Origin of the sequence: Paenibacillus algorifonticola, assembly GCF_050481745.1 — a bacterium.
GTDB lineage: Bacteria > Bacillota > Bacilli > Paenibacillales > Paenibacillaceae > Pristimantibacillus > Pristimantibacillus algorifonticola_A.
The window spans coordinates 1-115,343 of record NZ_JBCNGR010000025.1 but is presented as its reverse complement, the minus strand read 5'-3'; the positions used below and the strand labels follow the sequence as shown (position 1 = coordinate 115,343).

Annotated in this window: 89 protein-coding genes, 16 tRNA genes and 2 pseudogenes (1 of these 107 running past the window's edge); 21 read left to right on the top strand and 86 right to left on the bottom strand. The window is 48.5% G+C overall.

The window, feature by feature from the left end; genetic code table 11:
- The 3 genes from ABEW34_RS21015 to ABEW34_RS21005 all read right to left on the bottom strand — a co-directional run.
- Positions 1-1,282: the 5' end (the start) of an amino acid adenylation domain-containing protein gene (locus tag ABEW34_RS21015; protein WP_430161292.1), read on the bottom strand. 10,238 nt of this gene lie to the left of the window's left edge; the window shows 1,282 of its 11,520 coding nt (coding positions 1-1,282); it begins with the start codon at positions 1,280-1,282; its stop codon lies off the left edge, out of view.
- Between the two features lie 1,765 nt (positions 1,283-3,047).
- Positions 3,048-3,899: a TrmH family RNA methyltransferase gene (locus tag ABEW34_RS21010; protein ID WP_430161291.1), complete on the bottom strand. Its 852-nt coding sequence runs from the start codon at positions 3,897-3,899 to the stop codon at positions 3,048-3,050.
- A 9-nt stretch (positions 3,900-3,908) separates the two neighbouring features.
- On the bottom strand, positions 3,909-4,574 hold the full coding sequence (locus ABEW34_RS21005) for a potassium channel family protein (protein ID WP_430161290.1): 666 nt from the start codon (positions 4,572-4,574) through the stop codon (positions 3,909-3,911).
- A gap of 195 nt (positions 4,575-4,769) precedes the next feature.
- Here ABEW34_RS21005 and sspI point away from each other — a divergent pair, with 195 nt between their 5' ends.
- Entirely contained in the window at positions 4,770-5,000 is a 231-nt protein-coding gene (gene sspI, locus ABEW34_RS21000) for a small acid-soluble spore protein SspI (protein ID WP_056041012.1), read from the top strand.
- A gap of 6 nt (positions 5,001-5,006) precedes the next feature.
- Here the strand turns inward: sspI and ABEW34_RS20995 are convergent, their stop codons facing one another.
- From ABEW34_RS20995 to ABEW34_RS20945, 11 genes are all read right to left on the bottom strand, one after another.
- Positions 5,007-6,266, bottom strand: coding sequence for an alpha-D-ribose 1-methylphosphonate 5-triphosphate diphosphatase (locus ABEW34_RS20995; RefSeq protein ID WP_430161289.1), 1,260 nt, complete (start codon positions 6,264-6,266; stop codon positions 5,007-5,009).
- 57 nt (positions 6,267-6,323) lie between these two features.
- Positions 6,324-6,479 carry a hypothetical protein gene (locus tag ABEW34_RS20990; RefSeq protein WP_430161288.1) on the bottom strand — a complete coding sequence of 52 codons (156 nt, stop codon included), beginning with the start codon at positions 6,477-6,479 and terminating at the stop codon, positions 6,324-6,326.
- Positions 6,480-6,526: 47 nt separating this feature from the next.
- Entirely contained in the window at positions 6,527-7,630 is a 1,104-nt protein-coding gene (locus tag ABEW34_RS20985) for a M24 family metallopeptidase (RefSeq protein WP_430161287.1), read from the bottom strand.
- Positions 7,631-7,873: 243 nt separating this feature from the next.
- Positions 7,874-8,977 carry a Gfo/Idh/MocA family protein gene (locus ABEW34_RS20980; RefSeq protein ID WP_430161286.1) on the bottom strand — a complete coding sequence of 368 codons (1,104 nt, stop codon included), beginning with the start codon at positions 8,975-8,977 and terminating at the stop codon, positions 7,874-7,876.
- Positions 8,970-9,671: a ThuA domain-containing protein gene (locus tag ABEW34_RS20975; protein ID WP_430161285.1), complete on the bottom strand. Its 702-nt coding sequence runs from the start codon at positions 9,669-9,671 to the stop codon at positions 8,970-8,972. The genes ABEW34_RS20980 and ABEW34_RS20975 overlap by 8 nt, the downstream gene beginning before the upstream one ends.
- Before the next feature lie 18 nt (positions 9,672-9,689).
- A complete protein-coding gene (locus tag ABEW34_RS20970) occupies positions 9,690-10,856 on the bottom strand; it encodes a Gfo/Idh/MocA family protein (protein ID WP_430161284.1) in 1,167 nt (388 codons plus the stop codon).
- A 21-nt stretch (positions 10,857-10,877) separates the two neighbouring features.
- On the bottom strand, positions 10,878-11,906 hold the full coding sequence (locus tag ABEW34_RS20965) for a LacI family DNA-binding transcriptional regulator (RefSeq protein ID WP_430161283.1): 1,029 nt from the start codon (positions 11,904-11,906) through the stop codon (positions 10,878-10,880).
- A 184-nt stretch (positions 11,907-12,090) separates the two neighbouring features.
- A complete protein-coding gene (locus ABEW34_RS20960; protein WP_430161282.1) occupies positions 12,091-12,420 on the bottom strand; it encodes a hypothetical protein in 330 nt (109 codons plus the stop codon).
- A 215-nt stretch (positions 12,421-12,635) separates the two neighbouring features.
- Positions 12,636-14,222, bottom strand: a complete 1,587-nt coding sequence (locus ABEW34_RS20955; RefSeq protein ID WP_430161281.1) for a peptide chain release factor 3 — start codon at positions 14,220-14,222, stop codon at positions 12,636-12,638.
- Positions 14,223-14,369: 147 nt separating this feature from the next.
- A complete protein-coding gene (gene zwf / locus ABEW34_RS20950) occupies positions 14,370-15,926 on the bottom strand; it encodes a glucose-6-phosphate dehydrogenase (protein ID WP_430161280.1) in 1,557 nt (518 codons plus the stop codon).
- A 143-nt stretch (positions 15,927-16,069) separates the two neighbouring features.
- On the bottom strand, positions 16,070-16,840 hold the full coding sequence (locus ABEW34_RS20945; protein WP_430161279.1) for a YwmB family TATA-box binding protein: 771 nt from the start codon (positions 16,838-16,840) through the stop codon (positions 16,070-16,072).
- A gap of 319 nt (positions 16,841-17,159) precedes the next feature.
- Between ABEW34_RS20945 and ABEW34_RS20940 the strand changes: the two genes are divergently transcribed.
- Together ABEW34_RS20940 and ABEW34_RS20935 are read left to right on the top strand one after the other, a co-directional pair.
- A complete protein-coding gene (locus tag ABEW34_RS20940) occupies positions 17,160-17,525 on the top strand; it encodes a hypothetical protein (protein WP_430161278.1) in 366 nt (121 codons plus the stop codon).
- Positions 17,526-17,616: 91 nt separating this feature from the next.
- Positions 17,617-18,300: a hypothetical protein gene (locus ABEW34_RS20935; protein WP_430161277.1), complete on the top strand. Its 684-nt coding sequence runs from the start codon at positions 17,617-17,619 to the stop codon at positions 18,298-18,300.
- Between the two features lie 51 nt (positions 18,301-18,351).
- On the opposite strand, the gene ABEW34_RS20930 is transcribed toward ABEW34_RS20935, so the two are convergent.
- From ABEW34_RS20930 to ABEW34_RS20880, 11 genes are all read right to left on the bottom strand, one after another.
- Positions 18,352-19,011: a response regulator gene (locus ABEW34_RS20930; protein ID WP_056040989.1), complete on the bottom strand. Its 660-nt coding sequence runs from the start codon at positions 19,009-19,011 to the stop codon at positions 18,352-18,354.
- 40 nt (positions 19,012-19,051) lie between these two features.
- Positions 19,052-20,137 carry a sensor histidine kinase gene (locus ABEW34_RS20925; RefSeq protein WP_430161276.1) on the bottom strand — a complete coding sequence of 362 codons (1,086 nt, stop codon included), beginning with the start codon at positions 20,135-20,137 and terminating at the stop codon, positions 19,052-19,054.
- A gap of 79 nt (positions 20,138-20,216) precedes the next feature.
- Positions 20,217-20,909 (bottom strand): PspA/IM30 family protein, encoded by a 693-nt coding sequence (locus tag ABEW34_RS20920; RefSeq protein WP_430161275.1) that lies wholly within the window; start codon positions 20,907-20,909, stop codon positions 20,217-20,219.
- A gap of 2 nt (positions 20,910-20,911) precedes the next feature.
- Positions 20,912-21,409: a PspC domain-containing protein gene (locus tag ABEW34_RS20915; RefSeq protein WP_063892659.1), complete on the bottom strand. Its 498-nt coding sequence runs from the start codon at positions 21,407-21,409 to the stop codon at positions 20,912-20,914.
- 5 nt (positions 21,410-21,414) lie between these two features.
- Positions 21,415-22,089: a PspA/IM30 family protein gene (locus ABEW34_RS20910; protein ID WP_046232873.1), complete on the bottom strand. Its 675-nt coding sequence runs from the start codon at positions 22,087-22,089 to the stop codon at positions 21,415-21,417.
- A gap of 33 nt (positions 22,090-22,122) precedes the next feature.
- A complete protein-coding gene (locus ABEW34_RS20905) occupies positions 22,123-22,419 on the bottom strand; it encodes a LiaF transmembrane domain-containing protein (protein WP_430161274.1) in 297 nt (98 codons plus the stop codon).
- Positions 22,420-22,800: 381 nt separating this feature from the next.
- A complete protein-coding gene (locus tag ABEW34_RS20900; RefSeq protein WP_430161273.1) occupies positions 22,801-24,369 on the bottom strand; it encodes an ABC transporter substrate-binding protein in 1,569 nt (522 codons plus the stop codon).
- An 88-nt stretch (positions 24,370-24,457) separates the two neighbouring features.
- Positions 24,458-25,387, bottom strand: coding sequence for a carbohydrate ABC transporter permease (locus ABEW34_RS20895; protein WP_046232876.1), 930 nt, complete (start codon positions 25,385-25,387; stop codon positions 24,458-24,460).
- Positions 25,388-25,419: 32 nt separating this feature from the next.
- On the bottom strand, positions 25,420-26,334 hold the full coding sequence (locus ABEW34_RS20890; protein ID WP_056040979.1) for an ABC transporter permease: 915 nt from the start codon (positions 26,332-26,334) through the stop codon (positions 25,420-25,422).
- Positions 26,335-26,609: 275 nt separating this feature from the next.
- On the bottom strand, positions 26,610-28,217 hold the full coding sequence (locus ABEW34_RS20885; RefSeq protein WP_430161272.1) for a helix-turn-helix domain-containing protein: 1,608 nt from the start codon (positions 28,215-28,217) through the stop codon (positions 26,610-26,612).
- Positions 28,210-29,973 carry a sensor histidine kinase gene (locus tag ABEW34_RS20880; protein ID WP_430161271.1) on the bottom strand — a complete coding sequence of 588 codons (1,764 nt, stop codon included), beginning with the start codon at positions 29,971-29,973 and terminating at the stop codon, positions 28,210-28,212. The genes ABEW34_RS20885 and ABEW34_RS20880 overlap by 8 nt, the downstream gene beginning before the upstream one ends.
- A 280-nt stretch (positions 29,974-30,253) precedes the next feature.
- On the opposite strand from ABEW34_RS20880, the gene ABEW34_RS20875 reads away from it, so the two are divergent.
- On the top strand, positions 30,254-31,765 hold the full coding sequence (locus ABEW34_RS20875; protein ID WP_430161270.1) for a methyl-accepting chemotaxis protein: 1,512 nt from the start codon (positions 30,254-30,256) through the stop codon (positions 31,763-31,765).
- Between the two features lie 129 nt (positions 31,766-31,894).
- Here the strand turns inward: ABEW34_RS20875 and ABEW34_RS20870 are convergent, their stop codons facing one another.
- From ABEW34_RS20870 to ABEW34_RS20855, 4 genes are all read right to left on the bottom strand, one after another.
- Entirely contained in the window at positions 31,895-34,075 is a 2,181-nt protein-coding gene (locus ABEW34_RS20870) for a DEAD/DEAH box helicase (RefSeq protein WP_430161269.1), read from the bottom strand.
- Positions 34,072-35,394 (bottom strand): ATP-binding protein, encoded by a 1,323-nt coding sequence (locus ABEW34_RS20865; protein WP_430161268.1) that lies wholly within the window; start codon positions 35,392-35,394, stop codon positions 34,072-34,074. Before ABEW34_RS20865 ends, ABEW34_RS20870 begins: the two co-directional genes overlap by 4 nt.
- A gap of 9 nt (positions 35,395-35,403) precedes the next feature.
- Entirely contained in the window at positions 35,404-38,163 is a 2,760-nt protein-coding gene (locus tag ABEW34_RS20860) for a TerB N-terminal domain-containing protein (RefSeq protein ID WP_430161267.1), read from the bottom strand.
- Between the two features lie 177 nt (positions 38,164-38,340).
- Positions 38,341-38,829: a SitI3 family protein gene (locus ABEW34_RS20855; RefSeq protein ID WP_430161266.1), complete on the bottom strand. Its 489-nt coding sequence runs from the start codon at positions 38,827-38,829 to the stop codon at positions 38,341-38,343.
- A gap of 209 nt (positions 38,830-39,038) precedes the next feature.
- Here ABEW34_RS20855 and ABEW34_RS20850 point away from each other — a divergent pair, with 209 nt between their 5' ends.
- Positions 39,039-40,076, top strand: a complete 1,038-nt coding sequence (locus ABEW34_RS20850) for an NAD(P)/FAD-dependent oxidoreductase (RefSeq protein ID WP_430161265.1) — start codon at positions 39,039-39,041, stop codon at positions 40,074-40,076.
- Between the two features lie 110 nt (positions 40,077-40,186).
- Here ABEW34_RS20850 and ABEW34_RS20845 read toward each other — a convergent pair whose 3' ends face one another.
- Both ABEW34_RS20845 and ABEW34_RS20840 read right to left on the bottom strand, forming a co-directional pair.
- Positions 40,187-40,564 carry a VOC family protein gene (locus tag ABEW34_RS20845; RefSeq protein WP_430161264.1) on the bottom strand — a complete coding sequence of 126 codons (378 nt, stop codon included), beginning with the start codon at positions 40,562-40,564 and terminating at the stop codon, positions 40,187-40,189.
- 980 nt (positions 40,565-41,544) lie between these two features.
- Complete coding sequence (locus ABEW34_RS20840; protein ID WP_430161263.1) at positions 41,545-42,747, bottom strand: RCC1 domain-containing protein; 1,203 nt, start codon at positions 42,745-42,747, stop codon at positions 41,545-41,547.
- 128 nt (positions 42,748-42,875) lie between these two features.
- Between ABEW34_RS20840 and ABEW34_RS20835 the strand changes: the two genes are divergently transcribed.
- On the top strand, positions 42,876-44,027 hold the full coding sequence (locus ABEW34_RS20835; protein WP_430161262.1) for an IS4 family transposase: 1,152 nt from the start codon (positions 42,876-42,878) through the stop codon (positions 44,025-44,027).
- A 226-nt stretch (positions 44,028-44,253) separates the two neighbouring features.
- On the opposite strand, the gene ABEW34_RS20830 is transcribed toward ABEW34_RS20835, so the two are convergent.
- The 17 genes from ABEW34_RS20830 to ABEW34_RS20750 form a co-directional block, all read right to left on the bottom strand.
- Positions 44,254-45,057 carry a hypothetical protein gene (locus tag ABEW34_RS20830; RefSeq protein WP_430161261.1) on the bottom strand — a complete coding sequence of 268 codons (804 nt, stop codon included), beginning with the start codon at positions 45,055-45,057 and terminating at the stop codon, positions 44,254-44,256.
- Between the two features lie 1,028 nt (positions 45,058-46,085).
- A complete protein-coding gene (locus tag ABEW34_RS20825) occupies positions 46,086-47,066 on the bottom strand; it encodes a cell wall hydrolase (protein ID WP_430161260.1) in 981 nt (326 codons plus the stop codon).
- A 228-nt stretch (positions 47,067-47,294) separates the two neighbouring features.
- Positions 47,295-50,648, bottom strand: a complete 3,354-nt coding sequence (locus ABEW34_RS20820; protein ID WP_430161259.1) for an ATP-binding protein — start codon at positions 50,646-50,648, stop codon at positions 47,295-47,297.
- Between the two features lie 131 nt (positions 50,649-50,779).
- A complete protein-coding gene (locus ABEW34_RS20815; RefSeq protein WP_430161258.1) occupies positions 50,780-51,772 on the bottom strand; it encodes an ABC transporter substrate-binding protein in 993 nt (330 codons plus the stop codon).
- Positions 51,769-51,993: a hypothetical protein gene (locus ABEW34_RS20810; RefSeq protein ID WP_056040954.1), complete on the bottom strand. Its 225-nt coding sequence runs from the start codon at positions 51,991-51,993 to the stop codon at positions 51,769-51,771. Before ABEW34_RS20810 ends, ABEW34_RS20815 begins: the two co-directional genes overlap by 4 nt.
- Before the next feature lie 50 nt (positions 51,994-52,043).
- Positions 52,044-52,775 carry an SDR family oxidoreductase gene (locus ABEW34_RS20805; protein ID WP_430161257.1) on the bottom strand — a complete coding sequence of 244 codons (732 nt, stop codon included), beginning with the start codon at positions 52,773-52,775 and terminating at the stop codon, positions 52,044-52,046.
- A 29-nt stretch (positions 52,776-52,804) separates the two neighbouring features.
- On the bottom strand, positions 52,805-53,548 hold the full coding sequence (locus ABEW34_RS20800; protein WP_430161256.1) for an SDR family oxidoreductase: 744 nt from the start codon (positions 53,546-53,548) through the stop codon (positions 52,805-52,807).
- Positions 53,545-53,850, bottom strand: a complete 306-nt coding sequence (locus tag ABEW34_RS20795) for a phosphopantetheine-binding protein (RefSeq protein WP_430161255.1) — start codon at positions 53,848-53,850, stop codon at positions 53,545-53,547. Before ABEW34_RS20795 ends, ABEW34_RS20800 begins: the two co-directional genes overlap by 4 nt.
- Before the next feature lie 66 nt (positions 53,851-53,916).
- Positions 53,917-56,385 carry a beta-ketoacyl synthase N-terminal-like domain-containing protein gene (locus ABEW34_RS20790; RefSeq protein ID WP_430161254.1) on the bottom strand — a complete coding sequence of 823 codons (2,469 nt, stop codon included), beginning with the start codon at positions 56,383-56,385 and terminating at the stop codon, positions 53,917-53,919.
- Positions 56,386-56,403: 18 nt separating this feature from the next.
- Entirely contained in the window at positions 56,404-57,294 is an 891-nt protein-coding gene (locus ABEW34_RS20785; RefSeq protein WP_430161253.1) for a GNAT family N-acetyltransferase, read from the bottom strand.
- On the bottom strand, positions 57,266-58,549 hold the full coding sequence (locus tag ABEW34_RS20780) for a dicarboxylate/amino acid:cation symporter (protein ID WP_430161252.1): 1,284 nt from the start codon (positions 58,547-58,549) through the stop codon (positions 57,266-57,268). Before ABEW34_RS20780 ends, ABEW34_RS20785 begins: the two co-directional genes overlap by 29 nt.
- Before the next feature lie 167 nt (positions 58,550-58,716).
- Positions 58,717-59,100 (bottom strand): hypothetical protein, encoded by a 384-nt coding sequence (locus tag ABEW34_RS20775; protein WP_056040939.1) that lies wholly within the window; start codon positions 59,098-59,100, stop codon positions 58,717-58,719.
- A gap of 110 nt (positions 59,101-59,210) precedes the next feature.
- On the bottom strand, positions 59,211-59,588 hold the full coding sequence (locus ABEW34_RS20770) for a hypothetical protein (protein ID WP_430161251.1): 378 nt from the start codon (positions 59,586-59,588) through the stop codon (positions 59,211-59,213).
- 100 nt (positions 59,589-59,688) lie between these two features.
- Complete coding sequence (locus ABEW34_RS20765) at positions 59,689-62,595, bottom strand: NHLP bacteriocin export ABC transporter permease/ATPase subunit (RefSeq protein WP_430161298.1); 2,907 nt, start codon at positions 62,593-62,595, stop codon at positions 59,689-59,691.
- A 38-nt stretch (positions 62,596-62,633) separates the two neighbouring features.
- The gene (locus ABEW34_RS20760) at positions 62,634-64,790 is read right to left on the bottom strand and encodes an NHLP family bacteriocin export ABC transporter peptidase/permease/ATPase subunit (RefSeq protein WP_430161250.1); all 2,157 of its coding nucleotides are present in this window, start codon (positions 64,788-64,790) and stop codon (positions 62,634-62,636) included.
- Between the two features lie 146 nt (positions 64,791-64,936).
- On the bottom strand, positions 64,937-65,896 hold the full coding sequence (locus ABEW34_RS20755; protein ID WP_430161249.1) for an NHLP bacteriocin system secretion protein: 960 nt from the start codon (positions 65,894-65,896) through the stop codon (positions 64,937-64,939).
- A 34-nt stretch (positions 65,897-65,930) separates the two neighbouring features.
- Positions 65,931-67,112 carry an ABC transporter substrate-binding protein gene (locus tag ABEW34_RS20750; protein ID WP_430161297.1) on the bottom strand — a complete coding sequence of 394 codons (1,182 nt, stop codon included), beginning with the start codon at positions 67,110-67,112 and terminating at the stop codon, positions 65,931-65,933.
- A gap of 392 nt (positions 67,113-67,504) precedes the next feature.
- On the opposite strand from ABEW34_RS20750, the gene ABEW34_RS20745 reads away from it, so the two are divergent.
- The 3 genes and pseudogenes from ABEW34_RS20745 (at position 67,505) to ABEW34_RS20735 (ending at position 69,394) form a co-directional block, all read left to right on the top strand.
- Positions 67,505-68,224, top strand: coding sequence for a response regulator transcription factor (locus ABEW34_RS20745; RefSeq protein ID WP_430161248.1), 720 nt, complete (start codon positions 67,505-67,507; stop codon positions 68,222-68,224).
- A 725-nt stretch (positions 68,225-68,949) separates the two neighbouring features.
- Positions 68,950-69,192 (top strand): annotated as a pseudogene (locus tag ABEW34_RS20740) (glycosyltransferase); the annotation flags it as partial.
- Positions 69,193-69,211: 19 nt separating this feature from the next.
- On the top strand, positions 69,212-69,394 hold the full coding sequence (locus ABEW34_RS20735; protein WP_430161247.1) for a hypothetical protein: 183 nt from the start codon (positions 69,212-69,214) through the stop codon (positions 69,392-69,394).
- Positions 69,395-69,536: 142 nt separating this feature from the next.
- Here ABEW34_RS20735 and ABEW34_RS20730 read toward each other — a convergent pair whose 3' ends face one another.
- Entirely contained in the window at positions 69,537-74,033 is a 4,497-nt protein-coding gene (locus ABEW34_RS20730; RefSeq protein WP_430161246.1) for an invasin domain 3-containing protein, read from the bottom strand.
- A 372-nt stretch (positions 74,034-74,405) separates the two neighbouring features.
- Here ABEW34_RS20730 and ABEW34_RS20725 point away from each other — a divergent pair, with 372 nt between their 5' ends.
- A complete protein-coding gene (locus tag ABEW34_RS20725; RefSeq protein WP_430161245.1) occupies positions 74,406-78,887 on the top strand; it encodes an AAA family ATPase in 4,482 nt (1,493 codons plus the stop codon).
- 140 nt (positions 78,888-79,027) lie between these two features.
- Entirely contained in the window at positions 79,028-79,549 is a 522-nt protein-coding gene (locus ABEW34_RS20720) for an alpha/beta fold hydrolase (RefSeq protein ID WP_430161244.1), read from the top strand.
- Here ABEW34_RS20720 and ABEW34_RS20715 read toward each other — a convergent pair.
- The 14 genes from ABEW34_RS20715 to ABEW34_RS20650 all read right to left on the bottom strand — a co-directional run bounded on the left by ABEW34_RS20715 (position 79,546) and on the right by ABEW34_RS20650 (position 97,033).
- Complete coding sequence (locus ABEW34_RS20715) at positions 79,546-79,743, bottom strand: hypothetical protein (RefSeq protein WP_430161243.1); 198 nt, start codon at positions 79,741-79,743, stop codon at positions 79,546-79,548. The two genes, ABEW34_RS20720 and ABEW34_RS20715, sit on opposite strands and share 4 nt — an antisense overlap.
- A 31-nt stretch (positions 79,744-79,774) precedes the next feature.
- Positions 79,775-80,782, bottom strand: coding sequence for a FecCD family ABC transporter permease (locus tag ABEW34_RS20710; RefSeq protein ID WP_056040924.1), 1,008 nt, complete (start codon positions 80,780-80,782; stop codon positions 79,775-79,777).
- On the bottom strand, positions 80,779-81,786 hold the full coding sequence (locus tag ABEW34_RS20705) for a FecCD family ABC transporter permease (protein ID WP_430161242.1): 1,008 nt from the start codon (positions 81,784-81,786) through the stop codon (positions 80,779-80,781). Before ABEW34_RS20705 ends, ABEW34_RS20710 begins: the two co-directional genes overlap by 4 nt.
- A gap of 33 nt (positions 81,787-81,819) precedes the next feature.
- Positions 81,820-82,797, bottom strand: coding sequence for an iron-hydroxamate ABC transporter substrate-binding protein (locus ABEW34_RS20700; RefSeq protein WP_430161241.1), 978 nt, complete (start codon positions 82,795-82,797; stop codon positions 81,820-81,822).
- A gap of 212 nt (positions 82,798-83,009) precedes the next feature.
- Positions 83,010-84,665, bottom strand: coding sequence for a helix-turn-helix domain-containing protein (locus ABEW34_RS20695; RefSeq protein ID WP_430161240.1), 1,656 nt, complete (start codon positions 84,663-84,665; stop codon positions 83,010-83,012).
- Between the two features lie 213 nt (positions 84,666-84,878).
- Complete coding sequence (locus tag ABEW34_RS20690) at positions 84,879-85,469, bottom strand: 4Fe-4S single cluster domain-containing protein (RefSeq protein WP_430161239.1); 591 nt, start codon at positions 85,467-85,469, stop codon at positions 84,879-84,881.
- A 79-nt stretch (positions 85,470-85,548) separates the two neighbouring features.
- Positions 85,549-86,547: a helix-hairpin-helix domain-containing protein gene (locus tag ABEW34_RS20685; RefSeq protein ID WP_430161238.1), complete on the bottom strand. Its 999-nt coding sequence runs from the start codon at positions 86,545-86,547 to the stop codon at positions 85,549-85,551.
- A 63-nt stretch (positions 86,548-86,610) separates the two neighbouring features.
- A complete protein-coding gene (locus ABEW34_RS20680) occupies positions 86,611-87,354 on the bottom strand; it encodes a hypothetical protein (protein WP_430161237.1) in 744 nt (247 codons plus the stop codon).
- Positions 87,355-87,366: 12 nt separating this feature from the next.
- Entirely contained in the window at positions 87,367-87,591 is a 225-nt protein-coding gene (locus tag ABEW34_RS20675; protein WP_430161236.1) for a DUF2997 domain-containing protein, read from the bottom strand.
- Between the two features lie 27 nt (positions 87,592-87,618).
- On the bottom strand, positions 87,619-89,283 hold the full coding sequence (locus ABEW34_RS20670; RefSeq protein ID WP_430161235.1) for an AAA family ATPase: 1,665 nt from the start codon (positions 89,281-89,283) through the stop codon (positions 87,619-87,621).
- Between the two features lie 320 nt (positions 89,284-89,603).
- A complete protein-coding gene (locus ABEW34_RS20665) occupies positions 89,604-93,068 on the bottom strand; it encodes an S-layer homology domain-containing protein (RefSeq protein WP_430161234.1) in 3,465 nt (1,154 codons plus the stop codon).
- Between the two features lie 205 nt (positions 93,069-93,273).
- A complete protein-coding gene (locus ABEW34_RS20660) occupies positions 93,274-94,452 on the bottom strand; it encodes a Ger(x)C family spore germination protein (RefSeq protein WP_430161233.1) in 1,179 nt (392 codons plus the stop codon).
- Complete coding sequence (locus tag ABEW34_RS20655; RefSeq protein ID WP_430161232.1) at positions 94,427-95,545, bottom strand: GerAB/ArcD/ProY family transporter; 1,119 nt, start codon at positions 95,543-95,545, stop codon at positions 94,427-94,429. Before ABEW34_RS20655 ends, ABEW34_RS20660 begins: the two co-directional genes overlap by 26 nt.
- Before the next feature lie 18 nt (positions 95,546-95,563).
- Entirely contained in the window at positions 95,564-97,033 is a 1,470-nt protein-coding gene (locus tag ABEW34_RS20650) for a spore germination protein (protein ID WP_430161231.1), read from the bottom strand.
- Positions 97,034-97,205: 172 nt separating this feature from the next.
- Here ABEW34_RS20650 and ABEW34_RS20645 point away from each other — a divergent pair, with 172 nt between their 5' ends.
- Both ABEW34_RS20645 and ABEW34_RS20640 read left to right on the top strand, forming a co-directional pair.
- Complete coding sequence (locus ABEW34_RS20645; protein ID WP_430161230.1) at positions 97,206-97,550, top strand: ribosomal protein L7/L12; 345 nt, start codon at positions 97,206-97,208, stop codon at positions 97,548-97,550.
- Between the two features lie 127 nt (positions 97,551-97,677).
- The gene (locus ABEW34_RS20640; protein ID WP_430161229.1) at positions 97,678-99,138 is read left to right on the top strand and encodes an MFS transporter; all 1,461 of its coding nucleotides are present in this window, start codon (positions 97,678-97,680) and stop codon (positions 99,136-99,138) included.
- Positions 99,139-99,300: 162 nt separating this feature from the next.
- On the opposite strand, the gene ABEW34_RS20635 is transcribed toward ABEW34_RS20640, so the two are convergent.
- Positions 99,301-100,212 carry an NAD(P)-dependent alcohol dehydrogenase gene (locus ABEW34_RS20635; protein ID WP_430161296.1) on the bottom strand — a complete coding sequence of 304 codons (912 nt, stop codon included), beginning with the start codon at positions 100,210-100,212 and terminating at the stop codon, positions 99,301-99,303.
- Positions 100,213-100,448: 236 nt separating this feature from the next.
- Between ABEW34_RS20635 and ABEW34_RS20630 the strand changes: the two genes are divergently transcribed.
- The 3 genes and pseudogenes from ABEW34_RS20630 to ABEW34_RS20620 all read left to right on the top strand — a co-directional run.
- Complete coding sequence (locus tag ABEW34_RS20630; RefSeq protein ID WP_430161228.1) at positions 100,449-100,895, top strand: MarR family winged helix-turn-helix transcriptional regulator; 447 nt, start codon at positions 100,449-100,451, stop codon at positions 100,893-100,895.
- Between the two features lie 57 nt (positions 100,896-100,952).
- Positions 100,953-101,765 carry an NAD(P)H-binding protein gene (locus ABEW34_RS20625; protein ID WP_430161227.1) on the top strand — a complete coding sequence of 271 codons (813 nt, stop codon included), beginning with the start codon at positions 100,953-100,955 and terminating at the stop codon, positions 101,763-101,765.
- A 67-nt stretch (positions 101,766-101,832) separates the two neighbouring features.
- Positions 101,833-101,958: pseudogene (locus ABEW34_RS20620) on the top strand (SDR family NAD(P)-dependent oxidoreductase); the annotation flags it as partial.
- Between the two features lie 84 nt (positions 101,959-102,042).
- On the opposite strand, the gene ABEW34_RS20615 reads toward ABEW34_RS20620, so the two are convergent.
- Complete coding sequence (locus ABEW34_RS20615) at positions 102,043-104,712, bottom strand: LuxR C-terminal-related transcriptional regulator (protein ID WP_430161226.1); 2,670 nt, start codon at positions 104,710-104,712, stop codon at positions 102,043-102,045.
- Positions 104,713-104,914: 202 nt separating this feature from the next.
- Here ABEW34_RS20615 and ABEW34_RS20610 point away from each other — a divergent pair, with 202 nt between their 5' ends.
- Complete coding sequence (locus tag ABEW34_RS20610) at positions 104,915-105,691, top strand: arylamine N-acetyltransferase family protein (RefSeq protein WP_430161225.1); 777 nt, start codon at positions 104,915-104,917, stop codon at positions 105,689-105,691.
- Between the two features lie 8 nt (positions 105,692-105,699).
- On the top strand, positions 105,700-105,804 hold the full coding sequence (locus ABEW34_RS20605; RefSeq protein WP_430161295.1) for a hypothetical protein: 105 nt from the start codon (positions 105,700-105,702) through the stop codon (positions 105,802-105,804).
- A 457-nt stretch (positions 105,805-106,261) separates the two neighbouring features.
- Here the strand turns inward: ABEW34_RS20605 and ABEW34_RS20600 are convergent, their stop codons facing one another.
- Together ABEW34_RS20600 and ABEW34_RS20595 are read right to left on the bottom strand one after the other, a co-directional pair.
- Positions 106,262-107,146: a sugar phosphate isomerase/epimerase family protein gene (locus tag ABEW34_RS20600; RefSeq protein WP_430161294.1), complete on the bottom strand. Its 885-nt coding sequence runs from the start codon at positions 107,144-107,146 to the stop codon at positions 106,262-106,264.
- Positions 107,124-107,933 carry a phytanoyl-CoA dioxygenase family protein gene (locus tag ABEW34_RS20595; protein ID WP_430161224.1) on the bottom strand — a complete coding sequence of 270 codons (810 nt, stop codon included), beginning with the start codon at positions 107,931-107,933 and terminating at the stop codon, positions 107,124-107,126. The genes ABEW34_RS20600 and ABEW34_RS20595 overlap by 23 nt, the downstream gene beginning before the upstream one ends.
- 293 nt (positions 107,934-108,226) lie before the next feature.
- On the opposite strand from ABEW34_RS20595, the gene ABEW34_RS20590 reads away from it, so the two are divergent.
- From ABEW34_RS20590 to ABEW34_RS20580, 3 genes are all read left to right on the top strand, one after another.
- Positions 108,227-109,060 (top strand): helix-turn-helix domain-containing protein, encoded by an 834-nt coding sequence (locus ABEW34_RS20590; protein ID WP_430161223.1) that lies wholly within the window; start codon positions 108,227-108,229, stop codon positions 109,058-109,060.
- Positions 109,061-109,114: 54 nt separating this feature from the next.
- Positions 109,115-109,747, top strand: coding sequence for a hypothetical protein (locus ABEW34_RS20585; protein ID WP_341279263.1), 633 nt, complete (start codon positions 109,115-109,117; stop codon positions 109,745-109,747).
- A gap of 83 nt (positions 109,748-109,830) precedes the next feature.
- Positions 109,831-110,502 (top strand): nitroreductase family protein, encoded by a 672-nt coding sequence (locus ABEW34_RS20580; RefSeq protein WP_430161222.1) that lies wholly within the window; start codon positions 109,831-109,833, stop codon positions 110,500-110,502.
- Positions 110,503-110,776: 274 nt separating this feature from the next.
- On the opposite strand, the gene ABEW34_RS20575 is transcribed toward ABEW34_RS20580, so the two are convergent.
- The 19 genes from ABEW34_RS20575 to ABEW34_RS20485 all read right to left on the bottom strand — a co-directional run bounded on the left by ABEW34_RS20575 (position 110,777) and on the right by ABEW34_RS20485 (position 115,306).
- On the bottom strand, positions 110,777-111,454 hold the full coding sequence (locus tag ABEW34_RS20575; protein WP_430161221.1) for a MarR family transcriptional regulator: 678 nt from the start codon (positions 111,452-111,454) through the stop codon (positions 110,777-110,779).
- Between the two features lie 26 nt (positions 111,455-111,480).
- Positions 111,481-113,154, bottom strand: coding sequence for an ABC1 kinase family protein (locus ABEW34_RS20570; protein WP_430161220.1), 1,674 nt, complete (start codon positions 113,152-113,154; stop codon positions 111,481-111,483).
- Positions 113,155-113,170: 16 nt separating this feature from the next.
- Positions 113,171-113,473 (bottom strand): phasin family protein, encoded by a 303-nt coding sequence (locus ABEW34_RS20565; RefSeq protein ID WP_430161219.1) that lies wholly within the window; start codon positions 113,471-113,473, stop codon positions 113,171-113,173.
- Between the two features lie 276 nt (positions 113,474-113,749).
- Positions 113,750-113,828 (bottom strand) — tRNA-Leu (locus ABEW34_RS20560).
- 14 nt (positions 113,829-113,842) lie between these two features.
- Positions 113,843-113,919 (bottom strand) — tRNA-Arg (locus ABEW34_RS20555).
- A 14-nt stretch (positions 113,920-113,933) separates the two neighbouring features.
- Positions 113,934-114,007 (bottom strand) — tRNA-Cys (locus tag ABEW34_RS20550).
- A 7-nt stretch (positions 114,008-114,014) separates the two neighbouring features.
- Positions 114,015-114,089: transfer RNA gene (locus ABEW34_RS20545), tRNA-Gly, on the bottom strand.
- Between the two features lie 7 nt (positions 114,090-114,096).
- Positions 114,097-114,171: transfer RNA gene (locus ABEW34_RS20540), tRNA-Gln, on the bottom strand.
- A gap of 31 nt (positions 114,172-114,202) precedes the next feature.
- Positions 114,203-114,278, bottom strand: a tRNA-His gene (locus tag ABEW34_RS20535).
- Positions 114,279-114,302: 24 nt separating this feature from the next.
- Positions 114,303-114,376 (bottom strand) — tRNA-Trp (locus tag ABEW34_RS20530).
- Positions 114,377-114,385: 9 nt separating this feature from the next.
- A tRNA-Tyr gene (locus ABEW34_RS20525) sits at positions 114,386-114,469 on the bottom strand.
- Between the two features lie 5 nt (positions 114,470-114,474).
- Positions 114,475-114,550, bottom strand: a tRNA-Thr gene (locus tag ABEW34_RS20520).
- Positions 114,551-114,583: 33 nt separating this feature from the next.
- A tRNA-Phe gene (locus ABEW34_RS20515) sits at positions 114,584-114,659 on the bottom strand.
- Positions 114,660-114,671: 12 nt separating this feature from the next.
- Positions 114,672-114,748: transfer RNA gene (locus ABEW34_RS20510), tRNA-Asp, on the bottom strand.
- A gap of 35 nt (positions 114,749-114,783) precedes the next feature.
- Positions 114,784-114,860, bottom strand: a tRNA-Met gene (locus tag ABEW34_RS20505).
- A gap of 17 nt (positions 114,861-114,877) precedes the next feature.
- A tRNA-Ala gene (locus tag ABEW34_RS20500) sits at positions 114,878-114,953 on the bottom strand.
- 72 nt (positions 114,954-115,025) lie between these two features.
- Positions 115,026-115,100, bottom strand: a tRNA-Glu gene (locus ABEW34_RS20495).
- 35 nt (positions 115,101-115,135) lie between these two features.
- Positions 115,136-115,226: transfer RNA gene (locus tag ABEW34_RS20490), tRNA-Ser, on the bottom strand.
- A gap of 4 nt (positions 115,227-115,230) precedes the next feature.
- Positions 115,231-115,306 (bottom strand) — tRNA-Asn (locus ABEW34_RS20485).
- Between the last annotated feature and the right edge of the window lie 37 nt (positions 115,307-115,343).

Sequence of the window (115,343 nt, the reverse complement as noted above, 5' to 3'; positions counted from 1 at the left end):
CTGTCAATGATTCTTGCGTCATCGTATTGGTACCGCTATGTAAGTTCCCGCGTATAATGCTTTTGGAATAGGTAATGACTGAGCAAAATTCGGACATTCCGAAAGCAGCCGTAATAGCGCTTTCTCGCAAAGCATGCGGTTCAAGTAGGTTTAAATACTTTTGAGTCGTCTGGGGAACAATTGATTCCGCACCGTTAATGATATGGCGTACCGATTGTAAATTCCAAGACCCCGCTTGAAGCTCCTCTTCTAAGCTGTTAATAAGAGCGAAGGCAAAGTTTGGTCCCCACGTGACGGACACCTGATAACGATCCATCCAATCCAACCAGTTGAGCGGTCGGGAGATAAATTGCTCGATTTGAGGATGAACTTGACTGCAGTAGTAATAAGTGCTTTGCAGATGCGAGAGGATAAGCCCTCCCACATGATCCAAGGGCATCCAATTCAAAAATATATCCTCACTCGTAATGCCCAATACCGTCGATGAAGAATGAATCATGCTTAGTACGCTTTTATTCGTATGTTGCACACATTTCGGAACGCCTGTGCTGCCGGAAGTGAAAATATTCAGAACAAGATCGTCTTCCATGCTCTCATTCCAATTATGGTTGGCCTCATATGTTGAAAGCGTCTGAATATCCAACACCTTAATCTCTTCCACATTCCACAGTTCGGATAATTTCGAAAGAGGGGGCAACAATTCCGAATCCGTAACAATTACTGCATGATCAAGTAAGTTCCAAATGTTATTTAGCTTTTTAACATCATTATTCCATCCCGTATAATCACGAACAACCCCGAGCGGAGCGGGCAAAAAGCCTCCTAGTATACATGCCCACAAAGTAGAAATGAAAGAACGATTGTATATAAACTGAAAAATGACATAATCGCCGCCCACTACCCCGTTTGCCACTAACCCCGCAAAAATACGTTCTGCTTCCAAAAGCATCTCTTGGTATGTCCAGGTTTCCTCTCTTCCTTCCCGATCGAAAAAAGTCAACGTACGGATCGAGTTGCTTTTTTGAATATTTCGTAATACTTCCTGTAAAGATTTCGGTGCATCCGGTTTTATCGGCAGAGGCTCTGTGGCAATATAAGATTTTTTCAGATTCTTACTCTGTTCCAGCTTGGACACCGTCGAATGTTTTGTTACCTTCTGCTTACCTACGGTGTGGCTTATCTCGTACGCAGGAAATAAATCAGAAAAATGATAATACGTTTCAGGAATTACGCTCTCTTGAAAAACCATAACTTTATTAATGCCAAGCTGATTTGCTTTCATAATATGCTGTTCCAAGACCTTCTCGTCCAACCTTGCTTTTGCAGTATTTTTTTCGGGCCGAACCAAAGTAAACACCACTTTCTTTGGGGAAATTTATCATTTACACGATTCCATTCCAATATACGAATAATACAGTATATTTTCTAAATTATACTTGAAGACGAATGTACATAAAGAAAAATAATATAGATAAATTGTTAATTCCTGATATTAGCGTGTAACAGATTTCAGACTCGTAACTAAAAACTCATTTTTTTTAATTATAACTTTCATATAACATTCTTGTATATAGCTAAAAAAGTAGAATTATGTCGAATAAGGTATTTATATATTTTTTACCGAACCAAAATAGCTTAATTCGACCGATATTGGTTATAATTTATTAATAACTTCATCTTTTAATGGTCGATATTTCCTGATACTGATATCCACGAGTTAAACTGAAATTTTCTATAGCAATGCACTCCGAGCGCGATTATTTATTTTATATTTCCCTCTTTAAAACTTCTGTTTGAACCCATTTTGATGGTTGACAGGTTGAGAGATATCATGGTAAATATTTTCTAGTTGATGTTTTTTTGTATGAGCATTGGCGGGTACAGAACTTTGGTCTTTTAATTCCAAGACTTATCTTAATAGAGATGATCGCATAGTGGATCTCCACATTTTCCTTTACAGGGTCGTTGTCCTTATGGTAATTTGACTATCGACTTTTCCGCTGCTTCTGAATCTGAGATGTTTACGGCTTGTATGTTAACCAGCATTCTGTTTGAACTGTTATATTCTCTCCGCTTGGTCTCTAATGTGTACGGACAGAAATCAGTTTTCTACATAAGGTGTTGATCAGGGTAGTTTGCCAATGCAGCGCAAATAGCTTATTGAGTTCGAAAACGATCGTCATGGACTCTATCTATATGTTGAAGGCAAAAGCCTCATGAGGCTCTGCGAAAATATCCGATTTGATGATATCGATCTTTAAATCGATAAAAGCTTTACTATCGGGAAGCTACGGATTCAACGGACCTAATGGTGCTTAAAACAGTGAGGTGGGGACGAGTTTATAAACATAAGGGGAAGGTTAATATTCAAAACCGAGGCATATAATTATATGGTATGAACATAAATGATTACAAACTAAAAGACCAAGAGATGCAGGCTATGTTGAATCACTGTACTGACTACGAACGTGACCGAATCATTTTGCTCCATAATCAAAGCAGTAACAGAAAAGGCCACCTTACTCGAATTAGATTGCTTAGAACAATTAGGTAACATATACAAGCTAATAGTATACTCCTATTGCAACAACTGGGATGAATTCTCTTCAGCCCCCTAATCCACTTGGACACTTTTGTCCCCTTCAGATACACTACAAGAAGTGAAGGAAGTATCCATGAAAAGACGGTTTCGGTGCCCGGTGCAAACGAAGAAAGAGTTTGTAGTGGAGATGCTGTCGGGGTACCGGACAGAGGCAGTAGCCCCATATCATGCATATCTCCTCCACCCAAGAAATTTAAAAAATCCCGATATTTCAAGGGTTTCTTGAAAATCAGGACTGTAAACATTGTCAAAAAATAAATAACCAACCCAGCCGACATGAATTTGCAAAGCACTTGAAGATTATCTCAAAATTACGTATAAAATAGAACTTCTAAATACGATGTAAATTATCATTTTAAAATAGATTGCTTAATGTGTTAACTAGTCTCAATCTTGATTAGAACTAGTCTCAATTGATGATATAACCCACAAATTACCTAGAAACCTAAGCATACCGTCTCTGCCGCATCGCCTCATGCAGCAGCACCGTTGCCGCCATCGCCACATTCAGCGATTCCGCCCGTCCGTGCATCGGAATAATGACCGTCTCATCGGCTGCATCAAGCGAGCTTGCAGACAGCCCTTCCGACTCATTGCCGAGCAGAAGCCAAGTCGGTGATGTCCAATCATATGAATAGCAAGTATGCGACGCTTCGAGGCTGGTCCCGACCAGCGCAAAGCCGCGATCCTGCGCCGCAGGCAGCAGCTCCGTCAAGTCCGCCTCTATAATCGGCAAATGGAACAGCGAGCCCATCGTAGAGCGCACCGTCTTCGGATTGTACAGATCAGCGCAGCCTTTACCCAGCACGACGCCATTAGCTCCGACCGCATCCGCGCTGCGGATAATCGTCCCGACATTGCCAGGGTCTCTTACTCCATCCAGTACAACGACTAATCCGTTGGCTGAAAATAAAGCAGCATCCGCCGCTTCCAGCTTGCGCACGACAGCAAAAACCGGCGGCGGTGTATCCGTCCCCGAGCATTTTGCCATAACCGGCCGCGCCGCCTGAATCCATTCTACGCTCACGCCTATTCCCGCGTTCTCCGCAGCACTGCCCGCATATCCGCTTCCGCGGCTACCCTTCTCCGCCAGCTCGCGCAGCTCCTCCGGCAAGCCGCGCTCCGCATCGTACACAACCGCTTCGACTTCCGCTCCTGCGGCGAAAGCCTCCTGCACCAAATGAACACCTTCAATAATAAACTTGCTCAGGCGGTCGCGGTATTTTTTGTCCAGCAGGGAGGCCCACTGCTTCACACGGTCATTTTGAATCGAGGTTAAAAGGCTATGATTATTCATCTCTATTACTCAACCTTCCGAATAGGCAATTTCCAAATTGGATAAGTCTGAATTTTTCCCTACAATAACTAAAATATCAATATCGCGAATGAGATCATCCGCATATGGCGCAATGTTCATGTTTGAGCCCGTCTTGATCGCCATAACGTTGCATTTGAATTTGGCGCGAATGTCGAGCTGTTTTAAGCTTTTGCCAATCATCGCCTCAGGCGCTTTAATTTCAATGATGCTGTAATCCTCGGAAATTTCAATGTAGTCCAAAATGTTAGGCGAGATCAAATGATGCGCCACGCGCAGCCCCATATCCCGCTCCGGATATACAACCTTGTCTGCGCCGATTTTGCTGAGAACTTTGCCGTGCAGCTCATTTTGCGCCTTGACGATAATGACGCCAACCCCCATATCCTTCAAGATGAGGGTTGTCAAAATACTCGACTGAATATCCTGCCCGATCGCCACGACCACGACATCAAAATTGCGGAGGCCCAGTGCCCGCATCGCTTCCTCGTCGGTGGAGTCGGCAATGACGGCATACGTCACATGATTGACCGCGTCCTGTACGCGATCCTCGCTCGTATCAATCGCCAGCACCTCAAAGCCCATTTCGGTGAGCGATGATGCGACGCTAAGACCGAAGCGGCCTATGCCAATAACGGCGTATTGTTTTTTCGGCAAAACGCAACTCTCCCTTCCTTTATGTACGAAAATCTGCTATCGACCATTATAACACACGCACCCGTGCAGAATGAAAAAGTGCAGCTGCGGACATATTAATCAGGCACGCCAATCAGCAGGTTTTTAGCGGCCTCGCTTACCATGCGCAGGACCACTGCGGTTGCGCGTAATAACGACGACTTGGAGGGAATCCGGTTGGATAATCTGGATTTGCGTCAAGCCATTATAAGGCGGGTACACGATAAGCCGCTCAATGAATTAACCGAAGTGATCGAAAGCTCGATTGGCAATGACGAGCGTGCGCTTCCCGGACTCGGCGTTTTGTTCGAAATGATTTGGAAGCAAATCGATGAGCAGGAGCAAGCCCGTCTGGTAACAGCGCTGCATACGCAGCTGGCACGATTCGCCCAGCCCGCCACGAATTAAAAGGCTTTAACGGGTCAATGCGGTATACACCGTTTTGCCGCCAACGATTGTCCGTTTGACCCATGGATGGCCTTCATAACGATCAACGATAACAAGGTCTGCCGCTTTGCCCCGTTCCAGCGAGCCAACTTCACTTGCTATACCCAGCGCTTCAGCTGGAGCGAGCGTAGCTGTGCGAACTGCTGCGGGCAAAGCGGCTATTCCTTCATCCGCCAGCTTGAAAATTGCATGCAGCAGCGCCGACGGATGATAATCTGAGCAAATGATGTCTGCCGCACCCATTCCAATCGCCTCAGCCGCCGACAGGTTTTTATCATGCGAGCCGCCACGCACAATATTAGGCGCCCCTACACATACATGCAAGCCCTGCTGCACCGCATATAGAGCCGTTTCCAGCGTAATCGGAAATTCCGATATACTGACGCCGCAGCCCCTTAACTGATCTACTCGCTGGCTCGAATCATCGTCATGCGAAGCAACTGCAATGCCGCGCTGCACAGCAAGCTGACCAAGCTCCTCTAAGCCGGTCCAGTCAATCTGGCGCCTATTTTCCATTAACTCTGCCACGATAGTTCGTACCTCATCGACGCTAACCGATTGATTTTTCATCACATAACGCTCAAAGGAGCCTGGTTCTCTGTATTGCCCTTGACCTGGTGAATGATCCATGAAGGATAAATAATCAATGGCTCCTTCGTCCACGTAGCGCTTCACGATGGGCAAGCCAGGCAAATACGATATTTCATATCTTAAATGAATACGATTGCGCACGACAGAGCGCTGCTCGCGGTAGCTGCGAATGAGCTCCACCATCTGCGTCAGCAAATGCTCGCCCCTCAGACTGAGCCCAACGCCAAGCGATAAAGAATGATACATCGTCGTAATGCCATGCAGCGGAAGCTTGCGTTCGAACTCCAGCAGGGACATGCTTAGCGGGAACAGCGTATTGGGTCTGGGCTGCACCTCTTTTTCAATGGCATCACAGTGTATATCAATGAGTCCGGGCAGCACATAACAGCTATCCTCTTCAATGATTTCAAGCGCTGCGGTGCCGCTATTTCCTACATCTCGTCCAACAAGTTCACTCTCGCCAACATTTTCAGCAACGTCGCCTTGCTGCGCAAGCCAGCTCTGAACCTGCTCTGCGCCAATCAGCACTTCCTCAATGATGCCTTCCCTAACGATAACTGCCCCTTCCGCTACCGCATCTGGCAGCACGAGCTTCCCTTTAATCATCACAATCGATTGCCGTATCTCTGTCTTCATCTTGCACGCTCCCCTTTATAATTTTGCCAAAAATATAAAGTGATTATGTAGAAGCTACTAAGCTGTCAGACAAGCATTATTAAATCTTAACATACCATTTTTGCGTGCAATAACAAAGGGGTTGTCACGTCCATGTGCCAGATCAATTGCAAGATCAATCGCTAGTTCAATGGCCAGGTGAAAAATAACAAAAAACCTCCTGCCAATCAACATGGCAAGAGGCTCTTATAAACCCATTCATACTCTGGTAATAAAGCAGATTATAAATGCTGAAGCTCCTTCGGAAAGCTCGTCAGCACCTGCGGCTTGCCATCGTCACCGATATAAATATCGTCCTCGATGCGGACGCCGCCAACCCCCGGCACATAAATGCCCGGCTCTACGGTGAACAGCAGCCCTGTTTCAATCAGCGATTCATTGCTCCCGTGAACGGAAGGCAGCTCATGAATATCAATGCCGAAGCCATGCCCTACACGGTGGGTGAAATATTCGCCATAGCCTCGTGAGGTAATAGCTTCGCGGGCGGCGCGATCAACAACAGCCAGCGTCCTGCCGGCTTCTGCGGCCGCAATCGCTTGATGGTTCGCTGCCAGCACCGCGTCATAAATACGCGCCTGCTCGGCTGTACCTTCACCGATCACAAAGGTGCGCGTAATGTCCGAGCAATAACCGCCCTTGTATACGCCCATATCAATGAGCAGAAAATCATTTTCCTTCAGCCGATATTCGCCCGACCGGCCATGCGGCAATGCGGAGCGAGCGCCGCCGAGCACACTCGTCTCAAATGCAGGCTTATCGCCGCCCAGCACCCGAAGCCGATATTCTATCTCGGCGTTCAGCTCAAGCTCCGACACGCCAACAGCCGCCTTGGCTGCCGCTTCCTGCAGCACCTTCTCCGCAATTACAACTGCGGCGCGCACAAGCTCGATTTCCTCCGCCGACTTGCGAAGGCGCAAACGCATCAGCAACGGCTCCACATCACGAAATGCTGCCTTATGGAATACTCCAGCCAGCTGCTCATAGGTTGCCACATTCAAATGCCGTTTTTCTACCCCGATTGCTGTGGCACTATTGTCCGCTTCTTTGCCAAGCAGCTCATAAGCATTATCGGTATCCGATATCGCAACCAGCTTCGATACCATCGCCTCCTCGCTCGCACTCTCCTGATCCAAAGCAGGGACAAACAGCGTATACGTCGACTCCTTCGGGTTAATGAGCAGTCCCATAAAACGCTCATGCGGATCGCTATGAAAGCCCGTCAAATAAAAAATGCTCCCCGGCGACGTAATGAGCGCAGCCTCGATTCCACCGGCCGAAAGCTCGGCGATCAAGCTTGATTTTCTAAGCTCATAAGGGTTATACACGTTTCACTCTCCTCCTCCATCTAATGCACCAATTGCTAAATCCAATAGCTCTATCATACCTCAAATGAGCCTAAAACTGGAAGCGGACGATGCAAGACAAACGATAGCCTTTTGTGAAAAATAGCGCGTTAACCCCGAGCAGCACTCCCCTTGCCAATCCAACGACCTGCTTCTATTAAAAAAAGCCCGCCAACCCGCGATTTACGCGGATTAACGAGCCTGCTTCAGCTGTCTATGACCAGCCTATTTGTCCAGAGTATATTCCGCCAAACCGAGCGGAAATACCGTTGGCTTCTCGCAGCTGCTTTGCATCACATAATGCTTGCCTTGCTCCGCCGCATCATGGAAGCCATGCATCGCTTCCAGCACATGATAAGCAAGCTCCCCGTTTGCCCGGTGCTTGCGGCCCGTCAGAATGGCTTGCGCCATGTCGGCTGCGCCAATGCCTCTGCCATTTTCCGAATGGCCGTAAGCAAGTGGAATCGTCGACCATTCCGAAGCCCCGCCGCGGCGCAGCTTGATTTCCCCGCCGAAATTGTTCGGGTTCGTAACTTGAAGCGTGCCTTGGCTGCCGTACACCTCAATGAATGGCAGCGTGGAGCCGCCCTTCACATCAAAGCTGGTCAGCAAGGTCGCAATTGGCCCAGCGGCAAATTCCATAATGCCGGCCACATGCGTCGGCACTTCCACTTCGATTTTTTGCCCATGCTTTGGCGCGCTTGTAATCGTTCTCTCCGGGAAGGTAATACGAGTCGAACCCGTTACACGGGCAATCGGTCCCAGCATCGCAATCAGCGCCGTCAAATAATAAGGTCCCATATCGAACATAGGGCCGCCGCCTTGCTGGTAATAAAACTCGGGAGCCGGATGCCAGCTCTCATGTCCGCCAGACAGCATAAAAGCGGTAGCGCCAATGGGCGTGCCAATCCAGCCGTCTTCAATGATTTTAATGCATGTCTGGAGACCGCCGCCAAGGAACGTATCCGGCGCGCTGCCTACGAGCAGCCCTTTCGCTGCTGCCAGCTCCAGCACCTGCTTGCCCTCTTCGCGCGTAACCGCGAGCGGCTTCTCCACATACACATGCTTGCCAGCTTCCAGCGCCTGCAAGCATACCGGGGCATGTGCGGCTGGAATCGTCAAATTAATGACCAGCTGCACTTCCGGGTCCGCAAGCAGCTCATCGACCGAGCAGCCGCGAATGCCATACTCCGCGCCTTTCTCCTTGGCGCGTTCCACATCCAGATCCGCACAGGCGACAATTTCCATGGAGCTGAATTTTGATCCATTTTCCAAATAAATACGGCTAATATTGCCTGTCCCGATGATCCCAACCTTGACTTTACTCATGTTTGCCTCCGTCTCTGCTTGCTGCAGCTGCTTTGCCTTCCGCACACCAGTTAAACCCGCGACGCATCATTTCTTTTACAACCGGAATATCCACAATATTGGCCTGATGCCCAAGTGAATTATAGTAGACGCGGCCTACACCCCAGCGCTTCGTCCAAGCTACTGGCATATCAACTGCTTTATTCAGCACATGCGGGCCGTCCGCAACCGGGAAGCGTGTCGTCGCCAGCACTTCAACCGCCGGGTCCACATGCATATAATACTGCTCGCTGCTCACCGTAAAGTCCTCAATCCCATCGGTCAGCAGGCTGGACGTGTTGGTCACATTGACCACATATTCCACACCGTCATTGCCGGGATGCGATACCCACTGGCCGCCCGTCATGAACTGCCATTCTACGCTTTCGCGGAAGGAGTCGCACATGCCGCCGTGGCAGCCGGCAAGGCCGACGCCGCTTTGAACCGCTTCGGACACATTTTTCAGCTGATCGCCCGTAATCTTTCCCATCGTCCATACCGGAACGATCAGGTCCAGCGCCTTCAGCTTCTCGCCATCCTCAAAAGCCTCCAGCGTATCCGAAACCTCAACCTCGTACCCTTCACCAGCTAGCACCGCTTCAAAAATACCCGCTACCTCTTTAGGCTGATGTCCGTCCCAGCCGCCCCATACGATTAATGCCTTCGGTTTGCTCATCGTCTTATCGCATCTCCTCTATTTATACTCCGCCAGCTTGACCCAGCGGCGCTCTGTTATGGACTGCTCAACTGCCTCAAGCACCTCTTGGCACCGAAGGCCATCGTGGAAATTCGGCACCGGTTGACGATCCTCGTGAATCGCCAGCATCAGCTCCTGCATTTCATGCGTGAACGTATGCTCATAGCCAATCGTATGTCCCGCCGGCCACCAGGCATCCATATAAGCATGAGCCGGATCGGTCGCCAGCACGCGGCGGAAGCCTTGAACATCGTCAGCATCGTCGGTAAAATAAACCTCCAGCTCATTCAGACGCTCGAAATCGAATTTGACGCTGCCCTTGCTGCCGTTAATTTCGAAAGCATTCGTAGAGCGATGGCCTGCCGCAAAGCGCGTCGCTTCGAAGCTGCCGAGCGCACCATTTTCAAATCGAGTCATAAACAGCGTCGCATCATCCACCGTTACTTTGCCGCGGGCACCGGAAGCGTCCCCCTTGGCGCTAAGCCCAGTCATTTCCGATGGCAGCGGGCGCTCTTTGATGAACGTTTCGCTCATGCCGATCACCTCGTCAAACTCGCCAACAAGGAAGCGCGCCAAGTCGATCAGATGAGCGCCAAGGTCGCCATGCGAGCCTGAGCCGGCAACTTCCTTCTGCAAGCGCCAGACGAGCGGGAACGTTGGATCAATGATCCAATCCTGAAGAAATACCGCACGGAAATGGTAAATTTCGCCCAATCGGCCGTCGCTGACGAGCTTCTTCGCCAGCTGCACCGCTGGTGCGAACCGATAGTTAAAGCCGACCATATGCTTGATGCCAGCCTCTTCTGCCGCATCTAGCATTTCCTTCGCATCCGCTACATTGAGTGCCAGCGGCTTTTCGCAGAACAGGTGCTTGCCAGCCGCGGCAGCCGCCAGCGCAATTTCCTTATGCGCATCGCTTGGCGCATTAATATCAATCACGTCGATGTCGCTGCGTTCAATCAGCTTGCGCCAATCCGTCTCGGCGCTTTCCCAGCCGAACTGGCTTCTAGCTTGCTCCAGCGCCTCGGCGTTGCGCCCGCAGATCGCTTTCATCTCTGGCAGCGCTGGCGTCTTCGGAAAAAACATCGGCAAAGCCCGATAAGCATTGCTGTGCGCTTTTCCCATAAACTTATAGCCGACCATTCCCACACGTACTTTCCCCATATTCAATCTCCGCCTCCCGATTTATGAAGATGTTTCCCGCTTAATCAAATGCACAGGCAGCAGCCCTTCCTCCGCCTGCTCCAGCAATTCCTTCTCTGGAGCGAGCAGCCGCTGAGCCGCCCTTCTTCCCATTTCGTAAAAAGGTACCGCTACCGTCGTCAGCTTCGGGCTCACAATAACCGAGCCTTCAGAATCATCATAGCCGACGAGCTTCACATCAATCCCAGCCTCGATTCCATACGCGCGCAAGCCATCCATCAAGCCAATAGCCATCCGGTCATTAGCGGCAAATACCGCATCCGCCTGGCCGCTGCGGATGAGCGCTGCGACAGCTTCCGCAGCTTCAACCCCACTCTTACGGCTGTAGTTGCCCAGCAGCGTCAATGACGGATCGTAAGCAAGCCCCGCATTCGCAAGCGCCTGCTTGTAGCCGGTCATTCGGTCCATACTGCTCGAAAACACATCTGGCCCATTGAGAAAAGCAATCCTGCGGCTTCCGCCGTCGATCAAATGCTTGACGGCCTCGTAGCTCCCCGCATGATGATCCGCATCGACAGACATATATCCTTCCTCCGCGAATCGCTGATTAACGAGGCAGAACGGGTACGCCTTCTCCTGAAGCTCCGCAAGCGCTTTCTTCTCTTCGGGCACATTTTGAGCGCCGAGCACAATGCAGGCATCGATCTTCTGTGCCAGAAACAGCCTGGCATAATCACGCGAGCCGCTAGGCTCCCGAAAGATTAACAGCACATCATACCCATATTGCTTAGCCGCCTCGCCAATGCCGCTCAAAATTTCTGCAAAATAATACGTGGAAAACAAATGAACTTTAGGAACAAATGGCAAGATAACGCCCAAATTGCCGCTTCGGCTTCTAGCGAACTGCTGCGCCAGCGCACTTGGCACATAACCAAGCTGCTGTGCCGCTTCCTCTACCCTAAGCCGGGTTTCTTCCCTGATAGGCCCTACCTTATTAAGCACTCTGGATACTGTGGCTTCGGATACGCCAGCAAGTGACGCAACTTCTTTTCTACTGACCAAAGCAAGCATCCTCCTGATTCTCAAGCAAATTCTATCAATGTACACGCGTACATTATTTCATGAAAGTGGAAGCTCGTCAATACTAAAAATAAAAACATAAACAGCAAAGAGCAGAGCTGAACCCCGGAAGGCCTGCCCTGCTCTTTGCTCTTTGCTTCTTTGCTGTTCTCTACCGCTGCTTACAATAACTTCCTTAGAAGCTTGACGGCGGCGGAGGTGGCGAATACGACTGGTTGCGATCTGCCTTCGACGCGCTAACAAGCAGCAAAACGCCTGTAATTAAATGCATGATCATGCCCACAATCGGAATAATCGCAATAACGGACGTCACAATACCCAGAATGCTGCCATGCTTATCGGCATTATGCTGGGAAGCCAGCACCAAGGTCACAATATGCAGAGCCAGCATTACAACCAACGGAATATAAGAAAGCCCCATTACAATCAGGCCGCCCATAACTGGGACTCCTATAATAATTTCAAAAATTCCTGTAATCAACAATAACGTTTTTACATTGCTCATTTTCCTTCAACCCCCCACTTCGATGTAATTGTCATCACGCAAGGAAAACAAATACAAGCTTTCTTCTTATATACTCTCCTATTGTATTCCAATTCGACTAGGTTTGACAATGCTTTTCCACAAGGTGAAACGGCTGCCGCCGTCCTCTAGCAGCAAAGCTGACGTTTCAAAAAAAACGCCAGAGCAGCTTGCCTGCCCTGACGCTCCCAGCGCGTTTAAGGCGCTGTCTCAAGAAATTTCGACGTAGGATTTTTGTCCATCGCCGTTCTCATCGCATATTCATTCTCGAACAAGACGACATAATTGCCCTTCTTGTCTTGAACGAGCGTGGAGTTAATGCGGAATTTTGCCGGATCGATTTTGTCGTCTACAATCCAGCGTGCAAACTGGAACGTCATGCGGTGCAATTGAATTTCGACGCCATACTCCGCACGCATCCGATATTCGAACACCTCAAACTGCAAGTGTCCCACGACGCCCAAAATCGTTTCATCAAAGCCGCCAACCGAACGGAACACCTGAATCGTGCCTTCCTCCGTCAGCTGGTCAACGCCTTTTTGATACTGCTTATGCTTCAAGGCATTTTTTACCGTTACTTTGGCAAAAATCTCTGGCGAAAACGTCGGCAGCTCGTCAAATACGACTTCCGAGTTTTGCGAAAGCGAATCGCCAATACGGAAAATGCCCGGATCGAACAAGCCGATAATATCGCCCGGATATGCCGTCTCCACTATATCGCGATCCTGCGCCAAAAACTGCTGCGGCTGCGCCAGCTTAATATCTTTGCCCGCACGGACATGGCGAACGCTCATCCCGCGTTCAAAGCGCCCGGAGCAAATGCGCAAAAAGGCAATCCGGTCGCGGTGGGCCGGGTTCATATTCGCTTGAATTTTAAAAACATAGCCCGTGAACTTCTCGTTCGTCGGTTCAACTGGGCCCGCTGTACTCATGCGCTCCGTCGGTTTTGGCGCCAGCTCAAGGAAGTTATCCAGAAACGTCTGCACGCCGAAATTGTTAACCGCACTGCCGAAGAAAATCGGTGTCAGCTCGCCAGCACGTACTTTCTCAATATCAAACTGATCGCCCGCTACATCAAGCAGCTCAAGATCCTGTACGAGCTGATCATGCAAGTATTCGCCCGCCATCTCGCGAATAATCGGATCGTTGTAATCATCTGTTTTTCGAACTTCGATCGTGCTGTGGTCATTGCCTTGGAACAGCTCGACCTGGTTTTTCATCCGGTCATAAACGCCGCAAAGCTCACGGCCCATGCCAATCGGCCAGTTCATTGGAACCGAACGAATGCCCAGCACGCGCTCCAGCTCCTCCATCAGCTCAAACGGACTTTGACCTTCACGGTCCAGCTTGTTGATGAAGGTGAAAATCGGAATGCCGCGTTTACGGCAAACTTGGAACAGCTTGATCGTCTGTGCCTCGACGCCTTTGGCAACGTCAATCAGCATGACCGCGCTATCGGCTGCTGTCAGCGTCCTGTACGTGTCCTCACTGAAATCCTGGTGACCAGGCGTATCCAAAATGTTGACCCGATGGCCGTCGTAATCGAACTGCATGACGCTGGAAGTAACGGAAATTCCCCGCTGCTTCTCAATTTCCATCCAGTCAGAGGTCGCATGGCGGCTTGCTTTCCGCGCCTTAACGGAGCCTGCCAGACGAATAGCTCCTCCGAACAGGAGGAGCTTCTCGGTTAGCGTCGTTTTTCCCGCATCCGGGTGAGAGATAATCGCAAAGGTGCGGCGCTTATCGACTTCCAGCTGCAATTCATTGCTTAACGTTTTGCTCATTGCTTGCCTTCCCTTCATTCATACAGCGCACGGCCTAAAGGCGGTGCGCTGTGGAATATCTTCATTTGAAATTATGCGAAATTGACGATCAGCCTGCTGCTTAGAGACTAGGGCGAAATAAAGTACCGCTAATTTTCTCGCATCTGCTTACTTGCCGCTGTTCGTAATCCAAATCACTTTGTCTTCGTCCTGTCCATTGACCGGCCACCAGTGGAAGCCATCCTCTGCAAGCAGCTTATCTGCCGCTTCCGGACCCCATGAGCCAGCAGGATAAGACCCAAGATCCTTTTTGTCCTCGCCCCATGCTTGCGCGATTTTGTCAACAAACTCCCATGCCTGCGCCACTTCATCCCAGCGGGTGAAGTACGTAGAATCGCCGCGCACTGCGTCGTGGATCAGACGCTCATACGCTTCCGGCGTATTCAGGCCGATTTGGCAGCTTTGGCAAAACTCCATAGCCACGGGCTGTACCGAATTGTCGGCACCAGGCGTCTTGGCATTGACTTTAATGTAGATGCCTTCCATCGGGTTAACCCGAATGACGAGCAAATTCGGCGCAAGATCATGACGCTGCGCGAACAAAACGTTTTGCGGCATCGACTTGAATTCAATAACAACCTCAGTCGTCTTCACCGGCAGACGTTTGCCTGTACGGATGTAGAATGGGACGCCAGCCCAACGGAAGTTGTCTACCGCTACTTTAGCAGCGAAATACGTTTCCGTCGTCGATTCCGGATTAACGGAATCCTCTTGGCGATAGCCGGCCAATTCCTTGCCCCGGGCCGAGCCTTCGCTGTATTGGGCGCGAACGACGTTCTTGCGAACCTCGCCGCTTGATTTGTAGTTGCGCAGCGAGCGCAGCACTTTAACCTTCTCATCGCGAATATCTTCGCCATGCAGACGGCTAGGCGGCTCCATTGCAATCATGGTGAGCATTTGGAGCATATGGTTTTGGCCCATGTCTCTTAATGCACCGGATTTGTCATAATAGCCGCCGCGATCCTCTACGCCAACCGTTTCCGACAGCGTAATTTGCACATTGGCGATATGATTATTATTCCACAATGGCTCGAAAAATGCATTAGCAAAACGAATAACCTGAATATTTTGCACCATTTCTTTGCCCAAGTAGTGGTCAATGCGGAAAATTTCCTCTTCCTTGAACACTTGGCTCAGCTGGTCATTCAGCTTTTGTGCGGATGGAAGATCGTAGCCGAAAGGCTTCTCAATAACGACGCGGCTCCAGCCTTTGCACTCCAGCAGACCGCCGTCGCGCAGATTGAAGGATACCGGTCCGAACAGCGCAGGCGCAAGCGCCAAGTAGAATAAGCGGTTGCCTGGAATATCAAATTTCGCTTCCAGCTGCTCCGAAAGCTTGCTCAGCTCGCGGAAGCCGTCCACGGTATTAATATCAAGCGACATATATTCGAAATGCTCGGCAAAACGATTCCATAGCTCGGCATCATCCGCCTTGTAACGGCAAAATTCCACAATGGAATCATAAACGTCCGAACGGAACTGCTCGTTCGTGCGAGGTCTGCGAGCAAGGCCCACGACCGCAAATTTTTCAGACAATTTTCCTTCTTTATATAAGCTGAACAGGGCAGGGAACAATTTGCGCTTAGCTAGATCGCCTGTTGCTCCAAACAAATAATATACGGCGCCTTGCGGCGGTAGCGTTTCTGGATTCGTATTTTGCTCCATATTCCTCATTCTTTCCTATGAATTTTTATACGTCTTTGCATGGTATGTAGTTTAACATATTAATCCTGAAACTGCTACGCAATCCACCATAAAAAAAACTAATAACGATCGTTATTTCTCCTGATTCCATCACAATATTTCATCTATGGCGAGGCGCTGTAATCACCCGAAATCAGCGGGATTCCGATCACGACCGCAAGCTTTCCCGTATCCGTTCCTTTATGCACTGCGACCTGCATATTCGCCTCCTTGCCGCCAGTCTTTACAGAAGCTTTAAGCCCCCCAGTAAAAAAGCTCTCGCTCACCGTGCCGGCATCATCATACCGGTCCACCTGCTGGGCGCCTGCAAGCTGCGCAAGCCTCTCTGCCACATTATTATATTCTGTCAAGCCTCTGATCGTTATTCCTCCATCATAAGAAATATTTGTCCTTCTCATAGCAGACTCGATATGATCAATAGCTGAGAGCAGTTTATGCTGATCCGCTTGAGTGCTTGATTCTGGGGAAAAAAGCAGCAGCATCTGCTGTTTCCCTTGCCCGGCTGACGCTGTCACGCTCATAGACAGCTTGCCGCCTACTTCCGGCAGCAGCGTGCTCAGCTCCCCTTTCGGATCGCCTTCGTAGCGCGGAAACAGCTGCTCCCGCAGTTTAGCTGCCTCTCCACTCGCATACCAGCGCAGCGTCCAGCCTGCCCCGGGCGCTCCAGACTCCAGCAGCCCATCGCTCCAGCTCCACATTTGCCTAACGTCATGCTGAAGCAAGCTGCCTTCCGCTTGTCCTTTCATTGTCAGCTTGTCCTGATTAACGAGCGCCCATACCGCGCCAAAAAGCAATACCATGGCTGCTGTCAGCACGCCGATTCGGCTGCGCCGTTTTATTTTATCCGGTTCCGTGTACCTGTTCAGCTTTGCCACCCTTCACATCAGCCTCCTTGGTCTACATAGCCTTCCAAATCATGGATAACGCTATAACGCTTCCATTTTACATGAAATTCCATGAAAGAACAGGAGCGATATATTTAATTTTGCCTGTGTTCCTTTGAGCCTCTAGCCTTACATTTCCGCTTGCCGCTTAATTAAAAACGCGATTGCTGTTTGAATTACGCAGAAAAAGGTGAATTTACAGTAGATAGACTGCTTTCTTCGCTCATCTGGGTAAACATCCATACAAATCCGCCTGTAGGTGAATATACTGCTTGCATAAGCAAAAAGCCCAATAGGAGGTAACTCGTACATGGAACAAATTTACCCGCTTGAAGAAGGCGTCATATCGCGTTTTTGCGGAATGCCCGTTTGCATAGTGACCCATGACGGCGCAAGGCATTTCGGCGTATTAAGCCACTGCCGAGGCGGCAAGCTTACGCTGAATGAACGACCAGGCGCACAGATGCTGGCCGAAGCCGAATCACCTAAAGCCGATAAAGCCAAAGGCAAAAACAAAGGCAAAGCAAGCAAAACAGCCAAAGAAAAAGTCGCTCAAGCCCAAGCTTATCCTTATGATCCCTACTATTATAATTATAACCCGGGGTACAACTGGCCATATGGCGGCGCGTTCGCTATTGACCTTGCCCTGATCGCCTTTTTGTTCCTGCTCATTTAATAAGCCAGCTTTCGACAGCGATTTTCAGCAGTATTTGCAGCTGTCTTCCTTTATGCTTACTACAAGAAACCGATTGAAGGAGGTTATTGAAATGTCCATCCGCCCTATCGAACGTACGAACCGGAGAGTCATCTTCGAGCCTATACAGCGCATCACGCCTTACGCCAGTTATCCCTACAGGGACATGGAGTTTCAACGGCCTCCCGAGCATGATTTTGACTGGAATGATCCTTATCGCGAAGCAGCCGGCCATGCGGCCGTCTGGCTCGAACAATATAGACAAGCCCACAAAGAGGTGCAAGTCATTGCTCTCAAAATCCGTAATGATTTCAACGAGCGCTGCCTTGTCGAACAACTGACGAAGCTGACGGGTGTCATGAATCGCCTGCAGCAAGCTTTTGTCCAGGTAGCCCGCTACATTAAGCCATCGCTGTGGGATCGTGCGCAGCAGGCCATGAACCATCATGCGGCGGAGCTGGTTGGCTTTATTCGTGACGACGTCACAAGCCGCTGGATGCTGCGTCCTGCCATTGCCGCTTCCATCTACCGCGAGTACCCGCTGTCAGGCCAGCATTTGTATCGCCAGCTTCTAGGCCCCTACGGGCTAATGACGACGCTGCTGCAGGCCTTGTCGCTCGGCGGCGACGAAATCCGGACAACTGATCTCTTGAAAAATAGCTCCGAGCGTACGCTGCCATATGCCACTTATTACAGCTCTATGAAAATGCATTATCCGCTTCCCCCAAGCGGCCTGCTGCTGAACAATGAAGGCTGACCAATCAATAACTTTCATAAAAACTCAAAAAATAAGCAAGGAAATTGCCTGCTATTCGGCAATTCCTTGCTTATGTGCGTATATGGCAGCCTGTGTCCGGTCATCTACGTTAAGCTTATTGAAAATGTTCGTAATATGAAACTTCACGGTTTTCACCCCAATGAACAGCTCATCCGCGATTTCCTGATTCGACATCCCCTGTGCGACCCGCTTCAGCACATCCATCTCGCGGTCGGTCAAATCATCATGCAGCGGAGCTACGACGGGCTGCTTAGGCTGGCGCATGCGACTCATCATCTTGGCCGCTACTTGCGACTCCAGCACCGATTGCCCGCGTGCGGCCGCACGGATCGCATCCGCGATTTCGTTCGCTCGGGATGTTTTCAATAAATAACTGAACGCACCGGCTTCAATAACCGGATACAGCTTGCTGTCATCGAGATAGCTCGTCAGAACGATGACCTTGCAATCCGGGTACAATTCCAGCAGCTTCGCGGTTGTTTCCACGCCATCCATGCCATCCATCACCAAATCCATCAGCACAACATCCGGCTTATACGATTGGGCCATACGAATACCGTCATACCCATTGCTTGCTTCCCCGACTACTTCTATGCCTTCTTCCGTATCCAATACGGCAGCAAGGCCGATTCTCACCATCTCGTGATCATCTACCAGCAGCACTTTTACGGGTGCAGCTAATTGTTCCATCGACTCCACACGGCTCCCCCTCTTTCGTCATTTTCACTGTTTACCCATTTATGTCCAGCGGCACCGTAATATGAATGAGCGTGCCCTCCCCAGGGCGTGATGACATATACAGCTTGCCGCGCAGCTCATTAACCCGCTCCTCCATCGTGAGCAAGCCATAGGAGGTCTTCTTCTTCTGCTCCAGATCAAAGCCCACACCGCTATCCTGAAGCAGCATGCACACAGCTCCATCTTCCCGATAAAGCTTTATGTTCATTGTATCCGCTTTGGCATGTCTAAGTGTATTGGACAATGCCTCCTGCGCAATGCGGAACAAATGATCCTCCGCGGCCGACTTCATCGTTATGGAATCATCCAACGACAAATCAATCGTCATCGGCACTTTTTCCTTAAGCTCACCAACGAGCAGCGTCAGTGCCTGGGCGAGATTTTTCCCATCGAGGTGAACGGGCCGCAAATGCAGCAGCAGCGCTCTCATCTCCGACTGGGCCACAGACGCCATCTCTTCAATCAGCTGCACCTGCCGGCGCGCCCGTTCCCAATCGCGCTCAATTGTCCGGCTGACCGCCGTCGCCGTCATCGAAATCGCGAATAGCTGCTGGCTGACCGCATCATGAAGCTCGCGCGCAAGCCGCTGGCGTTCTTCGATAACCGCAGAAAATTTAACCTTCTCCGTCCATACATCATCCTGCTCTTCCCGTTGTATGCTCTCCGAGTGCTCATCATGCTCAGCTGAATCAATCGTCACCGGATAGCTGCGTTTGCGCTGCTGCTCGGTCAACCGCTTAATGACCTCACGCAGCTTCGAATTTTGCAAATAATTGTTCAAAGCAACGAGTGCCATTGCTGCTCCCGTAATCGCTAGCCCAATAACCGCCCATTTCGCCTGCAGCGTAAATAAATTCACATAACCGATGCCTTGCAGCATAATGACTGCGAGGCTAAGTATAATAAGAAGCCACAGGAGCGACTCCGTTAAGTTTTTGCGCCGATTGGCTGCGTCCCGCCCATTGCGCTGGCTGCCCAGCTTCTGCTGATGATGGCTAGGGCCTGGTAATGGCGGCCTTTGATCCTGCTGCTGCGACGTAATAGGCTGATCCCCTTGCAAGGGCTTCTCTTCGGCCAACCTGCTCACTCCTTAAACGACAAGCAAGAAGGAGCAGACCGGTTGCCCGGTCCGCTCTCTTCTCATCCTGCGGGTTGTATTATTCCTGTGGTGCTTTATCGAGCTTCAGCTTGTTTTTGAGCGCATCCAGCTGCTCATCCACTTTAAGCTGTTTTTCGGCTTCTACTGCATTAAATGGTGCAGCCGTACCGCTATAGGAATACGGTGTGCGCAATACATCTGCTTCCGCTTCCATTTGCAAAATTTTCTCTTCCATACGGTTGAAGCCTCTGGAAGCTGTACCTTTATCAATTGTATTTGTAGTCGTCAATTGAGCAATATGCTTTTGCGCTTTCGCGACTTGAGCACGGGATGCCAGCTCATTGCGTTTGTTGCGAAGCTGATAAAACTCGTCTTTCAGCGCATGCAGCTGCTGAGTCAGCTCCTCTGCTTGCGATTTGGATTGAGCATACAGATCCGTGTACTCAATTACTTTTTGATCGAAGAACAATTTCTCTTCCAGCAGTTTGCGAGCAAGCTGCTCCTGGTCATTGCGGATAGCCGCTTCTGCTTTCGACTCACGGTCAGCCGTGCTGCGAACAGCTTCCTCCAAACGCTGCTTCATGCGGCGCTCGTTGGCGATCTGTTTCGCTACTGTAACCTCTGCCATATGAATTTCCGCTTCCATGTCACGCAGGTACTGATTGAGCATCACAACCGGATCCTCCATTTTGTCCAATACCTCATTCACCGATGCTTTCGTCATATCTTTCATTCTTTTGAAGATTCCCATAATTATAACTCTCCCTTCTCGTGTTTGGCTAATTTTGCGCGTAACTCATCAATTTCTTTACGAAGTGCCTTTTTCTCCAAGTCCTCAAACATGCTGTCAAATTGCGACGAGGATGGGTTTGGTGGCGTCTGCCCAGTTTGACCGTTCCATTGCTGCTGTGGCCCTTTCGTGAACGAGCCTTGGAATTGCGAACCGAAGTTTTGGTTTCCGCCAGCACCGCCGCTGCCATAACCGTAGCCATTGCCTTGCGATCCTTGGCCGCCATTGCCGTAACCGTTGCCGAATCCATTTCCGAACCCGCCATTGTTGTAATAAGGCGGCTCTTTCGGAACGACCAGACCAGCCAGTAAGTAGATAAAAATAACGATTCCGCTCGAGAATATGGTCACTACGATGAGTAAAATTCTGAGCAGTGTTGCATCTATATTGTAGGCTTCGGCAATCCCGCCGCATAAGCCGAATAGTTTGCTGTCTCGTGACGAACGGTATAGTTTCTTCAAATCAATCAGCCCTCCTTCTGCAGCTTCCTTTTGAGCTGCTCCAACTCTTGCTCGATTGCCGATTGAATCGAATGGCCTGCTTCAGTAGCGAACTCTCTGCCCATCCGGCGCAAATCATGCAGGCTCTTCGCTTCCAGCTCCATATTGCTGATGCTGTCTTCAAGCCTTCTGAACATGCTGCCCGGCTGTGCGCCTTGCTCGCCAATTCCGCTAAACCGTGCATTCATTCGCTGCTGCAACCTTAGCGATTCCATTCTTGCTGCATAATATTCACGTCTATCATAAACCGATTGGTATTCACTGCGCATTTCACGAAGCTGTTCTTCAAGGCCGAGCGTATTCAACCTGCTTTGCTCGTACAAATCGCGGTATTGCGCTGCGCGCTCCTCGCTGCTTGCCTTCTCGTGAAGCGCCAGCCTTGCCAGCTGCTCCTCGCCTGCCTTCAAGGCAGTCATCGCTTGCTGCTCACGCTTTTCCTTCTGCTGCTCAGCTTGCAGCCATTGGATCTTCAAATGGTTGGTGTGCCCTGTATATTGCTCATACAAGCGTTCCGCCTGCAAAATATCTTCCCTTGTTGACCAGAGAAACTGGTCAATCAGCTTAACGGGGTCCTCTGCTTTTTCCAATCGTTCATTTAGTGTGGCGACCGTGATGTCGCGAACTCTACGCATAATGCTCATTGGCTTCCCTCCTTAATCTCCATCTATATTTGATTAGTAACCGCGATAGCTGCTTTTTCTCAGAAGCGAAACGCCGTAAACGACGAGCCCAACGGCCAAGACCAGCAGGATCAAGCCTGAAAATTTTGAGAAAACACCGAGTGCACCGATCGTTATGAGAATGCCGCCGATCCATTTCTTATTGTTGCTCCAGCCAAGAACGCCTAGGCCGATCAGTATGAAAGGGAACAGGAAGCCGATTAATCCACCAAGATGTACGCCGAGAAATTTCAGAACGATGAAGCTTCCTACTATCGCCAGGATAACACCAAGTAGTTTTTGATTTGCCATTTGTTTGTCACCGCCTTCCGTGTTATGAATTGTGAAATGCCGCAAACCCAATCGTTTGTTTCGCTTGCTTCGTTTGTTGCTGTGTTGCTTATGTACTTATTGTAGGTTGTTTTGCATGTTTCTAAAATGGACCTGCGGCTGTTTTTGCACTAGACCTTGGTCGGGGAGGCATGCCGTACCGCAGTCTTAGTGCGATTTTTTATGTGAAAACAAGCGGGCAGCCCCCTCTACCTGAGGAGGCTGCCCGCTCGCTTGAATTACGTTGTCTACCGGTATTTTTTTATAATACAGGAAAGGATATTCGTAACGCTATCCTTTCACTATATTTCTCGGACTGAAACGCGCCGCGCCGCCAGAGGACGACTTTCGGCCGTTTCATCTTTATTTGCTAGCTAAAAACTTGTCAAACTGGCTTTGCTTTTCAGCAATGATTTTCTCGATGCCTGCGGATTTCAGCTTCGCTGTATATTCCGGCAGTACTTTATCCACATCGACCGAGCCTGTTTCGAGTGCCGTCAAATACTGTTTGTCGACGTTGACAACTGCGCCGATTTCCGCTTTCAGAGACTCTCCGTCGAAGACGAAGCCCAGGCCAGGAGAAACTTTGGCATTTTGGTTAAACTCTTTGAATTTTTCCCACTTGTTCGGGTCCTCTGTTTCCCATACATAGTTCAGGAACTGGCTGCCGAACATCCAAGCTGCGCCTGGGTTGTAGTTTTTCGTATTATCAGTGGACTTGATTACTTCATCGCTAACCTTCGTATAGTGGTCATTCTCGATACCGAAGTTAAGCAGATTGTTGACATATTTGTCCGAGTGAAGCAGATTGATGAACATCATAGCGCGAGCAGGATCTTCCGAAGTGGAAGAAATACCTAGCATCGAGCCCGCTGTTTCCGAAGTCGCAATCGTCTTCGTGTTCAGCTCCAACTGAGCAAGCTTGCCAGTCATTCCCGTCTGGTTCTCAAGCTCTTTATCTTTGCCTGGCTTCAGTGACGAAGTCATCGAGAATACATTGCCTGCTTTCATGGCATCGTAGTTCATCGTTTGGTTCGTTGCTGCGTCGCTGTTAATGTAGCCTTTTTTGAAAAAGTCGCGAGTCAGCTTGAGCGTATCTACATAACGCGCTACATCATAGTTCGCTTTTACCGTCGTACCATCTTCATCTTTCAAAATAATGCCCGGGATCGACGTATCGCCCAGCGCGTCATAATTGCCGAAATAATGCGAGTTGAACGTCTCGCCGTCTTTCAAATAAAGCGGAGTCAATTCCGGATGCTTCTCTTTTACAACTTTGTATACGTTGTCAAGATCAGCGATCGTTTTTACAGCAGTCATATCGATGCCTAGCTCATCGGCAATGTCTTTGCGGTAAATGATGCCACCTTGCGCCGCAAGCTCTTTATTCGTTGGAACACCGTAGTTTTTACCGTTGATTTTCGCGCCTTCCAAAAATACAGGATCAAGCGTTTTCAAAATGTCTTGGCCATTTTCCTTGAGCAGATCGCCCAAATCGAGGAATGCGCCTTTTGCAACGTTAACGGCATGCTTATTCCATTGTGCGGTGAAAATAATATCAACCTTTTGACGCGAAGCGATCATGAGATTGATTTTATCATCCCACGGACCCCAATCGATGGGCATTAAATCAATGGAAGCATTGATTTTATCCTTCAAATATTCATTCAGCTTCGCTTCTACTTTCGCTTCATCTGCTTGTGGTGCTCCTGTGTACACGAGTTTAATCGTATACGGCTCCAAAGCCGCAGCTCCATTGTCTGCCGGTGTTGCCGCCTCGGATGCTGCCGGGCTTGCCGCTGCTTCCCCTGCATTGCTTGGTGAAGCATTTCCATTCGTCGCACCACTGTTGCCGGAACAAGCATTCAGCAATAAAGCAAAAGTGAGCATCGTGGTGGTAACGCCAAGCACTCCCTTATTTGTTCTAATCATATCCTCTTTGACCTCCCCAAAAAAATGATAAATCTATGCTTGCACCGGCACTCGTCCGGTTACAGCCTTTAGCAGGCAGAGCCTGCCGTCAGCCTTTTACAGCGCCGACGGTCAAACCCTTTACAAAATACTTCTGGAAGAACGGATAAGCGAATACGATCGGTCCAATACCCATAATCGCCATAGCCATACGCACCGTTTCATTCGGGAACGAAACCTGGCCCCCCGCCGCGGCAATAGCCGATGCCGCGTTGCTGTTGCTCGCCAGAAACTGGATGTTGAGCAGCATTTTGTACATGAGATATTGGATGCTCAGCGTCTTATCATCGGTTATGAAGACGAGGCTTAAGAACCAATCGTTCCAGTAGTTGACGGTGCTGAAAAGCGCAACGGTTGCCAGCACAGGCAATGAAAGCGGCGTGACGATACGGAAGAAAATCAGCATCTCGCTCGCTCCGTCGATTTTGGCCGCTTCGAGAATCGCTACTGGAATCGTCGACTGGAAAAACGTGCGAATGACGAGCACGAAAAACGCAGAGACGAGCAGCGGCAGCACAAGTGCCCAAATGTTATCCCTCAGATTCAGCATATTCACGTAAACGAGATACCAAGGTACCAGCCCGCCGTTGAACAGCATGGTGAAGAAAATGAAGAAGGTGAAAAACTTGCGATGCGGAAAGTCCGTCCGCGAAATCGGATACGCATACAGCGCCATAATAATGAGGCTGAGAATGGTACCGGCAATCGTTACGAAGATCGTAACGCCGTAAGAGCGCAAAATTTGCTGCCAATCGGTAAACAGAAACTTATAGGCGGTAAAATCGATTTGATTCGGAATAAAGCTGTAGCCTTTCGTCAGCACATCCTGCTCATTCGATAGCGATACCATAACGATCAATAGAATAGGCAGCAGACAAGCGATCGTATACAGCATGAATCCAATGTTGATAATCGTGTTTGCTGTAGGCGAAATCGCGTTGAACGGGTTTGAGCCCGATTTGCTCATTTCAGTTTGCATAAGGTTTGTTTCCTCCTATTTTTATCCATGCTCTAGAACAATGCGCTGTCCTTGTCGACCCTTCGAACGAACCAGTTCGACAGGAATACGAGTATGAAGCCGACCAACGATTGGTACAGCCCGGCTGCTGACGATAAGCCAATATCGCCCATTGCAATAAAGGTGCGGTAAACGTACGTGTCAATGACGTTCGTTACCGGGAACAAAGGACCCGACTCGCGCGGCACTTGGAAGAACAAACCGAAATCCGCATAAAATACCCGGCCAATTTGCAGCAGCGTCAGTACGATAATCGTTGGCATAAGCAGAGGAATCGTCACACTTTTGATTTGCTGCCATTTGCTGGCGCCGTCTATCGTTGCCGCTTCGTAATATTCGTCGTCGATGCCGATAATAGCCGCCAAATAAAGCACGGTGTAGTAGCCGACATTTTTCCACGTATTAATAATCGGCAGCAGGAACGGCCATATTTTCGTCTCGAAATACCACTGCAGCGGCTCTAGTCCGAGCCATTTCATAATGGAGGTATTGACGAAGCCATGCGTATCATGCAGGAATCCGTAGACCAAATAACTGACTACGACCATCGATAAAAAATAAGCGAGGAAAATGACCGCTTGATGAAACTTTGCCATCAGTTTGTTTTTCATCTCATTGAGCATAATCGCAAATGCGACCGGCACAATCATATTCAGAATAATGAACGAAATGTTGTAAAGCAGCGTGTTTCTCGTAATAATCCAGGCGTCTGATGTTTTAAACAAATACTTGAAATTGTCGAACCAGACCCAAGGACTATTAATGATCCCATCGGTATAATTGACGTTTTTGAATGCGATGACGGTTCCTAGCATCGGAATATAGTTGTTGAAAATCAAAAACAATACTCCGGGAGCCATCATGACGTAGAAGATCCAATATCTTCTCATGTTAGTAGCGAGCGTCATATTTTCATCCTTTCTCCATCCCTCTCTATGTTTAAATTGTAATGAAAAACGGAGCCTCTCATCTATCGGCTCCGTGACTGTATTAACGCTATAATGACTTATTTTAGAAGCGTGGTGAAAAAGCGAAGCGGAATGAAAAGGTTGAGCTGGAGAAGCGGCAGCGTTCGTTTTTACCCTTGAATTTCATCAAACTATGGCTCATTCATAGAAATTCAAGGGTAATGGCGATCGTAAGCCAAGCTTTTCATGCAGTGGAGCCTTTTATCACCACGCTTCTAAATATGCTGAACCTTTTTGCGGTATTCCTGCGGGGTTAGACCCGTCTCTTTCTTAAACAGCTTGGAAAAATGGGAAAAGTTCGAATAGCCGATCATGACCGCAATATCGCTGATTTTCGTATTCGTCTTCTCCAGCTCTTCCCGGGCGCGGGCGATGCGCATTCTGACGAGATAATCTGTCAGTGAATGCCCCGTTTCCCGTCGAAACAACCGGGACAAATACGCCGGATTCAAGTAAACGGCTTCCGCCGCATGCTCGCGGCTGAACTGCTCATCCAAGTGCTCCTCCATATAACGCTGCACCTTGGCTACGACCTGCGATACGTCCTTGCCCGCCGTTCCGGCATAGTCCGTTAGCTGCATGCATACTTGATGCGTCCAGCTGCGCATGCGCGGCAGCGACTTCATCACTTGCTCGCCCGCCTCCCATTCGCGCTTTGCGAATACGTCGGTTATGGCGACCCCCTGCTTGCTTAGCCACTGGAATACCATATTCATAAAGCCGAAATAAAACGAAGCCAGCTGCGTATAATCGCCGTTGCTTTGCTGTAAATGATCAAAATGCTCATCAATCCGCAGCAGCAGCTCCGCCCGCTTGCCCGGCGCAAGCAGCATCGCCCAATCGGTGAAGGGCAGCGGCTGCGAAGCTATCGCTGCACTCGCCGCCTGGCCGCTCTGGCTGCTTTCGTGTATAACGGCACAGGCCGCATTCACATTGCTGCGCTCCAGATCAAGCAGCCGCTGTACGCTGCCGCGAAGCTGCTGTGCCACCGTCACGGCGCCGATATAGCAAGACAGCTGGCAATGCAGTAAGCCCCGTGCCTGCTGAATGAAATGGTTGCAGCGAGCGGCAATCGCCCGCTCGTCTTCCTCATTACTATAGAAGAGAGCGTACAAAATACCGTTTCCGTCATGCACAATATGTCCGGGCTTGCCGCCTAGAACAAGCTCAGCCGCTGCATTTTTCACCCCATAGGTCATAATTTCCTCATCGCGCGCCGACCATTCCTCCCGCCAATGCTCAATACTGATCAGCACCGCTCGGATTTCGCTATCCGCGCGCAGCGGTATGCCGTACGTTTCCATCGAAGAATCCAAGTGCACGGGGGCAGCGGAAACCCGGTAATGCAGCATATCCTGCCAAAAACGCTCAATAAGCGCAGGCCGCTGCTTGTTCCACTGCTCATAATAATGGCTGTAGGTGCTGCGGATTTCTTCAAGCTCCTCCAGCTCCACAACCTTCTCAATCGCGTTATGAATGCAGGTCTTCAGCACCTCATGATCGACCGGCTTCAGCAAATAATCGAAGCAATCGAGCTGCACCGCTTGCTGCGCGTATTTGAAATCGGCATGGCCTGTCAAAAACACGGTGACGGAGGACGGAGAATGCTCATTGACCCACTCCAATAGCTGAATGCCGTTCAAATCAGGCATATCAATATCCGACAGCACAATATGCACCTTCTCCTGCAGCAGCACTTCCTTCGCTTCCTCCGCATCGCAGGCGGTAAACAGCTGGCCTATCGGCACATCCGACCAATTAATGCCCTGCACAATGCCGCGAACGGCAATATCCTCATCATCTACAACTAGCAAATTATACATTCGCAATTAGCTCCTCTTCCCCCACCGGGAATCGAATGGTAACGGCAGCGCCGCCTTCTTCTATATTTTTGAACGTAATAGCTGCCCGTTCCCCATAAATTAATTGCAGCCGATGGATGACATTCATAATGCCGAGCCTGCTCGTCTCCCCTTCGATTAGTGGAATTTTGCGCTGCAGCTTGTCCAGCACCGGGTCCGAAAAGCCCGTTCCGTTATCGGAAATCGTCAAATCAAAGCCGCCATCCCTTTGCGTCTCCACCCCAATATGAATGAGGAATGGCTTGCGGCGGTTTTTGAACCCGTGAATAATGGCATTTTCCACAAAAGGCTGCACCGTCAGCGCCGCGACCTTGTAGTTTCTCACAAATTCCGGCACGTTATATGTAAATTGCAGCTTGTCCGGGAAGCGCATTTTCTGAATCGTAATGTAATTGTCGATATGCTCCAGCTCCTCGCTGAGCAAAATCATGTCGCGGTTCGAACGCATAATAAAGCGGAAATAATCGGCGAGATGCAGGGACATTTTTTTCACCGATTCCGTATCGCCAAGAGCCGCTAAATTATAAACAATGTTCAGGCTGTTCATATAAAAATGCGGGTTGATTTGCGCTTGAAGCTGTCGCAGCTCCCCCTGCTTGACGCGCAGCTGCTCCTCGTAAACGTCGATTTTGAGCGTCGTAATTTGCTCGGCCATTTTGTTGAAGGTGTTGCCGAGAAAAGCGAACTCCAGCGATTGCCCTGACTGCTTCGCCGCAAGGCGGACATCGAGCTGGCCGATGGCGATTTTTTTCATTCCGAGCATGAGCTCGCGCAGCGGCTTAAACAGCATATTGCGCATAAACAGCAAATAAATGCCCAGCAGCAGCAGAAAACCAAACGGCGCAAGCAAGGCTGCATTTTGGAAAAAAATGAGGCTTTTCAGCAGCGTCTGCTCTGGAACCAGCACCCTATAGGAGATATTCGCCAAGCTGCTGTTGCGGTTCAACACCAAATACGACTCATTCGTATCTGGATCGACGACTGAACCCGGCGACTCCGCCCCAGGAGCCAGCTGCCCATTCAGAAGCCGCGGCGCTTGCTCCGTCAGTGCCTGGGCGGACTGATCGCCTTCAAGCAAATAAATGCCGTTGTTGCCGATGTCGCCATCGCTCCATTGAATCGCCAGCAGCCGCTCCAAATCCATCACCCGAATGATGCCGCCAACGTAAAGCCCATCTCTGACCTCAATAAAGTTAATGAGAAAATAATGCCCGGGAATACGTTCGTCGTATTTGACCTCCCACGTTTCGGGATCATTGAGCAGCGCTTGTCCTCCCTTCGTCATCTGCACCATATTTTGCTTAATGATTTGCCGCGCATCCTCATACACCGCATTGTCTGTGCCAAATATGATGTCATGCTCGTGATAGACAAAAATGCTGTCCAGCAGGCTGTACACGCCAACATCCCGGTTCAGCTTTGAATCGATCTGCACCTTGGTGAGCATATACCAATCGCTGTCCATCGGAAACGAGGTGAGGAGGCCAACATCGGAATCCAGCACCGACATCTGGTACAAATATTCATTGATCTCTTCCAAGTTATGATCCATCTGCCCGCCAAAAATATCGAGCGTATTGCGATACGTCTCCGAAACCTTCTCCCGAACAATTGTTTTCGCATACATATTATTGATGAGCATGTATACGACAATGGGGAGCATTACGCCCATAAAGCCGATGATCAGCTTCGTTTTAATCGATTGCCCAAACCTCATAGGCTGAAATCCTCCCAAATTAATCTACTAATTACTCCTATATTACCATTGAAAGGCTTTTCTTTGAATCATAATCTATGAGTTTAGCAGCGGTCATTCTTCCTTCGAAGTGCTGTCAAGCGGACGGTTATCATACGTTTTTGCCGTTCAGGAAAAATGTCGCAATTTAATCCCATGAAAGTTTGTCGAACGCTGTAGAAATATAGCTTTTTAAGTGTTATCGTTGAGTTAACCTGGGACTTTATAAAAAAAGTTTCGCAAATGAAAAGGGGGACACCTTATGTTTCTCAAGGATGCTCAATCCAAGCCCATGACAGCCTTGCTAGAAGAAGCCAAAAAACGCTCCGAGCTATTTTCACAGCATGATTTTTCTCCATTTGCCCTGCCTGCTATCCATTCAGACGCAACGAAAGCCATTGTAGAGCATTTTAATGCCGCCCTTCAGATGGTGACCCAGCAGGCCGCAGATGCGGAGCTTCGTTTACAGCTTGTAACGGAGGCTATCCAAGTTGGACTATGGGATATGCAGGTCATTGCCGGAGATCCGGTTAATCCGAAAAACACGTTTATTTGGAGCGATGCATTGCGCAAAATGCTAGGCTATCAGAATGAGGCTGATTTTCCGAATATACTGGACAGCTGGTCATCCAAGCTGCACAAAGATGATCATGACTGGGTACTCGCTGCCTTTGCCGACCATTTGAACGATCGAACCGGGACAGTTCCTTACGATTTGGAATACCGCTTGCTGCTGAAAAATGGTCAATATCGCTGGTTCCGTGCAACGGGCACGACGGTAAGAGACTCGAAGGGTGTTCCGCTCCGCGTAGCTGGCGCTTTATTCGATATCCATGACAAGAAAATGAAGGATCAGGAAACAGCGGCTCTCGTTACGCGCTACGATCTGATTAACCGCGCCCTAGTTGAAGCCCCATGGGATATGACGGTTGTAGCTGGCGACGTGGTCAATCCAAATAATGAATTTTGGTGGTCGCCCCAATTCCGCAAAACGCTCGGCTTTCAAGACGAGAGTGATTTCCCTAACGTATTCAGCAGTTGGAGCAGCAGGCTGCATCCTGACGATGCCGAACGGACGGTGAAAGGGTTTGCGGATCATATGAACGATTACAGCGGTAAAACGCCGTATGATCTGGACTACCGCTTAAAGCTGAAAAATGGCGAATATCGCTGGTTTCATGCAGGCGGCGAAACGATCCGGGACTCCAAAGGCGTTCCGCTTCGCGTTGCCGGCACGATTCGGGATATTACATATGAGAAAAATAAAGATGATGTCGTCAAGCTGTTGAATGAGAAAACCGAGCAGCTTTCGCAATCGATTATGGATATGGTCAAAGGCATTAACAATGTAACGACCCAGGCGCAGGAGCTCGCCGTTGCCCAAGAGCAATCGACCGAAGCTGCCAATCATGCTAAAAATAGTGCCGATGAGACGAAAAACATTTCTAATTTTATTAAAGAAATCGCCAATCAGACGAATCTATTGGGCCTTAATGCTGCGATTGAGGCAGCGCGTGCCGGCGAGCTCGGCCAAGGCTTCTCCGTCGTCGCCAATGAAGTGCGCAAGCTGGCCGTTCACAGCGCCGATGCAACGGTCAATATCGAAAACAGCTTGAACACGATGAAGGATTATATCGAGGAAATTCTCCAGCACATTCATAATATGGCTAGCTTAACACAGACGCAGGCTGCCCTGACTGAGCAGGTCAACGCCTCGATGGATGAAATTAACGACATGTCGCAGTCGCTGGTTGATATTGCTAGGACGTTGTAGGTGCTGAGTCCTTAACGAAGAAAAAGACGATCGCCTCTCCTTTTTTAGAAGGGGCAATCGTCTTTCTTCTTAACTAAATTCTCATACAGTAATATCCTTGATCTATCAGTTTTAATATATACTTTAAGGTCACTGTAAAGCATGAATTAATTCCTCCAAATGAATACCATCCGTCAAAAATGCTTTTCGCAGCAATTTTGGAGGAATAAACTCTTCGTACTTCCCTAACCTTGGAGCTTCATCCTCAGCCATTAAAGCTTCATGAATTAACGGTTTCCGGATTGTGCTTAATATTTTCTGCTTCAGTTCAGCTGCATCTATCTTTGAAGTGATTCGCAAAAAATAAGGGCTTCTTTCCTTAATGGAACGAGGTTCTATATCACTATAAAGCTCAAATCTCAATACTCTTATCAATGTATCGAAAGCTTGGCTTCCCACCCATGGAATTATATAAAATTGTTCTCCTCCTGCTGCTACCACTAAATCCTCCAGCAAACCATTATTTGCAGCAAAATGTCGAGCCTGTTCCAGTCTTTTCGCTGCATTTGGCTTAAGGTATACATACGCCTCACTACCTGTTAAGATTTCTCGTATTTTCTTCATCACATGAGTGTCCACGTGACCCTGAGTACCATTCCAAATCGTATTTTTTCTACCTTTTGCTTGAACGACATAGATATGTTTGCGTTTATCGTCCACTCCTGTTACTTCCCATATTTTACCTGCTAATGTAAAGCAATTTTCGACAGGTGGGGCATGATCAAGCGAACCAATCTGCTGTGAACCATTAAAAACAAAAAATTCTTCATTGCCTTCAAATACCGAATAAAAACGAAAATGATTCACAATTTTCTCTCCAGTAAGACCTATAATCAATGTCCCTGTCTCAGTTATCTCCAAATGATCCGTTTTAATCAGATGACGCAAAAACAGCCGATAAGCATCAGGTTGGATATCTTTGAAAGCTGGAAGTGATAGTACAGCACTTGCGAGTACAGCAGGTTTTGCTTCACCCATACCTTTTAATAAACTCATACTCTGATGGTACAACAGACCTAGCGGCATACCACGGGTCTTAAAAGATTCTACCCATTTTTCCCTGATATAGAGTTCTATAATCGCTATTGCTCTAAGCATTTCCCAAGGCAATTGTTCAGGAAGCAATGCCCCTTCATATTCTTTTTCCGAACAAAAGAAAATCATTTCTGATGAGGCATCCTTTTTACGTCCAGATCTTCCTAAGCGCTGTACAAAGCTCGAACATGAATACGGAGCCCCCAGTTGAACAACACGTTCCAGTTCACCGAGATCGATGCCAAGTTCTAGAGTTAGTGTAGCCGCAGCTACAACTGGACCTTGGACTTCACGTAACGCTGCCTCCGCTTCTTCACGAAGCTGCGTAGAAATATTTCCGTGATGAACGTAGAATATATCAGCCTCCTGTCGCTCTTGAGCCAGACGGCGCATTTCCATAATCGTGTGTTCCGTATCTTGACGACTATTTGCAAATATTAACGCTTTATGGCGATAAGTAGCATTATAAATCTCCTTGTAATAAGCTTCTTGTGCCTTCAAAAAGCTCTCTTCATCCTCCTCAATTTCTACACTAGGGAACATAAAATGGTCTACTGCAAGTCTTAACTTACGCCCTGTCTGCGGAGCTACTATTTGAACGGAAGCGGCAGTTCCTAAAGCAAGCCAATTAGCAGCATAATCATAGTCCCTTAAAGTTGCAGATAAACCGATACGTCTAGGTTCAGTTTTACTCAATCGGGCTAATCTGACTAATTGACACTGTAATTGAATACCACGGTCTGTTCCCATAAAAGCATGAATCTCGTCAATAATAATAAACCGTAAATCTCCAAATAACGGTAAAATTAATTCTGGCCGATTCATTAACATGGCTTCTAGCGATTCCGGTGTAATTTGTAAAATGCCAGATGGCTTTTTAAGTAACCGTTGTTTAGCTGACTGAGAAGCATCTCCATGCCAAGCCCATACAGGTATAGAAGCTTCCTGTAACAGTTCTTCCAATCGATGAAACTGATCGTTAATCAAGGCCTTTAATGGGCTAATATAAAGTATGCCAACCGTTCCCGATGGATTATGATCTAGCATTGTAATTGTAGGAAAAAAAGCAGCTTCTGTTTTTCCAGAAGCTGTACCAGAGGCTATTAACAGATGCTTATTTGTATCTAAAATAATATGGCAGGCATCAGCTTGTGCTTCGCGCAGCACATCCCATTTCTTTTTATAAATAAATTCTTGGATGAAGGGGGCAAGTCTGTAAAAAGGATTGCTGCTCATAATTCAAATTCCGCCAAAAAGTCTTGAACATCGTCAGGATCGTGACTGGCAGATTTGACCGACCGATTTCGAATCAATTCCCCAAAATTCATATCTGGATTTTGCGCCAACGTGTGCAGCAAATCCATAAAATCCCTTACAACTTCACGAGTCGTCAGTAGCGAATCGGCACCTAATTTACTTGCAGCCTGTTCCATAAACTGAATAATCTCCACATCCGAAAGATGCTCTTCATACTGATAGTGCATAGCATGAATGGATTTTAATTTTTGAAGCAGATGCAAAATCTCTTCATAAGATAGCATTTCCAAGCGAATGGTTGGTCCCGCATAATTCATCATGCTGCCTTCTTTGCCAAAGCGTCCTTCTATCAGACGAGAGCGTAAAGCTTCATAGCTAAAAAGCCCGCGCCGTTCATCTTCTACAAATTGAGGCGTTCCCCCAATAAAAATACCCAGATGCTTAGCCTTTCCCTGCATCGTATCATTAAATATCATCAACAGCTTTTCATAATTGCTTTGCCGAGATACGCTGTTTGAAATTTTATATAAATTAACACCCTCATCTATAAACAACAACAACCCTTTATATCCAATTTGTGATACAAATTCGGACCATAACTTCATATAATCATACCAATTATCATCATCAACTATGACACCAACGTTGAGAGCTCTTCTAGCCTCAGTACGAGTGGGGAATTCTCCTCGAAACCATCGGAGAGCTGCTTGTTTTTGTTCATCATTTCCTGCTTTGTAACTATTCCAATAAATTGTAAGTACAGCAGCAAAATCAAAACCATTGACCATTGTCTCCATTCCGCTAGCTACAAGAAAGATTCGTTGCTCGACTTCTAAATTCAATGCGGGGTCGCCAGGTCTGAGTCCCATATCCTTCATGACCGTTTGTTGGATACCATTTATCCATTTTTGCAAAATGACTTCCAATGCGCCTCCATCTGGCCTCGTTTTAGTGGAAAGGTGAGACATAAGCTCCCGATAAGTGGCTAGGCCCTGACCTTTCGTACCAACGAGCCTTTTTTCAGGAGATAAATCAGCATCTGCTACAATGAAATCGCGATCCATTGAAAAGTTGCGAATTACTTGCAATAGAAAGCTTTTCCCGCTTCCATATCTTCCGGTAATCAGTTTAAAGGCCGCTCCTCCTTCAGCTATATTCTCCATATCACGTAGCAGCGCTTCGATTTCATATTTTCTTCCTACTGCAATATGCTCAAGACCAATACGTGGTACAACCCCTGCTGTAAGAGAGTTAATTAATGCTGTCGTCATACGCTTCGGAATTTTAATCATGCTCATATTGGTTACTCACCTCTTCAATTGTTTTATGATCGGTAAATATTCAGCTACAATCTCATCATCACAAATAATTAAATCACCTATCGTATCCATTGCTGCATCATTAATTTCATCCAGTAGCAGTTCGACCATTGTACCAGCCTTTTCTGCAATACGCTGTACCTCCAGCATGCTATCACCTCGAATCAAAGCATCAAGCACCTCCAAATGTATAGCCTCCAGTCGTTCAGCTAATAATTGCTCGTCTTCGCCCATTTCCGCTGAAATGTTAACTTCAACTTTGCGGGATTCCTCGTTCTCTTCCTCAAGTTCTCCATCCTGTGCAATTGCTTCAACAAGCTCTATTCTGTTCTCTTTTTCATCCGTCTTAGTTGCCGCTGTCTGCATGTTTGCAAGTGCGAAACCTTGCACCTGCTCTGCTTCCTCTGTCGTTAGCATTTGGCGTACTAATTCAGAATCTTGTATGAGTTGAGCAAGCTTTTCTGCATCAATTTTCACAATAATCTCGTCTTGCAACTTAACAGCTTTTCCCCCAAGCTCCCGCTCCAAATAACTTTGGATAAGTTTTATGACATCTATAGGCAATTCAATGTTGCGCAATTTATTCTTATAGCCCTTCTGCTGCCGCAATACGTTTTCAGTTTCTCTCATTAGCTGAGTTATAAACTCTCGTAGCGGCTCATGACTGCTAATATAAGGCATACTTACGACGATACTCGATCCAAAAGTAGAACTATCATAAATAGCGCCTTGAAAAACAGGCTTTTCCTGCTCTACGGGCTCACCCGAATTATATTTATCAAACAATGTAGTTTTATATTTTTTCTTATAAAAAGCATCAACTAACGTTATGATTTTAGGCATATAATCTTGGATGAGCATATCCTCACCCGAATTATAAAAGCTACTCTGTTTTACATTATAATTTGATAAACTACTAATAAACTCAAACGGGAGAATAAGAGGTTCTTCTTTAAATAGTCTGAAAAGTTCTCTATCCAGCCATTTGCCTGATACAAATGGAGCTACGGCATACAGTTCGGACTCCAGTTGCTGCTCCAGTTTATGAATAGTTACAAAATCTGCGATCCAATCTATTAAATAATAAGAAATCTTAGGAAATTCCTTCTCATAGGCATACATTACGTTTATTAACTGATTATATCCTTGAAACGCCTCTTCCCAGCCAATACCATTTATTAACTCATAAACGTATAGAAAAATATAGGAAGCATCAGTATTCGGATAACGTTGCTGACGAACTTCCTCCCTCCAGTAAAAATACCATTTCCGCTGTCCAGTAGTCAGACTTTCATAAGTAGGATAATATGTCATAAAAGGAACAAATTCGGCTGACTTTTCTTTGAATTTTTCTAGCTTCTTCGCTTGCTTTACAAACTTCGTAGGGGAAGACTGATGTGAGTCTGTACTATGAATAACTTGTGGTACCTGCTCGCTCGCAAATACTTGAACAGGAACCTGTTTAGGAATGGGAATCTCATCTTCCTTCCCTGTCCATTCTATTTCTGCAAATCCTTCATACTCTGTTTTTAAGTCAACGATATCTCTATCTTCTGATTCCGGTTGAAGAAAGGTATAGTTTTGAATAACAGAATTATCAACATGAATTAATGCCAGCTGTGCTGCTCTAGTTTCACTTTGTGTCATATACCCTTTATCAGAGAAAATAGATATTCTTATTCTCGTTCTTAATTCATCTAAATGGCGAAAAACCAAAGTAGAATTCGATTTGGTCATGTCATCCGGCTCCAGCATGATTAATAAATCAATAGCTATTGCCTGCATATCCTGATATTGTGCTAGAACTTTTGGCGTCAGAAAAATAATGCCTGACCATTTCTCTGGTAAAGTGGGATCCTCTTGGCTCCCATTCAACCATACAGCTCGATAATTATGCCAATGAAGTTTAATAGACTCCAACAGATTACTTTTCCCAATTACCATTATCCGACATAACGGTGCACTTTCGGTCATTTGCTCCAAAAAAGCAATGATTTCGTGCATGAAGCGAATAGCTCCTCCAAAAACACCTCCGCTTAGCCCCCATTTCGTTAAAAACAATAGGTGTTCTAGTACTGAAACCTCCTTGCTTTTATGCGTGGCTAGTTCTTTAATAATCAGTCTCTTTCTGGAACCCTGTAATTGCGTTGTGTGCTGCATAATTATTTCTTCTGGAGTCAGTTTATAGAGTGGATCTATCAAAGTTCCATCTATCATTCTTCCCTTGGGAGCAATACCAAGTGTTTTAATCTGCTTTGCAGCAACCCAGCCATTTTCTAATCGTAAAACTATTTCATCTGACTCCAATAACTGAGATAATTCTAATGCGGAAATCAATGTTTCTTCAAATTGCACAACAGGCACACCATAAACTTCTCCAATTCCATCCCTGTTTACAGGATAACCTTCTAGAACAAGCTCAGGACGATCATAAATTATTTCAGTCACATTTAAGTCTCTTAACTTTTTGTCAAAATAAAACTTTATTTTGCGAGGATTACTGCGACCACTCAGCTCTTGCAGTCCATTTCGTATTGATAGCCAGTCTTCCAACGCCAAGAATAACAGACTGCTAGTTGAAGTTTTGACATACTCCGGCAAGTCATTTCGGGGCAGTTCGTCTATCGCTTTCCGGATGCTAACTGGTTGGTCATTACAGCTGGCTTTTAATATTAGAATTTGATTTGGATTAAACTCCAACCTTAGCTCATACATATCTTTATTGAAAAATAGCGATAAAAGTGACATTCAGCATCCCTCAAATTTGATTTAAAGTAACTTAGAATTTATCCTTCCAGAGAACTATTTGCTATAGTCATATTTTAGCAAAATATCCCGAATTAATCACTCTTATAAATGATTCTCAAATAACAAAAACGCCAAGGAATATATTCCTCAGCGGACATCATATTTATAAGCTTTCTTTTATATATGCACCACAGCTCTAAAAGGCTGGTACGCCATCGTGCCGATTAAAGCTTTCACGCTGTCATGCTCCCAGAAGCCGAAATCATTATTGACATAAAGAGCGTTATTTTTCCGATAAAAAATTTCTGAATCACTGAATGTCAGGAGGGCATCCGAGCCAGCCATATCAAGTAGGCTGAACACCATTTGGAGCATCAATTCGCAAGCCTCCGGCTCTGTATCGTACGAATTGTACAGCTTAAAGCTCACATGCTGCTGGTACATAAATTCGTCTTCTAAATAGTCGGAATCCCATCCAAATGACATATCGAGCGTATCGATAACCGTCATCGAAAACCCGATTCTTTCATTAAACTCATCCACCCGAAAACCACCCGCTAGCGGAACCAGCTGCTCGGCCACAAAGCCCAGTTGCTTAAAAACCTTTGTCACCATCGACTGTGTCAACGACCGCTCCTCAAACATTAAGGAATATTGCAGTGCCATAAATTCCCCTCCGCTTTATTGATATCAGCATCCTACATGCATCATAGCAAATAGCTCTGAACGGATTCTGACCGGATACTGACCGGAGCGCTAATCGGAAAAATTTTCTTTTTTGACATATGCCAATTGTTGACGCCCCCCTTATTCTCCTTTACTATAGAAAATAGCGAGTTGATAATGATTTTCATTATAATTGGAGGCTAGTTCAAATGTCTGAATCCTTGGAATTATTTGATGTAACGATTATTGGTGGAGGCCCTGCGGGCATGTACACTGCTTTCTATAGCGGAATGCGCGATTTGAAAACCAAGCTGATTGAAGCTCAAAATGAGCTTGGCGGCTTTCTGCACACGTACCCGGAGAAAATGATTTGGGACGTCGGCGGCATTCCACCGATGCGCTGTGACAAGCTGATTGCCTGGCTGGAGCAGCAGGCGCGCACGTTTGACCCTACTCTCGTGTTCAATCAGAAAATCGTTGGCGTCGTAAAGCAAGAGGATGGCAACTTCCTGCTTACCTCGACTACTGGCGAGCAGCATCTGTCACGTACAGTCATTGTGACCGTAGGCCGCGGCATTACGCAAATTCAGAAGCTTGATATTCAGGGCGCTGACCGCTACGAGGTGACGAATCTGCATTACACCATTCAAGAGCTGATCTCCTTCCGTGGAAAAAGAGTGCTGATCTCCGGCGGCGGCAATTCCGCAGTCGATTGGGCGAATGAGCTTACGGGCATTGGGGCAGAGGTTATCGTCATTCACCGCCGCGACCAATTCAAAGCGATGGAGAAGCATGTCGCGGATATGATGGCAACCGCTGATGTACGCACGCCTTATTTCGTCAGCCAGCTGAACGGGCAAGGGGAGACGATTCACAGCGTTACCATTACCCATGCCGAGACGGGCGAATCCGAGGTGCTTGATGTTGATGCGGTAGTCGTCAACCATGGCTATACGAGCGACTATGGTCCAATTGCAGAATGGGGCATTGAGCTGGGCGAATGGGCAATCAACGTCAGCAACCGTCTGGCGACGAATGTACCGGGCATTTTCGCGGCTGGCGACTGCGTCCATTATGACAGCAAGGTTAGGCTGATTGCCGGAACGTTTACCGATGCCGTGCTTGCCCTGAACAGCGCCAAGCTGTACATGGAGCCGGAAGCGGATCATTACGCCTACGTTTCCTCCCATAATGTACGCTTCAAGGAACGCAATAAACAGCTGCATATCGCCTCTCTTAAATCATAAGGCTGTCTCTTCCATAAACGGAATGCTTATTGCGAGCTATGCCCCTGTCCAGGTTCATCCCCGGATAGGGGCTTTTGCGTATAGACGTCTGCCTTCGGCTTATTAAATGATTAGGAGAGCCACTCTAGAAACTCAAGGCGGTTACCAAATGGATCGTTTAAATAGAAGCGTTTGACCCCTTCATCTGCCCTGGCCTCATCGTAGATTACCTGGATATGATGCTGAAGCAAATGCTCGCGCAATTCATCCAGACTCTGTATGTGAAAGGCAGGATGAGCTTTCGTTGCCGGAACAAAATCCCGCTGTACCCCAATGTGTACTTGATGGGTGCCGCATTCAAACCAGACTCCGCCGCGTTTTTGTAAAGCTTCCGGCTTTGGAATTTCCGTCCACCCCAATATGCCATTAAAAAAGCTCCTTGCCTCTGTTTCGCAGCCTTCTGGGGCTGCAAGCTGAACATGATCAATACCATAAAAATGATAAGCCATATATTCCGCCTCCTGTTTCACTTGATGAAACTGAGTTTCAAGTTACACTTCCATTTTATAGTTATTTCCAATGGAAATCTAGTTCTTTTTGTCTCTATAAACGAAGTCTATTTGCGTAAAATTGGTACAACACGTATTTTACCTTTTACACCAATCCGGGATGGAGGGCAGGAATGGTCTCCCACTGCTTTGAATTGGGTTAAAGAATATTCGTTGCAATTCCCAATACGATTATGACTTAGAGAATATGCGGCTTATACGTTAGCATTTATACGTTCCTTTTGAAAAAGGCGCTTTCCACCTCACTCAGCAGTAGGGCGTATACGATCTACGTCAGGAATACGAATAATAAAAAGTAGAAACCGATCATTAACGTATTTTGGGCAAATGAAATAATATTCACTTTGTAAAAACTGTTGGAAATGTTCCAGCACCACCAAACACAAAAAGAATTAGCATCAAATACAGAATACAATCTTGCCGCAGAAGCGACCAGAGATCGGATTGTCTCATACCAAGTATCCATCTCCCCCATTACACTAAAATGCTCGTTTGCATCGTAACGCGAAGCCTCCTTCTGAATTACTGTTATGCTTACCTATCTGTTAGCAAGCTTATCTTAAAATATCATGGAGTATCCATAAGCATAGTTTATTAAATTAGAACTGGTTCTTTCTTTCAAACGTTTTGGATTATTCGATTACTATTGTAGGGGTAATTTCAAGTAGAAAATAAGGATTTTTCATTATATGGGCACTAAATATAAAGAGAGCCGCTTCTCAGCGACTCTCTAGTTTTGCCTTAATTAATAGGCGAATAGTTCTGGTTATTCAACATTTGATTTACAATGAAAGTGAGATTTTCTTTACAATAAAATCATCGCCCCTTTAATTTACTACATCGCTAACCGTATCATTATCTGCCATGATTTTCACATTATAAGGTCAGCAATTGAACGGCCCATCTGTAACTCTAATTTATTACTTTATAATCATCCAACCTTTTGTAGACCAGTCTGACCACAAGATACTATCTTTAACTCTTACAGATACTTGTAATTTACGAAAAGTTGGTAAAGCTACATTAACAGTCCAGTTACTAGAATTCATTGTGTTATTTTGATTAATGGTTCCTGAATCAACAAGTATTTCGCCTGATTCATCGAGAACACGCACCTGAAAAGCAGAAAATTTCGTTAAAGGTGCATCGGTTTGATACCAACCAATACTTGGGGAATTGATATTAAATTCAGTAGGAATAGCTTGCGTCCCTATTGGACTGGTTAAACGCACCTCTGGCGCTGCATTCTCTTTCACCTGCACCGGTGTCGTTCGGTTTGTCACACTTCCATCGCCCAACTGACCGTTTTCGTTCGCTCCCCACGACCAGATACTTCCATCTTCTTTTTGCGCTAAGCTGTGAACTGTTCCTACTGCCAATGCTGTTACCTTGGTTAAGCTTACTACTTGCCCTGGCGTACTTCGGGTAATCGTTGTTCCGTCTCCTAGTTGGTTGCTTCCATTATATCCCCAACTCCAAACCGTTCCATCACTCTTCAATGCAGCACTGCCTATCTCGCCAGCAGCTACATCAATAACACCATTTAGACCTGAAACTCCCACTGGAGTTAATTGATTTGTAGTCGTTCCATTTCCCAATTGTCCATGAGCGTTATAACCCCAGGACCAAACAGTTCCGTCACCTTTTAATGCTAAAGAGTGATACCCACCTGCTGAAACTGCTACGATTCCATCTAGTTGGGGTAATAAGGATGGAGCTAATTTTCCCTGATTTGTCCCATCTCCCAATTGACCATTAGTGTTGGCCCCCCAAGTCCATACTCTTCCATCACGTTTTAAAGCCAACGTATGGTGTTGACCTGAAGACATCTCGATAATTTCATTAAAATTTTGCAAAAATGCAGCTGTTAAAACAGGCTCAATAGTTCCATCACCTAACTGCCCAGAACTATTAGCCCCCCACCTCCAAATTGTCCCATCGTCTGTTTCTTTCAAAACAAAACTTTGGTTACCACCAGCAGAAAGCATTAAATTTTTAGTATCTACAGCTATTTTTTCACTTAATTCAGAATAGTTCCCAGCAGCGTCTTTTGCTCTAATTGCAAAATTATAACTTGTACTAACTGATAAATTCTCAACAGTGTACTTATTATCTGAAGTCACTAGCGTTGCATTAATGTTCGCTGAATCTTCAAAATTTTCTGTGAAATTCGTTTTTGCGCATGAAAAAATCCTTTACAATAGATCGGAGAGGTAGACCTGTCCATAAATCCATTGAAAAGGATATCAGCATGGACAATCATACGCGATTATCTTCATTTGGTAAATGGCTTGCGCCAATCTGTACGAAAATGTTCACAACTGCCGTAGCGGAATGCCAGCAGGATAAATACACGAAAAAGCTGACCACCACCGCCTATCTTAAGTTATTTCTGCTTGCGCAGTTGCAAAACCGTGAAGGTCTGCGTCACATCGCCGACGATGTGCTGGGCGAGGACTTACAGCGTGAGCTCGGCCTGACTTCGATCTCGGCTTCGCAGCTCAGCCGCAAGCACAAGCAAGTCGATCCCGAGCTATTGCGACACGTATTCGAGCGGCTGGCGGGGCAGGTGCTTTCCCGTCAAGGCACAGTGGCTCACCGTCACAAGATCAAAATCATCGACTCGACTACCGTGACGTTGTGTCTGCAGAAATTCAAGTGGGCCGAGTTCCGCAAAACGAAAGCGGGCATCAAAATCCATATGCGACTCTGCTTTCTCGGCGAGCAGGAAGGGGTCCCGGAGAAGGCAACGGTGACGGTGGCTAAGAAAAATGACCGAACCCAGATGAACGAACTCGTCCATGAGCCGGGCGTCACGTATGTCTTTGATCGCGGGTACATCGACTATTCCGCCTTTGACCGCTACTGTTTAGACGGCATCTTTTTCGTGACACGTCTGAAAAACAATACGCATATCGAGCCGCTGGAGGAACGCCATGTCCCCGAAGGCAGCCAGGTTTCGGCTGATTGGCGCGTCCGAATCGGCTCGCAGCAGAAGAAAATGAAGCATGCTCTGCGGATGGTACAAACACAAGATTCGGAGGGCAATCTGCTCTTTCTAGTAACCAACCGCTTCGACCTGAGCTGTGATGAAATCAGTGAGATGTACCGCAATCGTTGGGCGATCGAGACGTTCTTCAAGTGGATAAAGCAGCATTTGCAGATCAAGCATCTTTATGACACGAGCGAACAGGCCGTAACGAACCAGGTCTGGATCGCCCTGATTGCCTTTTGCTTGCTTACGCTGGTGAAGCTGGAAACGAAGGTCAAACACAGCTTGTTGCAGCTCACGCGCTGGTTAACGAACCTCCTATGGCAGCCGTGTGGCCAGTGGATCAGACAGCTCAAGAAAAAGCCCAGTCGGACGTCAAAAGGACGACAACAAAAACGGACCGGAGCTTAATGGGTGTAGGCAATTATTTCGACTAATTGTCAACATAATTACATAAATAAACCAAATGGAAAGGCTACCTTTAAAGGCCATCTGACCTTTTTCATTTCAACCACAAAATACGTTTTCTGAATATTCACTCTTCGAAATGACTGAGGATTTATGCAACGCTAGTGAGTTTCGTTAAAATTAAAAATTATATCAATTTAAATAACCACATTAAAACCCATTTATTTTCTCAATTACCGTATTTTCCCTCTTTAAGTATTAAGGTTTTAAAATTGTAGCGAAAATCCCCCTCGCCTTCTTGGATAAAGATTTGGTTCAGCACATTGTTTAATTCGTACTCCAAATACCATTCACCCTTATTACCTATAAAATCAATATTTGGGTAAGGTTCGACTATTTGATATTTATTTTTTTCTTGTCGAAAACTAGCCTGCATAATTAATGAATCTCCCCAGTAACCATAGACCGTTATTAGTTTAGGCACTCTAGTTTCTGAGACCAATTCACTAGGTAGCGTGATAAAATTCAAATATAGCTTATTAATGAAATAACTGCTCTCTTTCTCTTTTTCGATTTTTAATTGTTTTGAACTATTAGAAACAATTTGTTTAAATATTTCCGGTTCTATTTTTATATACAAATCTAGTATCTTTTCTTTGTTATTATAATTAACCGATGTATCAAGAGCTAAAGAGTATTTAGAAGAATTCACAAAATAACTTTCTATACTTTTTTCATTTGGAATAGAAGTATAGAGCCGAACTTTTTCATTTAATATAGGTATAATCATAATTATAATAATAGGAATCAAAAATATAAAAGACATAATTCGTTTTACCGATAACCATTTGTAAATCCAGAAGAAAAAACAAAAGAAAAATAACAAGGATACAAAGGGAAAAATCGACCAATAAAACAAAACGACAATGTTATAAACAATTAAAGGTATTTTATAAGAAATAAAGTGAATAACTAACCATAAGAATAAAAGAAAGTACATAATATTCAATGCAATTCTACTTACAATAAACATTTCCGATCTCCCCCATTCTGTTACAAGAAATTATTCATTAATATCTCATCCAAGTTGCCTTTTTAAATTTCATTTTAATGTCTAGATAATTTTCAAAACAAAAAAAGGGATATTTTAAATTTTCACATTGTAATAATTGGTCAACACCCTTAGCCTATTATACATATCGACTCATTGAGCTAAATTGTTAATAGGATTTATTTTATTTCAAATATATATTTATCTATTTTACAATTTTTCTATCGCTAGGTATTGCATGTTTACTTGACAGATTGTCAAGCCAAATACGACACCTTAATCTTAGAAGCTTCATGTGCGGTTTTTCATCCGAGACACTTCCGATGACGTTTCCATGATGAATAAGGATAGGGAAAATATAACTTTATGCCATACAGAGCTGTTTGGCGTTCGTGACTAGTAAACTCTTTACCGTGATCGACGGGAGAGCCGTTACGAATACAGATGGAGAAATTAAACGCACAGCCTTTTTATAAGCCATCTCCATGAAAGAGACTGTACGATCCTTCATTTTAATCGCGTGGTAGCATCTTGTTTTACGCACAGCAAAAGTGGCTACGCAAGCCTTGATTTTTCCATGACTAGAAACAACTATATCCTTTTCCCAATTCCCGAAGGCTTCTCGCTTACGTATTTCTTTGGAGCGCTGGTGTATAGATAACCCGATCGTAAAGCGTCCGCGCTAATGTTTGACGACGTTTCCCCTTATGCCTTAGAAAAACTCTATACCCTTTAGAGTCGTCCTTGATATAGCCATCGGTAGGTCGTTTTATGGCATACACAAAGATGGAGCTCGCCCCGTTTCATCCTGCCTTCAATCTGTTCAGGAGAACAGCTTTCTGCAAACTTCATCGTGATGTACCGTTGCCTTTCAGCATTCCATTTACCCAATGTTTTATAACTTGCTCGCTCTCAAAAAATTGAATACTATTGCAGAGTTTCCTGCTAACAGCAAAAAAAGTCCATTACGGCTCACTACGCCATAACGGACTTCTCTATATGTGTCGTTCCTATTTTGCGAAGCTATGATTGCCGATCGTCGTAATGACATCCAGGCTATCCCAGAACGCGCCTTGGGATACATTGGGGTTAAAGAAGTAGATGGCATTTTGCACATTGTTCTTGCCGTTCAGCGCTTCCTTGGCTGCGCGGAGGGAGCCTTCATTGGGCTTGCTTTTATCAAGGAGGCCATTGTGTGCTGGCGGGAACTGTCTGCCGGAATAAATTACTTCACGAATCGTATTCGGAAAACGGGAGTCCTTCACTCTATTCAAAATAACATTCGCCAAGGCAAGCTGCCCTTGATACGACTCATAGCCTGATTCAACCATTGTAATCTTGGCAAGCAGCGTCAAATCTGCTTCTGTGAACGGGTCAGCTGCGTAATCGAAAATTGAAGGAATGACCACCTTCAGCTTCGTGCCTGCTTTAAGCTTGGTCTTGCTATCCAGTCCATTACGCTTAAGCAGCACCGACTTGCTGCTGCTCGTTTCCTTGCTAATCTCGTCTATACCGTATTTGTCTGTTACTACTGCTGGCTTCACAGCAGCAAGCTCAATATCGCCTGACTGTGCATTCACTTGCAAATCGGCATGCAGCATTTCGGCCAATTGGCGCAGGGACGCATACAGTCTGCCTTCCTTAAAAACGGGAGCCGCATCCATCACATAGCGCTCATCGTTGAAATAGACAACGGGCACTTCGTTTCCGAGTACGATTTTATCATTCAATGCCGTATGTATCGTTACTTCCTCATTGTCACTATCCCAGCTCGACTTGGCACTGAACAATTCAGCGATGCGGGCCACAGGCACATACAATCTTCCATCCAGAATAAACGTAGAATCATTCAGCACTACTTGCTTGCCGTCGAGTTTAATCTTCGCGTCATCCGCGGCCGAAGCGCTTGCCAAGGGCCCGATGCATAGCAGAAGCATTCCCAAAACCATAGCGAATATTAGCCGTTTAACCGGCCTGCTTTCTTTAATCATACGTACCTCCCAGAATATTGTGGTCGTATTTCACTTGAAGCGATAACAGCAAACCATTGCTGTGCCTCACCATAAAACACGCCCTAGCTGGAGCAATCTCCCAGCATTCTTTCTCTGGGCAAAATTATAACACAGCTAAATAGGTCTGTAGGATTAACATTTTCACAGAATTAAGCGCAAACGGCTGAAGCCGTCTTCTATATTTTAATAAAAAGCTTGTTCCCCCCGCTAATCAAAAACGTACAGCGGAAGCGTGAAATAGAAGGTGCTTCCTACTCCCAGCGCGCTCTCCACATGAATTTCCCCCTCATGATAGTGGACGATTTCTTTGGCAATCGCAAGGCCAATTCCGCTCCCCTGAACCGCCTGCCGATCATGCTTTTCCCGAAAGAAGCGGTCGAATACAAACGGCAGCGACTCTTTCTGCATGCCTGCCCCATTATCCTGAACACGGATGGTGAGCTGGCCGACGGAATCTTCATCGCCTGCCCATTCTTCGATCGCACAATGTATGCGAATCCGCCCTTCCGCCCCCGTGTGCTGAATCGCATTAAATACGAGGTTGGTCAACACCTGCGTAATTCTGTCCATATCCACAACGACATGGTATTCAGCCAGTTTAGCCGAATCGAATGCCAGCTGAAAATCATAATGCAGCCCGGCGCGCACAACATCGAGCATGAATTTATCCTCGATTTTCGCCACCAGCTCCTGAAGAGTCATCATGAGAAAGATCATTTCGGATTTGCCCGATTCCAGCCGCGACAGCTCGAATAAATCATGAATTAAACGGTTTAGACCGAGCGCTTTGACCAAAACCATCTGCAAATATCTTTTTTTATCTGCTTCCTGCTCCACAAGTCCAGATACAATCGCCTCCACATAGCCTTGAATCGCCGTCATCGGCGTACGCAGCTCATGTGAAATATCGCTGAGCAGCCGCCTGCGTGACAGCTCCAGCCGGCTTAAATCTTTGTTTTTGCGCTCCAATTCCACCGTTCGTTCATGAATGCGATGCTCCAGATTCGTGTTCAGCTCGGAAAGCTGCTCGTTTAGCTCGGCAAGCTGCTGCGCATTCAGGCTCACTTCCTGAACGGACCTTTTTAACAGCAGCAGCGTACGAACGCGGCTTACGAGCTCATTGCGCCCGATCGGCTTCGAAATATAATCATTTGCTCCAGCGCTGAAGCAGGCCTTAATCGTATGATCCCTGCTGCTGGCTGTCATAATTAATATAGGCAGCTCAATTAAATTGTACTTTTCTCTAATCAGGCCGCACAGCTCATAACCAGACATGCCAACCATCATTAAATCGGCAATAACCAAATCCACCTCATGCAGCTCATCCATGCGCGCCAGCACCTCCGCGCCGCTAGTGGCGGTCTCGAATATGCATGGCAGCGGTGCCAGCTGTTGAATGACCACTTGCAAATTCACCGATTCATCGTCCACAATCAGCACGCGATAAGGACGCTGTACAGACAGCTCTGCATCGCTTCTATCCCCTACTGGAGCGTATAGGGATGCTGCCATCGATTCAGCAGCTTGAGGCTTCTTATCAGCCATGAGCGCCTGCCTGCCCGTCTCCTTCTGCATCATCAACGATCCAGCAGAACGATTAACCGGTTGATGAAGAATCGTGAAGCTGAATAGAGAGCCCTGCCCCACCTTCGACCATACTGTAATTTCCCCGCCATGCAGTTCGACAAGCTGCTTCGTAATTTTAAGTCCAAGTCCTGCTCCGGTATCATCAATGGATTCAAGCTTCTCAAAAGGGTTGAAAATGATTTCAAACTTGTCTTCTGCTATGCCGATGCCGGTATCCTCGACGTGAATTTCCACATAGCCGCGGTAATGCTGTGCACTTATCGTCACATACCCCGATGGCGTATATTTGATCGCATTGCCTATTAAATTAAATAAAATTTGCTGCATCCGGTTTTCATCGGCATAAATCGGCGGAAAATCCGTGTCAATTTGATTAAGGAGCACTAAATCTCTGCCCGTCACCAGCGGCTTGACGACGGTCAGCACAACCTGCGCCAGCTGATGCAAATCAATTTTCGCAATATGAAGGCGCATATCATTATTTTTTAATAGAGCGTAATCCAAAATATCATTAATCAAATAGGACATGCGCTGCCCGCTTGATACAATCATATTCAAATGTACACGCTGGCTGTCCTCCATCCGATCATGCATGCTGTAAAGCAGCGACTGCGCCAGCCCGATAATACCATTCAGCGGCGTGCGAAGCTCATGAGAAGTGTTGGCCAAAAACTCATCCTTCACCTTATCCAAATCGAGCAGGCGGGCGGATAGGCGTTCATTCGTTTTAATGGCATTGGAAAATTTAATCGATACAATAATGGATAAGCATATAATTAAAAACAACAGCCCGTATGGAAAATAGATGCCCGTTCTAATCGTGTCATTGCTCATCAAAATATCGTTGACGACCGTAATAAAAAAGACGACGGTGCCCGTCAGCATCAAATTTGCGCCCGACAGCCTGCCAATGGCAGCCTTAAATACATACTGAATGAGCACAAAACCAATCACAATCGCATAAACCTGCATGACAACGGCCAGCTTCGTAAATATTTGAACCGGCGTCACCACAATAAACAAGGTAAGCAGTATGCCCGGAATCCACAATATATTGCGCGTTCGTTTTGTCATTTGGCGTGGAAAGCTGTAATAGAAAAACAGCACAAACAACGGGGCGCTCCCGAGAAATCCTAAATATTCGATTTTAATTAAAGCATTGTCGTTTAGGTTTTGAAATAAGACGGCTAACGTATATTGGGATTGGGAGCTGTTTTTCATAGCCAGCAAAATGCAAATGAGGCCAAAAAATAAAGATTCCCAATTTTTACGCAAGAGGATAAATAAAACGATGTGGTAGAGCCCCATAATGAGCATGCAGCCTATTAACATACTTTCGAACACAAGCTTCTTTTTCATATACGAATGGAGGCTGTCGTATTCCCCCAAAGTTAAAGAAGCAAACAGGCCTGCTTTGCGCTGCGTGTAGTTAGACACTTGTATGACAATGTCTGCCTGCGTCTGTCCTACCTCCAACCGAAGCACTGACGGCATCATATATGGTGTCGCCTCCGCCTCGCTTCGACCAACGACTCCACTTTCGGAAACGAGCCTCCCATTGATCCACATGCGGTGGGCGGATGTTATCCCTTTAGCAACCAGGCCCAGCTCGGTGTCCGTCTTGGGCAATTGTACGACAAGATGATAGGTGGCATAGCCCTTGCTTGTGTGCTTTTGTCCGTCAACTTCATGCTTGCTCCATGAGCTGGGCACTTTTATGTAGCCAGCCTCACCGGCGTTCCCCGCTGTAAAATCATCAGGCTCCAGCAGCTGATTCCAGTAAAATTCCCACTCGCCGTCCAGCGAGCTGCCATTACCCGCAATCTGATCCTGTGCCGTAATCGACAGCTTCCCCCTGCTCGCTTCTGGTTTATCCTTATCCAAAGCAGAATTAAAAGTCATTAATATAATGAATATAAATGCAGCCAGCGCTATCGGAACGAAAAAATAGAGGAAAGGCACACGTCTCTTCATGGAAGCTTCACCGCTGATTACCCCTTTTTATTACAAAATAAGATGGCCGGAGCAGTAACGCTCGCTTCTGCATCATACCATATCATTTTTTAAAAATATAAGAATCTATAAGTTTCATACTTGTAATGGGCTTATATTTCAAAGTTTTCAAGCCGTTTTTGAATTTCCTTCTGCTCCATATGGAGATAGGTATTAATCCACTGGTGGAGATGATAACGCTGCGGATCGACGGCAATGGCAATATCATCATCGTGATCGTCCAATTGCACGAATTGCAGCTGGAGCGAATACGAAGGGTATTTTTTCAAATAACGGGAAATTTCAAAGGCATCATAAACGGCTGCCAGCACATCCCCCTGCCTTACGCCATCAAACAACTGAGCCGAATTCGGATAGCTCGCCTGGCTTTGATTTGGAAAAAGCTCCTGGGCAAAGCCCGCATAAGAGGTGCCTCCAACAATGCCCACCTGTTCCCCACGGCCTTGGATGAGGGCAAGCGGATCAGCAGCATCGCCTTTTTCAGTAATTGCGGCAAGCTGCATACGGTTAATTAACAGCGCTTGCTTCAAATTCAAATAGGCATCGGAAAATAATACCCGCTTCGCCCGCTCCAAGGTAATGCTCAGCTTGGAAACACCGATATCCGCCTCCCCTAGGGATACTTGATTAATAACTTCATTGAAGGAATTTGCCGTACGTATAAATGCTGCTTGTACGCCAAGCTTAAGAGCGATGTCGTTTGCAAGCTCAACATCGCTTCCGCGGAGCACTCCCTGATCATCTACATAAAAAAACGGATAGCGGTCCTCCTGATAGAGAGCTACCCTCAGCTTGCCTCTGCTCAAAATGTCTCGGATGTCCTCCGGGTAAGTCTTTAATTGCTCCTCTGTGTAAAGCGGAAGCTCCACCTTACTTCCAGCATTCTCCCCCGCCTCCGCTTTAGCAGCCGGAACGGCAGAACTTGCGGGAGATGGGCTAGAGGCGGCTGGACTTGCTGCATGAGCTTGTTTGTCTGATTCCAATTGATAGGCCTGCTGTGACGTGCTTGCACATGATGCTGTAATAAAGCCTATTACCAACACCAAAAACAAACAGAAGGCCAAGCGATCGTATTTGCCGATCATTGCTGGCCATCCTCCCCTCCATGCGAAACTTGAGTTTTACGAAAGCATACTGCGCATACGGTCATGTCATACACAGCGATACGAACATGGCAAAGCTTGCAGCGTGGAATAGAGACGGTGGCCAAGCCTCCAACTACCTCTTCCAGCTCCTCCTCCAACAGCTCATCAGCCTGCCCATTTTCCTTTTTCTGATCGTTCTCGGCCTGCTGCTGATCCCCCATCTGCCCCGCCTCTTTCAAAGGTTAGCTTAAGCCGCGCTCTCATGTCCTTGCTAGAGAACAGACTGAATACCGTAACCCCATGTCGTATTTTGACCGCTCATGCCATGACCGTAATCAAGAAGCAGGCCGAGCCCGTGGGCGAGCTCCTCCAATTCCGGCACTGGCGGTTTTAATGCATAAATATCAAACGGCTTGCGATTACTTCGACCAGCGGCCGCTTGCTTCTCCCTGCGAAAATACCCAAATGTCAGCGCATTTACACTGACGCGGAACGGCGACAGCTCCTTGGCGAAGCTTTTGACAAAAGCGAGCGCTCCCTGGTTATATACCGGGGACGAAGGAAAGCCGTCATAATGCAGCGAATCTGCCAGCATCGGCACGATGATCTGCCCCCGCTGCTTGCGGGCCATCACGCTTCCCGCCGCCCGGCTGTACAAAAACAGCTCGCTCAGAAGGCTATAGCTTTTCAGGGCGAACTCGGCAGGATCATGCTGCAGCGCCTCCAGCTCGTCCACCCAATCATGGCCATGAATATATAGGTCAAGCCCTTGCATCTGCTCGGCTATGCCCGCTATCACGGGCTCGACTGCTTTCATTTGAACGTCTGGTGCAACAATCGTCTGACATTGCTCCTGCAGCGGAGGCGGCAGCTCTGCCGTAAACTGCTCCGCCTGCTCAGGCGTCTGGAAGCTCGCCGCGACCCGGATGCCCCGCTGCAGCAAATATAGCGCTATCGCTGTACCCGAAGCACTTTCGGCATGATGCAAAAATGCGGTTTTCATCATCATTCCCCCTTCTATCCCCATCCAGCTTAACGCAAAAATCCGCCATCTATTTTCAACGTTTGACCTGCATGATAGCTTGCTAGAGGCCCCGCCAAATACATAACCGCTTCGGCTACCTCCTCAGCTGAGCCAAGCCTCCCGGCTGCCGTATGCTTTAAAAAATCAGCCATTTTCTCCGCTGGCACCCCTTGGGCCATTTCCGTCTCAATCATGCCTGGCGCAATGGCGCTAACTTGAATGTTTCGCGAGGCGTAAAGCCGGGCATACAGCTTCGTTAAGCCCATAACCGCGCCCTTGGATGCCGCGTAATTCGTCTGGGCCTCGCGTCCGTAAATGCCGCTGACGGACACCATATTAATAATGGCTCCCTTTCCAAGGCGCAGCATATAGCTGACCGCCTCCTGCGAGCAGCAGCAGGTGCCGATAAAATTCGTATCCAGCACCTCATTCCACTGCTGCTCTTCCATAAATAGCGCCATTTGATCATTCGTGCGTCCTGCGTTGTTGACCAGCACATCCAGACGGCCATACGTATCGAATACGTCTTTCATTACATTTGCTACAAAACGATGATCGCTGACAGAGCCCTTGTACAAACTAATCCGTCCGCCAGCTTCCTCGGCATCACCCCGCAGCTGCTCCGCCGCCTCATCATCCCGCACATAAATGCCGGCAACGACAGCTCCTTCTGCAAGGAATCGCAGGGCGATGGACCGGCCAATGCCGCGTGTTACGCCAGTAATCAAAATGACGTGATCACGAAAGATCATGGCCCTTCTGTCCCCTTCTGCTGGCTTGCCATAATCAGCTCGGCTATGGACTGGACATTTTTCAAATGAATTTTCAATTCATCGGCTGGAATTTGCTCCACCATCACCCCGTACAATTCTTCCATGCCTACCATTACCTCGAACGCTTCTACCGAATCCAGACCCAGACCATCGCCAAATAAAATCAAATCGTCCGTAATTTCCTCCGCTGTTATATCCTCAAGCTTTAGTCTGTCAATTAGCAGCTTCTGCTTAATCGTCTGTTTAATCGTTTCCATGTCTAAAATCTGCTCTACGCTCATACGTATGCGCCTCCTTGGTATTTACCTTTTTGTATCGAGAAAATAGCCCCCGCATGTAAACGCCTGTCAATCGTTCCATGCGCTTACAACTGCCGCGCAGTAGCTGCCGTTGACCGTCGAGCTTACCGCTAACACATGCTGGAGCTGAGCCGTTTGCTGCGGCACACCCAGATGGGCATAAGCGCCGCTCGCCATTTCACTCGTGGATTTACCGCTCACAAGCTCCGCAGCCGCAGCCAGATGCAGCATCGAGCTGTAGGATTCGCCGAAGCCGGCGCTTTCATTGAAGCTAATGATTGGCGGCATCTGGTCGACTGGGGCTGGGGCCAAGGAGGATAGCGCTTGACGCTCGCCTTCTGTTTCGTCAGGCCTGCCGACCGTATTCAGCAAAATCAGGTCAAGCTGCGCCATGCCAATTCCTGCTTCATTTAATGCTCCTGTTACCGCTGTGCAAAGCGTCGCTACCTGCCGGGAAGCATTTGCCGCTGTTCCAAAGGCGGTGCCAAAGCCGCTTAATTCCGCATAAATGTCGGACTGCTTTAGCATCGCTTGCTCCAGATCACAGAGCACCATACATATGCTGCCCTCCACCATGCGAAAGCGGCTTGCCTGCAAGCCTTTCGCACGGTCAATGTCGCTCGACAGCGCCGATCGTTCATCTCCCGCTCCAATAAGACAGGAGGACAACGCGCGCTCGCGGATTTTGCCAGCAGCATACAGCGCTGCCGTCAGGCCCTCGCTGCCTCCCGTGCTGAATGAACTGTTGAAGCCCAGCAGCTTCAGCTTCTCCGCCGTCTGCCCGGCAATTGAATTAATGACCGTATGCGGAAAATAAATGCTGCTCGCATATTCCGGTCCTTTCACAAATACCGACTCCAAATATTGCGAGATACTGTCTGTACTGCCCCGGGCTGTGCCAAAAATAAAGCCGAGCTCTTCCTTCTCCGTCTCGGTTATTTGCGCGTCCCCCAGTGCAGCAAGTGCTGCTCCGATCGTATTTTGCGACAGCTGATTCATTCGGCGCTCATATTTGCTTTTGTCATACTCCTTCAGAGAAAAAGAGGATGCGCCGACTGCTTCTGAGGAAGCGGCCTCTGCAAGCCCATTCAGGATGCTGCCCTGATGAATATGGCCGCCGCCAACAGCCCCAAGCCCGGTAATGACAACCCGCCGCTTGGCAAGCTGTGCGAGGCTTTCCCTGTGCGGCGACGCTGCTTCGCTCAAGTCCGTCCGCAGCACTAATGAAACGTTGTGTCCGCCAAAGGCAGCATTATTGCTGACGATATACTTCGGACGCATCGGGCGCATGCTGTGCTGAACAATATCCGCCTCTTCGCAGCCTTCGCGCGCCGTATCAAAATGCAGCGTTGCCGGCACATAGCCTTGCTTGATCGCATAAAGCGAGGTCACAAGCTCAAGGGCAGCAGCGGTGCCCAGGCTGTGCCCAAAATACGCTTTGCTTGAGCTGACCGGAATGGTCAGCCGCTCGCCAAAGCTGCGTTTCAAACCGCTAATTTCCGCGCGGTCATTTGCCTGCGTTCCGGTGCCATGCGCGTTCACATATTCAATATCCTGTTTGGCAACCTGCGCAAGGCTAAGTGCCATATCTACCGCTCGCTGCATCCCTGCGCCTTCCGGATGCGGCGCTGTCATATGATGGGCATCATTGCTCAGCCCATAGGCACATAGCTCCGCATAGATGGTCGCCCCGCGCGCAGCGGCGGCATCCATCCGCTCCAGCACGACAAATGCCGCGCCTTCACCCAGATTAAGGCCGAAGCGGCTGCCAAACGGCGAGGATGGCAGCGGATTAAGCGCCCGGAGTACATTAAATCCGGCATATACACTATGCGACAGCGGATCCGAACCGCCTGCGAGCATGACATCGGCATATCCCCAGCGAATCATATCACTGGCATAGCCGATTGCATTGCCACTAGCGGCACATGCCGTATTTAACGTCGCCACGGGTCCCTGCACGCCTAGCAGCCGCGCAGTATCATCCCCCTGCTGATAAAATGGATAATTAGCTGTATTCTCCTCATCCAGCGCCGACAAATCCCATTGCTTCTCCAGCGATAAGATGCCGCCATTGCACGTTCCAAGCGAGAGACCCATCCTTGAGGCTGGGATCTGATGCAAAGCAGCATTATCAGTACTATCAGTACTAGCAGTACTAGTAGCAGTTGCAGCGATCCCCACTGCGCTCTCAGCTTCCGCCTGCGCAGCAGCATTTTCTTGGGCAATGGCAAGGCCACTGCTGTGCAGCGCCTGCTTCGCAGCCGCAATGGCATACCGCGCGCACCAGTCCATTGACTGATCTGCCGTAAGCTCAAGTGCCGCTTCCCGCCACGATTCGTCCAATTGTCCGGCAAGCGAGCTTAATAATGTGTCCGTCTTAAAACGGGTAACTGTCCCAATTCCTGTCTCTGACGCGAACATTCGCTCAAAGACGGCCTGCGGCTCATTGCCCAGCGCGCACAAAACGCCTATACCTGTTACCGCAATACGATGGGTGCGTTCATTGTCCTTCATGTTCATTCCCCCAAATCCCTACTTCAATGGCAAATAACTAATCCGCTTCTCGCTCGTCTTCCATGAATAAGGCGCAAGCCATTGCTGCGCAAGCTTCATCATGACAGGGGTCCCCCGGTTTACTGTAAAAATGCCGTAGGGAATGCCCGCCTCCAATTGAAGGCGGATCGACCTCGCCAGCATATGGAAAGCTAGGCCTATCTGCTGATATTCCGGCGAAATGTATACCGCATCGTACAAGATCGTCTCTTCGTTCAGCCGGTACGTCATCGACCAGCCCTTAATACCCTGCTCCGAGCATAACCCAAGGCTGTTGCTTGGCTCCAAAGGTGCAAAGGCTTTGAACGGAGATAGGAAATCCGGAAAAACAGCAGCCGCTGCTTTAATCGATTGCTTAAGCTCCTGTTCCTTCTTGTCTGCCCACAGAAACAGCTCCAGGCCGCTTGGCAAAGGACGTTCCCGAAGCCAGCCTGCGCGGGCGATATCGCTATTAATATGGAAAACGACCGCTTCGCATAAAGGCTGTGTCCATCCTTCTTTTTGCAGCCAAGCTTCTATCATCTCCGTAGAGGACTTTCCGGAATAATAGTAAGCTTCAAGACTTTCGATCTGCTTCTCAAGGCATAGGCTTCGCACTTCTCTCATCAGGAGAGAGGCGATTCCCTTCCTCCGCCAGCGTTTGTCAACAAACAGGCATTGCAGCATCGCATGCCGCGCCCCAGCTCCCTCTCGCAGTTCCAGCACAGCCACACCAACCGGAGCATCTGCCACTTCCGCCCCAATGAGCCTAAAGCGGCTTTGCCCTTGGCCGCTCCTTCCACTCTGCTCCAATTGCAAATAAAGCCACTGAAACATGAGCGGCTTGTATTTCAATCTGTCATCAGGCGCTAATCTCTTGATCTTGTACATGAGTTTCCTTTCTGGCTGACAGAAGTGAAGCCGTAGCACAATTAATGGATACATTGGCCGCCGTAATAATGGGATCAATAATTGGATTGATTGCCAGTAATAAAATGATCGTCACTTCAGCCGGAAGCTTCAGCATCCCTGCTATAATCGCAATCATGCCAATCGATACGACGCCCGGCGAACCTGCTCCTGCGATAGAAGTCAGCACAGCTCCGACCAGCACCAGCATCCACTGCATCATCGTAAAATCGTATTCATACAATTGAGCGGTAAATGCAATGCCCAGCGTATAGACAAGCACCATGCTGTAACGGCACATAATCATGCCAATCGGTACAACCAGTTGAATCGCATGCGGCTGCAGCTGCAGCTCCTTGCTTAAAGCATGCATGCAGGATGGAACGGTAGCAATGCTGTTTCGCGTACCAAATGCTAAAATTAGCGACTCCTTCAAAGCGCTGATGACCACCTTGACCGGCTGGCGCAATTGCAATGATAACGCGGCGACAGAGACGATAATTAAGACGACGCTAACGAGATAAAACATCATAATCAGCTTGAGCATGGCGGGCAGAATGTCCAAGTTCAACGTGGCAAACTGACCAGCCATCATGCAAAACAAAGCAAATGGCAGCGCGTACATCGACCAGGAAATCGCCTTCTGAAAAGCACGGAACAGCACATCCGCCAGCTGCAGCACATCTTCCCCTTGCCTCGTTCGCATCATGCCAACGGCAACGCCGACGATGACGGAGAAAAACAAAATTTGCAGCGTATTGTTTTCCATTAGTGCTGTAAAAATATTAGACGGGATCATATCGAGCAAAAACAGCAAAATGCCTTGCGACTTCTCTTCCTGCACTGGGGCCCCATTGGTACTGGAGTCATTGACAATCGCACCCAGCACCTGCTTCGATTGCTCGGGCAAGCCTGCGCCCGGATGTCCGATTTCACCAATAACCAGCCCGAATACGCCGGAAATGACAAGTGCGGCAGCATAGACGAGGCACATGCGTCCAATCGTTTTCATGGCTCCGCTTTTGATGAATAAGCTGCCGATGCTGGAAATTATCGCGGTCATCATAATTGGAATGACACACATTTTCAGAAAGGATAAATAAAGATCGCCGAAATCCGCTACCGAATGAGCGATACTTGGCACATAGAGGCCAGTAGCTATACCTGACACCATGCACAGCATAATCATCCAGAAGGACTTGATCCATTTGAATGACAAAACAGACACAACCGACACACAAGCACCCTCTTGTTAGGCATTGCGACGAAGCAGTCTCCGCTGGAAACCGCGGGCAAGCAGCTGTCACTCTCATCGCTTCTCTATAAATTTGGAGTGACATCGCGCCCAAGCGGCAGATATCACTCCAATGCAAGCTCTATTTAAGTATGAAAGGAATAAAGGAATTAAGCATTTCTGATTTGGTCAGCTGTTGCATTACCGATATTTTCGCCAACGCGGATAGCTGTGTTCGCTGCATTTTCAGCAATCGAGCCTACGCCATTGAAGAAGTCATTAGCGCCCGATTTGCTGCCGCCAGCGACGGATTCCAGTTCTGTTTCTGTCAGCTCATCAGCCGCGCCGCGTACTTCTGGCAATACGATTGTCGCGTGGTAGCCAGTTGCATCAACGATGTTGATTTTAAATTCTTGTGGAACCTCATGTCCTGTTGCTGCTTTGATGGCTGCGTAGATGTCGCTTACTGCAAGCGCGCGGAACTCTGCATCCGAATTCGCTTTCGTGATTACTGCGTTTACCGTATCCGTAACTTGCTGTTCATTCCAACTCATGATTTAATTCCTCCAATAATGTAGTATTGTTTCTTACAGGTATTAGAATAACAGCCCAGCTTCAATCTGCTCTCAACTCTCGTTCAATTTTAGTTCAAATGTTGCATCCCTTATTTCGTAATGATGCCGCCATTTACAGGAAGTGATGTGATTGGGGCAATCGGCTGCGTGTCATTATAAAAAGAGGGTTCAATAAATGGCGTGACGCCCTCTGGGAACCCTGTTTTGCTGCCGCCGGCAACGGATTCCAGCTCCGTTTCTGTCAGTTCGTCTGCAACGCCGCGCACCTCCGGCAATACGATTGTGCTGTGGTAGCCTGTTGCGTCAACGATATTGATTTTAAATTGCTGCGGCACCTCATACCCGGTCGCTGCCTTGATGGCTGCATAAATATCGCTTACTGCAAGTGCGCGAAACGCTGCATCCGAATTCGCTTTCGCAATGACGGCGTGCACCGTGTCATTAAACTGCTCCTGTGTCCAACTCATGTTTCAATTCCTCCCCTATTCAGCATTTGTACTTACACCTTTTAGAATAAAAGCCCAGCTTCAAGCTGCCTTCAACTTTCAGTCAATTTTAGTTCAATTGTTACGCCAATTGGCGGCTGGCAAGCTCCGCGAACAGACCTTGCTGCTGCAGCAGCTCCTCATAGGTGCCGGATTGAATAATCCGCCCTTTATCAAACACATAAATGTGATCAGCCTGCGTAATCGTGCTCAAACGATGGGCAATGACGATCCTCGTCACCTGCAATTTGGTCAAGCTTTGGCTGACGATGCTTTGCGTGCGGTTATCCAGCGCGCTAGTAGCCTCGTCAAAAAAGAGAATTTTCGGCCGCTTGGCAATCGCTCTCGCTATCATTAGACGCTGGCGCTGCCCGCCGGAAAGCGTGCCCCCTCCTTCGGATATCACCGTATGCATCGCCATCGGCATGCTGCGGATATCCTCATCAAAGCCCGCCATCTCGGCTGCTTCCCAAGCATCCTGAAGCGTCAAATCGGAGGTGCCAATAATATTGGTGAAAATATCGCCAGACATCAGCTTGCTGTTTTGCAAAACGACGCCAAACTGGCTTCTCAGCAGCCCCACATCAAGCGAGCGCAAATCCTGTCCGTCAAAATAAACCGAGCCGTTCTGAGGCTGCTCAAACCCGAGCAATAGCCGCATAAGCGTGGACTTGCCGCAGCCGGAAGCGCCGACGAAGGCAACATACTGCCCCGCTTTAATGTTCATCGACAGATCATTCAGCACGAGAGGCTGATCCTCCGCATAGCGAAACTGGATATGGCGAATTTCAATTGCCCCGCTTACTTCGCCCGGATCTTCCAGTTGATCATGCATTTCAGGCAGTGTCTTTAAAATCGGCTTCGCCCGCTCGTACAGCGGCACGATATGCACGACCGACAGCAGTGCGGAAGCCATCGCCAGCATCGCCATTAGAAAGCTGGAGAAGGCGGAGAAGAAAGCGATAAATTGTCCCGCCGACAGCGCGGAATGGCTGGAAACGACCAAATAAAACAGCACCATGGAGGTGACCAAGGGGAAAAAGGATTGAAACACGCTGGAGTAGTTATCCAGCATTCTGACCTTGAAGGACAATTTCTTTTGCTCGGCAAACGCTCTTGCCCATAAGAAGAAAGCGCGGTTTTCCGCCGCCGCCATGCGAAATTTGCTAATGCCGTTCAGCAGCTGGAGCACCGTACCGGAAATGCGTCCTTGAATATCCAGCAGCCTGCGCTGGTAACGAATTTGCAGCAAGCCAATGGTAACCGTAAACGTCATGGAAATGATTACAAGACCCCCGGCCACTAAAGCAAGACTCGGGCTGTAACGAAACAGCAGCGCATATTGAAAAATGGAAAATACACCAGTCAGCAGCGAGCCCAAAACCGCCCCTGATAAAAGCTGCCTGATCGTATTAATGCTGCTCGCCCTCGATGCCAAATCGCCCGCTGTATAGCTGCGGAAAAAGGATACCGGCAAATTCAGCAGCCGATCCCAAATCGCCGCCTGAACGGAGCTTTCTACCCGTCCCTCCATTCGCATGGAGGCGAGCGATCCCGCTAGGCGGAACAAGGCAATCGACACGACCGCGGAGACGAGAATCAGCGCCATCTGGACGAGCGGCCCACTATACGATTCAGGAATAATCGTATCTACCAAAATACCGGTAGCAACAGGCAGCATAATGCCGAGCAAGCCCGCTATCGCTCCCATAAGCAGAACCATGATGAAGTCCCGCCTGATCGAATGATGTGTGCCAAACTGCAAAATATCCTTTACGCCAAGCGCACGAGCCGGAAAGGTCCGATAAAACATATGAGCCATCGGCTCGATGCCCGCCGCCATTTCGGCATGAACGATGCCTTTTTCGCCGCTAAGCGGATTTTCCCATGTGTAGGAGCCCGCTGAAGCCGGTATCAGGGCAACAGGCTCGCGGGAAAGCTCCATAAAAGCGACCAGCGGCCCATTGTCCGCCTTCCACCATTCCCCTTTGAGTACGACCTTGCGGGAGCGGACGCCAGAGGATTCAGCGAGTTCCTGAATAGGTGAACGCTGCGACTGTTTTTTAAGCTTTCTGCCTACAGGTCGGATGACGATGCTGGCATATTCGCCGACGATGCGGCAGGCCATAAACAGCGGATCGGTTGAATGGAAAGCAGCAGCTCGCTGATCTTCTGGCCCTGTAACGGCAAGCAATCGCTTGAGCGCATGATCCATCAGCGAATCGTCATGCTCCGTCCGCCGGAGCAGGCGTTCATGCTCCTGCAGACGCTCCTTCGTCAACAGCACAGCCAAGCGGCTGGCGATTAATTGATGAAACGCATATAAGCCTTGCAGCTGCTGATCATTTTGCAGCCAATCGAGCGTGCTCCGCATTTCGAGCTCCGCAGCCTGCTTCGTTTCCAGCCAGCTGGAGGAGGTCACGGGTATGTAATAGGGCTCCTCCGCTGTAATCGGATGTTCGGACGCCCAGTAGACGACGCCGTCACGTATTTTCACCCATACCGTTTGCAGAGAACGCCAGGTTTGACCTTCTGCCAGCTCAAGATGCTCGCTTTGCTCCAGCAGCTCAAATTCGGGCGGGGCATTCCGCACACTCAGCGCCACAGACCAGCAGCCTACCCATTGATCAATTAAAGGGCCAAGTTTTTCGTCGCTCAGCCTGTATTCCGCCCTGCGGCTCATAAACATATCCCGGTTCATTTGGAATACCTTCGTACCTACGGATGCCGTCAGAAGCAAGCCTGTTCTCTCTATCCCTGCATAATCCTCAAAGCCGAATAGAAGAGCCCCTTCCTCCAAACTGAATAAATAGCGCCGCTTGTTTCTCGTCCCGCCATTTTCAAGCTCAAGGGTCACGGCGAAAATATCCACATAACCGGAATCGACGTACCATACATCATTTTGATCGGTTATTAGGATCGGTCTGTTGCCTTCCACCTCATGACAGGTACCGTATTCTTCAAAAAAAGAATGCAGGTTGAATTTCATTGCTTCCACCACTTTTCCACCTCCTTTTCGCACGATGTCTATTGATTTTGAATGAGACGGGTATAATAGCCATTTCGTTCCATGAGAGAAGTATGGGTGCCCCGTTCAATGATTTTTCCGCGCTCCAGTACAACGATTTCATCCGCGTCCCGAATCGTGCTGAGTCGATGGGCCACCGTAATACAGGTCAAGCCTCTGCGCCTCAGGCTATCGTCTACCTTCTTCTCCGTTGCCGGGTCCAGCGCGCTTGTCGCCTCGTCCAAAATAACAATCGATGGATTGCCAGCCAGCGCCCTTGCAATTTCCAGCCGCTGCCGCTGCCCTCCGCTGAAATTGCCGCCATTTTCCGAAATCATATGCTCATAGCCACCGCTGCGCTCTGCAATATGATCATGGATTACCGCATCCTTTGCAGCCCGAACAACGTCTATCTCCGGTATGGTAGAATCCCAAAATGTAATATTTTCTTTGATTGTTCCTTCCAACAGCACAATGTCCTGATCGACAACGGCAAGCGAATTGCCCATCCGATTGCGGGAAATTTCATCGCGTTTTAATCCGTCGAAGCGGATATCGCCGTCCCATGGCTCGTAAATGCCGGCAATCAGCTTCGCAATCGTCGATTTTCCGCTGCCGGAGCCACCAACCAATGCGACCTTCATTCCCGGCTGAATCGATAAATTAAACCGGTCAATCAGCGGGCCTTCCAGCTTGCTGTAGCCATACGTCAAATTGCTGATTTCAATTTGACCCGATAGCTTCGCCATATCAGGCGATTCAGAAGCCTGCTCCTGATTTTGCTGCATTTGTCTATCAATCGGATATTGCAGCACATCGTCCAGCCGCTTCATGCTTCCTCCCGCTTCTTGAATCGTGCCGGCCAGCGCAACCATCTCGTTGACGGGCTGACTGAAGCTTGCGGCAAGACTTTGGAAAGCGACCAGCGAGCCGATGGTCAGCGCCCCATCCATAACCTGAAAGCCGCCGAGAAACAAAATCGCAATGGCGCTTAGACTCGTCAGCAAAGCAGGAACGGCCATTAGAAACTGATTCGACACCCCGAATTGCTGGGTGGAATTGAGCAGCTTCGCTTGGTAGCCCGACCATTTGACGAAAAAATCCGCCTCGGAGCTGTTCGATTTCAATGTCTCAATGACTTGAAGCCCATTCATGGACACGCCCTGCATCTTGCCAGCCTCCTGCAGCAGGCGCAAATTTTGGTCGTTGCGTTTGCGGGTTATAAACCGCATGAAGACAAGGTTAAGCAGGGAAGCCCCGATAGCGATGCCGGTCAATGCTACGCTGTATTGCAGCATCAGCAGCAAATAAAATACAATCATGACGCAGTTGAGCGCCGCTACAGCAAGCTGCCCGGATAGCAGTTGAGCAACGCGGTCGTTAATGGCAACCCTTGCCGCAATATCTCCACTGAACCGCTGGGAGAAAAACTCAATCGGCAGCCGCAGCACATGCCAGAAAAAACGGCTGGATGAGCTTAGAGCAAGCTTCATTTCCAGCCTGAGCAAGTAATAGCGCTGCAGCCACGTCAGAAACGCTCGCAGCAAAGCGGTCAGCCCCATTCCGATGAGCAGCGGGAACAGCCAATTTTTCAAATTGCCCAGCAGCACTTGGTCAATAAACACTTTGCTAAATACCGGAATAACTAGGCCCGGCAATACGAGAAATAATCCTGCCACTATCGCGAAGATGAGCGCCTTTTCCGACCCTTTGATTCGGCTGGACAGCGAGCTTAGCACACTTGGCGCTTTCCCTTGACGGACGTACGTGGGGGATGGTTTAATCGCAATGGCAACGCCGGTAAAGGATTGGTCAAACTCCTCGAATGTGATTTCACGAGGACCTGTGACCGGATCATTCAAATACACACGATCTTTATCAATGCCCTCCAGCACGAGGAAATGATTGAAATTCCAGTGGATGATCAGCGGCCATGCCATCGTTCTTAAATCTTCCGGATTTTTGCGATATCCTTTCGCTTCCATGCCGTATTGGCGTGCTGCTTTGAGCACATTGCTGGCCTTGCTTCCATCCCGGGAGACACCGCAGGCAATCCGCAGCTCCTCAAGCGGAATGAAGCTCTTGTAATAAGCGAGCACGATAGCAAGTGAAGCCGCTCCGCATTCTACGGCCTCCATTTGCAATACGGTTGGCGTCTTTACTCTTTTTGAGGCCACAAATCCGCTCTCCTCCCTATGCTTGGTGAAAAAGAGGCTGCGCTGCATGAAAAGATTGGGCTTCCCATCGCTAAAAGCGAACACTTGCGTTTCTCCAGCCCAACCCTTTCCTTTACGCTGCGCCTTTTTCCCCACGCCTTTCTCAATTATTTAAAATATGGAATGACGGTTGCGATCGGGCGCTGTGAGCTGACCGTGATGGAACCATCGACCATCATGCCGCTGCTCAGTCGAACGGGCGGACCTTGCTCCGTCGTCCAGCTGTACCCGCTTGCCATCTCGGAATTAGGGGCAAGATTGACGCGGACTTCAAGCGATACGCCCTGCGACGCCATTTGCTGTACAAGACCTTCATTGCCGAGCGTAGACATCATGCCCTGCACCGTTACTGGAAACTCGGATACCGAGACGACCTGCCCAATTAGCGAGCCAAACTCTTCGCGGTTAATCGAGCCTGGCGATACACGCACCTCCATGCCCGGAAGCAGCTGCCGGCCCTGACTGACCGGCACATACAGCACGGCAATCAATTCATCCGTCTGCACGCCGTACGTTTCCAGCCGGATAATATCGGAGCCATCCCCAATGTAATTGCCCGTCTTCACCAAAACCTCTTTCACTTTGCCCGTATACGGGCTTATCACTCTTGTACTGTATTCATAGCCGAGCTGCTGCTGCTCCAGCTGCTGCTTCAGGCTTTTAAGCTCCGCTACACGGCCCGCCCTGTCTTCAGCTGTCGCCCCTTCAAGGCTCGCAATGGCAAGCTTAGTCTGCTTAATTTGCTCCAGCAGCTTCGGCTGCTCCATCCGGCCGATAACTTCGCCTTGCTTCACCGTGTCATTTTCGACCACACGAATATCCGACATCGCTCCAGCCGCTGAGGCATGAACCGTTTTCAGTCCACCTGGTCGAATGAGCACACCCGGCCCATCCGCTTTGACGTTCATCGTACCGAAAATTCCCCAATACAAGGCGGCGACAATGAGCAAGCCTACACCCGTGAGCATAAGCCAGCCGCGAGGCGAGGTTACCCGAACCAAATTGTCGAGCTGCTCCGGGGAAGACAGCCGCTCAAGTGCCACTTTACGAAAAACATGATTATTCATCGCTACCTCCCAAGTGTTGAAGCCTAACACTTCCTTACAATGGATTCGGAATGAGCACCTCATCCAGACGATTGAAGGTTCCTGCCTCCAGCTTTTTCATGACAATGCTCATTCCCTGAACGTCGCCCTGAGCGTCGAAAGAATGCTGACCCGTAACCCCTTCCCAGCTCTTAAGCTCGGACAATGCGGAAGCTATCGCTTTCGGACTGCGGGAGCCCGCTTTCTCGATGCCGTCAGCGAGCAGCTTTAGCGAATCGTAAGCCTGCGCCGCCCATTTGCCCGGCTCTTTCCCATATTTGTCAATATACTGCTGCCGGAAGCTTTGATTAACCTCAGAAGCCCCAAGCTCATGGTAAACCGAAGCGACTATCGTTCCTTCCACTGCTTCACCTGCTTGGGCAAACTCCGCTGAATCCAGAGCATCGCCGCCAATAACGGGTATGGTCATGCCAGCGGCACGAATCGCTTTTACGAAGGAGATTCCTTCGCTTGCCCTCGTGGCCACCATAATAAGATCGCTATCAAGCGTTTTCCACTTATCGACAATGCGCAAAATATCGGCCGTATCCTTATAGCCTGACAAACGGTCAACGACGCGAAGCCCCGACTGGGATGCCTGATCTTCGAAGGCATTCGCCAGTCCTCTTCCATACTCGTCATCCGTATAATAAATCGCTATATTTCGGTGCTTCGTTCCACCGGCGTACATGGCAAGCGCCTGTCCAAGCTGATTATCATTAGGAATATTGCGGAAAATATAAGGGCTGTTCACATCCGTCAGCTTCGGTGATGTTGATGCCGGCGTCAGCAGCACAATGCCCGCATGCGCATAAATGCGTGACGCTGGCACCGTTACGGAAGAACCACGATGACCGATGACCGCACTGACAGCAGGATTATCCGCAAATTGCTGCGCAATCGCCATGCCTTTTGTCGTAGAGGCTTCGTCATCCATTTCCATCAGCTTGATTTTCTTCCCGCCTAGTATGCCTTCCTGATTGATTTGCTCAAGCGCCAGTTGAAGCCCTTCATGAAATTGATCGTTCTGCTGCTCAAATGGCCATACCGCTCCAATGACCACCTCGCCAGGCGAGCCGCTAAGCGCCCGCTCCCGAGCTTGATCCGGTTCGTAGGACGAAGCGCATCCGCTTATCGTCAGCGCGATTCCGAGCAGTGCGATTTTCCATAACAGCCCCTTTCGGCGTGTTCCCCCCATAACATTCACTAGGCTATCTCCCTTCAAAACTAAACCTGACTAAACCTTTATACCTATCAAGTCCTACTGCCCTACATTATAAAATAGCCCAAAATGTTAAACCATCAATTCAAAGTCAAGATAACCTCAATTTCATTTAAAATCTGATTTATCCAATCGACATATTTTTGCGAACATGAGATACTTAAAACAGGCGAATTTTGAGACTTTCGGCAGGGTATGCCGCTGCTAGAGAAGTAGAATCTACTCGCTCTCTTCCAAAATATAAAAATTTATAAGTTTCACACTTATAAATGGGCTTATATTTCATCGCGAAACGATTGCTTTGCCGCCGAAGGACGGCTTCATCCGTTTACGCTCGGCAAGCTATACAAGAGGAGAATGGCTATCATATGTCTTCTAAAAATACGGTTTTGATCGTAGATGATGATCATGAAATTAATGAATTGCTGACCATGTCTCTGAAAAGGGAAGGGTTTCATACGTTGTCCGCCTACAATGGCGTGGATGCTCTTAAAGCGGCGCAGGAGCATGCTCCTGATCTGGTGCTGCTCGATGTGCTGCTGCCGGGTATGGACGGTTTTCAAATTTGCAGCGAAATTCGCAAAACGAGCAATGTGCCGATTTTGTTCGTCAGCTGCAAGGACGAGGATATCGATAAAGTGCTGGGGCTTGGCCTTGGAGGGGATGACTTCATTTCGAAGCCGTTTAGCCCGATTGAACTGATCGCCAGAGTTAAAGCACATATCCGAAGAAGCAATTTGCTGCATAAGCACGAAGAGGTATCCGATAAAACGTTAAAATTTGATCAATTGCTCATTGATCCCGCCACCCACCTTGTGCTCGTGGACAACAAGCCCGTTTCCCTATCAGCCAAGGAATTCAAGCTACTGTTCCATCTCGCTAAAAATCCGAACCGGGTATACAAAAACGAACAGCTCTTTTCGTTGCTCTGGGATGATGTCCATATGGGAGATACACATACCGTCATGGTACATATTTATAATTTGCGAAAAAAACTGGAGAAAAATCCAGCAAAGCCGCATTATATCCGCACCATTCGCGGCGTCGGCTATAAGTTCAACGACAAGCCTGCCGAAGCCAGTGAATAACTGGGATGGCATCGGTTCCATTTTTATTCATCCCGCAGTATAAATTCCCTCTCATTATAATCTTCAAGCCTAATGTTCAGAGCATTCAATTGCATACAGCTTATCCTTATGAGCTGATTGTAATCAATGAGCTGGATGATCCATCCGGACTTGAGCGATATAAGGGCATGCCGGGATTTCGCTGCTTGACTTGGCCTGGCTCGTTCAACGCTGCCGAAGGGTTCCAAATTGGAGCTTCCCTGGCTGAAGGCGAATTATTAGTATTTATGCATGATTATATCGCGGTGACCAGCCAGTGGTTGGCCGATCTTGCCGGATGTCTGGAAGATAACCGCAGCCTTGCGGTTATTAGTCCTATGATGAATGACATAACCGGGGAGCAGCGGCTGGATTACGATTACTCTGATATCGCCTCGCTTTATACGCTGGCAAAAGGAAGACGTGCGCTTCGTTCACGCGGAATCCGCAAAGTGGACACGCTGGCGGGCCCCTTGCTCGTCATACGCAAGAGCGCCTTCATCGAAATGCGCGGTTTTTATTTTCAGCCTGAACAGGGCAGCCTTGCTTTTTCAACTGTAGGCCTAAACGCCATTCCGGCTGGCTACGAGCTGGCTGTCGCTCAAGATTGCACGGTCATTAATCTTCTCCCTTCTGAACACGACGATCATAAACCACCTCAGACTCACCCTCCAATTCTCAATTGTCCCTTTACAATAAGTCTATGCATGATTGTAAAAAATGAAGAGCAGACCCTTGCGCGCTGCTTGTCCAGCGCCAATGCTGCCATCGATGAAATTATTATCGTCGATACAGGCTCAATCGATAATACTAAAGTCATCGCTAGCGATTTTACCGATAACATCTATGATTTTGCCTGGGTGAATGATTTTGCCAAGGCGCGTAATTATGCTTTCAGCAAGGCGATGATGGACTACATTTTTTGGCTGGATGCTGACGATGTGCTGCTGCCGCCTCGGTTGTTATCATATGGAGGAGGGTGACTATGCCGGGGCAACAGGTGCTACTGGGGCGGCAGGGATAGCGGGTGATATTGGCGCTACTGGAGCTACTGGGGCTACCGGTGCTACTGGACCGACTGGTGCTCAGGGCATTCAAGGCGTTACTGGTGCTACAGGAGCAACCGGTGCTACTGGAGCTACAGGTTCTTAACGTTATTATGTATCGTTTCAAGTGATATCGCGGTGTCGACTATAAAATGCGAAAAGACACTGCCTCTCTTGGCAGTGTCTTTTCGTTCTTGGCAGTGTCTTTTCGTTCTTGGCAGTGTCTTTTCGCATTTTTCTGCTTAAAATTAATCATTGATTAGCTCTGCTTGCAGCAGCATTCGATAAATCAGCACGGTCGTCTCTGCGCGTGTCAGAGATTTTTGCGGCTGCAGCTTTTTGCCATAGCCCTTTATCAAACCCTCCTTAATGGCGGTCTGTATCGCTTCGCGCGCCCACTCCCCAATTTGATTAACGTCAGCGTATTCGGATAAATCCACTGTTGTATTGTCATTTATTGCAAGCGAGGCCCCTTTTGCCAGTCTCAGCGCACGAACGATGATGACAATAGCTTCTTGCCTCGATACCTGCTCGTTCGGCCTAAATGTTCCGTCTTTAAACCCGTCCATAATACCATAGGCCTTTACAGAAGCTACAGCACCACTATACCAGCTCGACTCAATTACGTCGTGGAAGTCGGTACGATTCCCCACGTTCGGCAAGCCTAATGCTCTTGCAAGCAATGCGGCTATTTCAGCACGCGTAATGACGGCTTCCGGATTAAAACGGCTTTCTTCCTGTCCATTTACAATCATTCTGCTGTTCATACTGGAAATTTCTTCAGCAGCCCAATGTCCTTGAATGTCCACTAAATCGGATTTTTTGAGTGCGAGTGCAAAGGTACTGTTCGTAAACCCTTGAATAATGGCAGCCTGTCGTCCATTCAGCTCTGTAAACACCGTTGGCGCTGGGCGTACGCCTAATTTCTCATCCCATACTACTGCTGTTGACGCTTTATTGGAATCATTCATTGGCAAATAAATGACCCTTTCCACATAACGATTAAAGCTGGAAAGCTCTTTTAGTCCAGTTGGGGTAATCCGTTCTATTTTAAACTGAAGGAGATTTCCCACAAGCTGAAAGCCGCCTTTTTCTGCCTCATGCTGCAAGCTGGCTATCGTTTTACTTTTATCAATTCCTATTATAATACGAATGTCAGTTGCACTGCTCCAACCGTATTCCTTGCTTGTCAGCTCGGCCATAGGCAAACGATACTGTCCGTACTTCGTCTTCAAGGTAACGGTCGAAGCCTTTTGGGAGAGCATGACCGCTGCTTCAGCCGTAAGCTGCAAGCTGACTTGGTCCGCCTCATTTTCGATAAAAATAGAGATCGTCTGCTCTGGCGAAGAGGACAATGAATCCGTCGCCTTACTGATGGTAACAGCATCCAATTTGGCATTGATATGCTTTGACCCGTTTGCTTCCATCTGGAGCGAAGCCACACCCGCTATTTCTTTATCATTAATCCGAATTACAATCGACGTATCCGCTGCAGAAGCAGTCGTGATGGAGGTGCCGCCTGAATTGGAATTAGCGGCGGCTGCGCGGTTTACGATGAGCTTATAATTTTTAATCGTGCCATCCTGCGCCTCGATCCGAACCTCAAACGTATTGCTACCCGTAGCAAGCGAATATTCATCGGTTGCCGTGCCACTCGTCACCTGTGTACCGTTTACGTAAACTACCGAATAGGCATTTGACGTGGTCAATGTCATATTCAAACCAGCTGTCGACTGACTCACATTGGCCGTATAATCCGTAATGGCCGGATCAAAATTGAAGCTCACCGCGCCTCCAGCTCCCGCTAATTCCCATTTCGACAAATCCGCATTGCTGCTTAAAGGAACGATATTTTGAATGTTAATCGTAGCAACAGCAGCATTTCCTGTGGTATCCAGGGCATAGACGGAATATACTCCGTTCGTCTGTACGGTAAATTGATCCGTTATTTCCGCGCCATCCGTTTCAAAATAGGAGACATTGCGACTTCCTTCCGCCCATTTGATCGAAGCGATGTGGTTGAATTCCCCTATAGCTGCTGCCGACGTATGAACAGTCACCGTTCCAAAAGTTGCTGCGGCAGGGTCTGCTTGCAGTGAAATAGTCGGAGGCTGATTATAGACGAATGATACATCTACAGTTTGGTCCAGCGTAACTCCGCTCTCCTCTTCTTCGGCAAAATAAGTGACGTCCTCTGCGGTCGTATTGCTTACCGCAAAGACAGCAATTCCATCTGCATCGGTCACTACAGTAGGCTGAGCAATTATGGAGTGCCCGCCACTTGCTTGAAGCAGTACCGTCTGTCCCTCTATCGGATGGTTATGATCATCCAGCAGCTTCACGGTAATCAGAGCGCTGCTGCCATCTGCCCGAACAACTGCCGCACTTGCGGTGACGGTTGATTTGGAGGGGCTTACCTCCCCGGCGATGAACTCGATTTCTTCAGTCATCTGTATCGTCTGCCCATTCACAGTTGCGCTCACAATTGCTTGACCTAACGTATTCGATGCAGTCAGCGTTGCTGTATACGTGCCGTCACCGTTATCCGTTACCGCACTAACAGTACCTAGCGTCGTAGCAATCGTTACCGTCGCTCCTCCTGTTGTTAATCTGTTCTCCCGTGCGTCGCTCAGCCTTACATGAATCGTTGTCTGGCTTGCTCCGTCAGCGGTTAGGGACCCATCTGACACTTGAATTCTGCTAGTTAATACGGATGGAGCTCCCGGTACAAACGATACGCTTGCCGTAGCGGCAAGCGCCAGACCGCCAGCTTTGGCGCTCACAATAGCGGTGCTTGCTGTTGATGATGCAGTCAGCAGCGCCGAATAGGTTCCGTCTCCGTTATCCGTCACGACACCTACCGTACCCCGCGTCGAAGCAATCGTTACCGCTGCTCCTCCGCTCGTCAAAGCATTGCCCTGTGCGTCCTTCAGCTTCACGCTTATCGTCGTCTGGCTCGCACCATCGGCGGTCAAGGACGCATCTGCTGACTCCACAGTGCTCGTCGCCGTTGAAGCAGCTCCCGCCACAAACTGCACGCTCGCTGTTGACGCTATCAACTGGCCTCCAACAGTTGCACTGACGGTCGAGCTGTCTATTGTTGCTGGAGCTGTCAATGTCGCCGAATAAGTTCCGTCTCCGTTATCCGTTACGGGGCTTACCGTCCCCTTAGTAGCAGCAATCGTTACCGCTGCTCCTCCGCTCGACAAGACGTTGCCCTGCGCATCCTTCAGCTTCACGCTTATCGTCGTCTGGCTCGCGCCATCGGCGGTCAAGGACGCATCCGCCACCTCCACTGTGCTCGTCGCCGTTGAAGCAGCTCCGGCCACAAACTGCACACTCGCTGTTGACGTGATCGTTTGGCCGCCAACGGTTGCGCTGACAGCCGAGCTGCCTACCGTTGTCGAAGCTGTCAGTGTCGCTGAATAAGTTCCGTCTCCGTTATCGGTTACGGAGCCCACGTTCCCCCGTGTCGCAGCAATCGTTACCGCTGCTCCTCCGCTCGTCAAAGCATTGCCCTGCGCGTCTTTCAGCTTCACGCTTATCGTTGTCTGGCTCACACCATCGGCAGTCAAGGTCGCATCTGCTGACTCCACAGTGCTCGTCGCCGTTGAAGCAGCTCCGGCCACAAACTGCACGCTCGCTGTTGACGTGATCAATTGACCGCCAACGGTTGCGCTGATGGTCGCGCTACCTACTGTCACAGGAGCAGTTAAACTTGCCGTATAGGTCCCATTTCCGTTATCCGTAACCGCGCTTACCGTTCCCTTCGTCGCAGCAATCGTTACCCCTGCTCCTCCGCTCGTCAAGGCATTTCCCTGCGCATCTTTCAGCTTCACACTTATCGTTGTCTGGCTCGTGCCATTAGCCGTTAGCGATGCAGCGCTCGTTTCAACTGTGCTTTGCACTGCAGAAGGCGCACCTGCCACAAACTGCACACTCGCTGTTGACGCTATTGCCTGGCCGCCAACGCTCGCGCTCACTACGGCACTGCCCACCGTCGTCGGCGCAGTCAGCGTCGCCGTATACGTTCCGTCTCCATTATCCGTTACAGCGCTTACTGTCCCGTTCGTCGCCGAAATTGCAACCGTCTCCCCTCCCACTGTCACTGGCGTTCCTTGCGCATCTTTCAGCAGCACGCTCACGGTTGTCTGGCTTGTGCCATCGGCAGCAAGGCTCGCCTGAGCGCTTGAAACGCTGCTCAAGGCCGGAGAGAGCGAATAGTCTGCGACCATGTACGTTTTAAAAGAAAAATCACGGCTGCTGGCACTTGAATACCCCCTTGTATAAGTATCTGTGGGGCTGTTATACCATCCAAAACCTGAGCCGCCTGCATATTCCGTAGTAACAACCATTCGATACATCGTTTCCTTGGTTAAATAAACGGAGGCCCCGGAAAAATCAACGGCGTTCCAGCCTGCCCACATCGATGCTAATTGCGCAGATCCAAGCGGCGTTGACAGGTCGCTATCCTTATAGATGCTAATTCGAAGAGCGCCTGGCGTGCCAAAGTAATCAAAAATATTTAAATGAATGGCATCAAGATATCCCGTTACCGATGGGGTAAAGGTTTGAATGCGCGGGTTTGCCGCATCCACCCATATATTCCCATAAACATCCAAACTCTCCTGATCCAATACAGCAGCTCCCGCCGCCTCCGCTAAGCGTACAGATGGCAGCTCCAGTAAAAGTACAACTGCAAGAAATACAGCAATCCATCGTTTATTCCATTTCCATGCTTTCATCATAATCCCCCAATAAATAAATTCATTCTAACTGTTAAAAAAAGTAATTCCGCCAACTACTATAGCCACCGCAAAAAAAACAACGCTATACCACTTCGTAAACCTCCAACTCGTACCATCGCCATCCCACCATATTTTCGCTAAAATTACGATTCCCAAAATGATGGTGCTGACAAAAGCAATGAGGGCATCCGTCATCGTCTGTTCACCCCAGCCTCTCTCCATGTTCTATGTATGTACCAAATTAATGTAAAAACCGCTATAACCCTATACCTCTTAAGGAGTATTTTCACTAAAATCGCCCGTAAACGGCGCACGATTTATTATAATAGAAGGAATGAAAGAGTAATTTGACGCCAGAGGTGTTAGGTAATGACAGGAATGCAGCCTTTCGATGATACAACCGGCCAATTGGAGCCAAGTCTAGCTCCCGCCGCGATGCCACTTAGACAATTTATGGGGGAAGGAAGGGGGATGCCTCCTGAGACTTTTCTGCCTTTGGCGAAAGAGCTTGTGGCAAGCATAGGGGAGCTCCATCAGCAGCATATGATTCATCTTGATTTGCGGCCGGAGAGAATAACAATTTTTGCTGATAAAAATAGTGCTGCCGTTAATGACCGCGGATTTGCCGTACAGCGCACCGCCGACCGCTATGTTCGCCCGGCCGGACATTTGATCTCCGAACCGTCACTGGCCTACTGCTCGCCGGAAAACACCGGGCGCATGCAGCGGGCGGTCGACGAGCGAAGCGATCTTTATTCTCTGGGCATCATTTTTTACGAAATGCTGGCAAACCGCCTGCCCTTCGTCGCAGACAATTCGCTTGAATGGGTGTATATGCATTTGGTACAGAGCCCTCTGCCAATAACGGATCAGCAGCAGGCTTGGCCTGATGGGCTGGAAGCAATTATTATGAAGCTGCTTGAAAAAAATCCAGACAAACGCTATCCCAATGCCTCCCTCCTGCTCGCTGATTTGGACAAAGTTGGCCACTCCCTGCCTGCTTTTATACTGGAGCCCGGCTTTCACGGCAGGGAGTATGAGCTTTCAATACTCACTCAGGCTTTCTATTCCGCCTGCTTCGGTTCCACAGAATTAGTCTATATTTCGGGTGAAGCCGGTATTGGCAAAACCGCCCTCATCGATGAAGTATTTCGCAAACAGCTGCACACACAGGATTTTTTCTACATCACAGGGAAGTTTGAGCAGCTTGCGAATGTAAGCCCCTATCATCCGATTATTCAGGCGTTTCGCGGACTTATTCGCCACTTGCTTGGTGAGCACAAGGATAAGTCTGAACAATGGAAGCTTCGGCTGCGGGAGGCACTGGGGGCAGGTGCCAGCGTCATTACCGCCATAATCCCGGAGGCCGCCCTGCTTCTGGGCGATGTGCCTGTGGCGGAGGAGCTGCCTGCCCATGAATCGCATAAGCGCTTCATTTACGTTTTCCGCAAATTTGTGCAGGCTCTAGCTTCAAAAGAGCAGCCCATTGTGCTGTTTATTGATGATTTGCAATGGGCAAATTTATCGTCGCTGCAGCTTATTCATGCTCTAGTCTGCGATCCGGAATGCCAGTACCTGCTCTTTGTATGCGCGTATCGCCATCTGGAAACCGACTGCAGCAAGCTGCCCGGATATGAGCCGGATGGGAGTGTCTCGGAGCAAGCGGTCGTTCGTCATCTTCATCTGGCGCCGCTCGATATCGAGCCGATTCAGGAGTTTGTCATGGAGGCGCTGAACAGCCCAGCCGAGACAACCTTGTCTTTAACGGAGCTGCTTTATCATAAATCTGGCGGCAATCCCTTTCACTTCAAGCAAATTCTGCTTCGCATGCAGGATGACGGCAGTTTAAGGTATAACTACGATAAACGCAGCTGGCAATGGGATTGGGAGCAAATAATCGAGCAGGAGCCCAGCTTTGCCATTCATGATCTGATGGCGTATAGATTGAACAGACTGTCTTCCACGGCGCAGAAGCTGCTCCAAATCGCATCCTGTGTAGGAAGCACCTTTTCACCGCATGTCATTGCACAGGTCGCCCGACAGAATATCGAGGCGCTGTCCTCGGAATGGCCCGCTATTGAGGCCGAAGGAATCATCCTTCCCGTTCAAAAGCAGCAATATCGTTTTGCCCACGATAGTATTCAGAAGCTGATTTACAGCCAATTGGACGATTCAGCGAAGCAGGACCTGCATGTCCAAATCGGCCGTTTTTTGAACAGGCAGCACGAGGCTGCATCGGAAGCTGGAATCGAGGAGCATGTGTTTGATGCCGTCAATCATTTGAACAGGGGCGCGAAGCTCCTCTTTGACCCGGATGAAAGGCTTCAGCTCGTGAGGCTGAATTTAGAGGCAGGAACACGGGCCAAAGCCTCCTCCGCCCATGATGTCGCCTTAGGCTATTTTCACAAAGGGGTCGTGCTGCTGAACGCAGCAGATTGGGAGTCATCCTTTGAGCTTTGTTTTGACCTCTATGCCCAAAAAGCGGAATGTGAATATATGTGCGGCCATTACGAGCAATCCGGCGCCGACATCGATCTGCTGCTTAACTATGCGCGCAATCCGGCTGAACGAAGCAGCGTATTTATGATTCGAATTATGCAATATATCAATCAGGGCAAATATTTGGAAGGCACCGCTCTCGGCCTGCAAAGCTTGAGGGAGCATCACATTATCATTGATCCTAATCCTGGAAGCCAAATGCTTATGATTGAAGGCTTGCGAATTGAAATGCTGCTGCGCAACCGCTATGACAAGCTTGCCGAGCTGAAGGAAATGACTGATGCGGACCGGATCGCAGCGATGAATTTGATTTTTGCGATGGTGCCCTCTACCTTCTTTACGAATAAAAAAGTCTATTTTTTGCTCATATGCCGGGCGATCCAGCTGTCGCTTAAACATGGGAACACACCTGTTTCCGCTGCTGCCTATTCGGCTTACGGCATGATTTTGGGCATTTCCATGGGGAAATTCAACAAGGGCTATGCCATTGGCAAGGTAGGCGTGGAGCTTTCCGAGCGATACAATATCTCTTCCGTTAAAAGCAAAACCTATACGATCTACGGCGGAGTATTGTGCCAATTTGCCGGCAAGGCTGGGGAAGGCGATTTTTATGTATCCCAAGCGATGCGTCTAGGTATGGACTCTGGCGATTATGTGTTTGCCAGCTATGCGATCGGAGCCCATATCAATGCCCTGTATGCAAGAGTTCCGATAAGCGAATTAAATCGGAGAATAGCCGACTATATGGTTGTGCTGGATACGACGAAGGATGAATTCGTGCGGCAAAATTTTTACCTTTATCAGCAGTTTTTTCTCGCGCTGCAAGGCCGAACGAATGCGCCGGACTCCTTCAGCGGACCTGGCTTTGATGAAGCGCAATTTTTAACGCAAATTCGCCGTGAGGAGACGGCAGCTACGACCTTATTTCAATTCAGCTCTTACAAAACGCAGCTTTGCTGCCTTCTGGGGCGCTATGACGATGCGATTCAATGGGCCAGCCAAGCGAAGACGCATGAAGCCTACGCCACGCATTTGCCCCATTTGCCGGAATGCCTATTTTATGAATCGCTAGCTATCATGGCGGCCTATCCCGATCTGCCCAAACACCCGGCTATGAGAAAAAGCCTGCTGCGCAATCTTGGCCATTTGCGAAAATGGGCCCTATGGAGTCCGGATTTTTATCAGGCAAGATCCGACATTCTTTATGCAGAATATGCTCGCGTCTGCCATAAGCGAAGCGAGGCAGAGGAGCTTTATGACAAAGCGCTGCGCCAAGCCAGAGAGGTGAGCGATATTCAAGCGATTAGCCTTGCAGCCGAGCTCGCAGCGAACTACTATTTGGCTCAAGCTAAGATCAAGACGGCTTTATTTTATTTGCAGACCGCACACGACGGGTATATGCAGTGGGAAGTGTACGTAAAATCCAAGCATTTGGAGAAGCAGCTGCTTAGCTTGCGGCGGCAAGAGCAGACACAAGCAGATTCCGCTCCTGCACGAATGTCCTTATACGCCCTGCCTGCCGATACGGATAGGAGCCAGAAGGAGCAGCCAGCTGCTCCAGCCTACTTCCACAGCAACGAAACGCTGGCAACGGAAAGCCTTGATCTCGCCGCCATATTGCAAACCACGCAAGCGATAGCGAACCCGCTCGATATGGACGCCGTGCTTGCGGAAATCATGAGAACGATATTGAGGCATGCTGGCGCAAGCAAGGGGGCCTTGCTAACAGGCAGTCATGATGTCCTTTCTGTTCAAGTGTATGCCGCCTTGGAGAATCCGAATGCTCCCTACCCTTTCGAGCTGAATGACAGCTCCTTGCTGCCGGAAGGCATTATCCGTTATGTCCTTCGGACACAGGAGAAGGTTCATTATGCTGGAGCAGAGGAAAGCTGGCTTATCCATAACCCTTATATGGGAAAGCATCGGCCCCAATCGGTTATATGCATCCCCGTTGCTGTTCACGGCACCATGCTCGGCGTGCTTTATCTTGAAAATAAGCTGGCAAGCGGCGTGTTCACAGCTGAACGCATACCGGTATTGCTCGCTATGGCCTCTTACGGTCTACTAATGTGTGTTCTGCAAAGCTTGCCAGAGCAACCCGAGCTTCAGGCCAGCAAGGAAACCGATGATAGACAGCCGCTTCCCAGCTTGATCGCGGAGCCGCTGACGGAGCGAGAACTGGAGGTGCTTGCCCTGCTTGCCTCAGGCTTATCCAACAAAGAGATTGCCGAGCATCTCATTATCGCCCTAAGCACGGTGAAGGTGCATGTGAAAAATATTTTTGCTAAACTCAAGGTCAATCGACGCACAAAAGCAGTCGCCCAGGCGAAGGAGATGAAGCTGCTCAGCTAATGCAGTCAGCCCTATCCCACTTTTCGCAAATGTAATCGACTCACTAAATGGAGGTATTCATGAACATGATCCCTACATCCCCACATTCATTTGGATCAAGTGCATATGTCACCACTGGCGATTGAAGCAAGCTGCATTATATGGTTAAAGGAAGCAGCAAGCTGACGGTCGTTTTTGAATCAGGCATGGGTTTTTCCCGCTCGACCTGGGGCCTCGTTCAACCAATCGTTGCCAAGCATGCTCGCGCCGCCGAATATGACCGTGCGGGCAGCGGACGCAGCGATGCCGATACGGCTCCCCGCACGCTTCATAGGCTCGCCAAGGACCTCGGCGTTTTGCTCGATGCCCTTGGCACTGGCCCCTTCATTCTCGTGGGCCACAGCTGGGGTGGCCCGATTGTTCGCGCCGCAGCAGCGGCAAATCCTTCACGCATGCGCGGTATTGTATTGGTCGACCAGTCCGACGAAAATTGCGCAATGTATTTCGACAAAGCTGCCGCTAAACGGTTTGCGATGAGCCGAGTGCTTTTTCCGCTATTGGCGCGGCTCGGTCTATATCGCCTGTTCGGCAGCCGCCCCGGCAGCGTCCAGCCTGCCGATGTAGCAGCGGATCATCGCAAGGAGGATTTTACGATTGCAGCTGTGAGCACGATGGCTGCTTAACTAACGCCAATTCTGGACGATTTGGCCTCGCTTCGCACCAAGCCTCCAGCGGCCTCCTTGCCGGGCGTCAGATTTGTCGAAGCTCCCCATTCTGGCCATCTCGTCATGTTCACCGATCCAGCTATTATCGTTGAAGAAATTTTGAAGATGAACGTGTAAGAGAAAAAGCCCTGCTCCAGTGGAACTTCTTCCACATGGTGCAGAGCTTTTCGTGCTGAAGCCACGCTATTTTTTCAACAGCAAATATGCAAAATACGGTACGCCGATCAACGATACCATGATGCCAGCCGGGATGCCATCAGGATCGACAATGTTGCGGCCAATCGTATCCGAGAGCAGCAGCAACAGCCCGCCGAGCAGCACAGCGACCGGAATAAACAGCTGATTGCGCGGACCAACCAGCGTCTTTGCAATATGCGGAGCCATTAGCCCCACGAAAGCGATGCCGCCCGTCACAGATACCGCAGCAGCAGCAGAGGCTACGGCTGTTACAATCAGCATGAGACGCTCACGTTCAAGATTCAAGCCGACACCCCGCGCCGATTCCTCGTTCAAGCTGAGCAGATTGAGCCGCTGAGCTTTATACAGTGTGAACGGAATGAGCAGGATGAGCCAAGGAAGCAGCGCCCAAATAAACGGCCAATCCGTTCCCCATATGTTTCCTGCCAGCCACTTGGATATAAAATCGACCTTGGAGCGTTCCGCTGCGGAAATGATGACGATCATAATACCCGACAGCGCCAGAGAAAAGCCGACGCCGACCAGCACCAGACGTATCGGATCAAGTCCGCGGCTTCTGCTGTATGAGAAAGCATAGATAAGTGCAGCCGTAAGCAAGGCCCCGATAAAGGCAACTACCGGCAAAACATAAACAAATGATCCGACGCTCACCGGAACATACAGAAAGAAAATCGCAATGCCTACGCCTGCGCCGGAATTAATGCCAATGATGCCTGGGTCCGCCAGCTCGTTGCGGGTTACGCTCTGCAAAATCGAACCGGATAAAGCGAGCGCCATTCCCGAAAGCAAGGTAATAAAGATACGCGGCAGCCGTACCGAAAACAGCACAAACTCCTCTTTAAACGTGCCTTGCCCAAGCAAAACGGGAAGCAGCCGGTCAAAGGATAGAGATGCATAGCCTAAGCCCATGCTCACCACCGCAACCACGGCGATTAACCCTAAGCCGACAAGCAAAATCAAACGTTGTTTACGAGCTAGTGTACGTGGAATCATGAGAAAGCTTTGCCTCCTTTACGCACGACAATCAGGAAAAAAGGCAAGCCCACCATCGCCACAATCGCGGCCATTGGCGTCTCATAAGGCGCATTAATAGTGCGGGCAAGCGTATCGGCAAGCAGCATAAAGGAAGCGCCTATAAATACCGAAATCGGCATGATATTCCGATAGTCGGTTCCAACGACCAAGCGGACGATATGGGGAATCATTAAGCCCACGAAAGCAATGTTTCCAACCAGCGCAACCGCCGCCCCCGTAAGCAAAATGATAAGTACAAACAAAATCGCTTTGATTTGTACAAGCCTTTGCCCAAGACCAACCGCCACATCATCACTTAGGCTCAAAATCGTCAGCTGGCTCGAGAGCATAAGCGCCACCAGTATGCCGATCAAAATAACCGGAGCGATCGCTTGAAGCTGTCCCCAAGTCGTACCAATCAAGCCGCCAGCCGTCCACATAGACACATCCTTGGATATTTTGAAGGCAAGGCTAATACCGCTTGAAATGGCGTAGAGAAAGGCTGAAATCGCCGCGCCCGCCAGCACAATCCGCATCGGAGACAGGCTGCCCCGGCGCATGGAGCTAAGGATGAACACTAAAGCGGCCCCCAAAGCAGCACCGAGAAAGCAGGCGATCATCATGCCGAAATAACCTAGCCCTGGCAAAAATATAAAGGTCAGCGCCAGCCCCATGTTCGCGCCCGAGGTTAAACCCAGCAAGCCCGGATCAGCGAGCGGATTGCGGGTTATTCCTTGCATGATCGCGCCAGATACAGCAAAAGCCGCCCCAACCAAAATAGCGGCAAGCTCGCGCGGCACCCGAATTTCACGCAGGACGAGAAGATTGTCGGCCTTGGAATCGGTAGTCAGAGCAAGCCATAAGTCCTGCAAATGAATTTCCTTCGCTCCTAATAGAAGCGAAAGAATGAAGCATACGACCAGCAGCAATCCGCTGCCAGCCAGCTTCCAGGAAAACGAAAATGCGCCTTGTTTCTTTTTCAATTCAATCTCATCTTTTCTTCGAATGGGATAGGATTATTGGCCGAGAAAGCTTTGTTTGAAAAACGCAAGCTGATACTCCAAGCTCAATGGATCGTTGAAATAAAACCCTTTCGCATCAACCTCAAAGACGTGGTTGTTTACGACGGCAGGGACGCTTTTGTAAATTTCGGTATTTTGGAACGAATTGTCTTCATCCGCATTTTTACTGAAAATGACGTAATCGCCCATATAATCCTTCAGAACTTCGGTCGATACGGCGAAATAACCGTCCGTTTTCGTGCCTTCCTTTACTTTTTCCGGCATGCCAAGACCAAGATCGCCATAAAGCAGTTCGGTGCCACGGCCAAAATTATAGCCGTAAACGTAAAGCTGCTTATTGAACGTTTCGATAACCGAAACCGTCACATTGTCGCCGACCTTCGCTCTAATTTCTTCGCCCGCTTTTTTCGTTCTTGCGGAAAAATCATCGACCCAGGCTTGCGCTTCTTTTTCTTTATTCAGCAATTTACCGATTTCAAGCTGCTGCGTCAAATAATCGACCTTGTTGTACGTAAAAGTAACCGTAGGAGCGATTTGCTTGAATTTTTCAATATTTTTAATGTCGGAAAGCCCGATAATCAGATCAGGCTGCAGCTCGATAATTTTTTCAACACTTTCGTCGGAAACCGCCTCAACACCCTTTAACTTCTCTTCAAAATTCGGGTTCGACTTGGACATTTCATCCGCACCGACTAAAGGCACACCCAGAGCCATGACGTTGCCCGTCAAAAATCTCGTCAGCACGACGACGCGCTGCGGATTTGTCGGCACCTCGACTGGACCATTCTCGGATTGATACGTAAACGTTGCAGATTCCGCCTCTGCCGAAGGTGCTGCTGACGCGCTAGTATTGCCCGTATTGCTGCTGTTGCCCGCATTCCCAGCAGCTCCGGCATTGCCCGATTGATTTCCGCTGCAAGCGCTAAGTGCAACCGCCATAAGAAGTAGAAGCGGAATAAAAAGCTTTTTCATAAGATGACTCTCTCCCTTTTTTAAAAATATAGGAATATATATGATTTTTCTATCCTTTCTCTATATTTCCCGGACTGAAACGCGCTGCACCGCCAAAGGACGGCAACAGCCGTTCCACCTTGTGATTATGAAAATCATTCGCATTTGCTTTCATCATTATAGAGGTCACCTATGCGCAAAGCCATGCCTTTTTGTTTGAAAAATAGCTTGGACTATTGGCTGCCCGTAAATAAAGCTACCGCACGACCAAGCTGCAGCCGAATCGAAATCGGGTTGTATGGCACCCATTCGTCCTTATCCAGCACATGTACTTTCTTTTGCTTCACTGCGGGAAGACTGAGCCAATACGGCGACTCAAACGTTTTCTGCGCATGGAGCGTTGAGCCCTTCTCATCTGGAAACGCAATGACCAAGATCCGGTCCCCCGCATATTCCGCAAGCTCCGCTGCCTCAATCGGCACAGAATGAAATTGCTCTCCCAGCTTGTCCATTTCCTCCACTATCCGGGTTGGCGGCCGCAGGCCAAGAGATTGATACAGCACATATCCTACATTTCGCGCCCCATATATGAGCAGCCGCTCCGGCTTTATGACCAGTATGGTAATTATCTCGCTCGCGGCGGGGCTTTGCTGGACGAGAGCACGCGCCTGCTGCTCCTCATGCTCAAACGTGCTGAGCCACTGCTCTGCCACACTCGCTCGCTGCACCGCTTGGGCAATGAGCCGCAAATGCTCCTTCCACCCCATGTTCATCCATGAAATTTCCACGACAGGCGCTATCATCCGCAGCTGCTCTGGCCTCAGCCCATACTGCTGCAAATGCTGCTTCGCGGCAATAATGAGCTCAACCTTGGCATCCAGCAATACCGATTTCACCTGTTCAGTCGAGCTCTCGGCATGGATGAACCTCATCGTTTGCGGAGGCGGCATATCTGTGGTGCTCACATATTCGCTGCTTTCCGTAATCGCAACGGCAGGCTCCAGCCCAAGCAGCATTAAATGGCTGGCGTAAGGAAGGAGCAGCACGGCTACATGCTGCAAAGAGTCCCGGCTATACCCTGAAGGAGCAGCACCCGTCTGCTGCTTGAAGCGCCGGCTCAAATAAAACTCATCATGGTAGCCTACCTTAAGCGCAATTTCCCTAAGCGTGCCCGAACCGTTAATTAGCAGCTCCTTGGCGCGGTGGACGCGCAGCCGTGACAAATATTCATTAGGCGAAAAGCCGTTAAGCTGCTTAAACAAGGTCGAATAATGCGACGGACTGACCCCAGCCATTGCCGCCAGCTGCTCCCGTGTTATTTTTTCATTAAAATGGTTCTCCATATATGCGATGCTTCGCTCCATTGACGGTTTATCGCTCGTTGCATATTTGGCGTCCATCCGCTCCAGCAAGTACAGCAGTATTTGGTGAAAAAGAATTTGATTTTGCATATGACGTACCTCATGCGCAGGCAGTCGATGGACATACAGCTCCTCCATCTGCGAGACAACGACTGGCGCATGAGGAATAAACAGACTGTTCAGGCCACCGGCTACCTCGCTTTTCCGTACGATGGCACCTGCGGATAAAGAGCGCTGCTGCTCGATTGTGCCAATTACCAGCTTATAGGCATGCAGCGGCTGCACCGTGCTAGTCACTAAAGACACGTGGCTTTGCGCGGGGAGAACGATAACACTGCCTTCCGCCAGCTCATACGTCTGATCGTTCATCGTGAGCGTGCCTTTGCCGCTGGCAATCGCCAGGAGCGAGGCTGCATTCTCATTTATTTTATACATGGGCATATTTGAAGTGCTGTACAGCGAATGAATGCTCTCAGCAGTATATAGTGGATAATGAGACTCCGCCCACTCCAACTCAACATGATTCATCCTTACAGCCCCCGATGTGATCTATTTATGGACCTTCTATTATACTAACCACTATTATCCCGATTATATAAAAAAATAGCTATAGCCTTGAAAATTTATAAGCATAGTGAAAAAGAGATGCTGCTTCGCGCATATTTTATGCTTTTGCATACAAAAAAAACGCTCGGATCACCAAGCGTTACGAAATTGTACAATATTACGATTAATAAGTTCTCACAGATCCAATAATGCCCTTAAATCCTTCAGCTCAGCCAAGCCATTGATCATCACTCTTCCATCTGGCGTAATGCGTACTTCCAGCCGGTTTGGAATGTCTGTTAATTTTTCTTTGAGGTCGATGTAGCGATCAGTGAGAAAATGGTAGCGTTGATTGGCCGAACCAACCCACGGCCTGCTCGTATCGAGGCGTTCCCGTTCGAATGGCCCGTCAATGAGCAAGTCGGTAACCGCAAGCAGCTCCATCCAATCCGCCCTGCCGGCACTCCGCAAATTTTCCACTAAATAACCGGTAAAGGTCATCACCGACAAGCCAGATGCCCGCAAATTACGGGCAAGCCGCGCTAATTCGCCCGCCTGCTCGAACGGCTCTCCTCCCAGAAAGGTAATTCCCTCTACTTCGGGTCCATTTAATATGTGTGCTGCAAGCTGTTCAACCTCCATCGTTATGCCGCCGTCTTCCGGCCATGTGAACGGTACAGCGCAGCCAGGGCAATGAATCGGGCAGCCTTGCACTTGAAGGCAGGCACGAATACCGGGTCCCTCAACGGCTGTTGAGGGAAGAAAACGATGCACGCGCAGCACCATTAGCGCAGCTCCAAGCGGTTAACGCCAATCGGCTTCTTTTGCATCAAATCAAGCTCTGCCATTTCACTTGCTCCTCCCTTTAATAATCCACGATCCGCCCTGTGCTTGTGCGTTGCTGCAAAGGGCAAAATATGATCATTGGACGTATACGTTCAACATGATGAGGTTTTAAATCGAGCAGTTGGCCTAATTGCTCTACGTTCTCAAAGCCGCCATTCCGCTCTCTTTCCTGCATAATACGTTTTGCACCTACAACGCCAATGGCTGGAAGATCAAGCAGCTGCTCCATCGATGCTCTGTTGATATCAATTCGCTCGGATGACTCATTGCCGCCCAGCAACGCATCTGCATCTAGCACCTTGTCCACTTCTGCATCTAAATCCAGCGTTGGAGCTTGGGATACGGTTATTGGCATCGGAGCAACCAGAGCGGGCATGAATAAAGGGATTAGCTCCTTATTCTTCAATAGGGGTACCCACTGCGCCATCCCTGGCTTCCATACAAATGTTTCTGTCAGCTGCAGCTGTTTTTCTTCTATTATATTTTTCAGTGCGAAGGCACTATAGGGTCCGTACTGCTCGCCAGCGGCGCCTACCATCCACACCTCACCCGGATCAGAGAGCAGGGAGGAGCTGACTTCACTTCCTGTCAACAAAGAAGGATCGGCTTCTCTTCCAATATAGGATTGCAACCGCTGAAGCAGTTGGATGAGATCATCCAGCTTGATTGCTTCTCCCAATACACTATAGATATCCCCCCTGCCAAACTCCATCTCATACTTGCTGATCTTTTTTATTCTGGCATGAAGAAACTCCATCCAGCTTAAGCTAGATCGATGGGATTTGACGGTCCAATCATTTCTCCAGTACACGCCATTAAGACCAATCGCCATGCCTCGTTTACAGCTTCCAAAAACAGTTGTATCCATAAGTGCAATCACATACTCATTAGCCGGAATAGGAAAATGAATGCGGGCATTTTTTAATTTTTTCGTAGGCACCATTTCTGCCACATAATACTTGGCCCCCGAGTATCCAGCGCAAATATCGATCAGATGATTAATATTTATTTCTCTCAAGCTAGTCACCCCCTAACATTCACCCAGCCAAACGTATTACATCGATTGTTCTCTTCATGCCCGTCACCTCTCAACATTCAGTGTAATCACAATCGAGTTGTCCTCCAGCACCTGCTCACTTTCAACCGACATCTTTTTCTCTGCTGCACGCTTTATGAGCTTTTGATATACCATATCCTGCAAGCAGCGCTTGTAATCCTCATCCACATCTGATAAATATTCATATATCGTTTTTAAGTCTGGCGGGTTTTGAATCTCTACTTGAAATGGATGGTCATCGAACTGGCGAAAGGTTAGTACGGATCGCTCCACCTTGCAAATAATAGCATCGTCTTGACGAAGCGGATTGACTCCAAACTCTTTAAGGGTACGAAACAATAGCTCGCCGTCGCGGAAATTCGTTGGATATGAAGGCAGCTGTGCTGCTGGAGCCAATTGGATGGGCCTCGCAGAATAACCAACAGCGGTGGAATCAAATACGTTGCGGCCTGCTCCATAGTTGATGCTGTGCATAAACGACTCAATCATTTCTCTTGAATCCAACTTTGTAAATATGGCTTGCCATTTTCCATCCACATGCTCCCAGGTAATAAATTGCTTGTCCCCGTCGATATGAGTTTTAATGATACCGAGCCACTTCTCCGCATCATAGCCTGCTTTCCGTACAGTCCGCACAAGCTCCAATTCATTTCGAAAGTTGGTCGGCTCCTTCACCTGCATCGAATTTGCAAAATTTTCAAAGTTTTTCTTCCCCATGACAACCCGCAGTGTTAATGCAACAGGGATAAGCGCGAGAGAAACTGACATCTTCATGCCCCCTTATTTCTTTTGATTTTGCTCCGTCGAATGGATTTGATTTTGCTCCAAGGCCGTCTGTTCCGACTCATAATATTCGGCTGTATATTCGGAGTCTATCGTTTCTGCATCCAGCAGTTGCTCAAGAATGCTAATGTAGTCGGTGCATCCTTTTCCCTTTATCCCCATTACGTCCGCTTCAATTCTACCGTCGGGGTAAATGCGGACGCGAATTTGTTTGGATGGCATACTACCAGCCTCCTTCTCGTATCGATCTTAAAAATCTATCGCTCTGCCGCCTCGTTTCAGCTTTACATCCTCTTCCTTCGGTTCAGGCGTTTCCGGCTTGTCCAGCTCCAACCTGTATTCCTCCCGGTCCTCTTGCGGTGTTGCGGCAACGGCGCGGACATTGGCCCATTCGCGTATGCCTTGAATTTGTTCGGCTTGCGTGACCGATAGCGGCACCATCGTTTGAATCGATTTCTTGAAATCTTCAAGCTGAATGCTTCGATCCTCTGAAAAAGCCTCAAACATCGCACTAATGATGATTTGCTCCACTTCCGCCCCTACATACCCCTCGGTCATGCTGGCTAAAAGGTCAAGATGCTCATCCGTCAGCTGAAAGTCGCCCACCGATTTGGGAGATTTAAGTCTTTTCACAATATGCAGCCTGAAAATATCTTTCCGTTCTTTATAGGTAGGAATATCCACGAAAAAAATTTCGTCAAAACGGCCCTTTCTCAGCATTTCTGCAGGCAGTGCATGAATGTTGTTAGCGGTGGCGATGACGAAAACCGGCTTTGTTTTCTCCTGCATCCATGTCAGAAAGGTGCCAAATACACGATTCGATGTCCCGCTGTCGCCGCTCCCCGTCATGCCGCTAAACCCTTTTTCAATTTCATCAATCCAAAGGATAGACGGAGAAATCGCCTCGACCGTTTTAATCGCTTTGCGCATATTTTCCTCACTGCTGCCAACAATGCCGCTGAATATTTGACCTACGTCCAGACGCAGCAGCGGCAGCTTCCACATGGCGCTGATCGCTTTGGCAATTAAGCTTTTTCCACAGCCAGGCACGCCTGTAATCAGCACGCCCTTCGGTGCAGGCAGCCCATATTCTGCGGCCGAATCCAGCCAAGATTTATTGCGCTTCAGCAGCCAGCGCTTTAAATTTTCCAGCCCGCCTACGTCCTCGATTTTCAAATCCGATTTGATGAATTCCAAAATCTCGGACTTTTTAATAATTTGGCGTTTCTCTTCCAAAATAATTTCCACATCATGCTTATCGAGCTTGCCGTCCTCAACCATGGCCAGAGCAAAAGCATTTTCCGCCTCATGCAGCGTTAAACCAAGCGCCGCCTTCGCCAGCCGTTCCACGTCTTCCATCGTTAAATCGATTATTATGCGTCCGCTAGCCTGATTAGCCTCGACCATTTCGATCAGCATGCTTTTCATTTCAACAAAGGTCGGCAATTCGAAATCAACAATCGTAATTTCCTTTTGCAAATCCGAAGGCAGGGTGAGCGTCGGGCTCAGGATGATAACATTTTTCGGATTAATGCTCCTCTTCAATGCCGGAATGAGATCGCGAATTTTACGTATAATCTGATTGTCGGCCGGTTTTCCCCCGCCACCTAGAAATACATGAAAATCTTTAAGGACAAATACAGCCGGTTCCTCGTACGCTTCAATCATTTCCAGACAGCGGAGCGCAGATTTGGATTCCTCCCGGCCACGCTGGCCCTCTTCAGCCAGACCATCTGTCATGCTCCATATAAATACTTTACGAACCGTTTTAATTAAAGCTTCATTTTTCACAGCGGAATCAATCACCGATAAGGCGCGTTCCTCTTCCCAAGTTGGGATGTATATGAACGGAAATCGTGCTCGCATTAAGTTCGACAAATGCTTTTTGAACTCTAATAATGATGTTTCTCCCATATGTTTACTGGCCCCTCTATGAAACTAGGATACTTATTTGACAAAACATTCTATACAAGCGTAAACGGCCGAAAGCCGTCCTCTGGCGGTAAAGCTAACGTTTCGCGGTGAAATATAAGCGGAGTATAAGGGGGAAACTTATAAGTGCTTATATTTTAAAAAAGTTCGACATAATTCGTCTTGTTTCCTGCCCTGCTGGGCGTTTCGGTTCGTTATTTCACCCTCTAGGCAGCTGTAAAAGGTGTGAAAATAGCAATAAAGCACCTGCGAGCTGCAGATGCCTTTTGCCTAGTCGTTAACATGAAACATTTTGAATCGGATTAACCGATAAATCCCGCTGCTTGCAAAAATCTATTCAGCATCACTGCCGCCTGCGCTCTAGTTGCAAAGTCTTTAGGCGCGAATGTTTGGCCGGCCATTCCGGTAATAATCCCAGCTTTAGCTGTCTCGGCTACTGCGGCCTCAGCCCACGGGGAGATCAGTTCCTGATCGGCAAATGCAGCCTGCGCCCCGCTATCTACTGGCTCAGATCCGTCTTTAGAGACAATCGTCATTGCTCTGGCAATCATAACCGCCATCTGTTCCCGGCTGATCTGCTCATTGGGCCCAAAGCGCTCTGAGGTTAGTCCTTGAACAAGTCCGGCTCTTACTGCTGCTTCTACCGCAGAAGCATACCATGCAGTCGGGGCTATATCCGTAAAACCTTTATACGCGGAGTCATGCTTTAAAGAGATTCCCATTCCGCGCACGAGTAAAGAAGCAAATTCAGCCCGCGTAATACTTTCATTCGGAGCGAAACGCTCAGCGGAAATGCCATTAACAATGAATCTGGCAGCAAGCTGCTCGACATCCGCTTTTGCCCAGTGCCCTTGCATGTCGGCAAAAGACGGCCCGTCCGTTCTGATTACAGCATAGATGCTATGATGAGGGGTTCTCATGACGGCCTGCTTGCTGCCATTGTTTCTTTCGCCCCATTGGGTTGGAATATATGAAACCTGTCTAGTCGCAGAATCATAATGCACGGCAAAAACCAAATCTCCCGCGACTGCCTGATCAATCACAATGGCTTGAACCATATACGTCCCACCAAAATCGCTAATGTCAACCGTCTGCCCGTTCGCTTCAGCCGTTACTTTGAAATCAACGACACTGCCTAGGAGACTGAACCCTTTGTCATTTCCAACCCGCACAAGCTCATTGCGCACAGTATCGCTGACTTGCTCCATCGTCGAATTGATTTTCAAATCGGATACGGAAACGCCAAGCCGCTTCGCCAGATTCTCCAGATCAAGCACGCTAGCCTTAAGCTGCATGCTGGAGCCTTTTAATTCGACCTCGATTACGGCATTCGGGAAAGACTTCCCAATAGCTGCAATCGATGAAGCCGGAAGCTGCACCTGAACGGCGCTTTCCTTATTGTCGATTCTAATTATAATAATCGGGTTCGCTGGGTCCTTTAACTGGCCAGCAGCCTGATTCAAAATATTTTCCGGGACCATCAGCTTTTGAACATTCGTTCCATCCGGTTGCTTCTCGGTTGCCAGTACAGAAGGATCAACGATGACCACAACTCTGCCTGATGAATCCGTTACAATTTGATAGTTAGGACGTTCAGCAGCAGTAGTCGAAGCTGGATTTTGTGATGGTGTCGGTGCTGCCGTTGGAGCAGGGCTTGGTGTTGATGTCGGGCTTGGTGTTGATGTCGGGCTTGGTGTTGCACTCGGTGTCGGTGTCGGGCTTGGCGTAGAATCGCCTACCGCTATCGCTAGCGTCTGATCTGCTCCTCCACTGAACGTAAACGTCAGGCTCGTTATACCAACTGGCTGCGTCATCATGTATGATTTCAAAATCGTTACAGTGCTCCCTGTTACGGTATAATCCGTTCCTTGAGCGAGCGCCGCTGCGCCGTTAGCAATGCTGCTAAGCGTGTTGCCGTTCAGCGTCAGCCCCGTCGCCACGTCAACATTTGCCACTGCTCCCGTGTATTTATCAAAGCTGGCAGCCAAGGGGCTGATGAGGCTGTTGTTTGGCAGTGGAACAATGTTCGCAACCTCCGTTTTTCTCACCGTTTCATTGCCCGCTAAATCCTTGGCGTAAACCGTATAGCTGCCATTGCTGGCCACATCAAAGCTTCCAGCAGCCAATATGTCGGTTCCAGCACCCGCAAATGCGGCCGCACTATGATCGCCCGGAAGCCATTTCAAGCTATACAGCAAATTGCCAATGCCGTAGGTAGAAGTGGTCACGTTCAGCGTTACCGGATCATTCGTCTGTGCTGTCGTTGATGGCGTTATAGAAATAGCCGGGGCATCCGGCATCGTCACCTGAAAGGCCAGGTTGCTCGTTGTACTCGATGAGTAAATGTCATCACCTGCATAATGTGCAGTCAAGCCGTGAGTGCCCGGTTGCAGAGATGAAACCGTTAATGTTGCCGTTCCGTTCGCAGCAAGTGAAGAGGAGCCCAGCAGCAAGCCCCCGTCCCTGAACTCAACGTTCCCTGTCGGAATGTCGAGATCACCAGTAAGGGAAGCGGTCAAAGTAATGGGCTGGAGATAGGTAGACGATGCTACCGATGTTTGCAGTGTGACCGCAGGCTGCAAAAATATTTTTTCAGGCGTTGCTTGCACCCCAATGCCATTACCCCCATCACCAAGCATATATTCACTTCCCCACGACCATAAGCGGCCGTCTTGATCAAGACCATATGATACATTAAAGCCGGCAGTCAGAGAGACAAATTGAAAAGACGTACCATTATCCGATACGGCTACTTTATGGGGAGCGGAATTTAATGTTGTGCCGTCTCCAAGCTGCCCGGCAGCATTTAATCCCCATGTCCACATATCACCGTTTTCATCAAGCGCCAGAACATGCTTGTTGCCTCCTGCAACCTGTGTGAACTTCACCGGATTTCCATTGTCTAGAACCGGATTTTTCTCCGGGAACCATCTGCCGACGGAAATATTTCCATCCCCCAGCTGCCCTTGATCGTTGCCTCCCCAGGTCCATACGTTGCCGATGTTATCAATAGCTAGCATCAGAAATGTACCCGTCCCATGGCCTGCTCCGACTGCAATCGATTGAAATTCGGCTTCCACCGCCCCATCCATCACCGATAATCGCGAGGGCATATACTGGGAATTGAAAATCTCCCAAATATGCTCCGTCGAATCGATTGCGAGCCCGCTTTCTTCATTGCCCTCCAGCGTTTCAAAAATGGCAGGATCTCCATTGCCGTCAGTCAATCCCATTTTAGAAGGGACATACGGATCAGGCGTCCACGTTCTGAAACCCCATATCCACAGCTTTCCATTGCTGTCCAAAGCAAGTGAGCTGTAGCGCAGGGCGGCGATTTTCTTAAAGGTGACAGCTGTACCGCCATCCATCACTTCAACCTTGGTCCAGACCATCGTACTCGCAGTCCCAGTGCCAAGTCCCAATTGACCCTGTCCATTATCTCCTGTCGACCACAGCTGTCCGCTCGTGTCCAAGGCCAGGGCGGAGTCGAAGCCCGGCTTCACTTCCTTGAACGTCACAGGTACTCCATTATCCATGACCGTAATCTTTTTCGGAGTACGCGAGGAAACGCTTGTCCCATCTCCAAATTGACCGGAAATGTTGCTGCCCCACGCCCAAATTTGACCGTTTGCATCCAGTGCCATTGTCGTGCTCAGTTGTGAAGCAACGGATGTGAACATTGTGCCAGCTGCATATGCCTTTGAAGGCAGCAGCATAGGATATACAAATAGAATGACAACCATCATTGCAGCAAACCATCTTTTCACAAAAATCCCCCTCTATAAATATCGCTATTACGGATTGCTTAAATAATGATAGATTCTGGCGCTTTATGTACCATTATAATAAGCTAAACTGTATTAATCTCAACAATTCTACCATAAAATAAGAGGGGGATTTATATTTTTTATTCTATTCATTACAATGCAAATACCGCGCTGTCGACTATATTCTCCTTGTCTTCAACGCGGCCTAATTTCGCTTCGTTCCTCTTGTGCCAAACTCCTGAATATCGACTTCCACCTCAATAGAAACAGGCATTCGGCTAAAGCGCTCCTCCCAGCCATCCTTTACCCGCTTCCATACTGCAGGCCTCTTAATGCTGAGGCGCTTGCCGAAGCCCGCTACATCAACCTTGTACTGGCGCTGCGTCTTGGCGAGCGCTTTTTCCGCCATTTGCTTAATCATGGCCGCAGTAGCCTCCTCTGCGCGATCGATGAAATCAGCATCAAATGCATCGCCAGGAAATGCCCAATCCTCCCGCAGCTTGCCCGTTGTCTTAATCTTCACCTGAAAAGAAATTTCGTCCCCCTGGACGATCGGCTGAATGCTGGACGTCATCTTCCGTACCTCATAACCAAGCATGGCGCCGCTGTCCGGCTCAATCCCCTCCACAATGCCATTAGAGTGATTGTTGCCAAGCAGCCAGTTCAGCCCTACCGTCTCGATTTCACTGAGAAAGCCGATCATCCGAGCTGTAGTGCCCTTAATGACGGCTCCACCCGAGAGCTTCGCCCCCTCCGGCAAGCTGGTCACACCTTGCATGACAAAGCTGGACTGCCCGGTCAGATGCTCCGACATATTGCCAAGCGTTAGCGCTGGAGGGATGCGCAGCGACTTGCGATAGTTGTCCGTTAGCTCGCGCAGCTCCAAAGCCGGGGTTTTCGTACTCTTCTGCTGTTGGAGAATATTGCTCGCCTTCCCATGGGAAATGACGACGCGGATCGATCGCCTTGTTTCGGTATTACGCAGAAAAAAGTTAATAACATTTTTCAAATCAATCTCCCGAGCCGCTTTCTCGCTAAAAACAATGACTTGCAGATGCTCATAATTAGGCGGCCTTGCAGATCGAGTAGACAGCTCTCTAATGTTATCGAAGACGATTGGCCCAGCACTGGACATGTTGACGTAATCCTTCTGCACCTTGCTGCTGGTGCTCTCTGAAAACTGGTTAGGCAGGGCAAATTGATGGGTCATGGCGATGATCGGCCTAGCCCCTTCCTCTTGTCCAGTTGGAAAATCGATGCCTATTCCAAGCGCAATACCCGTTTCCTCAATTTCATTACGATCCCAGCAGCCCGTCAGCAGCAAAGGAATGACGAATAGGAGCAGCAGGGCAGACCTATTACGCGCCCTTATTTTTAGTTCCATGCCCCACCCTCCTCACCGCCGCCACTATCCAAAAAAGAACGGGAATGGTGCCGAACATGAAAAACGAAGCATAACCGATATAGTCGCCAAGCTTAAACAGCTTGTTCAAATTGCTCGGCCAAATGGCAATCAAAAAAATACAAGGCAAAGACAAATAGGCGAATAGTTGAAACTTTTTGCCCGTTAGCTGTCCAAACCCCAAGCTCCCTCCATAATGGTACATCACGAAGGCGGTAAACATCGATATAACCCACAATACGGTAAATAAAGACTCAAATCGCTCGAAAAAACCGCCGGGCAGCTCAATATTCATTGCGACTGACATCGTTGGCCATGTTACGGTCTGCACTTCCTCCACCGTTAAGGAGCCAATTGCAACAGCAACAATCAGCGTATATAGCACCGCCGTCAAACCGATTCCGGCGAAGGTCGCCTTGAGTGCCTGGCGCGCATCCGTCATGAAGGCCGTCACAAACAGCATCACTTCAAACCCACTGTAGGACAAAATCGATGGCTCAATTCCTTTCAGCACCGGCATAATGCCTTCCCCCAATACCGGGCGCAAATTGTCCAGCTCAAAGTCACGAAAGCTGAAAATGATAAAAACAACCATAATCAGGACTATAATCGGCAAAAAAATCTCGATAAGCTGTGCGATCGCATTGATCCCGGCTGTCGTCATATAGATGGCCACTCCCATAAATGTGAGCATGATAATGGAGATCGGCGTTTTATCCAGCAAATACATGCGCACAACTTCCCCCATAACACGCAGCAAGTAGCCAGAGGAAAAAATATAATACAGGCACATCCCTGCCCCAATGAAGGAACCGATCCATTTACCGACAATTTCCTGGCTGTATTGATAATAGGTTTTGCCGGGAAAGCGCTGGCTAAGCTTTACAATAAAAAAGCCGAAAATCATAGCCAGTATGCCGCTAAGCAGAACGGACAGCCACCCGTCGGGCGTTCCCACACTTTTTCCAATGCTTTGTGGCAGCACTAAGATGCCAGTGCCGATCATGGCTTTCGAAGTCATCATCGCGGCTTGAGTAGTGGTAATCGATTCCTTGCTCCTATCCTTTGTCTTCATACTGCATTCCCCTTGTCTCTATTTCTGCCGCTTCTCGTCCTGAGGGCTGACCATGGCGGGACGACGTTTTAACATATGGAGCGGAAAGCGGAGGAAAAGGTCCTTCCATTGCGAAGGACGCGCTGGCACAAACGGCGAGAGGTAAGGTACGCCGAAGCTTTTAAGCCTGGTCATATGAACGGTGATCAAAATATAAAACAAAATGACCCCATAAAGGCCCAGTACCGCAGCAGCCATCATCATGCCAAAACGCAAAATGCGAATCGCCAGACCCGCCCCATACTGTGGAAAAGCAAACGAGGATATCGCCGTCAGCGCCACGACGATAACCATAATCGGACTGACAATTGCAGCCTGTACTGCAGCTTGACCAATGACAAGTCCTCCGACGATGCCAACCGCTTGTCCAATCGGCTTTGGCAGCCGCAGCCCCGCCTCGCGCAAAATTTCAAGAGTGATTTCCATAATGAGCGCTTCTACAATAGAGGGAAACGGCACGCCCTCTCTGCCTGCAGCAATCGATATGGCCAGCTTGGTTGGAATGAGTCCATGGTTATAGGAAATAAGAGCAATATACAGCGAAGGCAGGAACAGAGCGATAAAGGCTGCTCCATAACGCAGCAGCCGAATGAGCGAGGAAGGCAGCCAGCGCTCATAATAATCCTCTGGCGAGCTCATCATCATCGCAAACGTTACGGGCACAATGAGGGCAATAGGGGTGCCATCGATTAGAATAGCAACCCGTCCTTCCATTAAAGCGCCCGCCACCCGGTCAGGCCGTTCGGTATTTTGCACCTGAGGAAATGGCGACATCACATTGTCTTCAACGAGCTGCTCGATATAGCCGGATTCCAGCACATCATCAATATCAATCTGCTTCAGCCTGCTTCTGGTTTCCTCCACAAGTGCATCATCTGTGAGCCCTTTAATGTACAGTAAAGCAATGTCGGTCTGGGAGCGCCTGCCGATTTTGTACATGTCCATCGTAAAGCTCGGGTCTTTGATGCGGCGGCGAAGCATGGCTGTATTGCTGCGCAACGTTTCGGTGAAGCCATCCCGCGGGCCGCGCACGACCGCTTCCGAAACCGGCTCCTCAATCGAGCGGCGCTCCCAGCCATGAGTGTCAATGACGAGCGCCGTATCTGTCCCATCCAAAAACAAGACGGTGTTGCCAGACAACACCTCCATCACGCAAGCAGCAAGTTGATTTTGCTCCTTCACCTCGCCTGCCGAAATAATCGCCTCGGCTGTCACCGTCCTTCTGTCATATCCGGCAGCATTTTTCTCCAGATGCAACAGCGGCTTAAGCACTTGTTCATGAATCATCTGCTTGTCGACCAAGCCATCGATGTAGATAAGAGCAGCCTGAAAGCCCAGACGACCCATCATGAACGAGCGAATGACCACGTCCGGACTGTGCCCGATGCGGTTTCTCATTTCCTTCACATTATGTTGAAGCTCTTCGAACAGCTTCGTGTCATTCGTCATGATGAGCCACCCCCTTAAGCTGCAAATATCTGAGAATAATCGAGGTTAGCTTTACCCAATAAGTGGATTTTGATGCAAGTGAATTGAGCTAAGTACAGCCCCCTTTCTAAAAGCAAGAGCAAGCCAAATGTTATGTTATAATGAACCATCATATAAGAAGGAGGGATTTCAAGTGGACACTGTAGAGATCATTGCTGTCAGCGCTTTAATTCTGTCTCTTCTGCTTCTGCTGAAAGTATTCGGCCTGCAAAGGCAGCTAAATGAAATCAGATCGGAGCTTCAAAGGGCGAACAGCCGGGAGGGATTGCCCTCACTTTCTCAGCCAAATCGAACATCGCCCCTCTCCTCGCCGGATAGGCCACTTGCCAATCAAGCTGCAAATATAGATGAACGACTGCTTATGCTAATCGCTGCAGAAAAAAGGATTCAAGCGATCAAGGAATATCGGGATGTAAGCGGTGTTGGCCTCAAGGAAGCCAAAAATTATGTGGATGATTTGGAGCGGAGGCAGCGTTGACCCGCTTTGAGTTCCCTCTTGTACGCCTCTTTTCCAATTTTGAATCTTTAGTGTCTATCCTATTTCATTACTCATAAAGTGATAGAATAGAGTATTCCTTTCAAAATATAAATGAGGAGCATGACAAGTGAGGTCACATCCAATTTATTTTTTACGTATAGCCGGTTTGCTAGATGGTATTTCTTTATTAGTGTTGCTAGGCATCGCGATGCCCTTGAAATATATATGGGGGTTCGATAAAGCCGTAACGATAGTAGGAAGCATTCACGGGGGGATATTCTGTTTATATGCAGCAGCTATCCTTTATGCCGCCATTCGGGTGAAGTGGAGCCTGCTTTGGTCTGCCGCAGCTGCCATCGCTGCTTTCGTGCCATTCGGCAACTTTGTGCTGGACCGTAAGCTGAAGAAGGTGCAGGCCAATTATAGCTTACGGACTTTCAACTACGCGGTGCTCGTATACAGCATTGTGTTTTTTTCCTTTTTCGATTTATTTTCCCAGCTTCCGGTCATGAGTACGTTTGCGGCCTCCGTCGGAGCCAGCTCGTTTATTGTAGGCTTTGTCATTGGGCTGTATTCGTTATCCAATACGCTCGGCAACATTTTATCGGGGATTATGACGGACCGGATCGGGCCCTTCAAACTATTAATGGCCGGGCTGGTGCTATCCAGCAGTGCTCTACTGCTCTATCATTTTGTAGAAGAACCGTTATTATTGATCATCGTTCGAATCATTCACGGTTTTGTTGCCGGATTAATTGTTCCCGCAGCATTTACCTTTTCGGCAAACACGACGATTAATGGCCAGCAAGGGAAAAAAGTCGCTTTCACCGGCACATTCGTTGGCTTAGCCGCCATTATCGGGCCTGCTTTCAGCGGCATTATGGCTAGCAAAACGTCCGTGCCCTTCGTGTTCACCTGCGTCGCCGTGATGGGCTTTGCCCTTGCCATCTTATCGGCCATTTTTCTCAGCAAATATAAAATTGCCAAAAAAGAGAAGGGCGATGCTGATGCTTCGCCAGCAGGCTCGATTTTTAATGCGGGTGTGATCAAAGCGTATGGCGGTGCTTTCTTCTTAATGTTCTCCCAAGGCGTCATCGCTTATTTGCTGCCTTTGCACGTGCAGTCGTTAGGGTATGATTCGAGGCTAAGCGGCACATTAATGAGCACGTTTGGCATTATTGCGGTACTCATCTTTGTCCTTCCGACCAATCGTATTTTTGACCGCGTTGCCCCAGCCAAAACGATGTCGCTCGGCATAGGCTTAATGGGATTAAGCCAGCTGCTCATTAGCCAATCGACGACGACACTTACTCTTTATGGCGTGCTCGGTTTATATGGGATTGGCTTTGCCTTCCTGTTTCCATCGATTAATACGATGCTGATTAATGCAACGCCAGCAGAGCTGCGCGGGAAAGCGTACGGCTATTTTTATGCCTGTTTCTCCTTAGGTGTAGTTGCAGGCTCTTCCTTGTTAGGCTGGCTGCCCTTCAATACGCTTCAAGGGTTTATGTTTACCGGAGTTGTCCTGCTGCTGTTTGCCGCTTTTGTAGCGTTGAATGGGAACAAGGATCGTGCTCTCAGTTATTAGCGATTGGTTTTCGTATGTTAGATGTTCGGATGTTCAGATGTTCGCTCAACCCAAAAAATCGTTTTCTCACAAAAGGGATGCATTCGCCGCTCAGCTGTGAAAAAACGATTTTTTTCATGCGGTCCCTACAATTGGTAATTGCTGAAAGCCTGTTTTTCCCGCCTACCGCACGGCAATGACCACATTGCCTTTTTTATGCCCCTGATCCACATAGCGATGCGCCTCGGCGATTTGCTCCAGCGGGTAGCTCCGGTCGATCACCCCTTTAAGCTCGCCGCGCTCAATCAGCTCCTTCAGAAACAGCAAATCCTCCACAGACACCTTCGCGATGCCCTGTCCCTCGACCGTTAAAAATATCCCGTTCGGCGCCAGCGCCTTGCGGGCATTTGCTTTCGTGGTTTTACCCACCGCATCTAAGATGATATCGTAACGCTCGCCTGTTTCCGCAAAATTTTGCAGCGTATAATCAATAACATGATCTGCGCCGAGTGCCCCTACCCATTCCACATTAGAGGTGCTGCATACGCCCGTAACGTCTGCTCCAAAATGCTTGGCAAGCTGGACTGCGGAAGCGCCTACTGATCCGGAAGCTCCATAAATCAGCACCTTTTGGCCGCTTTGCAAAGGCCCCTTGCGAAAAAAATGCAGCGCCGTCGTTCCGCCAAACAGAACAGCAGCGGCTTCCTCATAAGAAATATTGGCTGGCTTATGCGTGACCAAGTCCTTTTCCGAGAGGCAGACATATTCGGCGTAGGCGCCAAAACGCATGCCCGTGAACGCATAAACGGAATCGCCTATGTTGAACTTTTTGATATTCTTGCCGACCGCTTCAACCTCTCCCGTTAGCTCCACGCCTAAAATCGGCTGTCTTGGTCGAGTTATTCCGAGGAAGAGCCGCATGGGGAGCCGATATAAAAATGGACTTTTAAAGCCACGAACTCGGCAATCCCCTGATGTAACAGAGGTGGCATACACCTTGATTAGAATTTCATCGTCCTGCGGAGCCGGCTTATTCACTTCTTTGACCTGTAGAACCTCCGGTGCTCCATACTTTGTGCAAAATACAGCTTTCATCGTATTCGTTGTGTTCAACGGTTTCATATAGACATCCTCCTGCGTGCATTTATATGCCATAAGTATAGAGGCAGGGGAGAACAGCAAGTAGCTACTTAAGTATGGTATCTAAAATAACGCTGGGCGGTACGGATATATAACCAACTAGCCTGACTCCCCTTTTATTGACATCTATCATTCGATATAGTATCTTGTATTTAGTTAAATACTTAACTATATTTCTTGAAGGTGATTCTATGAAAGACTTGCAGCAATATGTACTCGATTTGCCGCTTCATAACTCGGTGTTTTTTTCATTGATTGAAACAACGGCGAGGCTAGTCGAGGTATCGGAAAAATATTGGCAATCCAAAGGACTTAATGGAGCCAGAATGCGCCTTTTAGTTGAAATCATGAAAGCAGGAGGCACCATCCTGCCCTCCATGCTTGCAGCCAAAATCGGCGTCACCAAATCGAATATCAGCCTGCTGCTCATACCGATGGAGAGTGACGGGTACATTCGCCGGGAGCCTCATCCCAAGGATGGACGAAAATCCGTCATCTCGATAACCAATGAGGGGCAGAGTCTGCTGTTGCAGCATTTGCCCGAGAACCGACAAGGGATTGCGGAAAAAATGCAAGCACTGGAAGAGCATGAATTATATCAGCTTCTAGCTTTATTAACAAAATTGAAAAAGGGCTAAAGCTCTTTTCGCCTATTTAGTTAAGGACTTAACTTTCTAAAGGAGAGGGTGGTATTTTTGTCAATCGTCATAACAGGAGCAAGCGGCAAGCTGGGGTCTCTCATTCTAAAGCAACTGCTTCACAAAGTTCCAATGAACCAGATCATTGCTTGCGTTCGATCTCGCGAAACGGCCAGACCCTATGAGGAGCTGGGGATTACGGTACGTTACTGCGATTATGATCGCCCCGATTCTCTGGAATCCGCCTTCGCAGGCGCATCCAAGCTGCTATTCATTTCGAGCTCCCAGCATGATGATGCGATTCGTATGCGCCAGCATACCGATGTGATTGTAGCAGCCAAAAAATCAAAGGTCGAGCATTTGCTCTATACCAGCTTTGCTTTTCCGGAAAAAGGCTCGATTCCGCTCCCTCACTTGCATTTAGCAACCGAGCATGCCATTCGTGCCACGGGTATCCCCTATACTTTTTTACGGAATGCCTTATATATCGATTTTATTGAAACCCTTGATTTAAAAACGGCTATAGAACGGGGAGAATTGCGCGTGCCTCCCGGAGATTGGCTGTTTAATTCCATTCCTCGGCAAGATATTGCGCTAGCCGCTGCGGCCGTTCTTGCTGAACCTGGCCATTTGAACAAAACCTACGAGCTTACGGCATCCGTGCCATGGTCGTTCAGCGATTTGACTGCTGCGATGGCCGAGCTTGCCCGCAAGCCTATTTCCTTGCAGGAAGACGCCACCATTCAAAATTGGATATTCGGCTTCCTTAGCAAAATCGATGCTTCATCCACCTCCAATGATTTGGAGCAGCTAATCGGTCGTCCGTCCACTTCATTAAAAGAAAGCATAAAACCATTTATCTCTTTATAGGTCATCATAATTACGTCATCGTTGCCGACAGAGATGAGCGCTAATTGCTGGAAATCAAAGCCAGCTGCTTGCCCGCCAGCATGAAGCCGCAATCGTTAACGTTTCATCTGGTTTAGGCTTCGTTTCGAAAAAATCTGCCCCCGTTTATTGCGCTACGAAGGCAGGGCTGCATCTATTTTCCAAATCACTCCGCTAAAAGACTATCCAGCGCTTGTTACCGTCGCAAGCCGAGCGCATATAGAAAAATAGTTAGCTGCTTTAGCAGCCTAGCCTTAAACTAAACTTTTTTATTTTTTGATAAAAATAGTCCTAACTCGCGGGCTCGGGCTACTGCTTCAGTGCGCCGCTTGACCTGCAGCTTGTCGAATATGTTGCGGTTATGGCCTTTGACTGAGCTTAGGGCGAGAAAGAGCCGTTCGCTAATCTGATGGTTCGAGAGCCCTTGTTCAATTAACTGCAGCACCTCCAGCTCTCTTCCGGTTAATGGCTCAATCAGCTGCTCGTTGGCTTGATTAAGCCGAGGCTTTGCTTGTTCCTCGGCTTCACATGCAGCCAGCACCTGAGCTCGATAGCTCGACCCTGCCCCTCGGGCAACGCTTTCCCGCAGCAGCTTGCGAATCGGCAGCCCTTCATCTGCAAAAATCCGAATGATGCCGCCAGGCTCAGCAAGCACCAGCGCTTCGGTTAACATGACCTTGGCTTTGTCCTTATCGCCGTATTCATACCATGCGACGGCCTGTGCCACACATGCCTGAAGCCGTTCATAAGGCAACCCCTTTGCTTCCGCGCGCTCCCGCCATTGCTCCAAAATCGCAAGCGCTGCGGTTGGATTTCCTTGCGCTAACTCACATTTCGCTCCGCTGATCGCAAGCTCATTTTTTGCCGCTAGCCGGGCGGCCGCTTCGGCGCTGCCTTGGCGAAGCAGCAATAGCACCTGTGCTTCTGCAATGGCCGGCATTTGCAAAATATGCTGCTGCTGGTGTGCCGTATGATCCGCCTTTGCCAGCAGCGCGGCCGCATCGCTTACGTCTCCTCTCGCCAGCATTAAGCGTGCAAGAAACACCTCCACCTCAATCGCTCGGTCTGTCTGTTCCAACTGCTGCGAAAGTGGGAGTGCTTTTTGAGCATACCGCTCAGCGGCATTCAGCTCATTTTGCTGGTAATAAATGCGTGCTAAGCCCAAATAGGCAGCGCCTGCTGCGGGCAGCGGCGGCTCCCCTGCAAGTTTTAGTGCGTAACGATAAGTTTCGGCCGCTGTAACAAGCAGGTTATCCGCTTCTTGTATGTTAGCAAGACCTATAGCCGCCATAAACGAAATGATGACATGCCCGATTCGCTCGCTGCTGGCCAATGCTTCAGCATAAGCTTTGCCCGCAGCGCCATTGTCTCCCTGAAGCTGATGCGCGTATCCGAGCGTCCAAATGGTAGCTGTGCGAACAGGATGGTTATCTGGGTGCAAATACTCCAGCGCACGCCTCGACTGAGCTAAAATCATGTCCGGCTGATGCTTGCTCAACGCTAGCGTAGCGCGGATCGATGCTGTATGACCGATTAAATCCCGAGTCTTCATATCTTGACAAGCATCCGCTTGTAGAAGCTGTTCAGCAGCTAACAGCTTCTGCTCAACACCGCTTATTTGTCCTGCCATCAACAGCGCCGAAGCATGGAGCACGAATAGGGAAGGACGTGCCTCAAGCTCCTTCTCCGGCAGCGAATTCAACCATTTTAGCGCAGGGGCTACCATCCCTCGAAAGATAAGGGAGACGCCTTCTCCCTCCAGCAGTCTGGCTGCACCTTCTATATCCTGCGCGGCTGCTGCATGGTGAAAGGCTTCCAGCACAAAGCCATGCTGCTCATACCACTGGCTCGCACGCCGATGCGATTCATTTAAGCTCTCGCCTGCCGCAGCCAAGGAAGAGCTCACTTGCTGCTTTGGGGCTAGCCGCTGCCGCTGCCGCAACAAATCACCAAACAGATGATGGTAGCGATACCACCGACGCTCATTGTCGAGCGGAACAATAAACAAATTCGCCCGTTCCAAATATTCTAAAGTCGCTTGCCCGTTTTCTGAATGAAGCACGGCATCACAAAGCGGACCGCAAAAACGGTCGAGCATGGAAATGCTCAGCAAAAAGGCCTGAATGCCAGCGGGCTGCTTATGCAGCACTTCTTCTACCAAATAATCCAGCACAAATGGATGACTGCCTGTAAATGAGCCAATAAAGCTGGCCGCATCAGCGTGCCCCTGCATGGACAGCCCCGCGAGCTGCATCCCTGCAATCCAGCCTTCTGTTCGTTCCTCCAGCATAGCAACATGCTCTGCCGTCAGGCTCAGACTCATAACCTGTTCAAAAAAATCAGCTGCCTCCGATCGCGTAAAACGCAAGTCTGCTGCTCGCACCTCGGTTAATTGGTCCCGAACGCGAAGCTGGGCCAAGGGCAGGTTCTGAAGCTCACGAGCAACGATGACAAGATGCATGTGTGGCGGCATATGTTCAATAAGAAGAGTAATAGCCTGATGAATCGATTTATTTTCTATCACGTGAAAATCGTCAAGTACAACAAGGAAGGGGTGAGTAATCGAGGCAATTTCACTCAGCAGCGCCTTGATCAGCGTTTCAATTGGCGGAGGCTTGGGAGCTTGGAGCAGCCTTAGCATGCCGACGCCAACACTTGGCGCAGCCGCCAGCAAAGCAGCATGCAAATAAACCATAAAAGCGGCCGGTTCGTCGTCGCCTTCATCCAGCGAAAGCCAGCATGCAGGCCTTCCGCAGCTTTTAATCCATTCGCTAGCCAGCGTTGTTTTGCCAAAGCCGGCTGCGGCCGAGATGACCGTCAGCTTGCGGTGCAGGCCTTGATTCAACCGCTTAATTAGGCGGGGGCGCAGCACGGCATTCGAGCGCAGCGCAGGAATATATAATTTTGTAGCTATTATTGGAGTTGTCATAGTTCAATTATAATAATCGTATTCCTGCATCGTCAATCCTCTTGTAGCGGGGTGAAAACTGTATTCATACACTTTTCACCCTTCCATATTGTTCTGGCCGCGATTTAGGTTTATCCTTCAAATAACGGATTAAGGCTCGTGAACCTAATCCTACATTTCCAAGCTGCGCCGCGGCTTGAGAAATCTTTTGGAGGCATGGACGATGAATGAACTTAATGCTTTATTTCGCAAAAGAATAGGTCTCCCGGAAAGTGCAGCTATCCCTTTCGATCGTTTAGCCGATGTACTCGAGAGAACGGCAAAAACCGTGCCTTTTGAAAATTTCAATATCATTAGCCAAACCGCCGTTGTAATTTCTAAAGAATATGTCATTCAAAAAATATTGAGGGATCAAGAAGGCGGGCTGTGCTATGAAATAAACGCGCTTCTTTACCTTTTTTTAATCGAAAATGGCTTTAACGCTGTTCTAACGCGCGGGGTTGTCTACAATCATGATACGCAAGCGTATTTCACTCTGGGAAGAACGCATTTAACGATTCTGCTCACTCACGAAGGGCAAACCTATCTGCTGGATTCGGGCTTTGGAGGAAATTTGCCCTTAAAGCCTGTTCCTTTATCAGGCGAAACGATAACGTCAAGCAATGGACAATTTCGCATTAAAAAAGAGGACAGCGAGCATGGCGACTACCTTTTTGAGATGAAACTGATGCATAAGGATACCGATTGGAAAATCGGCTACGCCTTCGATTCTCAAAAACAGCTGACCGACTTAACGGAATGCAATGCCATTCGCAATATCGTATCCGAGCATCCGGATTCCCGATTTAATAAGCATCCGTTGATTACACAAATAACGGATGATGGAAGCGTAACTTTAACAAATACATCCCTTACGGTATGGAAGGATGGCGTCTTAACAAAAGAGCAAATGGATAGGGAGAGTTACGAAAGGCTGCTGAAGCAGCATTTTAACATGTAGAATATAAGCTGCGTGAGCTTGAGCGCGATGGAATCGTGCTGCGCCAGCTGTATCCGGAGTTACCGCCTAGAGTGGAACCAGAGCCTGTTGAAAGCGTGATTGAGAGGAATTGATTTATTGTTCATTTAAAAAAACTCACGATATAATAACAGCATAAAGGTCGTGAAGAACACGCCGCTTCCACATATTGAACATCCTGATCGAGTAATTAGGGGGTTAATGTGCGGAAGCGGCTTTTGTTTTTAATGCGGCGTTATGGGTTACAAGTAGACAAATCTAATGTATTGCAGATGGAGGAGAAGTACAATGTCACGCTTTGAGCAGCAATATCAGGAATGGATGCAGAACAATCTTAGTAATGAACATTGCCTATCCTTCAATCGTCGACGAGCCAAAGCAGTGTCAGCAAGCTACGCATCCCCGAAGCGGAAATCGGCTTTTGGAGAACTATCTATCCATTCAGGAAATCCTCCGAATAAGCATACAAAAAAGCGTCAGTACAGCAAGTATCTCTACTTGTACCGACGCCTTCTTCACTCCAATGCTGCCTCAACACGCTGCACCATCGCCTCAATCTAAACAATCCCACAGCCTGCGCGCCCGCTCGGCATACAGCAGCGATTCACGCCAGCGGTCGCTTAGTTCAGCCGTTGTCCTCTCGCCTGTACCCACATCTATACCCTCACCTGTGAGGCGGGTCATCGCATAAGGCGGCGGTCCCAGCTCACAGACGAACGGAAAGCTGTCCCCTGGCTGCGAGCGCAGGAGCCATTGCTCCATCCCCTTGCGCCACCAGCGTTCAAAAAGCGGCAGCATCACCTTCGCCTCTTCATGCTCCATACCAATCTGAATTTGCTCCCCGTTCGACACGCGGGCATGAATACTGCTCGTATGCACGAGCAGCTGCTGGAGCAGCTCCTCGGCCTCAGGCCGAATACTCCGCATTTCCCCAGCCAGCACATAATGGGAAAAATCAATCGTCAGATCCAGCTGCCCCAAATTTCGCACATAGCGGGCAGTCCGTATTAAATCCTGCGTAATCGTTCCCCGATGAGTCTCGACATAAACCGGAATGCCCGCTTGGCAGGACAGCTCCTTAATCGCTCCAAGCAAGCTCTCGGCTTCCATTCCCGTTACGAATGGCGTCATGACCTGTGCATTAATGAAAGGAATCCCGCCGAAGCGTACCGCTTTTTCCAAAAAGGCTGTCATATCCGCTGCGCTTGCAGGATACGCATTGACACTCAGCTCAAGCTGATGCTGCGCCAGCAGCTCCTTCCACTCCGCTTCATGCTCCGGCTGAGGAATAAAGCCATTAATACCATCGAATCCAGCGCCCGCTATCCGCTTTATTTTCTCCGCTGTCGTATCGGCAGCAAAATCAGGCACCTGCTCCATACCCCACCAGGACATATGAACGCTGAGCTTACGGTCAATGCGGGTAATTGGCTTCATATTCAATGCCGCATGGCCCCCCGTCTGGATTATTCTCAAGTTCTATGACACTGCCGTCTGCACGAAACAGCGGATGGTAAAAATGGCTAATATGCGTCGCAGATTCATTGGCATAATGGCAGATAAAGGCGCGCCGGAATCGATCCTTCGTTTTGTTGCGGTAAGAGCCATGAATGAGATTGCCGTTAAAAAACAACGTATCTCCCCGCTCCATCCGCGCCGGAACCGGCTTGTTATCCTTCGGCGGCTTGACAAAATGCTTCGTAAACGACTCTGTCACATCCGCCTCCTCCGGGCAGGACAGCTCATAATCATGCGTCTTTGGCACAACCAGCATCCCGCCATTTTCCTCATCGGCCGCATCAATGGCAGTCCATGCTGCAATGCAATTGCCCGGCTCCACCTTCAAATAGAAATTGTCCTGATGCAGCGCTTGTCCCCGCGAGCCCGGCGGCTTGTAGTAGAACATGCTTTGCGCGGCGATCGGCTCCTCTTCATATAAATCTCTCAGCACATTGAGCACAGGCTCGTGCAGCATGTAGCGCTTCGCTGTCTCATTGATACGATGAGGATGCATGACCCGAGGATAACGCTTAAGCGGATCGTTCGTCTCCGCACTCAAATCAGGCTCAAAATAACCGGGAATCACCTGCCTGCTAATCCCTTCAAAGGTCGAATCGATTTCGGCGAGCTCCTGCTCGCTGAATAAATTTTTGACGATGACATAGCCATCGCGACGATATTGCTCCATTTGTTCCGCTGTTAAAGTTAGGGCACCAGATGTCATAATTTTTCGCTCCTTTTTTAGATAGCAGCACGTTGTCGTACCTGATATTTAACGTTTAATTTGTGTGGCTCGATAAATCAAGTATAGTGCGAACCCCCTTTGGGAAGGAATGAACAATCATACTGAAAACTACATCAATTCTGCTATATCAAAAATAACAGCATGTTGGAATTCCTTCTTTTTCCGATTCACTTATGCTCAAACAGCTCGTTTTCAGATCAATAGCCAAGACGGCAGCAATAAGGTAAACTAATTTTATTCTGCAAGTCCGTCATGAGAAGGGTGGCGCTGCCATGAAACAAAACGATTTAGACAATCGCCAGAGCAAGGCCACTGCTGAGCCATCCGTGATTTTTGCTGGCCATTTTACGGAAAATGATCATTACCACACGGTGCGGCCACACGGCAGAAGCGACTGGCTGATGTTATATACGCTGCAGGGCGAAGGCTTTGCTCTGACCAGCGATTCACACAAGCGCTGCTTGCCGGGTGAGCTCACGCTTATTCGGCCAGGCTGCATGCATGAATATGGCACGATGGCGGGCAAAACGTGGCAGTTTGTCTGGGTTCATTTTCCCGATGTAATGGCTGAAACTCGGCTGCTTCCCGCCTCTGATTTGATCTCGCAATCGATTCGTCAGCCCTCAGCGGGCAAACGAATTTATCGGGCTTTTCGACAAATATTGACCGACTCGCTGGCAAGCAGCCTATACAGTGAATCGTTATGTGAAAACTCGCTGCGCGAAATTTTGCTGCTGCTTGCCCAGCAGATTAACAGCAAAGCAGATGCCCGTATTGAAGAAGCGATGCATTTGCTCGCCGTTCACATGACTAAGCCGCTTTCTATTGGGGAGCTGGCTCATACGATCGGGCTTTCTCCATCTAGATTATCCCATCTTTTCAAGGCTTCAACGGGGTATTCCATCATTGATATGCACAACCGGATGCGTATTCGCCAAGCTGCTCTGCTGCTGGAGCATACGAAACGGAGCGCTTCTGAAATCGCTTTTGACGTAGGTTATCAAAACTATAACCACTTTGCAGTGCAATTTAGCAAGGTTTATGGCCTTTCCCCCCGCTCTTACCGCAGCTGGAAACAAACGGCTGATGGTTTGGCACAACAATAAGTGGAAACAAAACGGACAGAGATGGTAAAATAGGAACAGGGAAGGAGGTCAACTATGACCACGGAAAACGAAGTAAGCGAAGAGGAACAACAAAGCGAGAACCCACAGGAGCAAGAAGCGAAACAAATTATTTTGGCGGTATATACTCACACGCTCCAAATGCTTCAAGCCGAGTTTGAAGCCTATCAGGTTGAGGGACAGATTACTAACAATCCCAACTACGGGCCCCTGTTTGCCTACCGCTTGAAAGAGGCAGATAGCGATAAAGAATATGCTTGCGGCTTCTTTATTAATGAACTGCTTGAAAAGCATAAGGATGCTGAGAGGGCAAGCCAGTGGCTCGCTTCCTTCTATATCGATATGATTGACAGCGGTGTCAGCAAGCCGCTTCAGACACCTCCACAGTCCGAAGACGAAGCCAAGAAGCTGATCGATGAATATATCGTGCCGCATTGCGCTAAGTCGGTTCGGGAAGAATTTAGTCCTGAGCAGGTTTATGTAGATTTGGACATGAATGAGCAAATTGGGCCAGTTATCGAAGCTGGATTCCCTGCAATTACGGAAGGCAACAATGTATGTGCAATGCCTTTCGCCTACTTGCTCACGCTTCATTTAATGAATCGCGATCCAGCAGATCCGCTCGTTCATGGCCTGTACAAAATCCGTGCAGAGAACGGTTTGGAATAACAATTGACAAGCGGCTCTTCCGACAATTATACTGTACATAAAAATAGTACAGTTCATCGTTCTTTTTTGGCATGGTTTGCTAAATGCTGAACGCATTTGATCTGCGAAGAGGAGTGTCATTTTTGTCTAATTCCGAAAGTTCATTCAGCACGGTTATCCGCGAGCGCCGTTCGGTTCGCAAATACGATCCCACTTTTAAAATGACGCAGGAAGAAATTCAAGCGATTATCGCTGATGCGGTTCTTGCGCCGTCCGGAAGCAATCTGCAGCCTTGGCGTTTTCTAGTCATTACCGATCAGGAAACGAAGCAAAAGCTGCTTCCTATTGCTTTTAACCAAGAGCAGGTTGTGACTTCGTCTGCTGTCATTGCCGTTATGGCCGATTTGGAGTTTTATAAACATGCCGAGCGCATCTATGAAAAATCGATTGAAGCTGGTTATATGACCCGCGAAGCAGCAGATAAGCTCAGAACGAATATGACTGGCTTCTACGCGAATGCTCCTGCTGAACGCCTGCTCTCCTCTGTGCTTGTTGACGGCGGACTTGTGTCGATGCAGCTGATGCTGGCTGCGCGTGCCAGAGGCTTCGATACCGTGCCAATGGCTGGTTACAATGTAGCGCAATTCCGCGAGCTGATGAATGTGCCTGACCACTATACGAATGTCATGCTGATTGCCCTTGGCAAAGCTTCAGAGGCTGGTCATCCGACTACCCGTCTGGATGTTAATGACGTTACGTTCTGGAATCATTTCTAAACGATCCAACATAAGACCATTTTCCACTGGAGCTTCCTAGCGACGCCTCCTTTGGAAAATGGTCTTTTTTCAAATTAAAAAACGTGAAATCCCTAGAGCGCAAGTCGCGCTTGCCCAGCAAATGCCGCCCGATGCGGGCAGCATGGCACGCCATCACGCCATCTTGCTCCGCATCAGGCGGCATTGCTGAGCTACAGGGATAAGAGCTGCAAGCCGATAATCTCTAGCGAAATATCGTCACCGTAGCTCTCGATCAATGATGAAGCTGCTTGCATTAAGCCAGTGCCTCCTTGACGAACTCGGACAATAATTTTTGTTCTTTATTAGAGAGATTCTGGATCATATTTACGAACTCCGACACCAGCTCCGTAATCTCTTTACCCAGCTCCTCTTGAACGGTTTGGATGACTGTACCTAGAACCGTACCCACAAATACGAGCAGCCCGGTATGGTCATTTGGCGTTTTATTGACAATTAGATGAATGACACTCTCCGTCTTGCCTCCAAGCTTCTTTAAATAGGCTAGCAGCAGCCCGATGATGTAGCCGCAAAATTCGATATGGGTCGCTTTGCTAGGAATGCCGTCCAATATTTTTCTAAGCAGCTCATTGATGTTCATATGGTTCTTACCACTGAGCAATTGCTTAATCGTACTTGCAGTTGCCTCCCAGTCTCCAGGATTAACTAAGTCAGAACGCTCCTGGCGAAAAAGCTCCGTCGCCTTGACTGTTGGTGCAAACACCACCTGCGACCTTCCTGTTTCTTTATCGTTAACCTCATAGCTGCGCGATACCAAACCCATCTTCTCTATTTCCTTCAGCATGTCATAGGCTGTCCATTTGCTTACGCCTAGGGCTTTTGCTAACGTCTCATAATGTATCGGTAATGAAGTATGTTGATACAATTCCATGAGCTGGTCCAGAAATTGTAATCGGCGTTTTGTAAGCCCCATAAATCCACCCCTATTTTCAGCCAGCATCAGAAACGCCCCGAGCGGATAATCGCATAGATCAGCCAAATAAACATAGCCAAGGTAACACCAAAGCCGATTTCTATAACAGGCAGTCCCCAAAACAGCGTTTGGGAGTGATTTAAGGCAGCACCAACAATTAAACCAACCATCACTATACTAAGCGCAAGCAAGACAATACTGAAGGACATCTGATTGCTGATCCGATCCATTTTTTTCATGAGCGTGTCGAGCTGAGGGGATTCCACTTCCATCCGTAGTTTTCCCTTCCGTACGACGAGAGAAAGCTGTTTTAAAGTGACCGGAATGTCGCTGATCAGTTTGAAATAATCTGGTGCTTCTTCCAACAGCCCTCTCCATATCTCCCTTGGGTCCAATTGCTCTACAAATAGTTTTTTTCCAAATGGCTCAGCAATATCAAAAATTTTAATTTCCGGATCGAGCGCAACCGCTACCCCTTCCATCGTAAGCAAGGATTTGCCCAGCAGCGTTAATTCCGCTGGAATTCGAATATGATGCCGATTGGCAACCATAAATAAATCTCCAATAGCTGTTCCAAGGCTTATCTGATTGAGCGGCACCTGATAATACTTCTCCCGCATTTCATCCACATCGGCATATAATTTGCTCTGATCCACCTCATCTGGAATAACTCCCATATACGAAATGGCTCGAATAACGCCTTTAGAGCTTTGATTGCGCAGGGCGATTACAAGCGAAGCAAAATGCTTTTTCGTACCGGGAGATAATCGCCCTACCATTCCAAAATCAATTAGCGCCAGTCGGCCGTCAGGAAGCGCCATGACATTGCCAGGATGCGGATCCCCATGGAAGAAGCCATCGACTAGAACCTGATGAAAAATCGCCGTTGCAAGCCGCTCCGCAAGCTGTTTATTATTTAGTCCCATTCGTTTAAGCTGCTGCCGATCCGAAAGCTTCACTCCGTTTACATAGTCTGTCGTCATTACCCGCTTCGTGCAATATTTCCAATGTACTGAAGGTACAAAAATGTAAGGCAGCTTCTTGCTATAAGCAATAAATTTCTCTGCACTATGTGCCTCCATTGTATAGTCCATTTCCTGACGGAGCGCTTTGCTCAATTCCTCAACAATCTCAATTAAACGATAATGCTGGGCGAATTCAAAAGCCCCTTCACCCAATTTAGCCAAATCCGCTAGTATATTTAAATCCGTTTCAACCAGCTTTTGAATGCCTGGACGCTGCACCTTAACGACAACCTCTGCTCCATCCCGCAGCGTAGCGCGATGAACTTGGCCAATGGAGGCCGCAGCAATCGGTGTAATGGAAAAGTCCAAAAACAAATTTTCAATCGTATCACCAAGCTCCGCTTCAATAATTTGGCTTACTTCCTCATATGGGAATGCAGTCACATGGTCCTGCAAACGTTCCAATTCGACCAAAATATTTGCCGGAATTAAATCTGGCCGCGTACTTGCAATTTGCCCCAGCTTAATAAAGGTTGGACCTAACTCCTCCAACAATGTCCGAATGCGTTCACCAACGCTTCTAGTTTGAATCTCTTCCTGTTCCGGTTTGCGTATAAATCTCAATCTATCCCTGGCTCCGATACCATCTGACACATATCCCAGCCCGTTTCGTGCTATTGCAGTAACAATCGTCCGATAGCGCTGTAACTGCCTAATCCGTTTTCCATGCTGCAATCGTAGTAACCCCCTGTTAATCCCCGCTTTGCTCTTTCTGCTCAAGTGCATCCAGCCGTTTTTCAATTCGCTCGATATCCTCGCGGGTAGCTATTTTCCCTTCACTTAAAATAGCTCTTACTCGTTCCTGCGCCATGGCTTCGATCTGCTCACGCAGCTCTTCCCCTTTTTGAACAAGTGTATGGGTTAAGGCTTTCGATTCTTCTTTACTAACCTGTCCTTTCTGCACCAATTCATCAATTGTTTTTTCCACCTGCTCCTTGCCGGTAACAGCGATTCCCATTGCCAGTGACATAGCTTTGCTAATTGTATCTTTCATCTTCAAACAGCTCCTTTGCTTTTATAGGTTTTAAAATACACAAAAAACCAAAAAACTATACAAAAAAATAGGTAAACTGCTTTACTGGCCTACTTGTTTTGGCCAATAATAGTGGTACTAAGGCCAAATGAGTTTTTTGGCTTTTTGCGTCTACAGATTACCACTAAAATAATAAATCGTCAAATTAATAACAAGTCAAACTATTTCCTTCTATTTTCGAAACGAAAAAACACTGATTACATTAAATGCAATCAGTGTTTAGACGACCTGCTTATATGCCGGCGAGAGGACTCGAACCTCCACGGTTTCCCTCACGATTTTGAGTCGCGCGCGTCTGCCATTCCGCCACGCCGGCGTTTTAAAGAATAATGGCGTGCCCTAAGAGATTCGAACTCCTGGCCTTTTGATTCGTAGTCAAACGCTCTATCCAGCTGAGCTAAGGGCACACACTATGAAATTGTGGAGGCGCCACCCAGACTCGAACTGGGGGTAGAGCTTTTGCAGAGCTCTGCCTTACCACTTGGCTATGGCGCCATAAAGATGGAGCGGACGACGAGATTCGAACTCGCGACCCTCGCCTTGGCAAGGCGATGCTCTACCACTGAGCCACGTCCGCAAAACAATGGCTGGGGATTCAGGGATCGAACCTGAGAATGACGGAGTCAAAGTCCGTTGCCTTACCGCTTGGCTAATCCCCAACAATTAAGTATTTTTTAGTTTGAACAATAATGGGGCGGACGAGGGGAATTGAACCCCCGAATGTCGGATCCACAAACCGATGCGTTAACCACTTCGCCACGACCGCCATATTATATTGTTCAGTTTTGATTGGCAGGGGCAGCAGGAATTGAACCCACACCAACGGTTTTGGAGACCGTTGTTCTACCCTTAAACTATGCCCCTAAGGTAAACTGGTGGAGGATGATGGATTCGAACCACCGAACCCGAAGGAACAGATTTACAGTCTGCCGCGTTTAGCCACTTCGCTAATCCTCCATAAATGGTGCCGTCGAGAGGACTTGAACCCCCAACCTACTGATTACAAGTCAGTTGCTCTACCAATTGAGCTACAACGGCATGGCGCAATTTTACATTTGCCAATCATCTTAATGGTGGCTCGGGACGGAATCGAACCGCCGACACGAGGATTTTCAGTCCTCTGCTCTACCGACTGAGCTACCGAGCCAGATGTTTTAAATGGCGGAGCTGACGAGATTCGAACTCGCGGTCTCCTGCGTGACAGGCAGGCATGTTAGGCCTCTACACCACAGCTCCACATCATATTCTCGGATCATTCCGAAGGTAAAGTTTGGTTGCGGGGGCAGGATTTGAACCTGCGGCCTTCGGGTTATGAGCCCGACGAGCTACCGGGCTGCTCCACCCCGCGTCATCGTAAAACATATATGGTGGAGGCTGAGGGGATCGAACCGCTGACCTCCTGCTTGCAAGGCAGGCGCTCTCCCAGCTGAGCTAAGCCTCCATGTTGTTTAAGCGACTTTTATATCTTACCACTTTTCGAAGCATTTTGCAAGTGCTTTTTCGAAAGTTTTTTTGGTGACCCGTAGGGGACTCGAACCCCTGTTACCTCCGTGAAAGGGAGGTGTCTTAACCACTTGACCAACGGGCCATCTTAAAATTCTACCAACATACTTTAAGTAAGTATGGCAGAGAGGAAGGGATTCGAACCCTCGAGACCCGGTTAGAGCCTACACGATTTCCAATCGTGCTCCTTCGACCACTCGGACACCTCTCTATAATGGCTCCCCGAACAGGACTCGAACCTGTGACAACTCGATTAACAGTCGAGTGCTCTACCAACTGAGCTATCAGGGAATATTAAGTGTTACATACAAAGTATTGCTACCCTGAA

Excerpts from the sequence above, each read along its gene's own strand:
- ABEW34_RS20710 (WP_056040924.1), bottom strand. The coding sequence starts at position 80,782 with ATGATTCCACGTACACTAGCTCGTAAACAACGTTTGATTTTGCTTGTC.
- ABEW34_RS20630 (WP_430161228.1), top strand. The coding sequence starts at position 100,449 with ATGAAAGACTTGCAGCAATATGTACTCGATTTGCCGCTTCATAACTCG.
- ABEW34_RS20815 (WP_430161258.1), bottom strand. The coding sequence starts at position 51,772 with ATGATCGGCAAATACGATCGCTTGGCCTTCTGTTTGTTTTTGGTGTTG.
- ABEW34_RS20810 (WP_056040954.1), bottom strand. The coding sequence starts at position 51,993 with ATGGGGGATCAGCAGCAGGCCGAGAACGATCAGAAAAAGGAAAATGGG.
- ABEW34_RS20720 (WP_430161244.1), top strand. The coding sequence starts at position 79,028 with ATGGTTAAAGGAAGCAGCAAGCTGACGGTCGTTTTTGAATCAGGCATG.
- ABEW34_RS20770 (WP_430161251.1), bottom strand. The coding sequence starts at position 59,588 with ATGAGTTGGACACAGGAGCAGTTTAATGACACGGTGCACGCCGTCATT.
- ABEW34_RS20830 (WP_430161261.1), bottom strand. The coding sequence starts at position 45,057 with ATGTTTATTGTAAGTAGAATTGCATTGAATATTATGTACTTTCTTTTA.
- ABEW34_RS20600 (WP_430161294.1), bottom strand. The coding sequence starts at position 107,146 with ATGAAGCCAATTACCCGCATTGACCGTAAGCTCAGCGTTCATATGTCC.
- ABEW34_RS20880 (WP_430161271.1), bottom strand. The coding sequence starts at position 29,973 with ATGAGGTTTGGGCAATCGATTAAAACGAAGCTGATCATCGGCTTTATG.
- ABEW34_RS20700 (WP_430161241.1), bottom strand. The coding sequence starts at position 82,797 with ATGAAAAAGCTTTTTATTCCGCTTCTACTTCTTATGGCGGTTGCACTT.
- ABEW34_RS20965 (WP_430161283.1), bottom strand. The coding sequence starts at position 11,906 with ATGCTTGCTTTGGTCAGTAGAAAAGAAGTTGCGTCACTTGCTGGCGTA.
- ABEW34_RS20635 (WP_430161296.1), bottom strand. The coding sequence starts at position 100,212 with ATGAAAGCTGTATTTTGCACAAAGTATGGAGCACCGGAGGTTCTACAG.
- ABEW34_RS20900 (WP_430161273.1), bottom strand. The coding sequence starts at position 24,369 with ATGATTAGAACAAATAAGGGAGTGCTTGGCGTTACCACCACGATGCTC.
- ABEW34_RS20800 (WP_430161256.1), bottom strand. The coding sequence starts at position 53,548 with ATGATCTTTCGTGATCACGTCATTTTGATTACTGGCGTAACACGCGGC.
- ABEW34_RS20990 (WP_430161288.1), bottom strand. The coding sequence starts at position 6,479 with ATGTTGATTGGCAGGAGGTTTTTTGTTATTTTTCACCTGGCCATTGAA.
- ABEW34_RS20940 (WP_430161278.1), top strand. The coding sequence starts at position 17,160 with ATGGAACAAATTTACCCGCTTGAAGAAGGCGTCATATCGCGTTTTTGC.
- ABEW34_RS20885 (WP_430161272.1), bottom strand. The coding sequence starts at position 28,217 with ATGTATAATTTGCTAGTTGTAGATGATGAGGATATTGCCGTTCGCGGC.
- zwf (WP_430161280.1), bottom strand. The coding sequence starts at position 15,926 with ATGGAGCAAAATACGAATCCAGAAACGCTACCGCCGCAAGGCGCCGTA.
- ABEW34_RS20750 (WP_430161297.1), bottom strand. The coding sequence starts at position 67,112 with ATGGGGGGAACACGCCGAAAGGGGCTGTTATGGAAAATCGCACTGCTC.
- ABEW34_RS20905 (WP_430161274.1), bottom strand. The coding sequence starts at position 22,419 with ATGGCAAATCAAAAACTACTTGGTGTTATCCTGGCGATAGTAGGAAGC.
- ABEW34_RS20895 (WP_046232876.1), bottom strand. The coding sequence starts at position 25,387 with ATGCAAACTGAAATGAGCAAATCGGGCTCAAACCCGTTCAACGCGATT.
- ABEW34_RS20585 (WP_341279263.1), top strand. The coding sequence starts at position 109,115 with ATGACCACGGAAAACGAAGTAAGCGAAGAGGAACAACAAAGCGAGAAC.
- ABEW34_RS20725 (WP_430161245.1), top strand. The coding sequence starts at position 74,406 with ATGACAGGAATGCAGCCTTTCGATGATACAACCGGCCAATTGGAGCCA.
- ABEW34_RS20785 (WP_430161253.1), bottom strand. The coding sequence starts at position 57,294 with ATGTACAAGATCAAGAGATTAGCGCCTGATGACAGATTGAAATACAAG.
- ABEW34_RS20960 (WP_430161282.1), bottom strand. The coding sequence starts at position 12,420 with ATGAGCAATGTAAAAACGTTATTGTTGATTACAGGAATTTTTGAAATT.
- ABEW34_RS20930 (WP_056040989.1), bottom strand. The coding sequence starts at position 19,011 with ATGGAACAATTAGCTGCACCCGTAAAAGTGCTGCTGGTAGATGATCAC.
- ABEW34_RS20980 (WP_430161286.1), bottom strand. The coding sequence starts at position 8,977 with ATGAGTAAAGTCAAGGTTGGGATCATCGGGACAGGCAATATTAGCCGT.
- ABEW34_RS20580 (WP_430161222.1), top strand. The coding sequence starts at position 109,831 with ATGCTGAACGCATTTGATCTGCGAAGAGGAGTGTCATTTTTGTCTAAT.
- ABEW34_RS20680 (WP_430161237.1), bottom strand. The coding sequence starts at position 87,354 with ATGTCAGTTTCTCTCGCGCTTATCCCTGTTGCATTAACACTGCGGGTT.
- ABEW34_RS20590 (WP_430161223.1), top strand. The coding sequence starts at position 108,227 with ATGAAACAAAACGATTTAGACAATCGCCAGAGCAAGGCCACTGCTGAG.
- ABEW34_RS20735 (WP_430161247.1), top strand. The coding sequence starts at position 69,212 with ATGGAGGAGGGTGACTATGCCGGGGCAACAGGTGCTACTGGGGCGGCA.
- ABEW34_RS20650 (WP_430161231.1), bottom strand. The coding sequence starts at position 97,033 with ATGACGAATGACACGAAGCTGTTCGAAGAGCTTCAACATAATGTGAAG.
- ABEW34_RS20845 (WP_430161264.1), bottom strand. The coding sequence starts at position 40,564 with ATGGCTTATCATTTTTATGGTATTGATCATGTTCAGCTTGCAGCCCCA.
- ABEW34_RS20835 (WP_430161262.1), top strand. The coding sequence starts at position 42,876 with ATGGACAATCATACGCGATTATCTTCATTTGGTAAATGGCTTGCGCCA.
- ABEW34_RS20970 (WP_430161284.1), bottom strand. The coding sequence starts at position 10,856 with ATGGGGAAAGTACGTGTGGGAATGGTCGGCTATAAGTTTATGGGAAAA.
- ABEW34_RS20875 (WP_430161270.1), top strand. The coding sequence starts at position 30,254 with ATGTTTCTCAAGGATGCTCAATCCAAGCCCATGACAGCCTTGCTAGAA.
- ABEW34_RS20860 (WP_430161267.1), bottom strand. The coding sequence starts at position 38,163 with ATGTCACTTTTATCGCTATTTTTCAATAAAGATATGTATGAGCTAAGG.
- ABEW34_RS20920 (WP_430161275.1), bottom strand. The coding sequence starts at position 20,909 with ATGGGAATCTTCAAAAGAATGAAAGATATGACGAAAGCATCGGTGAAT.
- ABEW34_RS20820 (WP_430161259.1), bottom strand. The coding sequence starts at position 50,648 with ATGAAGAGACGTGTGCCTTTCCTCTATTTTTTCGTTCCGATAGCGCTG.
- ABEW34_RS20610 (WP_430161225.1), top strand. The coding sequence starts at position 104,915 with ATGAATGAACTTAATGCTTTATTTCGCAAAAGAATAGGTCTCCCGGAA.
- ABEW34_RS20660 (WP_430161233.1), bottom strand. The coding sequence starts at position 94,452 with ATGGAACTAAAAATAAGGGCGCGTAATAGGTCTGCCCTGCTGCTCCTA.
- ABEW34_RS20695 (WP_430161240.1), bottom strand. The coding sequence starts at position 84,665 with ATGAATCATGTTGAGTTGGAGTGGGCGGAGTCTCATTATCCACTATAT.
- ABEW34_RS20975 (WP_430161285.1), bottom strand. The coding sequence starts at position 9,671 with ATGAGCAAACCGAAGGCATTAATCGTATGGGGCGGCTGGGACGGACAT.
- ABEW34_RS20675 (WP_430161236.1), bottom strand. The coding sequence starts at position 87,591 with ATGCCATCCAAACAAATTCGCGTCCGCATTTACCCCGACGGTAGAATT.
- ABEW34_RS20855 (WP_430161266.1), bottom strand. The coding sequence starts at position 38,829 with ATGGCACTGCAATATTCCTTAATGTTTGAGGAGCGGTCGTTGACACAG.
- ABEW34_RS20690 (WP_430161239.1), bottom strand. The coding sequence starts at position 85,469 with ATGGTGCTGCGCGTGCATCGTTTTCTTCCCTCAACAGCCGTTGAGGGA.
- ABEW34_RS20825 (WP_430161260.1), bottom strand. The coding sequence starts at position 47,066 with ATGATTAAAGAAAGCAGGCCGGTTAAACGGCTAATATTCGCTATGGTT.
- ABEW34_RS20595 (WP_430161224.1), bottom strand. The coding sequence starts at position 107,933 with ATGACATCTGGTGCCCTAACTTTAACAGCGGAACAAATGGAGCAATAT.
- ABEW34_RS21010 (WP_430161291.1), bottom strand. The coding sequence starts at position 3,899 with ATGAATAATCATAGCCTTTTAACCTCGATTCAAAATGACCGTGTGAAG.
- ABEW34_RS20935 (WP_430161277.1), top strand. The coding sequence starts at position 17,617 with ATGTCCATCCGCCCTATCGAACGTACGAACCGGAGAGTCATCTTCGAG.
- ABEW34_RS20805 (WP_430161257.1), bottom strand. The coding sequence starts at position 52,775 with ATGAAAACCGCATTTTTGCATCATGCCGAAAGTGCTTCGGGTACAGCG.
- ABEW34_RS20995 (WP_430161289.1), bottom strand. The coding sequence starts at position 6,266 with ATGAAGACAGAGATACGGCAATCGATTGTGATGATTAAAGGGAAGCTC.
- ABEW34_RS20655 (WP_430161232.1), bottom strand. The coding sequence starts at position 95,545 with ATGAAGACAAAGGATAGGAGCAAGGAATCGATTACCACTACTCAAGCC.
- ABEW34_RS20615 (WP_430161226.1), bottom strand. The coding sequence starts at position 104,712 with ATGACAACTCCAATAATAGCTACAAAATTATATATTCCTGCGCTGCGC.
- ABEW34_RS20755 (WP_430161249.1), bottom strand. The coding sequence starts at position 65,896 with ATGAATAATCATGTTTTTCGTAAAGTGGCACTTGAGCGGCTGTCTTCC.
- ABEW34_RS20775 (WP_056040939.1), bottom strand. The coding sequence starts at position 59,100 with ATGAGTTGGAATGAACAGCAAGTTACGGATACGGTAAACGCAGTAATC.
- ABEW34_RS20955 (WP_430161281.1), bottom strand. The coding sequence starts at position 14,222 with ATGAGCAAAACGTTAAGCAATGAATTGCAGCTGGAAGTCGATAAGCGC.
- ABEW34_RS20890 (WP_056040979.1), bottom strand. The coding sequence starts at position 26,334 with ATGACGCTCGCTACTAACATGAGAAGATATTGGATCTTCTACGTCATG.
- ABEW34_RS20910 (WP_046232873.1), bottom strand. The coding sequence starts at position 22,089 with ATGAGCATTATGCGTAGAGTTCGCGACATCACGGTCGCCACACTAAAT.
- ABEW34_RS20850 (WP_430161265.1), top strand. The coding sequence starts at position 39,039 with ATGTCTGAATCCTTGGAATTATTTGATGTAACGATTATTGGTGGAGGC.
- ABEW34_RS20670 (WP_430161235.1), bottom strand. The coding sequence starts at position 89,283 with ATGGGAGAAACATCATTATTAGAGTTCAAAAAGCATTTGTCGAACTTA.
- ABEW34_RS20795 (WP_430161255.1), bottom strand. The coding sequence starts at position 53,850 with ATGAGCGTAGAGCAGATTTTAGACATGGAAACGATTAAACAGACGATT.
- ABEW34_RS20765 (WP_430161298.1), bottom strand. The coding sequence starts at position 62,595 with ATGAAATTCAACCTGCATTCTTTTTTTGAAGAATACGGTACCTGTCAT.
- ABEW34_RS20575 (WP_430161221.1), bottom strand. The coding sequence starts at position 111,454 with ATGGGGCTTACAAAACGCCGATTACAATTTCTGGACCAGCTCATGGAA.
- ABEW34_RS20870 (WP_430161269.1), bottom strand. The coding sequence starts at position 34,075 with ATGAGCAGCAATCCTTTTTACAGACTTGCCCCCTTCATCCAAGAATTT.
- ABEW34_RS20745 (WP_430161248.1), top strand. The coding sequence starts at position 67,505 with ATGTCTTCTAAAAATACGGTTTTGATCGTAGATGATGATCATGAAATT.
- ABEW34_RS20730 (WP_430161246.1), bottom strand. The coding sequence starts at position 74,033 with ATGAAAGCATGGAAATGGAATAAACGATGGATTGCTGTATTTCTTGCA.
- ABEW34_RS20565 (WP_430161219.1), bottom strand. The coding sequence starts at position 113,473 with ATGAAAGATACAATTAGCAAAGCTATGTCACTGGCAATGGGAATCGCT.
- ABEW34_RS20790 (WP_430161254.1), bottom strand. The coding sequence starts at position 56,385 with ATGAAGGACAATGAACGCACCCATCGTATTGCGGTAACAGGTATAGGC.
- ABEW34_RS20865 (WP_430161268.1), bottom strand. The coding sequence starts at position 35,394 with ATGAGCATGATTAAAATTCCGAAGCGTATGACGACAGCATTAATTAAC.